The 110936-nt window shown below is 45.9% G+C and carries 152 protein-coding genes and 6 pseudogenes (1 of these 158 running past the window's edge); 59 read left to right on the top strand and 99 right to left on the bottom strand.

The annotated features are described in order from the left end of the window. The first annotated feature begins 165 nt into the window (after nucleotides 1–165). From RS881_RS03140 to RS881_RS03115, 7 genes and pseudogenes are all read left to right on the top strand, one after another. Complete coding sequence (locus RS881_RS03140; RefSeq protein WP_315825013.1) at nucleotides 166–891, top strand: lysophospholipid acyltransferase family protein; 726 nt, start codon at nucleotides 166–168, stop codon at nucleotides 889–891. Nucleotides 892–1128: 237 nt separating this feature from the next. Then, nucleotides 1129–1326 carry a hypothetical protein gene (locus RS881_RS03135; protein WP_315819750.1) on the top strand — a complete coding sequence of 66 codons (198 nt, stop codon included), beginning with the start codon at nucleotides 1129–1131 and terminating at the stop codon, nucleotides 1324–1326. A 387-nt stretch (nucleotides 1327–1713) separates the two neighbouring features. Beyond that, the gene (locus RS881_RS03130) at nucleotides 1714–2145 is read left to right on the top strand and encodes a hypothetical protein (RefSeq protein ID WP_315819749.1); all 432 of its coding nucleotides are present in this window, start codon (nucleotides 1714–1716) and stop codon (nucleotides 2143–2145) included. Nucleotides 2146–2226: 81 nt separating this feature from the next. After that, the gene (locus tag RS881_RS03125) at nucleotides 2227–3045 is read left to right on the top strand and encodes a sensor histidine kinase (protein WP_315819748.1); all 819 of its coding nucleotides are present in this window, start codon (nucleotides 2227–2229) and stop codon (nucleotides 3043–3045) included. 253 nt (nucleotides 3046–3298) lie between these two features. Further along, nucleotides 3299–3409: pseudogene (locus RS881_RS58955) on the top strand (hypothetical protein); the annotation flags it as partial. Between the two features lie 30 nt (nucleotides 3410–3439). Next, a complete protein-coding gene (locus tag RS881_RS03120) occupies nucleotides 3440–3880 on the top strand; it encodes a sensor histidine kinase (RefSeq protein WP_315819747.1) in 441 nt (146 codons plus the stop codon). Nucleotides 3881–3891: 11 nt separating this feature from the next. After that, the gene (locus RS881_RS03115) at nucleotides 3892–4554 is read left to right on the top strand and encodes a response regulator (protein ID WP_315819746.1); all 663 of its coding nucleotides are present in this window, start codon (nucleotides 3892–3894) and stop codon (nucleotides 4552–4554) included. Here the strand turns inward: RS881_RS03115 and RS881_RS03110 are convergent. From RS881_RS03110 to RS881_RS03090, 5 genes are all read right to left on the bottom strand, one after another. Next, nucleotides 4551–5471: an ATP-binding protein gene (locus RS881_RS03110; RefSeq protein WP_315825012.1), complete on the bottom strand. Its 921-nt coding sequence runs from the start codon at nucleotides 5469–5471 to the stop codon at nucleotides 4551–4553. The genes RS881_RS03115 and RS881_RS03110 overlap by 4 nt on opposite strands. Continuing rightward, nucleotides 5437–6087: a two-component regulator propeller domain-containing protein gene (locus tag RS881_RS03105; RefSeq protein WP_315819745.1), complete on the bottom strand. Its 651-nt coding sequence runs from the start codon at nucleotides 6085–6087 to the stop codon at nucleotides 5437–5439. Before RS881_RS03105 ends, RS881_RS03110 begins: the two co-directional genes overlap by 35 nt. 132 nt (nucleotides 6088–6219) lie before the next feature. Further along, nucleotides 6220–6951, bottom strand: coding sequence for a ligand-binding sensor domain-containing protein (locus RS881_RS03100; protein WP_315819744.1), 732 nt, complete (start codon nucleotides 6949–6951; stop codon nucleotides 6220–6222). Further along, on the bottom strand, nucleotides 6951–7169 hold the full coding sequence (locus RS881_RS03095) for a hypothetical protein (RefSeq protein ID WP_315819743.1): 219 nt from the start codon (nucleotides 7167–7169) through the stop codon (nucleotides 6951–6953). The genes RS881_RS03100 and RS881_RS03095 overlap by 1 nt, the downstream gene beginning before the upstream one ends. A gap of 14 nt (nucleotides 7170–7183) precedes the next feature. Continuing rightward, nucleotides 7184–7561: a two-component regulator propeller domain-containing protein gene (locus RS881_RS03090; RefSeq protein WP_315819742.1), complete on the bottom strand. Its 378-nt coding sequence runs from the start codon at nucleotides 7559–7561 to the stop codon at nucleotides 7184–7186. Between the two features lie 59 nt (nucleotides 7562–7620). Between RS881_RS03090 and RS881_RS03085 the strand changes: the two genes are divergently transcribed. Then, complete coding sequence (locus RS881_RS03085; RefSeq protein ID WP_315819741.1) at nucleotides 7621–9072, top strand: clostripain-related cysteine peptidase; 1452 nt, start codon at nucleotides 7621–7623, stop codon at nucleotides 9070–9072. Here the strand turns inward: RS881_RS03085 and RS881_RS03080 are convergent. From RS881_RS03080 to RS881_RS03055, 6 genes are all read right to left on the bottom strand, one after another. Then, entirely contained in the window at nucleotides 9069–9344 is a 276-nt protein-coding gene (locus RS881_RS03080) for a hypothetical protein (protein ID WP_315819740.1), read from the bottom strand. The two genes, RS881_RS03085 and RS881_RS03080, sit on opposite strands and share 4 nt — an antisense overlap. Nucleotides 9345–9554: 210 nt before the next feature. Then, complete coding sequence (locus RS881_RS03075) at nucleotides 9555–10094, bottom strand: rhodanese-like domain-containing protein (RefSeq protein ID WP_350340370.1); 540 nt, start codon at nucleotides 10092–10094, stop codon at nucleotides 9555–9557. Beyond that, complete coding sequence (locus RS881_RS58950; protein WP_350340084.1) at nucleotides 10019–10930, bottom strand: MBL fold metallo-hydrolase; 912 nt, start codon at nucleotides 10928–10930, stop codon at nucleotides 10019–10021. The genes RS881_RS03075 and RS881_RS58950 overlap by 76 nt, the downstream gene beginning before the upstream one ends. Before the next feature lie 123 nt (nucleotides 10931–11053). Continuing rightward, on the bottom strand, nucleotides 11054–11377 hold the full coding sequence (locus tag RS881_RS03065) for an ArsR/SmtB family transcription factor (protein ID WP_162915947.1): 324 nt from the start codon (nucleotides 11375–11377) through the stop codon (nucleotides 11054–11056). Nucleotides 11378–11498: 121 nt separating this feature from the next. Further along, nucleotides 11499–12203, bottom strand: a complete 705-nt coding sequence (gene tsaB / locus RS881_RS03060) for a tRNA (adenosine(37)-N6)-threonylcarbamoyltransferase complex dimerization subunit type 1 TsaB (RefSeq protein ID WP_315825010.1) — start codon at nucleotides 12201–12203, stop codon at nucleotides 11499–11501. A gap of 129 nt (nucleotides 12204–12332) precedes the next feature. Beyond that, nucleotides 12333–12902 (bottom strand): 3-hydroxyacyl-CoA dehydrogenase family protein, encoded by a 570-nt coding sequence (locus RS881_RS03055; RefSeq protein ID WP_315819739.1) that lies wholly within the window; start codon nucleotides 12900–12902, stop codon nucleotides 12333–12335. A gap of 248 nt (nucleotides 12903–13150) precedes the next feature. Between RS881_RS03055 and RS881_RS03050 the strand changes: the two genes are divergently transcribed. After that, nucleotides 13151–13537 (top strand): Rid family detoxifying hydrolase, encoded by a 387-nt coding sequence (locus RS881_RS03050; RefSeq protein WP_315819738.1) that lies wholly within the window; start codon nucleotides 13151–13153, stop codon nucleotides 13535–13537. A gap of 8 nt (nucleotides 13538–13545) precedes the next feature. On the opposite strand, the gene RS881_RS03045 is transcribed toward RS881_RS03050, so the two are convergent. From RS881_RS03045 to RS881_RS61495, 3 genes are read right to left on the bottom strand one after another with little or no spacing between them, the layout of a single operon-like run. Continuing rightward, the gene (locus RS881_RS03045; RefSeq protein WP_315819737.1) at nucleotides 13546–15123 is read right to left on the bottom strand and encodes a metalloprotease family protein; all 1578 of its coding nucleotides are present in this window, start codon (nucleotides 15121–15123) and stop codon (nucleotides 13546–13548) included. 40 nt (nucleotides 15124–15163) lie between these two features. Beyond that, nucleotides 15164–16129 (bottom strand): glycine C-acetyltransferase, encoded by a 966-nt coding sequence (gene kbl / locus RS881_RS03040; RefSeq protein ID WP_315819736.1) that lies wholly within the window; start codon nucleotides 16127–16129, stop codon nucleotides 15164–15166. Continuing rightward, the gene (locus RS881_RS61495; protein ID WP_315819735.1) at nucleotides 16086–16349 is read right to left on the bottom strand and encodes a hypothetical protein; all 264 of its coding nucleotides are present in this window, start codon (nucleotides 16347–16349) and stop codon (nucleotides 16086–16088) included. The genes kbl and RS881_RS61495 overlap by 44 nt, the downstream gene beginning before the upstream one ends. A gap of 362 nt (nucleotides 16350–16711) precedes the next feature. Here RS881_RS61495 and RS881_RS03030 point away from each other — a divergent pair, with 362 nt between their 5' ends. The 3 genes from RS881_RS03030 to RS881_RS03020 all read left to right on the top strand — a co-directional run bounded on the left by RS881_RS03030 (nucleotide 16712) and on the right by RS881_RS03020 (nucleotide 19449). Continuing rightward, nucleotides 16712–16855, top strand: coding sequence for a hypothetical protein (locus RS881_RS03030; protein ID WP_315819734.1), 144 nt, complete (start codon nucleotides 16712–16714; stop codon nucleotides 16853–16855). A gap of 238 nt (nucleotides 16856–17093) precedes the next feature. After that, a complete protein-coding gene (locus tag RS881_RS03025) occupies nucleotides 17094–18716 on the top strand; it encodes a sigma-70 family RNA polymerase sigma factor (protein ID WP_315819733.1) in 1623 nt (540 codons plus the stop codon). Between the two features lie 28 nt (nucleotides 18717–18744). Beyond that, on the top strand, nucleotides 18745–19449 hold the full coding sequence (locus RS881_RS03020) for an outer membrane beta-barrel protein (RefSeq protein WP_315819732.1): 705 nt from the start codon (nucleotides 18745–18747) through the stop codon (nucleotides 19447–19449). A 902-nt stretch (nucleotides 19450–20351) separates the two neighbouring features. Here the strand turns inward: RS881_RS03020 and RS881_RS03015 are convergent. Beyond that, nucleotides 20352–20672 carry a DMT family transporter gene (locus tag RS881_RS03015; protein ID WP_315819731.1) on the bottom strand — a complete coding sequence of 107 codons (321 nt, stop codon included), beginning with the start codon at nucleotides 20670–20672 and terminating at the stop codon, nucleotides 20352–20354. Next, entirely contained in the window at nucleotides 20596–20796 is a 201-nt protein-coding gene (locus tag RS881_RS58945; protein WP_350340083.1) for a DMT family transporter, read from the bottom strand. Before RS881_RS58945 ends, RS881_RS03015 begins: the two co-directional genes overlap by 77 nt. Nucleotides 20797–21088: 292 nt before the next feature. Here RS881_RS58945 and RS881_RS03010 point away from each other — a divergent pair, with 292 nt between their 5' ends. Then, the gene (locus RS881_RS03010; RefSeq protein WP_315819730.1) at nucleotides 21089–21484 is read left to right on the top strand and encodes a L,D-transpeptidase family protein; all 396 of its coding nucleotides are present in this window, start codon (nucleotides 21089–21091) and stop codon (nucleotides 21482–21484) included. Next, entirely contained in the window at nucleotides 21481–21642 is a 162-nt protein-coding gene (locus RS881_RS03005; RefSeq protein WP_315825009.1) for a L,D-transpeptidase family protein, read from the top strand. Before RS881_RS03010 ends, RS881_RS03005 begins: the two co-directional genes overlap by 4 nt. On the opposite strand, the gene RS881_RS03000 is transcribed toward RS881_RS03005, so the two are convergent. From RS881_RS03000 to RS881_RS02985, 4 genes are all read right to left on the bottom strand, one after another. After that, entirely contained in the window at nucleotides 21639–22064 is a 426-nt protein-coding gene (locus RS881_RS03000) for an alpha/beta fold hydrolase (RefSeq protein ID WP_315819729.1), read from the bottom strand. The genes RS881_RS03005 and RS881_RS03000 overlap by 4 nt on opposite strands. Then, the gene (locus RS881_RS02995) at nucleotides 22013–22582 is read right to left on the bottom strand and encodes an alpha/beta hydrolase (RefSeq protein WP_315819728.1); all 570 of its coding nucleotides are present in this window, start codon (nucleotides 22580–22582) and stop codon (nucleotides 22013–22015) included. The genes RS881_RS03000 and RS881_RS02995 overlap by 52 nt, the downstream gene beginning before the upstream one ends. 254 nt (nucleotides 22583–22836) lie before the next feature. Beyond that, complete coding sequence (locus RS881_RS02990) at nucleotides 22837–24141, bottom strand: acetate--CoA ligase (protein ID WP_315819727.1); 1305 nt, start codon at nucleotides 24139–24141, stop codon at nucleotides 22837–22839. A gap of 2 nt (nucleotides 24142–24143) precedes the next feature. Continuing rightward, nucleotides 24144–24692, bottom strand: coding sequence for an AMP-binding protein (locus tag RS881_RS02985; protein WP_315819726.1), 549 nt, complete (start codon nucleotides 24690–24692; stop codon nucleotides 24144–24146). 340 nt (nucleotides 24693–25032) lie between these two features. On the opposite strand from RS881_RS02985, the gene RS881_RS02980 reads away from it, so the two are divergent. From RS881_RS02980 to RS881_RS02930, 11 genes are all read left to right on the top strand, one after another. After that, nucleotides 25033–25620, top strand: a complete 588-nt coding sequence (locus RS881_RS02980; RefSeq protein WP_315819725.1) for an MFS transporter — start codon at nucleotides 25033–25035, stop codon at nucleotides 25618–25620. Then, the gene (locus RS881_RS02975; RefSeq protein ID WP_315825051.1) at nucleotides 25532–25897 is read left to right on the top strand and encodes a hypothetical protein; all 366 of its coding nucleotides are present in this window, start codon (nucleotides 25532–25534) and stop codon (nucleotides 25895–25897) included. The genes RS881_RS02980 and RS881_RS02975 overlap by 89 nt, the downstream gene beginning before the upstream one ends. Then, the gene (locus RS881_RS02970) at nucleotides 25843–26532 is read left to right on the top strand and encodes an MFS transporter (protein ID WP_315819724.1); all 690 of its coding nucleotides are present in this window, start codon (nucleotides 25843–25845) and stop codon (nucleotides 26530–26532) included. Before RS881_RS02975 ends, RS881_RS02970 begins: the two co-directional genes overlap by 55 nt. A gap of 10 nt (nucleotides 26533–26542) precedes the next feature. Then, entirely contained in the window at nucleotides 26543–26788 is a 246-nt protein-coding gene (locus RS881_RS02965; RefSeq protein ID WP_315819723.1) for a DUF6814 family protein, read from the top strand. 316 nt (nucleotides 26789–27104) lie between these two features. Then, nucleotides 27105–27461 (top strand): hypothetical protein, encoded by a 357-nt coding sequence (locus RS881_RS02960; RefSeq protein ID WP_315819722.1) that lies wholly within the window; start codon nucleotides 27105–27107, stop codon nucleotides 27459–27461. Nucleotides 27462–27580: 119 nt separating this feature from the next. Further along, entirely contained in the window at nucleotides 27581–27730 is a 150-nt protein-coding gene (locus RS881_RS02955) for a hypothetical protein (protein WP_315819721.1), read from the top strand. Then, entirely contained in the window at nucleotides 27667–28101 is a 435-nt protein-coding gene (locus tag RS881_RS02950; protein WP_315825008.1) for a SulP family inorganic anion transporter, read from the top strand. The genes RS881_RS02955 and RS881_RS02950 overlap by 64 nt, the downstream gene beginning before the upstream one ends. Then, nucleotides 28092–28349 (top strand): hypothetical protein, encoded by a 258-nt coding sequence (locus tag RS881_RS02945; RefSeq protein WP_315819720.1) that lies wholly within the window; start codon nucleotides 28092–28094, stop codon nucleotides 28347–28349. Before RS881_RS02950 ends, RS881_RS02945 begins: the two co-directional genes overlap by 10 nt. 41 nt (nucleotides 28350–28390) lie before the next feature. Beyond that, nucleotides 28391–28768, top strand: coding sequence for a SulP family inorganic anion transporter (locus RS881_RS02940; RefSeq protein ID WP_315819719.1), 378 nt, complete (start codon nucleotides 28391–28393; stop codon nucleotides 28766–28768). Next, nucleotides 28765–29067, top strand: a complete 303-nt coding sequence (locus RS881_RS02935) for a hypothetical protein (RefSeq protein ID WP_315819718.1) — start codon at nucleotides 28765–28767, stop codon at nucleotides 29065–29067. The genes RS881_RS02940 and RS881_RS02935 overlap by 4 nt, the downstream gene beginning before the upstream one ends. 98 nt (nucleotides 29068–29165) lie before the next feature. Beyond that, entirely contained in the window at nucleotides 29166–29789 is a 624-nt protein-coding gene (locus RS881_RS02930) for a carbonic anhydrase (RefSeq protein WP_315819717.1), read from the top strand. A gap of 217 nt (nucleotides 29790–30006) precedes the next feature. On the opposite strand, the gene RS881_RS02925 is transcribed toward RS881_RS02930, so the two are convergent. Beyond that, on the bottom strand, nucleotides 30007–30801 hold the full coding sequence (locus RS881_RS02925) for a polysaccharide deacetylase family protein (protein WP_315819716.1): 795 nt from the start codon (nucleotides 30799–30801) through the stop codon (nucleotides 30007–30009). 261 nt (nucleotides 30802–31062) lie between these two features. Here RS881_RS02925 and RS881_RS02920 point away from each other — a divergent pair, with 261 nt between their 5' ends. From RS881_RS02920 to RS881_RS02900, 5 genes are read left to right on the top strand one after another with little or no spacing between them, the layout of a single operon-like run. Next, a complete protein-coding gene (locus RS881_RS02920) occupies nucleotides 31063–31371 on the top strand; it encodes a 2-oxoacid:acceptor oxidoreductase family protein (RefSeq protein WP_315819715.1) in 309 nt (102 codons plus the stop codon). 1 nt (nucleotide 31372) lies between these two features. Then, on the top strand, nucleotides 31373–31891 hold the full coding sequence (locus RS881_RS02915) for a 2-oxoacid:acceptor oxidoreductase family protein (protein WP_315825007.1): 519 nt from the start codon (nucleotides 31373–31375) through the stop codon (nucleotides 31889–31891). Continuing rightward, nucleotides 31816–32322, top strand: coding sequence for a hypothetical protein (locus RS881_RS02910; protein ID WP_315825006.1), 507 nt, complete (start codon nucleotides 31816–31818; stop codon nucleotides 32320–32322). Before RS881_RS02915 ends, RS881_RS02910 begins: the two co-directional genes overlap by 76 nt. Continuing rightward, the gene (locus tag RS881_RS02905; RefSeq protein WP_315819714.1) at nucleotides 32291–32767 is read left to right on the top strand and encodes a hypothetical protein; all 477 of its coding nucleotides are present in this window, start codon (nucleotides 32291–32293) and stop codon (nucleotides 32765–32767) included. The genes RS881_RS02910 and RS881_RS02905 overlap by 32 nt, the downstream gene beginning before the upstream one ends. Beyond that, nucleotides 32761–32916: a hypothetical protein gene (locus tag RS881_RS02900; RefSeq protein WP_315819713.1), complete on the top strand. Its 156-nt coding sequence runs from the start codon at nucleotides 32761–32763 to the stop codon at nucleotides 32914–32916. Before RS881_RS02905 ends, RS881_RS02900 begins: the two co-directional genes overlap by 7 nt. A gap of 189 nt (nucleotides 32917–33105) precedes the next feature. Here the strand turns inward: RS881_RS02900 and RS881_RS02895 are convergent, their stop codons facing one another. Together RS881_RS02895 and RS881_RS02890 are read right to left on the bottom strand one after the other, a co-directional pair. Next, a complete protein-coding gene (locus RS881_RS02895) occupies nucleotides 33106–33636 on the bottom strand; it encodes a Pycsar system effector family protein (protein ID WP_315819712.1) in 531 nt (176 codons plus the stop codon). 11 nt (nucleotides 33637–33647) lie between these two features. Continuing rightward, a complete protein-coding gene (locus tag RS881_RS02890) occupies nucleotides 33648–34298 on the bottom strand; it encodes an HD domain-containing protein (RefSeq protein ID WP_315819711.1) in 651 nt (216 codons plus the stop codon). 127 nt (nucleotides 34299–34425) lie between these two features. On the opposite strand from RS881_RS02890, the gene RS881_RS02885 reads away from it, so the two are divergent. The 3 genes from RS881_RS02885 (at nucleotide 34426) to relB (ending at nucleotide 35605) form a co-directional block, all read left to right on the top strand. Next, on the top strand, nucleotides 34426–34887 hold the full coding sequence (locus RS881_RS02885; protein ID WP_315819710.1) for a YjiK family protein: 462 nt from the start codon (nucleotides 34426–34428) through the stop codon (nucleotides 34885–34887). 17 nt (nucleotides 34888–34904) lie between these two features. Next, nucleotides 34905–35237: a YjiK family protein gene (locus tag RS881_RS02880; protein ID WP_315819709.1), complete on the top strand. Its 333-nt coding sequence runs from the start codon at nucleotides 34905–34907 to the stop codon at nucleotides 35235–35237. A 119-nt stretch (nucleotides 35238–35356) separates the two neighbouring features. Continuing rightward, complete coding sequence (gene relB / locus RS881_RS02875; RefSeq protein WP_315819708.1) at nucleotides 35357–35605, top strand: type II toxin-antitoxin system RelB family anti-toxin; 249 nt, start codon at nucleotides 35357–35359, stop codon at nucleotides 35603–35605. A gap of 65 nt (nucleotides 35606–35670) precedes the next feature. Here relB and RS881_RS02870 read toward each other — a convergent pair whose 3' ends face one another. The 17 genes and pseudogenes from RS881_RS02870 to RS881_RS02795 all read right to left on the bottom strand — a co-directional run bounded on the left by RS881_RS02870 (nucleotide 35671) and on the right by RS881_RS02795 (nucleotide 46570). Beyond that, on the bottom strand, nucleotides 35671–36159 hold the full coding sequence (locus RS881_RS02870) for a hypothetical protein (RefSeq protein ID WP_315819707.1): 489 nt from the start codon (nucleotides 36157–36159) through the stop codon (nucleotides 35671–35673). 71 nt (nucleotides 36160–36230) lie between these two features. Continuing rightward, nucleotides 36231–37028 (bottom strand): hypothetical protein, encoded by a 798-nt coding sequence (locus RS881_RS02865; RefSeq protein WP_315819706.1) that lies wholly within the window; start codon nucleotides 37026–37028, stop codon nucleotides 36231–36233. Further along, complete coding sequence (locus RS881_RS02860) at nucleotides 36944–37603, bottom strand: hypothetical protein (protein ID WP_315819705.1); 660 nt, start codon at nucleotides 37601–37603, stop codon at nucleotides 36944–36946. Before RS881_RS02860 ends, RS881_RS02865 begins: the two co-directional genes overlap by 85 nt. Further along, nucleotides 37600–37950, bottom strand: coding sequence for a hypothetical protein (locus RS881_RS02855; RefSeq protein ID WP_315819704.1), 351 nt, complete (start codon nucleotides 37948–37950; stop codon nucleotides 37600–37602). The genes RS881_RS02860 and RS881_RS02855 overlap by 4 nt, the downstream gene beginning before the upstream one ends. Before the next feature lie 455 nt (nucleotides 37951–38405). Beyond that, complete coding sequence (locus RS881_RS02850) at nucleotides 38406–38723, bottom strand: endonuclease III domain-containing protein (protein WP_315825005.1); 318 nt, start codon at nucleotides 38721–38723, stop codon at nucleotides 38406–38408. A 14-nt stretch (nucleotides 38724–38737) separates the two neighbouring features. Further along, the gene (locus RS881_RS02845) at nucleotides 38738–38911 is read right to left on the bottom strand and encodes an endonuclease III domain-containing protein (protein WP_315819703.1); all 174 of its coding nucleotides are present in this window, start codon (nucleotides 38909–38911) and stop codon (nucleotides 38738–38740) included. Continuing rightward, nucleotides 38908–39057 carry a hypothetical protein gene (locus tag RS881_RS02840; protein WP_315819702.1) on the bottom strand — a complete coding sequence of 50 codons (150 nt, stop codon included), beginning with the start codon at nucleotides 39055–39057 and terminating at the stop codon, nucleotides 38908–38910. The genes RS881_RS02845 and RS881_RS02840 overlap by 4 nt, the downstream gene beginning before the upstream one ends. 623 nt (nucleotides 39058–39680) lie before the next feature. Further along, entirely contained in the window at nucleotides 39681–39791 is a 111-nt protein-coding gene (locus RS881_RS02835; protein WP_315819701.1) for a hypothetical protein, read from the bottom strand. Next, nucleotides 39779–39913: a hypothetical protein gene (locus RS881_RS02830; protein WP_315819700.1), complete on the bottom strand. Its 135-nt coding sequence runs from the start codon at nucleotides 39911–39913 to the stop codon at nucleotides 39779–39781. Before RS881_RS02830 ends, RS881_RS02835 begins: the two co-directional genes overlap by 13 nt. 166 nt (nucleotides 39914–40079) lie before the next feature. Further along, nucleotides 40080–40909 (bottom strand): annotated as a pseudogene (gene eno, locus RS881_RS61490) (phosphopyruvate hydratase). Nucleotides 40910–40956: 47 nt separating this feature from the next. Then, nucleotides 40957–41366 (bottom strand): annotated as a pseudogene (locus RS881_RS61485) (hypothetical protein). Nucleotides 41367–41491: 125 nt separating this feature from the next. Continuing rightward, complete coding sequence (locus tag RS881_RS02820; RefSeq protein WP_315819699.1) at nucleotides 41492–41896, bottom strand: DUF4259 domain-containing protein; 405 nt, start codon at nucleotides 41894–41896, stop codon at nucleotides 41492–41494. Next, nucleotides 41877–42449, bottom strand: coding sequence for an ATP-binding cassette domain-containing protein (locus tag RS881_RS02815; protein ID WP_315825004.1), 573 nt, complete (start codon nucleotides 42447–42449; stop codon nucleotides 41877–41879). The genes RS881_RS02820 and RS881_RS02815 overlap by 20 nt, the downstream gene beginning before the upstream one ends. Before the next feature lie 67 nt (nucleotides 42450–42516). Then, nucleotides 42517–42813, bottom strand: a complete 297-nt coding sequence (locus RS881_RS02810) for an ATP-binding cassette domain-containing protein (RefSeq protein WP_315819698.1) — start codon at nucleotides 42811–42813, stop codon at nucleotides 42517–42519. A gap of 165 nt (nucleotides 42814–42978) precedes the next feature. Then, nucleotides 42979–43566, bottom strand: a complete 588-nt coding sequence (locus tag RS881_RS02805; RefSeq protein ID WP_315819697.1) for a carbonic anhydrase — start codon at nucleotides 43564–43566, stop codon at nucleotides 42979–42981. Between the two features lie 177 nt (nucleotides 43567–43743). Continuing rightward, nucleotides 43744–45474, bottom strand: coding sequence for a serine hydrolase domain-containing protein (locus tag RS881_RS02800; RefSeq protein ID WP_315819696.1), 1731 nt, complete (start codon nucleotides 45472–45474; stop codon nucleotides 43744–43746). Next, nucleotides 45425–46570, bottom strand: a complete 1146-nt coding sequence (locus RS881_RS02795) for a glycoside hydrolase family 3 protein (protein WP_315819695.1) — start codon at nucleotides 46568–46570, stop codon at nucleotides 45425–45427. The genes RS881_RS02800 and RS881_RS02795 overlap by 50 nt, the downstream gene beginning before the upstream one ends. A 539-nt stretch (nucleotides 46571–47109) precedes the next feature. Between RS881_RS02795 and RS881_RS02790 the strand changes: the two genes are divergently transcribed. The 4 genes from RS881_RS02790 to RS881_RS02775 are packed head-to-tail and all read left to right on the top strand — an operon-like array spanning nucleotide 47110 to nucleotide 49753. Beyond that, a complete protein-coding gene (locus tag RS881_RS02790) occupies nucleotides 47110–47715 on the top strand; it encodes a Uma2 family endonuclease (RefSeq protein ID WP_315819694.1) in 606 nt (201 codons plus the stop codon). Nucleotides 47716–47727: 12 nt separating this feature from the next. After that, nucleotides 47728–49389, top strand: a complete 1662-nt coding sequence (gene mutL, locus RS881_RS02785) for a DNA mismatch repair endonuclease MutL (RefSeq protein WP_315819693.1) — start codon at nucleotides 47728–47730, stop codon at nucleotides 49387–49389. After that, nucleotides 49284–49505 carry a hypothetical protein gene (locus tag RS881_RS02780; RefSeq protein WP_315825003.1) on the top strand — a complete coding sequence of 74 codons (222 nt, stop codon included), beginning with the start codon at nucleotides 49284–49286 and terminating at the stop codon, nucleotides 49503–49505. Before mutL ends, RS881_RS02780 begins: the two co-directional genes overlap by 106 nt. Then, a complete protein-coding gene (locus tag RS881_RS02775; protein ID WP_315819692.1) occupies nucleotides 49502–49753 on the top strand; it encodes a hypothetical protein in 252 nt (83 codons plus the stop codon). The genes RS881_RS02780 and RS881_RS02775 overlap by 4 nt, the downstream gene beginning before the upstream one ends. Here RS881_RS02775 and RS881_RS02770 read toward each other — a convergent pair. The 6 genes from RS881_RS02770 to RS881_RS02745 all read right to left on the bottom strand — a co-directional run bounded on the left by RS881_RS02770 (nucleotide 49739) and on the right by RS881_RS02745 (nucleotide 52952). Further along, nucleotides 49739–50266 (bottom strand): hypothetical protein, encoded by a 528-nt coding sequence (locus RS881_RS02770; protein ID WP_315819691.1) that lies wholly within the window; start codon nucleotides 50264–50266, stop codon nucleotides 49739–49741. The two genes, RS881_RS02775 and RS881_RS02770, sit on opposite strands and share 15 nt — an antisense overlap. Then, on the bottom strand, nucleotides 50266–50655 hold the full coding sequence (locus RS881_RS02765) for a hypothetical protein (RefSeq protein WP_315819690.1): 390 nt from the start codon (nucleotides 50653–50655) through the stop codon (nucleotides 50266–50268). Before RS881_RS02765 ends, RS881_RS02770 begins: the two co-directional genes overlap by 1 nt. After that, nucleotides 50652–51374 carry a hypothetical protein gene (locus RS881_RS02760; protein ID WP_315819689.1) on the bottom strand — a complete coding sequence of 241 codons (723 nt, stop codon included), beginning with the start codon at nucleotides 51372–51374 and terminating at the stop codon, nucleotides 50652–50654. The genes RS881_RS02765 and RS881_RS02760 overlap by 4 nt, the downstream gene beginning before the upstream one ends. Nucleotides 51375–51409: 35 nt before the next feature. Beyond that, a complete protein-coding gene (locus tag RS881_RS02755) occupies nucleotides 51410–51952 on the bottom strand; it encodes an RNA polymerase sigma factor (protein ID WP_315819688.1) in 543 nt (180 codons plus the stop codon). A gap of 263 nt (nucleotides 51953–52215) precedes the next feature. Beyond that, the gene (gene surE / locus RS881_RS02750) at nucleotides 52216–52767 is read right to left on the bottom strand and encodes a 5'/3'-nucleotidase SurE (RefSeq protein ID WP_315819687.1); all 552 of its coding nucleotides are present in this window, start codon (nucleotides 52765–52767) and stop codon (nucleotides 52216–52218) included. Continuing rightward, nucleotides 52725–52952: a 5'/3'-nucleotidase SurE gene (locus RS881_RS02745; RefSeq protein ID WP_315819686.1), complete on the bottom strand. Its 228-nt coding sequence runs from the start codon at nucleotides 52950–52952 to the stop codon at nucleotides 52725–52727. Before RS881_RS02745 ends, surE begins: the two co-directional genes overlap by 43 nt. A gap of 82 nt (nucleotides 52953–53034) precedes the next feature. Here RS881_RS02745 and RS881_RS02740 point away from each other — a divergent pair, with 82 nt between their 5' ends. Continuing rightward, nucleotides 53035–54039, top strand: a complete 1005-nt coding sequence (locus RS881_RS02740; RefSeq protein ID WP_315819685.1) for a diacylglycerol/lipid kinase family protein — start codon at nucleotides 53035–53037, stop codon at nucleotides 54037–54039. Here RS881_RS02740 and RS881_RS02735 read toward each other — a convergent pair. Continuing rightward, nucleotides 53992–54995, bottom strand: a pseudogene (locus RS881_RS02735) (multidrug effflux MFS transporter). The gene RS881_RS02740 and the pseudogene RS881_RS02735 sit on opposite strands and share 48 nt — an antisense overlap. A gap of 590 nt (nucleotides 54996–55585) precedes the next feature. Here RS881_RS02735 and RS881_RS02730 point away from each other — a divergent pair. Beyond that, nucleotides 55586–56392, top strand: a complete 807-nt coding sequence (locus RS881_RS02730; protein WP_315819684.1) for a sulfotransferase family protein — start codon at nucleotides 55586–55588, stop codon at nucleotides 56390–56392. On the opposite strand, the gene cysC is transcribed toward RS881_RS02730, so the two are convergent. Further along, nucleotides 56372–56908 (bottom strand): adenylyl-sulfate kinase, encoded by a 537-nt coding sequence (cysC, locus tag RS881_RS02725; RefSeq protein ID WP_315819683.1) that lies wholly within the window; start codon nucleotides 56906–56908, stop codon nucleotides 56372–56374. The genes RS881_RS02730 and cysC overlap by 21 nt on opposite strands. An 8-nt stretch (nucleotides 56909–56916) precedes the next feature. Beyond that, a complete protein-coding gene (locus tag RS881_RS02720) occupies nucleotides 56917–57579 on the bottom strand; it encodes an aspartyl/asparaginyl beta-hydroxylase domain-containing protein (RefSeq protein ID WP_315819682.1) in 663 nt (220 codons plus the stop codon). 810 nt (nucleotides 57580–58389) lie between these two features. On the opposite strand from RS881_RS02720, the gene RS881_RS02715 reads away from it, so the two are divergent. From RS881_RS02715 to RS881_RS02665, 9 genes and pseudogenes are all read left to right on the top strand, one after another. Beyond that, entirely contained in the window at nucleotides 58390–58518 is a 129-nt protein-coding gene (locus tag RS881_RS02715) for a hypothetical protein (RefSeq protein WP_315819681.1), read from the top strand. A gap of 14 nt (nucleotides 58519–58532) precedes the next feature. Further along, nucleotides 58533–58715, top strand: a complete 183-nt coding sequence (locus RS881_RS02710; RefSeq protein ID WP_315819680.1) for a HesB/IscA family protein — start codon at nucleotides 58533–58535, stop codon at nucleotides 58713–58715. A gap of 179 nt (nucleotides 58716–58894) precedes the next feature. Continuing rightward, nucleotides 58895–60338: pseudogene (gene sufB / locus RS881_RS58940) on the top strand (Fe-S cluster assembly protein SufB). Nucleotides 60339–60376: 38 nt separating this feature from the next. After that, entirely contained in the window at nucleotides 60377–60940 is a 564-nt protein-coding gene (sufC, locus tag RS881_RS02690) for a Fe-S cluster assembly ATPase SufC (RefSeq protein WP_315819678.1), read from the top strand. A gap of 80 nt (nucleotides 60941–61020) precedes the next feature. Continuing rightward, a complete protein-coding gene (locus RS881_RS61480; protein WP_315819677.1) occupies nucleotides 61021–61158 on the top strand; it encodes a hypothetical protein in 138 nt (45 codons plus the stop codon). A gap of 210 nt (nucleotides 61159–61368) precedes the next feature. Then, nucleotides 61369–62532, top strand: a complete 1164-nt coding sequence (sufD, locus tag RS881_RS02680) for a Fe-S cluster assembly protein SufD (RefSeq protein ID WP_315819676.1) — start codon at nucleotides 61369–61371, stop codon at nucleotides 62530–62532. A gap of 200 nt (nucleotides 62533–62732) precedes the next feature. Beyond that, a complete protein-coding gene (locus RS881_RS02675) occupies nucleotides 62733–63980 on the top strand; it encodes a SufS family cysteine desulfurase (protein ID WP_315819675.1) in 1248 nt (415 codons plus the stop codon). Nucleotides 63981–64123: 143 nt separating this feature from the next. After that, nucleotides 64124–64546: a SufE family protein gene (locus RS881_RS02670; RefSeq protein ID WP_315819674.1), complete on the top strand. Its 423-nt coding sequence runs from the start codon at nucleotides 64124–64126 to the stop codon at nucleotides 64544–64546. 16 nt (nucleotides 64547–64562) lie between these two features. After that, nucleotides 64563–64877: a DUF59 domain-containing protein gene (locus tag RS881_RS02665; RefSeq protein WP_315819673.1), complete on the top strand. Its 315-nt coding sequence runs from the start codon at nucleotides 64563–64565 to the stop codon at nucleotides 64875–64877. Nucleotides 64878–65156: 279 nt separating this feature from the next. On the opposite strand, the gene RS881_RS02660 is transcribed toward RS881_RS02665, so the two are convergent. From RS881_RS02660 to RS881_RS02635, 7 genes and pseudogenes are all read right to left on the bottom strand, one after another. Then, the gene (locus RS881_RS02660) at nucleotides 65157–66170 is read right to left on the bottom strand and encodes a TolC family protein (RefSeq protein WP_315819672.1); all 1014 of its coding nucleotides are present in this window, start codon (nucleotides 66168–66170) and stop codon (nucleotides 65157–65159) included. Beyond that, nucleotides 66149–66496 carry a TolC family protein gene (locus tag RS881_RS02655; RefSeq protein WP_315819671.1) on the bottom strand — a complete coding sequence of 116 codons (348 nt, stop codon included), beginning with the start codon at nucleotides 66494–66496 and terminating at the stop codon, nucleotides 66149–66151. The genes RS881_RS02660 and RS881_RS02655 overlap by 22 nt, the downstream gene beginning before the upstream one ends. 76 nt (nucleotides 66497–66572) lie before the next feature. Continuing rightward, nucleotides 66573–69591: pseudogene (locus tag RS881_RS02650) on the bottom strand (efflux RND transporter permease subunit). Nucleotides 69592–69694: 103 nt separating this feature from the next. Next, complete coding sequence (locus RS881_RS62190; RefSeq protein ID WP_484557652.1) at nucleotides 69695–69820, bottom strand: hypothetical protein; 126 nt, start codon at nucleotides 69818–69820, stop codon at nucleotides 69695–69697. Continuing rightward, complete coding sequence (locus tag RS881_RS02645; protein ID WP_484557614.1) at nucleotides 69784–70155, bottom strand: efflux RND transporter periplasmic adaptor subunit; 372 nt, start codon at nucleotides 70153–70155, stop codon at nucleotides 69784–69786. Before RS881_RS02645 ends, RS881_RS62190 begins: the two co-directional genes overlap by 37 nt. Nucleotides 70156–70178: 23 nt before the next feature. After that, nucleotides 70179–70766, bottom strand: a complete 588-nt coding sequence (locus RS881_RS02640; protein WP_315819670.1) for an efflux RND transporter periplasmic adaptor subunit — start codon at nucleotides 70764–70766, stop codon at nucleotides 70179–70181. Between the two features lie 220 nt (nucleotides 70767–70986). Next, nucleotides 70987–71205 carry an ArsR/SmtB family transcription factor gene (locus RS881_RS02635; protein WP_315819669.1) on the bottom strand — a complete coding sequence of 73 codons (219 nt, stop codon included), beginning with the start codon at nucleotides 71203–71205 and terminating at the stop codon, nucleotides 70987–70989. A gap of 989 nt (nucleotides 71206–72194) precedes the next feature. On the opposite strand from RS881_RS02635, the gene RS881_RS02630 reads away from it, so the two are divergent. The 6 genes from RS881_RS02630 (at nucleotide 72195) to RS881_RS02605 (ending at nucleotide 77145) form a co-directional block, all read left to right on the top strand. Beyond that, nucleotides 72195–73226, top strand: a complete 1032-nt coding sequence (locus RS881_RS02630) for a helix-turn-helix domain-containing protein (protein WP_315819668.1) — start codon at nucleotides 72195–72197, stop codon at nucleotides 73224–73226. Nucleotides 73227–73995: 769 nt separating this feature from the next. Then, nucleotides 73996–74151, top strand: a complete 156-nt coding sequence (locus tag RS881_RS02625) for a response regulator (RefSeq protein ID WP_315819667.1) — start codon at nucleotides 73996–73998, stop codon at nucleotides 74149–74151. Continuing rightward, nucleotides 74121–74687 carry a response regulator transcription factor gene (locus RS881_RS02620; protein ID WP_315819666.1) on the top strand — a complete coding sequence of 189 codons (567 nt, stop codon included), beginning with the start codon at nucleotides 74121–74123 and terminating at the stop codon, nucleotides 74685–74687. Before RS881_RS02625 ends, RS881_RS02620 begins: the two co-directional genes overlap by 31 nt. After that, complete coding sequence (locus tag RS881_RS02615) at nucleotides 74688–75659, top strand: histidine kinase dimerization/phospho-acceptor domain-containing protein (RefSeq protein ID WP_315819665.1); 972 nt, start codon at nucleotides 74688–74690, stop codon at nucleotides 75657–75659. 14 nt (nucleotides 75660–75673) lie between these two features. Next, nucleotides 75674–76075, top strand: a complete 402-nt coding sequence (locus tag RS881_RS02610; protein WP_315819664.1) for a sensor histidine kinase — start codon at nucleotides 75674–75676, stop codon at nucleotides 76073–76075. 773 nt (nucleotides 76076–76848) lie between these two features. Beyond that, nucleotides 76849–77145, top strand: coding sequence for an early set domain-containing protein (locus RS881_RS02605; RefSeq protein ID WP_315819663.1), 297 nt, complete (start codon nucleotides 76849–76851; stop codon nucleotides 77143–77145). Nucleotides 77146–77393: 248 nt separating this feature from the next. Here RS881_RS02605 and RS881_RS02600 read toward each other — a convergent pair whose 3' ends face one another. The 38 genes from RS881_RS02600 to msrB form a co-directional block, all read right to left on the bottom strand. Next, nucleotides 77394–77597, bottom strand: coding sequence for a hypothetical protein (locus RS881_RS02600; protein ID WP_315819662.1), 204 nt, complete (start codon nucleotides 77595–77597; stop codon nucleotides 77394–77396). A gap of 82 nt (nucleotides 77598–77679) precedes the next feature. Beyond that, nucleotides 77680–77904: an NAD-dependent epimerase/dehydratase family protein gene (locus RS881_RS02595; RefSeq protein ID WP_315819661.1), complete on the bottom strand. Its 225-nt coding sequence runs from the start codon at nucleotides 77902–77904 to the stop codon at nucleotides 77680–77682. 130 nt (nucleotides 77905–78034) lie between these two features. Next, entirely contained in the window at nucleotides 78035–79099 is a 1065-nt protein-coding gene (locus tag RS881_RS02590) for a branched-chain amino acid aminotransferase (protein WP_315819660.1), read from the bottom strand. A gap of 63 nt (nucleotides 79100–79162) precedes the next feature. Further along, complete coding sequence (locus RS881_RS02585) at nucleotides 79163–80080, bottom strand: pyridoxal phosphate-dependent decarboxylase family protein (protein WP_315819659.1); 918 nt, start codon at nucleotides 80078–80080, stop codon at nucleotides 79163–79165. A gap of 58 nt (nucleotides 80081–80138) precedes the next feature. Further along, nucleotides 80139–80624: a hypothetical protein gene (locus tag RS881_RS02580; protein ID WP_315819658.1), complete on the bottom strand. Its 486-nt coding sequence runs from the start codon at nucleotides 80622–80624 to the stop codon at nucleotides 80139–80141. A 417-nt stretch (nucleotides 80625–81041) separates the two neighbouring features. Further along, nucleotides 81042–81212 (bottom strand): hypothetical protein, encoded by a 171-nt coding sequence (locus tag RS881_RS02575; RefSeq protein WP_315819657.1) that lies wholly within the window; start codon nucleotides 81210–81212, stop codon nucleotides 81042–81044. 221 nt (nucleotides 81213–81433) lie between these two features. After that, nucleotides 81434–82285: an AMP-dependent synthetase/ligase gene (locus tag RS881_RS02570; protein ID WP_315819656.1), complete on the bottom strand. Its 852-nt coding sequence runs from the start codon at nucleotides 82283–82285 to the stop codon at nucleotides 81434–81436. Beyond that, nucleotides 82276–83238, bottom strand: a complete 963-nt coding sequence (locus RS881_RS02565; RefSeq protein ID WP_315819655.1) for an AMP-binding protein — start codon at nucleotides 83236–83238, stop codon at nucleotides 82276–82278. The genes RS881_RS02570 and RS881_RS02565 overlap by 10 nt, the downstream gene beginning before the upstream one ends. A 168-nt stretch (nucleotides 83239–83406) precedes the next feature. Further along, nucleotides 83407–83985 (bottom strand): hypothetical protein, encoded by a 579-nt coding sequence (locus tag RS881_RS02560; RefSeq protein WP_315819654.1) that lies wholly within the window; start codon nucleotides 83983–83985, stop codon nucleotides 83407–83409. Between the two features lie 232 nt (nucleotides 83986–84217). Further along, nucleotides 84218–84427, bottom strand: a complete 210-nt coding sequence (locus tag RS881_RS02555) for a hypothetical protein (protein ID WP_315819653.1) — start codon at nucleotides 84425–84427, stop codon at nucleotides 84218–84220. Nucleotides 84428–84536: 109 nt separating this feature from the next. Continuing rightward, complete coding sequence (locus tag RS881_RS02550) at nucleotides 84537–84920, bottom strand: hypothetical protein (RefSeq protein WP_315819652.1); 384 nt, start codon at nucleotides 84918–84920, stop codon at nucleotides 84537–84539. A 74-nt stretch (nucleotides 84921–84994) separates the two neighbouring features. Then, on the bottom strand, nucleotides 84995–85315 hold the full coding sequence (locus RS881_RS02545) for an FG-GAP repeat protein (RefSeq protein WP_315819651.1): 321 nt from the start codon (nucleotides 85313–85315) through the stop codon (nucleotides 84995–84997). Then, nucleotides 85285–85728 (bottom strand): FG-GAP repeat domain-containing protein, encoded by a 444-nt coding sequence (locus RS881_RS02540; protein WP_315819650.1) that lies wholly within the window; start codon nucleotides 85726–85728, stop codon nucleotides 85285–85287. Before RS881_RS02540 ends, RS881_RS02545 begins: the two co-directional genes overlap by 31 nt. Nucleotides 85729–85733: 5 nt before the next feature. Further along, nucleotides 85734–86783, bottom strand: coding sequence for a CRTAC1 family protein (locus RS881_RS02535; protein WP_315819649.1), 1050 nt, complete (start codon nucleotides 86781–86783; stop codon nucleotides 85734–85736). Beyond that, nucleotides 86762–87391: an FG-GAP-like repeat-containing protein gene (locus RS881_RS02530; RefSeq protein WP_315819648.1), complete on the bottom strand. Its 630-nt coding sequence runs from the start codon at nucleotides 87389–87391 to the stop codon at nucleotides 86762–86764. Before RS881_RS02530 ends, RS881_RS02535 begins: the two co-directional genes overlap by 22 nt. 106 nt (nucleotides 87392–87497) lie before the next feature. Beyond that, nucleotides 87498–87845 (bottom strand): FG-GAP repeat domain-containing protein, encoded by a 348-nt coding sequence (locus RS881_RS02525; RefSeq protein WP_315819647.1) that lies wholly within the window; start codon nucleotides 87843–87845, stop codon nucleotides 87498–87500. A gap of 48 nt (nucleotides 87846–87893) precedes the next feature. Beyond that, nucleotides 87894–89411: a RagB/SusD family nutrient uptake outer membrane protein gene (locus tag RS881_RS61475; protein WP_425476343.1), complete on the bottom strand. Its 1518-nt coding sequence runs from the start codon at nucleotides 89409–89411 to the stop codon at nucleotides 87894–87896. A 14-nt stretch (nucleotides 89412–89425) separates the two neighbouring features. Next, the gene (locus RS881_RS02515; protein WP_315819646.1) at nucleotides 89426–89824 is read right to left on the bottom strand and encodes a hypothetical protein; all 399 of its coding nucleotides are present in this window, start codon (nucleotides 89822–89824) and stop codon (nucleotides 89426–89428) included. A 17-nt stretch (nucleotides 89825–89841) separates the two neighbouring features. Beyond that, a complete protein-coding gene (locus RS881_RS02510; RefSeq protein ID WP_315819645.1) occupies nucleotides 89842–90183 on the bottom strand; it encodes a hypothetical protein in 342 nt (113 codons plus the stop codon). Between the two features lie 190 nt (nucleotides 90184–90373). After that, nucleotides 90374–91114: a SusC/RagA family TonB-linked outer membrane protein gene (locus RS881_RS02505; protein ID WP_315819644.1), complete on the bottom strand. Its 741-nt coding sequence runs from the start codon at nucleotides 91112–91114 to the stop codon at nucleotides 90374–90376. Nucleotides 91115–91151: 37 nt separating this feature from the next. Continuing rightward, entirely contained in the window at nucleotides 91152–91757 is a 606-nt protein-coding gene (locus tag RS881_RS02500; protein ID WP_315819643.1) for a hypothetical protein, read from the bottom strand. A gap of 5 nt (nucleotides 91758–91762) precedes the next feature. Further along, nucleotides 91763–92029 (bottom strand): TonB-dependent receptor plug domain-containing protein, encoded by a 267-nt coding sequence (locus RS881_RS02495; protein WP_315819642.1) that lies wholly within the window; start codon nucleotides 92027–92029, stop codon nucleotides 91763–91765. Further along, nucleotides 92001–92201 (bottom strand): hypothetical protein, encoded by a 201-nt coding sequence (locus tag RS881_RS02490; RefSeq protein ID WP_315819641.1) that lies wholly within the window; start codon nucleotides 92199–92201, stop codon nucleotides 92001–92003. Before RS881_RS02490 ends, RS881_RS02495 begins: the two co-directional genes overlap by 29 nt. Nucleotides 92202–92746: 545 nt before the next feature. Next, a complete protein-coding gene (locus tag RS881_RS02485) occupies nucleotides 92747–93466 on the bottom strand; it encodes an NUDIX hydrolase (RefSeq protein ID WP_315819640.1) in 720 nt (239 codons plus the stop codon). Nucleotides 93467–93492: 26 nt separating this feature from the next. Beyond that, complete coding sequence (locus RS881_RS02480) at nucleotides 93493–96390, bottom strand: alpha-amylase family glycosyl hydrolase (RefSeq protein WP_315819639.1); 2898 nt, start codon at nucleotides 96388–96390, stop codon at nucleotides 93493–93495. 95 nt (nucleotides 96391–96485) lie between these two features. Beyond that, the gene (locus tag RS881_RS02475) at nucleotides 96486–97136 is read right to left on the bottom strand and encodes a cadherin repeat domain-containing protein (protein ID WP_315819638.1); all 651 of its coding nucleotides are present in this window, start codon (nucleotides 97134–97136) and stop codon (nucleotides 96486–96488) included. Then, complete coding sequence (locus RS881_RS02470) at nucleotides 97091–97525, bottom strand: SusF/SusE family carbohydrate-binding protein (RefSeq protein WP_315819637.1); 435 nt, start codon at nucleotides 97523–97525, stop codon at nucleotides 97091–97093. Before RS881_RS02470 ends, RS881_RS02475 begins: the two co-directional genes overlap by 46 nt. Beyond that, the gene (locus tag RS881_RS02465) at nucleotides 97515–98306 is read right to left on the bottom strand and encodes a SusE domain-containing protein (protein WP_315819636.1); all 792 of its coding nucleotides are present in this window, start codon (nucleotides 98304–98306) and stop codon (nucleotides 97515–97517) included. The genes RS881_RS02470 and RS881_RS02465 overlap by 11 nt, the downstream gene beginning before the upstream one ends. 94 nt (nucleotides 98307–98400) lie before the next feature. Further along, a complete protein-coding gene (locus tag RS881_RS02460) occupies nucleotides 98401–99135 on the bottom strand; it encodes a hypothetical protein (RefSeq protein WP_315819635.1) in 735 nt (244 codons plus the stop codon). A gap of 19 nt (nucleotides 99136–99154) precedes the next feature. Then, entirely contained in the window at nucleotides 99155–99433 is a 279-nt protein-coding gene (locus tag RS881_RS02455) for a hypothetical protein (RefSeq protein ID WP_315819634.1), read from the bottom strand. A 243-nt stretch (nucleotides 99434–99676) separates the two neighbouring features. Next, on the bottom strand, nucleotides 99677–100261 hold the full coding sequence (locus RS881_RS02450; RefSeq protein WP_315819633.1) for a RagB/SusD family nutrient uptake outer membrane protein: 585 nt from the start codon (nucleotides 100259–100261) through the stop codon (nucleotides 99677–99679). Further along, nucleotides 100228–101058 carry a RagB/SusD family nutrient uptake outer membrane protein gene (locus RS881_RS02445; protein ID WP_315819632.1) on the bottom strand — a complete coding sequence of 277 codons (831 nt, stop codon included), beginning with the start codon at nucleotides 101056–101058 and terminating at the stop codon, nucleotides 100228–100230. The genes RS881_RS02450 and RS881_RS02445 overlap by 34 nt, the downstream gene beginning before the upstream one ends. 20 nt (nucleotides 101059–101078) lie before the next feature. Further along, nucleotides 101079–102263 (bottom strand): SusC/RagA family TonB-linked outer membrane protein, encoded by a 1185-nt coding sequence (locus RS881_RS02440; RefSeq protein WP_315819631.1) that lies wholly within the window; start codon nucleotides 102261–102263, stop codon nucleotides 101079–101081. Further along, nucleotides 102260–102691, bottom strand: coding sequence for a hypothetical protein (locus tag RS881_RS02435; RefSeq protein WP_315819630.1), 432 nt, complete (start codon nucleotides 102689–102691; stop codon nucleotides 102260–102262). Before RS881_RS02435 ends, RS881_RS02440 begins: the two co-directional genes overlap by 4 nt. 50 nt (nucleotides 102692–102741) lie before the next feature. Continuing rightward, complete coding sequence (locus tag RS881_RS02430) at nucleotides 102742–103422, bottom strand: SusC/RagA family TonB-linked outer membrane protein (protein ID WP_315819629.1); 681 nt, start codon at nucleotides 103420–103422, stop codon at nucleotides 102742–102744. A gap of 103 nt (nucleotides 103423–103525) precedes the next feature. Then, a complete protein-coding gene (locus tag RS881_RS02425; protein WP_315819628.1) occupies nucleotides 103526–103870 on the bottom strand; it encodes a TonB-dependent receptor plug domain-containing protein in 345 nt (114 codons plus the stop codon). After that, nucleotides 103840–104109, bottom strand: coding sequence for a carboxypeptidase-like regulatory domain-containing protein (locus RS881_RS02420; RefSeq protein WP_315819627.1), 270 nt, complete (start codon nucleotides 104107–104109; stop codon nucleotides 103840–103842). Before RS881_RS02420 ends, RS881_RS02425 begins: the two co-directional genes overlap by 31 nt. A gap of 736 nt (nucleotides 104110–104845) precedes the next feature. Further along, nucleotides 104846–105433 carry a peptide-methionine (R)-S-oxide reductase MsrB gene (gene msrB, locus RS881_RS02415; protein ID WP_315819626.1) on the bottom strand — a complete coding sequence of 196 codons (588 nt, stop codon included), beginning with the start codon at nucleotides 105431–105433 and terminating at the stop codon, nucleotides 104846–104848. Nucleotides 105434–105632: 199 nt separating this feature from the next. On the opposite strand from msrB, the gene RS881_RS02410 reads away from it, so the two are divergent. Both RS881_RS02410 and RS881_RS02405 read left to right on the top strand, forming a co-directional pair. Next, complete coding sequence (locus RS881_RS02410; RefSeq protein WP_315819625.1) at nucleotides 105633–105935, top strand: adenylate kinase family protein; 303 nt, start codon at nucleotides 105633–105635, stop codon at nucleotides 105933–105935. 55 nt (nucleotides 105936–105990) lie between these two features. Continuing rightward, nucleotides 105991–106212 carry a hypothetical protein gene (locus RS881_RS02405; protein WP_315819624.1) on the top strand — a complete coding sequence of 74 codons (222 nt, stop codon included), beginning with the start codon at nucleotides 105991–105993 and terminating at the stop codon, nucleotides 106210–106212. A gap of 187 nt (nucleotides 106213–106399) precedes the next feature. Here RS881_RS02405 and RS881_RS02400 read toward each other — a convergent pair whose 3' ends face one another. The 5 genes from RS881_RS02400 to RS881_RS02380 form a co-directional block, all read right to left on the bottom strand. After that, nucleotides 106400–106585, bottom strand: coding sequence for a hypothetical protein (locus RS881_RS02400; RefSeq protein ID WP_315819623.1), 186 nt, complete (start codon nucleotides 106583–106585; stop codon nucleotides 106400–106402). Then, nucleotides 106579–106890, bottom strand: coding sequence for a hypothetical protein (locus RS881_RS02395; RefSeq protein ID WP_315819622.1), 312 nt, complete (start codon nucleotides 106888–106890; stop codon nucleotides 106579–106581). Before RS881_RS02395 ends, RS881_RS02400 begins: the two co-directional genes overlap by 7 nt. A 17-nt stretch (nucleotides 106891–106907) precedes the next feature. Next, nucleotides 106908–107459 (bottom strand): alpha/beta hydrolase, encoded by a 552-nt coding sequence (locus RS881_RS02390; protein ID WP_315819621.1) that lies wholly within the window; start codon nucleotides 107457–107459, stop codon nucleotides 106908–106910. Nucleotides 107460–107532: 73 nt separating this feature from the next. Continuing rightward, on the bottom strand, nucleotides 107533–107808 hold the full coding sequence (locus RS881_RS02385) for a hypothetical protein (RefSeq protein WP_315819620.1): 276 nt from the start codon (nucleotides 107806–107808) through the stop codon (nucleotides 107533–107535). Nucleotides 107809–107813: 5 nt separating this feature from the next. After that, nucleotides 107814–108092, bottom strand: a complete 279-nt coding sequence (locus RS881_RS02380) for a hypothetical protein (RefSeq protein ID WP_315819619.1) — start codon at nucleotides 108090–108092, stop codon at nucleotides 107814–107816. A gap of 170 nt (nucleotides 108093–108262) precedes the next feature. Here RS881_RS02380 and RS881_RS02375 point away from each other — a divergent pair, with 170 nt between their 5' ends. The 3 genes from RS881_RS02375 to RS881_RS02365 all read left to right on the top strand — a co-directional run. Beyond that, nucleotides 108263–108709, top strand: coding sequence for a DUF8447 domain-containing protein (locus tag RS881_RS02375; RefSeq protein WP_315819618.1), 447 nt, complete (start codon nucleotides 108263–108265; stop codon nucleotides 108707–108709). A gap of 258 nt (nucleotides 108710–108967) precedes the next feature. Beyond that, on the top strand, nucleotides 108968–110584 hold the full coding sequence (locus tag RS881_RS02370; RefSeq protein WP_315819617.1) for a S8 family serine peptidase: 1617 nt from the start codon (nucleotides 108968–108970) through the stop codon (nucleotides 110582–110584). Beyond that, nucleotides 110524–110936 carry the 5' portion of a GEVED domain-containing protein gene (locus RS881_RS02365; RefSeq protein ID WP_315819616.1) on the top strand. The gene runs 1786 nt beyond the window's last position, so 413 of the gene's 2199 nt are visible here — the first part of the coding sequence; it begins with the start codon at nucleotides 110524–110526; its stop codon lies off the right edge, out of view. Before RS881_RS02370 ends, RS881_RS02365 begins: the two co-directional genes overlap by 61 nt.

Raw genomic sequence — 110936 nt, 5'->3', positions numbered from 1 at the left:
TATACATTCCATTATATCTTTTGTCACTGCTTCCCATGCCGGTGCTGTACCTCCTATCCGATTTCCTGGCTAGCCTTACCTGGCATATAATTGGCTATCGTAAAAAGTAGTGCTCGACAATATCCGGGTTGCCTTCCCTGAAAAACGGAAGCCGAACGCAGGCGCATCGGCAAAAGGTTTTACCACAACTTTGTCGACAATTTCATAGAAACCATCAAGTTATTGTCGGCCAGCAAAAACTTTATCACCAAACGGTTTGTGATCGATCAGGATGTATTCACGCCTATCTGGCAAACAGGCCGTAAGTGCCAGCTTCACCTGGGCCACAATTTCAATTGGGAAGTAGCCAATGTAGCCATGCCTTTCTATACCTCCTATACTTTTATTGTCGTCTACATGCCCATTAAGAACAAGGCTGTAGACCGCTTATTCATGCACCTGCGCACGCGCACCGGATCCGTCATGCTACCTGCCACTGACATGCGCAATGCCATCGTACCCTTCCGCAATACACAATACATGCTCACCCTCGTAGCCGATCAGGCACCAGGCGATGTGTCCAAAGCCTACTGGCTCAATTTCTTTGGCCGCCCCACGCCTTTTGTACGCGGTCCTGAAAGTGGCGCCCGCATCGGAAATATTCCTGTCGTCTTTGCCCAGCTCTACAAAGTAAAACGTGGTTACTATCGCGCCCACCTCGAAGTAGGCGCTGACAATCCACGTGATCTGCCCGAAGGCGAACTCACCCGCCGTTATATCACCTTCCTCGAGAAGGCCATCCGCCAGCATCCCGATATGTGGCTCTGGAGCCATAGGAGATGGAAACATGATTGGAACTCAGCTTACCAAAAACTATGGATAGGGCAGGAACAGCCCGCACCGATTACTTAGCATTACCATATTTGCAATGGCCTATAACACCTGGCTTGTACAGGGTGATTAACAGGTATCCCTACCGTGTTTATCTCCTCCTGTATGCGTCAATGAAGACCCCCTAAAACGGTGTTTTAGACGATCCGCCAGGTTCATGCTCCCCACTATCTTCGAAGTAGCAACTTATATTTTTCACAGTAAAATTTTCAACCTATGGCTACTTCACTTACCTACGCGTTTAATCGCCAAGAACTTTTGGATCTGATTAAAACAAAAGATTGCGACCTGGTCGTATTCTCGCTGGTCAACCTAATCAAACCCCGGAAAACAGAAGCCTACATGTATGTCTTTGCAGAAGCATACAGTGGAGACGAACCTATTCCCAATGCACAAGGCAAGTTAGGATGTCCAACCCCTCCCGGCTGGTCGGGTGATATCCCCCTTCAACTGTAGATCGCAGCCGGCTGAGCACCCAGACACCTCAATTCGCCATCGAGCAATCCGAACTTTTCACCCTGGTAGATGAAAATGACTTTGTATTAAATAACATGAACCAGTTTATTGTACACCTAGAAGCAGAAAACAAAGGCGAAGGAATGGAACCTTTTATATCTTTAACCTGCTTGAAGGCTGACGGCACGGTAAAAATCGAACCCAAACAAGCTACCCATTTTACCGGCAACCAGCCACCAGCTTCATTAAAGGTATCCGCTTGATAATTACTATTTTAAATAACATCCTTCCTTATCTGGATATCATAGCTCCCCTGATCGCTCTTTTCTTTGTGCTGTTCAGAAAAGAAAAGAAATTGGGGAGCATATTTATATCCTTGCTTTTTTATTGGTACAGGTCCTCTTGAATGCATGGAGTAAATACATCATGCTGTTTATAAAACCACCCAATAACCTGTTTCTTTACCAGGTCAACAGCTTAATTTCCTTTCTCATCATCTCCCTGTACTTTCATGCAAAATGGAAAGGGCATAGCAAAAATTTCCGCCCGGGGCAATACTACAGGCTCTTTTTCTTTATTACCCTGTTACTGTTAGCAATGATATTGTATGAAGATTTGGAAGCATACAATAGCAGCAGCGCAAGCCTGGTAGCATTACTCATTAGCATTTATGCCTCTATCTATTACTTCTCCAAGTTAAACAAACCCGAGGTGGAGAATATTACCTCCACCAGGTCATTTTGGTTTGTAACAGGCTTATTTCTTTACTATGGGGGTGTTTTTTATTTTTTCAAGCTACAGGCTGCTTTCCCAGAATAAAAACCCCAATACATCCTCTTTGTGGCTAGTGCATAATATTATATTTGCAATGATGTGTATCTTGTTTATAATTGGTTTCAGATGCAATCGCTCACAACAGATATAATTATCACGGTCATCGTCAGCACCTTATTTCTGTTGCTGATTATCTCCGCTATAGTAACATTTATCTTCCTTTATCAGAAACGCCATCAACGTTATATTAAGGAAAGAGCCGATCTGCAAACCGGCTTTCAGCAGATCCTCCTCGAATCGCAACTGGAAATACAGGAGCAGACCTTGCAAACTATTTCGCAGGAAATACATGATAACATTGGGCAGGTATTAAGCCTTGCCAAATTGAACCTGGGTACAATGGATATAAGCCAACCCGATCAGTTGCTACAAAAAATAGATGATTCAAAGGGGCTTATTGGCAAAGCCATCCAGGACCTACGGGATATATCAAAAAGCCTCAATACCGATTATGTGTCCGAAATGGGCTTGGTACAAGCCATTGGCTACGAACTTGAATTGATCCGTAAAAGCGGGGCCTATACAACAGGCTTGAAAACCGAAGGGTTGCCGGTTAAACTGGAAGCCCAAAAAGAGCTGATCATATTTCGTATTGTTCAGGAACTCATCAACAATATCATTAAACATGCCAAGGCCAATACCATCCTGGTCATGATCTCCTATGAACCCGAAACCTTCAATATAGCAGTCAACGACAATGGCATAGGGTTCGACCTTACCCCTTTGAATGCCGGCGATAACAGTAAGTTTGGGTTGGGCATCCGCAATATGCACAAACGCGCCCAGCTCCTTGGCGCCCATTTTTCCATCGCCAGCACCCTGGGCGCAGGCACCACCGTTACCCTCCAATTACCCCTGATAGCAAACCAGGCCGCCGGGGTGTGATACACTGATACAGCCCCCAATTTTCCTGTCATCTATTGCAACAGCAGGTATTTCAGCCTTTTATGCCAAAGGTGTTTTTCTCGTTTTTGCTGCCATAAAACACGGTATTTAGATGACATCCGTCAAACCTCTACCCAATTCAGTAAATTACACAACGCATCTTCGTATCAAATGAAAAGACAATGGGGAGTATACACGAACATGAGATCATCAAAACGAAACTTGAAATACAAGAGCAGGCACTAAAAATACAATACAGGAAATTCATGATAATATTGGTCAAATTTTAAGTCTGGCCAAATTACATTTAGGTACCCTGGATTTTTCAAAGCCTGAAGAAGTAGCTCAAAAAACGTTTAACAGTAACCAACTGATAGGCAAAGCGATTAAAGACTTGCGAAACCTGGCCAGGCATCTGGATCCCAACCATATCGGCCGGGTAGGCTTGTTAAAATCGATTGACTATGAACTTGGCTATATGCCCAAACAAAGGGCAGCGGCACCCTTGTATACTGTAACGGGCGCTATCGGGCCATTGACGAGGGATGAAGAGTTGATGCTTTTCCGGATCGTACAAGAAGGTATACAGTATTTTATTAAACGCAGCAATAGTTCACTCATTGCTGTACAGGTTCAGGGCCAGGAAGATGTATTGCTGATCACCATTACCGATAAAGAAATGCAGCAGGAAGCACAACAGGTAGTCAATATAGCAGATAAGCTCATGAGCATGGTCTATAGCCGCTCGGCGTTGATTGGCGCCAGCCTGCATGTAGATCAGTTGCAGAAAAACGAAACGACCATCCATATCACCTTTCCATTTTCAAATCACTAAACCTGCATGCTATGCAAGACAATAATACCCGGGTAGCATTGATCGACGACCACATTTTACTGCGCAATGGACTGGCCAGTATGGTGAAAAATTTTGACGGCTACTCAGTACTGATGGAAGCCAATAATGGCCGGCATTTTATTGACCAGCTAAAAACAAATCCCATACCCGACCTGGTGCTTATGGACATCAATATGCCCGAAATGGATGGGTTTGAAACCACCATGTGGATAAAACAACACCATCCCGACATGCGCGTACTGGCCCTTTCTATGTACGACAATGAGCAATCCATTATCCGCATGTTGAAAAATGGCGCCCGGGGTTATATACTCAAAGAAACAGAGCCCAAAGAATTTAAGTGCGCCCTCGATTCTGTGATCAGCAAAGGCTACTACTATTCTGAAATGGTAACAGGCAAAATGATCCACGCGCTCAATAACCTGGAGGATGACACCCACAGCATCAAGCCACTCATCTCCCTCAACGATCGGGAGATTGAATTTCTGAAACTGGCCTGTACCGAACTCACCTATCGGGAGATTGCCGATAAAATGCATTTAAGCCCACGTACAATCGATGGTTACCGCGATGCTTTATTCGATAAGCTCAATGCCAAAACCAGGGTTGGTCTCGTACTCTATGCCATCAAAAACGGCATATTCCAGATCTAATTTTTAATTAGGATAATAGTCGTCCCTTTTCCGTGGGAACTGACCACCTCAATTCCGTATTTTATTTGTTGAGCCCGGTAGTGCAGGTTATTCAATCCATTGCCCTTTTGAACCGTTTCTGTATGGAAGCCTTTGCCGTTGTCTTGAATGGTAATACTGTATTTATCATGCGGTAATTTTGTTATAAGTAATTGGAGGGTGCTGGCTTCGGCATATTTAATACTATTATTAAGCGCTTCTTTGATAATAAGGTACAGGTTACGTTTCTCTTCCTTTTCGAGTATCCTTTCGGCCAGTGATGGGTCAATCGATTTCACCAATTGAATGCCTTGTGCAGCGGCAAGTGGACTGATAAATTGTTCAATCCGGCTTAACAGGTGATCCAGCGTATCCTGCTTATCGTCCAATACCCATACCATGTCCCGCACCCCCACAATAGCACTTTGCACACCCTCTTTCAGCTGTATCAGATACGAGCTATTGTCTTCCGGTCTCATCAGAGCCAGGTTGGCAAATACTTTCACACTGTTCAGCGTACTCCCAATATCATCATGTAGGTCGCCTGCAATCCGCTGCCGAATGGCCTGTTCTTTCTTTACTTGCGCCAATCGATAACGGTACAGAGTATACAAGATACTCATAAGCAGCAAGACCATAAGGGCCTTAAACCACCAGGTTTGATACCATTTGGGGAGAAAGAGAAGCGTGAGCTCAATAGGAGCCGACCAAATATCATCTTCATTGGCAGCCATCACCTGAAGATGGTAAGCTCCCGGGGCAAGCCCAATAAGCGTTACAAAGTTCCGGTTACCAATATTATTCCATCCCGTATCAATCTCCTTGATCTTATATTGATAGGTCACCCGCTTGGGATTAGCGTAATTAAGGCCCGAAAAAGATGGTAGCCTGCAACCAATTATGCGGAATCGAAAACTGGTCCATACTCAAACTACTCGTATCCAGCAAGGAAGAATTGGTCTTCGTCTGAATCTGAGTAAAATACAATTTGGGGGCGATTGAATTAATTGAAAAAGCTGCCGGGTTAATACCTGTAAATCCATTTACACCACCGGCATATAGTAACTTTTCATCCTGGTATCCACAGAAATTCTCAAAGGCGTTGGAGTGCAAACCATCACTTTGATAATAATTCTTAATACTATTCTCATAGGGTTTGATCACAGAAAGGCCATTATTAGATGTTACTATCACCATACTGTCCCGAAATGCAAAGACTTTATAGACCGCATTATTAGACAACCCATTGGCTGAAGAGATGACCCTTTTTAATTTCATCGACTTGTCTGTTTCAATAAGACCGGTACCATAGGCAGCTATCCAATAACCATTCGCCGTTTCACACATATCATAGAATATACTGTACCTGCTTCCATTTGACGGATTGGTTAATCTAACTACCTTATGTTGCCTGGTAAAAGGATTAAAAAGCAAGATCATGCTCTCCGATAATACCCAAATATTATTTTCTCTATCCTTAAAAAGCGCAGTTACAATATTTTTGTCTAGCCCCAAGCCGCTGTTTTCATTCGTATAATTCGTTAGGGTTTGTTTTTGAAATCCAATAGATAAATTCCTTTTGTGTTTGCGTTCCCACTAATACCAACGAATCGTTTATCTGTAAGGCACTATTGAGTAACTCGCTTTTTATTCCCTCCAAAAAGGATATATAGTAGCGACCGGTACGAGTCTATCATTAACGAATACAAATAATCCAAGGCTATATGATACCAGGATATTTCCATCAGGCATTTTAAAGATCAGGAAGAAATATTCCCCTTGCTCCAATTTATTAATTGACCGTGTCCGTGTATGTATTTTATACAATCCATCCGTAGCGCCGCAGTATATCGTAGAATCATTGGCAGGATAAATAGTATAGGCATGGGCAATATTCGTTTCGGAGGTAAGCGACTTATTATAGACAGTAAACACGCCTTCGCTTGTGCCAAAATACCCAAGCCCCATCTGCGACCCGGCCCAGATATTATTATCGCGATCATTGAATAAGTAATAAATAGTAGAGTTCCAGGCGTCAGACGGGGATGCTGCATCCGCAATCCTGACAGCACGCCTTGACACCAAGTTATACTTATAAAGATCAGTGGCAGTTGAAAACCAGACATTGTTCTCCTTATCAACTGCACAACCAAATGTACCCATACGGGTCAAAAAAGGATTCTGCCCCACTACATTGATCAATACTTTATTACGACCACTCTTGAATGCCAGTAAACCAACACTGGTTGCAGCAAACACTTCATCACCGGCAGTTCCTATTACTTCCCAAACCGTAATTGGATCAACAGCTTTGCTTAACCTCAATTCAGTGATGGGGATATATTGAAGTAACTTACCCGAACTACCATCAAAGACCATTATTCCTGGTTATTGCAAAAGGCCCATATCCGATTATATTTATCCCTGAAAAGCCTGGAGATATCAAACAGTGCCGGCTTGACAGTAAACCCCTCCAATTTCAGTTCCAGTTGCTTTTTGGTAGCAATATCAACTGCATACAACGCATTATTGCTGCCCACCCAAAGGATATTACCGCTTACCTCTACCGATCTTAGCCATTTTTCAGAAAGATCCACATTATCAATGCGTTCTATCTTTTCTGTAACCCCAGCGTATTAAGACTTATAGCAGCAATACCGCCATAAGAAGTAACCACCCATAACAAATTCCGGGCGGTATCTTCTTTCATGTCCGAAACATTGGTACCCGGAATATGGTACTTGCTGTTTTCTTGCTGGTTGTAGGAAAAGAACCTAACCCCATCAAACCGGTTAAGCCCATCCTGAGTGCCGGCCCAAATAAAGCCATACCGGTCTTGAATAATTTTTGTAATATTATAACTACTTAATCCTTCGTTCTGCGTGTACTTATGAAATGTCACAAACTGTTTATCCTGCCCATAAGTAAGGTATAGTGAGAAGTTTAAAAATATCAGGGCTGCAATCTTGAGCATTACTACATACTTCAAACTAAAATTATGAAAAAGGAAACAAAAGAGAATGGACAGTTGTCTTTTGATAAAAGCAGTTGGAGAACATTCATTTTTTTGCGGACCTGATGCTGAGGGAGATTTTAGCAATTGCCGACAATAACCAGGTAGAATACCTGTTTTGCCTGCAGGGAACCATCAAGGCCATCAAACAATTACCGTTTGACTATACGCCTGCTAGCAACCGTAGTGAGGACTCACTCACTACTATATTTTTCACGATTAAGAAAGAGGGCCCTGTTGGCAATAATCAATTTTCCCTCATTGATGAAAATGTAGACTTCAAGCTCAGTAATCAGAGAGATTTAGAGGATTACTTTAAGAATAAAATATTGATTCATTATACTGCCGACAAATACCTGTTGTTTACCTGGGATCACAGTACCCAGTTTGGGATATTTCGGGAGGATGCTACTACTTTTATTGAATCGAAGGCACACCTGGAGATTGCAAATGAAAACATAGACAGACCCATTCCACAATCCAAAAACTACTCGTTTCTGGTCATAGATAATAATGCCATCTATAACCAGGCCACCTCTTCATTTGATGCAGCCTGCGTCATGGACAAGTATAATTATCATTTGAAAGAGCAGGAAACAAACGGGGAAAGCATACAAGAGGGTGTATCCCCTGTCAAAAGGGGCGTTATAACCAAACCCAAGCACGATAAGCTCTCCATTAGTGAGCTGGCTCAGGCAATAAAATGGGGGTTTGGCTACAAGAAGATTGACTTGCTGATCATGATGAATTGTAACATGCAGTTCTTTGACATCGGCTTTACCTTGAGCAGTGCCGTTGACTACCTGGTGGCCCCTCTTTCTACCATCAGCTTTAATGGGTATAACTACAAAGCGATATTTGAAGCAATCAATACACAACCCGAGATCAGCCCCAGAAAGCTGGCCTGTATTGCCGTCAGCTCCTTTAAGACCAAAGCGTTTTCCGATAGTTCCATCAGAAGATTTGAACTGGCCAACACCATTTTATTTGCCAATAACCTCAATCATTATTTGGGAATAGGAGCGTGGATTGACAGGCTTTCAACTCGACTGATCAAAATTATTGAGATCAGATTCCGACTCATTAATGAAGGCCGGGGCAAAATAGAAACCTTAAATGAGGATTACAAAATGATCGATATCTGTCATTTTCTGTCTTCTATGAAACTGAACAAATATTACCCCTTGACAGAAAAAGACAGTACGACAATTAAACGACTCATCAAATCGGCCATCATCCAGAAATACGTTGCTGTTAATCCAAAAGGACCAAACCCGCTAGAAGCCCTTATTAATAGCCCCTTCCAGGTGTTAAGCGGTATTGGCGTTTTCTTTCCCAAAGACACCAATGACATATTAGGAAGCGATGATTTTAACTTCCTTTTTATGCAGAGCAAACGAGGGGCCACCACTTTTACAAGGCTCTTTAAATGGGATAACTTTATTTCTACCTACCTGGAGAGATTCCAGCAACAATCACCCCTTTAGCCGGAAGTACCGGGAATCTTGGATTTCATCAGAAATGAAATAACCAATTGAGTTTCTCCAGCCACTTCCTGTGCAACAATTGAAACCTTGGAATGGAAGAGATTGGTTGTATTATCTACAACGATCTGCCTATTTTCTGCTTTTTCCGTTTCAGAATACTGAGGAGGATTCTTTGTCGGTTGGGTTTCGATAGGAACAATTATTGTAACCGTTGTTTGCTTAACGCCTGCAGTTGGCTTCTTGGTATCAATAGTGGCTGGAGCCCTCAGCACACTGCCATTTTTGTTTTTAATAATCTATCCGGCATAAATACGCTTTAAGTGATGAATAATCACCAAATCTAGGTTGCTTGCCTTATCGTCAAAACCGTAAAAGACGGTTTTTATGTTCCGGATTATACCTATTTCATACTATACCCTTAAAAGAAAAAAGCGCCACTAAGGGCGCTTTAAGAAATATCTTAAGACTCGTAGTATAACCTATTAATTCAACACACTATTCTCTTTCACCACTTCAACACCTTTTTGGTCTTTGATAGCGCCCCAGCCACCCAGCACATTGTGCAGGTTATGGATACCCTGGCGTTTCAACAGCGAGGCAGCTATCACACTGCGGTAACCACCTGCACAGTGTACATACAGGTTTTGCGTTTCCTGAATATTGGCCATCGTGCCCGGATCGGTCATTTCATTCAGCGGTATGTTTACAGCACCAGCGATATGCCCATCGGCAAATTCAGTTTCCCGACGTACATCTATTACTACCAGGTTCTTATCATATGGCAGGTCCATAGCCAGCTCATCCGCTTCTACGTCGATGATCAGGTCAATTTGCTCACCCGCTGCCCTCCAGGCTTCCATACCACCTTGCAGGTAACCTTCCATCTGCGAAAAACCTACACGCGCCAGGCGCACCACACTTTCCTGCTCCTGCCCAGCTTCCGTAATCAGTATGATCGGCTTATCAAATGGCAACAGACTGCCAGCCCATTCCGCAAAGCGTCCTTCCAGACCAATGCTGATAGAACCCGGTACAAACTGCTGCGTAAATTCAGCGGCTTTGCGCGTATCAATACAATCACCTCTTCCTGTTTCGCCAATTCTTTAAAGGCTGCAACAGAAAGCGGTGTTAATCCTTTGTTCAATATACCGTCCAGGCTATCATAGCCTTCTTTGTTGATACGGGCATTAATGGGAAAATACTGAGGCGGCAAGCCAAGTCCATCCGTCACCGCTTTTACAAAGTCTTCCCGACTCTGCGGCTGCAAGGCATAATTCGTTTGCTTTTGCTCACCAATCGTGCTATGTGTTTCGGGGCCCAGGTTCTTACCACAACTGCTGCCTGCACCATGTGCAGGATATACGATCACCTCATCGGGCAAAGTGGCTACTTTTTGCTGCAGCGAATCATACAGCATTGAAGCCAGTTCTTCCTTCGTCAAATTACCACTGCTCAGGTCGGGCCGGCCTACATCGCCCACAAACAACGTATCACCTGTAAATAAGGCATGCGGTGCATTGTTTTCATCACGCAGCAGGTAGCAGGTCGATTCCAGCGTATGACCCGGCGTATGTAGCACCTCAATTGTAAGGTCTCCTAACTTAAATAACTCGCCGTCCTTGGCCAGGTGAATGGGGAAGTTCGTTTCCGTAGCCGGTCCATATACAATGGGGGCGCTGGTAGCTTTTTGCAGGTCCAGGTGACCACTTACGAAGTCGGCATGGAAATGCGTTTCAAAAATATATTTGATCGTAGTATTCCTTTCTTTGGCCAGTGCCAGGTACACATCCACATCACGCAGCGGGTCAATAATGGCCGCTTCGCCTTTATGCTCAATGTAATACGCTGCTTCACTCAAACAGCCAGTGTATAATTGCTTTATAAACATGGTTGCAAAGTTAATTCTTAAAAAGCAAAAAGCAGAACATGGCTTGCCATGTCCTGCTTTATAAGCAGATTATCAAAAGGTTAAACCGGCTGATCAGCTATTCAGATCCTCTACACATTCCATGATATGCGCCACTCGGGCACTATTCACAGAATAGTAGATGAACTTGCCATCCCGCTCTGTTTTTACAATCCCAGCCCGGCGAAGAATCGCCAGGTGTTGTGAAGCTACCGACTGTTCAAGTCTAAGCCGCACGTAGATTTCAGTGACGGTGAGGCGCTTTTGCTCATCTATGAGCTTCAGAATCTGCTGGCGCAACTTGTGGTTGAGCGCCCGCAGGATCATTGCGGCCTTTTTCAGGTTTAGGAAGTCAACCTTTACGGAATCCCCATGTACGCCGTCTGCATTCAGCACCATGGAGTAGTTGCTTGTTACGTTCATGTGCACATCAGAGCTTTTAAAAATTTAATAGGATAAGCGAGTGCCAAATTTACAAGAAAAAAATACTATGTGAATTAAAGGTCTATAAAAGTTTCACTTAGTTTAATTTTTTTATATGAGAGTAGAATTCTTTGAGATAAGCGGGCTCTGCATAGGCCAGATCGGCCCACATTTTCTGCTGAAACCATTGTTCAGACAGCCGTGCAAGGTGCGCCGCAGAATGACCTGCTCCTTCATAAAACCTTGCATTTGAATGATTACATAGGGGTTTCCACTTATCAGCTCCATTCCCACAGAAAATTAAAATTTTATTCTCTAACTCTTTGTTAAAAGAATTATTGTCTAATACCTGGGCACCACCCGGAATAACTACCTCCAAATCCATACTATATAAGGCAGTAAAGACTTCCATCCGGCGAGCATCGATCATAGGACTTAATAAGGTGGGGTACAAGGAAGATTGGCCGGTTGACAACCCCATCCCCTCCCGCGTTGCATAAGCAATCACTTTTAATGTGCTTTCTGTAATAAGCGGAATATGAAGCGCATAGCACAATCCCTTGGCCGTAGCCATCCCCACCCGCAAACCCGTATAAGAGCCTGGACCCTCCGTTACAGCCACGGCTTCCAAATCCTGCATGGTACAACCCGCCTCCTGTATCGTCTGCGCAATCGCCTGCTGGATCCAACTGGCATGATCCTTCTGTTCACGGTTTACCATATTCGTAATGGCCACCCCATCCTTTGCCACACATATACCTGCTATTTCTGTCGCCGTGTCAATATTCAATATCAGCCCCATGGTCAAAAATGAATGATCAAATATTTTTATTTCCTGCAGACAAGGTTTCCTTTAGATGCCTACCAGGTAGTAATTGCATAAATATCAATACAAAAGATTGTCAAACCCATCCTATCACCCGGCTAAAGCCTACACTTCTGCCGCCGCCAGTTCTTTTTCCAATGCCGGAGCTAGCGTATAACGCCCTTCCAATCCGCTCAATGCCCTTAACAATACACCAATATGGGCCAATCCAATCGCTTCACTCCACTCAAATGGCCCCAGGGGATAATTGGTACCCAGCTTCATAGCTGTATCAATCTCTCCTTTGGAACTTACCTCGGCCCCTAGCGTAAAATAGGCTTCATTCACAATGGCCGCCAATACCCGGGGTGTGATCATACCACACACATCCGGCACCAGCTGGTAACGCCATTGCAGCGCCTCAAATACCCGTTTTACCGCATCCGCCTGCCCCTCATCCGTCAAGGCAATTTCAGTTACAGGTCGGCGTAATAATGTAGGCCAGGCATTGATCCGTATTACTTGCCGCCCCGTGACCCTCCCAGGCCAGGATACTGCATTCACAAACAGCGGTTTGCCATTTACCGGACGCAACCTGTCCTTCCTTTCCGGATCGGGTGTATATAGCAGGTCAAAATAGGCATCGGCCTCCATCATCATCAACGAACGCAACGAATCGACCCAGATCAATTCCACCCCGCAGCTGCTTCCTTGGCAAGCCATTCCTTCTTCAACACCGCATCGGCCAGTATGGCAATCGTCATGGTAAAAAATTTACGCAAATTAAGCTGTAATCGGGAATCGGCAATTAAGGACTGGCGGGGCAAAATCCTGGGTAGAGCTGGAAACATGCCTTTAGGGGCCAACATCCCGCAAGAAAAAGACAAACGGCAGGCTTTTGTCAATTCCCGGCACCCAATCCTGAATGCTGAAACTTCTTACATTTGATTCATGGAAAAAAAGATCATCAATACCAGCAGTGCACCGCTCCCATTGGCCCTTACAACCAGGCAGTTCAATTGGGAGGATTATTATTTGTTTCCGGTCAGGTTGCCATCAATCCCGCCACCGGCAATGTAGAAGCTACCGATGTCATTGGCGAAACCCACCAGGTGATGCATAACCTCAAAGCCGTACTGGCCGAAGCCGGTATGGATTTCAGTCATGTAGTAAAAACCACCATTTTCCTGAGCGATATGGGATTGTTTGGTTCCGTGAATGAAGTATATGCCAAATATTTCCAAAGCAATTTCCCCGCCCGCGAAACAGTGGCCGTAAAAGGCTTGCCCAAGAATGTGAATGTTGAGATCAGTGTAATTGCGGGGAAATAAACAGTCATTTACAGGAAGAGGCCAATTATAAGTTTGTGAAAACCAGTAGCCACACCAACCCCATAAGCAAGGTCTAGCCAGAAAAAGCTACCCAGCGATCCAAGGTAAATAAGCCCTACGATGGGATATCCCAGTATCTTGACCAGGAGGTTGGTGTGCTTATCTTTTACCGCCTCCCATATTACATTCGCATCGCCCGTACTGGGAAATGCATGCATCGCGATAGAAACTCCCAGATAGATCAGCAGGTAGTCCAGCGGGCCTGCCTTATCGAGCATGAATACCGGAATGGACGCCGGAAGGGCCACCAGTGCTCCCAACAACGTATTTATAAAAAAAGGGCCGATACTGATCATGATACTATGCCATTTATTAGCAGGCGGCTCATGCATTACATACCCTACAGGATTTTCCATCTGAAAATAGACCACTTTGAACACAGGCACCTTGTACAAACGGCAAAACAATTGATGGGCCAGTTCGTGCACTATAACACCAGGAAACGTAACCAGGGAAATAACTATACCAGGGATAAACATAATTCGGTTTATTTCAATTTCTGAATGGTTCTTTTTACTGATTACATCCTGCGCAAATGTCAGGTACTCTATCATATCTTGATTACCACCTTTCTCAATCGAACTGATCAATGCATCCCTTTCTTTAAGCTGGTTATTGAAATGATAGGCAAGCACCAGGGTACAAGCACTATAGCCATCCTCTTTATCCATGTCCACACTTTGCAGCGCCAGTCGCAAGGCTTCTTTATCCTCGTGCTGCTTCAGGCGTGTTCTTGCCTTGGAAGCAATGGCATAAGCCGCTTCCTTATTGATCGCTAAAATACGGTCGGCAGTCTTTACAGAGGCGTCCCAGTTACCCAGCTCCCTTTGCGCACTCGTCTTCATACGCAATGCAGGAATATGAGCTTCGTCCTTAGCAAGCACGATCTCCAACACACTATCACAAGCCCCATAACGCCCTTGATCATACAAGCTACTGGCATAACTGAAATATGCATACACCTCCTGCGGATGATCTTCCAGGTAGCCCTTGTAAACAATGTCCGGCAACGACTTGATACTGTCAATATTCGACTCCAGCAGGTGCTTGAGAGAATCACTGGGATAATATTCATCAAACCTGTTCGCCAACCAGTTTAGGTCACCCAGCAACTTACTGTTGTCAAGAGGCTGATTAACTATTTTCCGGCCTATTTCGGAAAAAGATACATGATCGTTATTATAAAAAGCCGCCAGCATCAGGTAGCCCTGTGCTTCTATATTTTCAGAATTTGATTTGGTAAAAACAGTCAGCTCGCGTTGTGCCGTGAGGTATTTATGTTGCTCAACAGCCCTTTTCCCTTTCTCCAGGTGTACACCCATCGAAAGATTTTTAGGAAAAGAAAATAGGGAGAATACGACTACTGCGCCAATAGTGCCGGCAAAAATTTTAATCCAGAGCGGGATGGGATACTTGATGAATTGCTGTCGGCATTCCCTGCATAAGGGAGTGGTATATCCTTCCACTACAGCAATGCTTTGACAGCTTGCACAGACTGTAGTGGAAGGTGATTGATTTTCTTCCATGATCGGGCGTTCGGGGTTTATTCCCCGAAAAATACAAATATTACTTCAACACGCCCAATTCCTTTCCAATCTTCGTGAAGGCCACAATTGCTTTATCCAGGTGCGCTTGTTCATGACCAGCACTCAGCTGTACCCGTATCCTCGCCAATCCCTTCGCTACTACCGGGAAGAAGAATCCAATTACATAGATCCCTTCCTCCAGCAACTTTGCAGCAAATTTTTGTGCTACCACTGCATCGTACAGCATGATGGGAACAATAGGATGATCGCCGGGTTTGATATCAAAACCAGCTTCTGTCATCTTACTGCGGAAGTATTTCGTATTGTATTCCAGTTTATCCCTTAATTCAGTGGTTTCTGTCAACAGGTCCAGTACCGCTATCGAAGCGCCCACAATACTGGGAGCAAGGGTATTCGAAAACAGGTAGGGCCTGGAGCGCTGACGCAATATTTCAATCACTTCTTTCCGGCCACTCGTAAATCCGCCCGAAGCACCACCCAATGCTTTACCCAGCGTACCTGTAATGATGTCGATCTTGCCCATCACACCCCGGTATTCATGCGTTCCCCGGCCAGTTTTACCCAGGAAACCACTGGAATGACATTCGTCGATCATAATGGCCGCATCATATTTTTCTGCCAGTGCTACAATTTTATCCAACTGCGCAATCGTGCCATCCATACTAAAAGAACCATCCGTAATAATGATCCGGCTACGCTGTGCCTGTGCCGCTTTCAATTGCGTTTCCAGGTCTTCCAAATTGTTGTGCTTATAACGGTAACGCATCGCTTTGCACAAACGCACCCCATCAATAATAGATGCATGGTTCAGCTCATCCGAGATAAGCGCATCCTGCTCATTATAGAGTGGTTCAAAAACACCCCCGTTCGCATCAAAAGCTGCTGCATACAGGATTGTATCTTCCGTACCCAGGAATTGAGAGATCTTTGCTTCCAGTTCCTTATGTATATCCTGCGTACCGCAGATAAACCGTACACTGCTCAATCCATACCCCGGTGGTCAACAGCTTTTTAGCCGCTTCCGTTACTTTAGGATGCGAAGACAAACCCAGGTAGTTATTCGCACAAAAATTCAGCACCGTTTTGCCGTTTACTACTATTTCAGCTCCCTGAGGAGATTCAATGATACGTTCTGTTTTATACAGTCCTGCAGACCTGATGTCTTCAAGTTCTGTAGCCAGTCTTTTGACTAAATTTTCATTCATGGAAAGAGCGTTTTTTAGATAAGGGCACAAAAATAGCAATTTGACAAGCTGCTCATTTGAAATTTTCTAATCCGGCCGCATAAACCAGCAAATACTGCCAGGTTTTACCACCCTCCCCGGAAAATGCCACCCCAATGCCAATTTGTACCACGCCCAGGCGAGGTCAAGTCCGCCCTCCTGCACAAAAAGGTCGCGAGAGGCGGAATGCGTCGCGTGGAGACTGGGTAATTTTACCGGTAATCCATCTCAAACGCCTAATTTTTAGATTTCTTTACCATTCCTGTAACATTTTGCGACTAACTTCGTCTTATAGTTCAAATGGCCTCTTGTATGTTTAAAAGATCCTTTATACGGGCGTTTTTTTGCTGGCGGTAATTACTGCCGGCATACTGGTATTTGCCGCCACCCGGCCAGGCAAAACAGCCGATGATGATGTGTGCAGTGAATCGAAGGACCAAAAAGAAAAACAAAGGCCCAGGGCGAGTTCATTATCCTGGAGGCCCTGAACCGGGCAGTCATGATTACTGCCCATTAAGAGACTTTGATTATCAACTTCTTACAATAAAAAGAGGCCCTAACAGCCTCTTTTTATTTTTTAAGGTAAAAAGTATTACAGAGGTGTAACATTTAATTACCCTTCCACGTATAACAAATAGACAAGCTTTACAAGCACATTTAAGAGATAGGACTAAGCTTATGACTGAAAGAGAGTACAACCAATGTGTCACAACGTACGCGGATAACGTGTACCGGTTCATCCTTAAAAACCTCCGCCATGAGGAGGACGCAAGGGATGTGGTACAAACGGCATTCGAAAAAATGTGGGTCAACCGGGCCGAAGTGGATGGCGCCAAGTGCAAGAGCTATTTGTTTACCGTGGCTTATAACCAGATGATCGACCACCTGCGTAAAGCCAAAAGAATAAGCCTGAAGGATGAGTTTAGAGAGGATGCCAAAATTTACGACCGGCCCATGCACAACACCCGCAAAGTACTGGAAGTAGCCCTGGCACAGCTTAATGAAACCCAGCGATCACTCGTATTGCTGAAAGATTATGAAGGTTACTCCTATGAAGAGATCGGGCAGATTACCGGTTTGACCGAAAGTCAGGTAAAAGTATATTTACACCGTGCCCGTGTGCAGTTAAAAATTATTTGGTCAGCCCCGAAAATGTGTTATAGCATGAACATCACTCGCCATAATTACGAAGAGTTTTTCCTGCTGTATGTGGACAATGAACTGAACATTGCCCAACGCAAAGCAGTAGAAACATTCGTGGAAGAAAACCCTGATCTCCGCCCCGAGCTTATCATGCTCCAGCAATCAGTGTTACCGGCCGATGAAAAGATCGTTTTCTCTAATAAGCAGTCGCTGCTCAAGTCTTCCGCAGCACCCAACCCCGTCAATGAAACCAATTGCGAAGAATACTTTGTCCTTTACGCCGATGATGAGCTGACCAATGAGCAAAAAGACCAGGTAGAGCAATTTGTATACAGGCACCCACAACACCAGGCTGCTTTTGAATTAATGCAGCAGGCCAGGCTGATGCCTGATACCGCCATCATATTTCCCAATAAATATGCCTTATACCGCAGCGAAGAAGATGATAAAGCACCAGTAGTAAGAATGCGCTGGTGGAAGATCGCAGCCGCAGCAGCCGTACTCCTCCTGATTGGAGGCTCCACCTGGTATACCCTCACCCGGGAAGGCAATAACCATACAACAACTGATGGGCAGTATTCTGTAGCTGATAAACCCAAGGCAAACCAACTTGTACCTCAAATACAGGAACCATCCAAGGCGCCTTTGGCAGCTACTGATCCTGGCAAAACCAACCAGGCAGCAGACCTCGCAGTCATCAATGATCAAGTAAGCAAAAAGCAACAGAAGAATACAACGGTAAAGCCAGTGGTTATCCTGCCTGTTAAAGACAATAAACAAGAAGAATTTGCAGGCAATAACAGAAAAGAAGAAAAAAATAACAATAAGCCTGGTAACATTCTGACCGTGCCAAACGTACCACAAACAGGAAACGATGTAGAAGATTCAGCAACATCGCCTGTAAGAAGGAATACCAATGCAATGGCGCTGAATAATACCATTAAGATCGACCCCACCAATACACCTAATGTAAATGTACCCGTACGTGAAGGTCATTTAAGCTCAGGATTGGCCAAGGTTACTACTTATACTCCAGAAAGAGAAGTAGAGATGGAACCAGATTATGCTGTGAATACAGATAACAAGAAAAATAAAATGCGCGGTTTCTTCAGAAAAGTATCCCGTGTTTTTGATAAAGCTACCCATGCTGATAATGACAATGAAAAGTCTATCCGGATAGCGAGTTTTGAATTTGCGTTAAAATAACCTCCATTACACAAGTAAATTTTGAAGTATGAAAAGGATGCTGATTCTCCTGGCGGGAATAGGTATGGCATGTTCGGCCCTGGCACAAACAGATACCACCACCCAACAACCCAAATCTGATACAATAAGGATTGGTAAAATGATCATCGTGCGCTCACCAGGAAGCGCCAAAGCAGACAATGACCGCGAATCCACCCGCATTTACCGCCGCAAGTACAAGCCCTCCAACATCAGCACCAACTGGTTTGTCTTTGACCTGGGCTTCACCAATTTCAATGACCAAACCAATTACAGCAGTGCCGAAGCGCAAACCTTTGCTCCCGGTGCAAATGAAGACTGGTTCAAACTCAAAGCTGTCAAATCAACCAACGTCAACATCTGGTTCTTCATGCAGCGCCTCAACCTCATTAAGCATGTGGTGAACCTGAAATACGGTCTGGGTATTGGCATGAACAATTACCGCTTCAAAGAGCCCATCAAGTTCCAAACAGAGCCCGACATTAATGTGGTGATCGACAATACCACCCATTATAAAAAGAATAAACTGGCGGCAGATTATATCACTGTTCCCATGCTGCTGGAATTCAATTTTACCCCTCAGCGTGAACGTGGATTCGGAATTGCCTTTGGCGCCAGTGCAGGATACTTGTATGCCAGCCGGCAAAAGACCATTACCGATGCCGATGGCAAACGTAAAAGCGTGATGAGTTCGACCTGCGCCCCTGGAAATTGAATTATATGGCCGAACTGGGACTGGGCCCTATCAAATTATATGGCAACTACGCTTCCCAAAGCATTTTTGAACGCGGCCTCGACCTCACCCCTTACAGCGTAGGCATACGGATCAGCAGCTGGTAATACAGCTACGAGCCAAGAGCTTTGAGCCAAGAGCAAATACAGTAAAGGACTACTGACCATTGAAACAATAGCCACGAAAAAGCAATCGCCGAGCATTAACCAACCCGGTTAATCTCGGCGATTTTTTATTGAAGTTTATTATGGCATCAATGATCATTTTGGCAGGTTTATTGCGGCCTATACATGGCTCCTATCCAGTTATTCCTGCCGCGAACCATTATCACATCCAGGATAGAGCCTGCAACCTGGTAACAGTCAGTTTAAGCTTTGCCATAAAACATAGATTTTAATAATGAACGATAAATCGGATGGATTGCTATACTTATAAATGAAAACACATGACACTAAGATTTAATAACTATTGCAATTTTAGCTGTTTTAACCCTCAATTACAGCGTACTTCCAGCGATACTACAGCGATCCAATAGCGGCCTTTCAGCGAACTTTCAGCGACGATTTAGCGACCTTATAGCGACCTTTAGCCTACTCACATCCTGGGCACTGCCGTAGCTCCGCCGTATTTCATCCATATCAGCAGCTATTCCAGGGCTCCGCACCTTCTCAACCTATCACTCCCACATCCTTCCATACAACCCATCCCAATCCGTGTAATCTGTTCCGAATCTGCGAAATCAGCGAAAAATCTGTTTAATCTGCGATTGATCGGCAACAAAAAAGCGGGCCCCTGTTAAGAGTCCCGCTATACCTTTATTATGACGAAAGCTTAATCTGTATTAATCCGCGAAATCTGCGTTCAATCTGTGTAATCCGCGATTGCTACTTCCGGTTCACCAAATAAGCCCCGATGATCAAACACACAATACCGATCATTTTCTGCATCGTAATAGGGCTCTGCTTAATGCCCAACACCCCAAAATGATCCATCAATACCGCTGTAAACAGCTGCCCGGCAATGATGAGTACAAACATATTGGCGGCCCCAATCTCCTGCACCGACAGCAATACCACCGTCACCACAAATACTCCCAGCAGGCCGCCGGTGAATTTATACCAGCTGATATCACTGTAGGCCGATAAAGCAGGGAAAGCTTGTTTGGAAAACAACAACATCACCGCCAGTACGATGGTGCCACCCAAAAAAAGAAATAAAAGCTGCCAGGATGGGATGACTAATGGCGGCCCTCAGCTGCGCATTGATTCCCGATTGCACCGTCATGGCCACCCCCGCCAGGATAGGTAGTATATAGAAAAAGGATTTCATCTACTTTGTTAGTTTGATCCGGCAAGTTCATGAATATCATGGAAAATACAATTTACCCGGCGGCAGGTCCGGTACACATTTTCAGGTACAACAGTTCCTTAACCAGAAATGGCAAAAAAATTGCTTATTAAAATACCCAGAACCCATTGATTAGATACCAGATTAAAATTATCCTTATGAAAAATATTTTTATTTCCATATACGTTATTTTGTAAGGTCTTGAACCTGTTCATCACTATTTAATCACAAAACAGCTTACCATCGCCTGGTCTCTACACAAACCAAGCTTACCATGAAACGCCAATACCTCGTTGCACTGATCCTTTTTGCAGGTGCAGGCCTCGCCGACTTTAAAACCATCGAAACCCGGGTAATCATGAAACGGCTCTTCCACAATGAGCCCACCGGTGTCGTGTACATTATTGTAGACAAATCGGACTACGAACTGCAGGTATATGATGAGGAAGGCTGGTATGCCACCTACCCCGTAGTATTTGGCAATAAAGACCTCAACGATAAAATGGTAGAGGGCGACCGCAAAACGCCCGAAGGTACTTTCAGGATCATTTCCAAGAAACCCCACCAAAAATGGCATAAGATGCTGATGCTCGACTTCCCCACCCAGGAAAGCATAGAGAGGTTCAATCAACGCAAAGCAAGGGGTGTTATTCCCAAAACGCCAAAATAGGCGGCGGCATCGCCATCCACGGAACCTGGCCTAATGACAATATAGTAGTGGATGATTTTACCAACTGGACCAATGGCTGCATAGCCCTGAAGAATGATGACCTGGATGAGCTGGAAACTTATCTACCCATTGGCACCAAAGTAATTGTACGCCGTTAATACTGAAATAGAAAGTTTTTTATTTCCCGCTTCCATTTTTCTGGCTCCCGTTTACACAACGATTCGTGTTTGGCTGTTTCATATACGATCAGCAATTTGCGGTTGTGGGGAATGCTTTTGAAGATCGCTTTTGTTTCCACCAGCGTTACCCGCGGGTCCTTGGCAGCATGTTGCACCAAAACAGGGCAATCCATCTGTTGGGCATAAACCGAAGGCTTAAGGCCAAAAGCCCAGAACCCCCGTACCGCACCTCCCCAAAAGGTGAGCAATCCCGCAATAGGTTGCTCCGGCAGTCCCATCGTACGTATCCTTCCCTTCGCAGCATCCTGCAGCGTACCGTAAGACAACTCCAGTATTGCTTTTTCAGGCTTCACCCCATATTCCGCAATGGCACGGGTAATAGTGGCCGCGCCCAATGACACGCCCCACAATACAAGGTTCTTTTCACCTTTTTACGGATATAATCATAAGCCGCCTTTACATCGGCCGCCTCAAAATAACCAATCGTACATACATTCCCTTCACTATTACCATGCGCCCTAAAATCAATCACCAACGTATGGTATCCAAGGCTGTGCATGTAATAGGCTTCTTCTAATATCCCTGCACCCGACGAACCATGACCATGGAATAAAATCACAGTACCCCGGGCCTCCTTATTGCGCATGTACCAGCCCCGCAACCGCAACTGATCTTCGGTCAATAAAGAAACCGTGTCATAAGGTATGCGGGGTACGGCCTTATTAACCGACTTGGGATTTTGAACACCCAGCAGCAGCACTTTTGTTTTCTCCCAGGTGCTCAACTGTTCCGGCTTCTTTATAGTAGCCTTACCGTTGTTGTAAAAGTAGGTGAACTTACAGGCATGAAATATGGCCAATGTATTGAGCAATACAAACAGGATAACAAGCGTCCATATTGCCTTACGTAATAGTCTCATGGAAAGGGTGGGTATATTTACGGAGCAATATCTTGGGACTGATTAAATTCCTTATCAGGGAATGAATTGCCGCCGATTCTGGCATGAATATCGCACATAATTGTGGAACCCTGATATCCTTGAAGAACCCAATAAATATTGGGAGATAGAATAATCCATATTACATTGGTAATTAGAAAACGGCCAATGTTTCCGTCTCTATGAAAACCCCATAACCACTCCAGCCATGGGGTTTTCTTTTTATATCTTCACTTTTACAGCTTTCCGTTCTTGATCTCTTCCACTACGCCGGGGTCCAACAGGGTAGAAGTATCACCCAATTTATCCGTTTCCCCCTCTGCAATTTTACGTAGTATTCTCCGCATGATCTTACCACTCCGCGTCTTGGGCAGGCCACTTACAAACTGGATCTTATCAGGTTTCGCAATGGCGCCAATGATGCGGGAAACAGTTTGTGCAATATCCTGACGGGTTAATTTATCATCATGATCCGAATTGCCCTGATAAATGACATAGGCATAGATACCCTGCCCTTTGATATCGTGGGGATAACCCACCACCGCACTTTCTACTACACCCGTATGCATATTAATGGCATTCTCTACTTCGGCGGTACCAATGCGGTGACCACTTACATTGAGTACATCATCTACCCGGCCGGTTATGCGATAGTTGCCTGCTTCATCACGCAAACAACCATCTCCCGTAAAGTATAAGTTATCATACGTAGCAAAGTAATTCAGGCGGCAGCGCTCATGATCACCATAAGTAGTGCGCAACATACCAGGCCAGGGGAATTTAATACAGAGGTTACCACTCACCCCATTGCCTGCTACCTCTTTTCCATTTTCATCAACCAGTATGGGCTGTACACCCGGTAAAGGCAGTGTGGCAAAAGATGGTTTGGCAGGCGTAACACCGGCCATATTGGAAATGAGGATACCACCCGTTTCAGTTTGCCACCACGTATCTACGATGGGACATTTCTTCTTACCAATATTTTCATCATACCAATGCCAGGCTTCTTCATTGATGGGCTCACCTACTGTTCCCAATACTTTCAGGGAACTAAGGTCATGCTTTTCCACCGGCTCCAAACCAAAGCCCATCAGGCTGCGGATGGCAGTAGGTGCCGTATACAACGTATTCACTTTATACTTGTCTACCACATCCCAAAAACGGCCCGCATCGGGATAAGTTGGCACCCCTTCAAACAACAGAGAGGTAGCACCGGCACTCAACGGACCATATACAATATAGCTATGTCCGGTGATCCAGCCGATATCGGCAGTACAGAAAAATACTTCGCCAGACTGGTATTGAAATACATTTACGAAAGAGTAATTGGCATATACCATATATCCCCCACAGGTATGCACCACCCCCTTGGGTTTACCCGTAGAACCGGAGGTATATAGGATGAACAACATATCCTCGGCATCCATTTCCTCGGCTGCACATTCGGGATTGCCTTGTGTTTCTACTTTCTTTACTTCATCTTCCCACCACACATCGCGGCCCTTGATCATAGATACTGCGGTACGTGTGCGTGTTAACACAATTACCCTTTTACAAACGGGCATTGTACCAACGCATCATCTATCACACTCTTTAAAGGAATTTCTTTACTACCCCGGTAAGCGCCATCGCAAGTGATCACATATTCGGCTTTGGCATCCTGCAAGCGGTCCGCAATACTTTGTGCACTGAAACCACCAAACACCACGGAGTGAATAGCGCCAATCCTTGCACAGGCCAGTACCGCAATGGCCAGTTCGGGCACCATACCCATATAGATACATACACGGTCGCCCTTACGCACACCATTATTCTTCAGCACATTGGCAAACTGTACCACTTTATTATACAATTCACGGTAGGTAAGTACCCGGTGGTACTCTTCCGGATCATTGGGCTCCCAGATGATGGCAGGTTTATTGCCCAGCTTTTCCAGGTGACGGTCAATACAGTTCTCCGTAATATTCAATTTACCACCACTGAACCATTTGATAGTAGGCTGCTTAAAATCCCACTCCAATACTTTATCCCAGGGCTTGCGCCACTGAAATTGAGAAGCTACATCACTCCAGAATTCTTCGGGATGATCCACACTCTTTTATAAGCTGCCTGGTATTGCTCTGCTGACCTGATCTGGTAGGGATAAGACATAGACTGATCGTTTTCCTTGTTTTTGGGCCTTAAAAATACAACAGTTTGAATTTGAAAATGAGCTAATGTGAAAATTTGAAAATTATTTACGGCAGCGTTGCCACTTATTGCCCTAAAGGGGATGCCTATAGGGAAAAATTGATGATTGTATAACAAACTCCGGCAGATTGATAGACTGTTCCGTGAACGATTGCATACATTGTTATTCAAATTACCAACTTTTCAAATTATCTTCCCTGCATGAATCAAACGACTGCTGCTCCCCAAGCATTATCCGTCAGGTGATCATCGCATCCTCTGTGGGCACCATGATCGAATGGTATGATTTCTACATCTTCGGCATGCTCGCCAAAACCATCAGTACCCAGTTCTTTCCCGAAGGCAATTCCACTGCCGCACTATTGAGTACCCTGGCCATCTTTGCCGCAGGGTTTATTGTACGTCCTTTTGGTGCCCTCGTATTTGGCCGCCTCGGCGATATGATCGGCCGCAAGTATACATTCCTGCTCACCCTTATATTAATGGGAGGCTCCACCTTTCTCATTGGTTTGGTGCCCAACTATAAAAGCATTGGCTTGGCTGCTCCCCTGCTGGTATTGACCTTAAGGTTGGTACAGGGCCTGGCCCTGGGTGGTGAATATGGCGGCGCCGCTACCTATGTAGCCGAATATTCACCAGCCAATAGGCGGGGCTACTTCACCAGCTGGATACAAACCACCGCTACCCTGGGCCTCTTTGTAGCCCTTGGCGTGATCATGCTGGTAAAGATGAACATGACCGATGAACAGTTCAACGCCCCTGGGGTGGCTGGCGCTATCCCTTCTGGGTATCCATTCTCCTGGTCATCGTTTCAATCTATATCAGGATGAAAATGGAGGAGTCGCCCATATTCAGCAAACTGAAAAAGAAGGCAAGACCTCCAGCAATCCATTAAAAGAAAGCTTCCGCAACAAAGCCAATTTTAAAATGGTACTGCTGGCCTTGTTTGGCGCCGTGATGGGCCAGGGCGTAGTATGGTACACCGGCCAGTTCTATGCCCAAAGCTTTTTGAAACCAAATGCGGCCTTGAGTTTGAACAAAGCCGTACCATCATGCTGTGGGCCATTGCTTTTGCCACACCTTTCTTCCTGTTCTTTGGCTGGCTAAGTGACAAGATAGGCCGCAAATGGATCATGCTTACCGGCATGCTGCTGGGCGTATTGCTGTATCGTCCTATCTTCTCTACCTTCCTGCAGGATACGGACTCTAAGGAATGGATTAAAACTGAAAATAAGATCATACAGGAGGACAGGAAAACATCGGTGCACGCATCAGGTTCCATTGTTCAGCGCACTGCCCACTATGAAACACCCAATGGATCAAAATATTCCCAGGTATTTAGTGATACCCTTAGAGATAACAACGCAGGCGCAGTACGTATATTCATCGACAATCCCAATCCCATACTCATCAATAAACAAGTCAATACCTCCACCTACATCTGGTTCACTTTCCTGGTGTGGATCATGATCGTACTGGTCACCATGGTATATGGCCCCATTGCCGCCTTCCTGGTAGAAATGTTCCCCACCAAGATCCGCTATACCTCCATGAGCTTGCCTTACCATATTGGCAATGGCGTATTTGGTGGACTGGTTCCTTTTATTGGACTATTATTGACTACTACCTATCCCGGCGATCCCCTGGTAGGACTTTGGTATCCCATAGGGGTGGCTGCCCTTTGTTTCGTGATCGGGGCCATTTACCTGAATAATAAAATTGACAAAGACGTAACTGATTAAAGCCAATTGTATGAATAGCTTAAAGAAAATATTAGGACTCGTATGGCTGCTAATAGGCCCGGTAGTGATCTATTTCCTGGTCCAGGGCGCCATTACCCATATTGACCCCGCTGGCAAAAAAGACATCAACAATCCGGTGATCTGGGTCATCATCATCACCATTTTTACCCCTATTGCCCTTGGCCTCATGATCTTTGGCTATTATGCCTGGAAGGGCGAATATGAGCACCTGCCCGAAGATTCGACTGAACTGTAAACAAGAGGTCACACCTTGTTGGCTTTCGTCACAAATGAATCCATTTACCTCTTGCTCCAAATAATTATGCAATTGGTAAATGTTTATAAAACAACACAATATATTGCCAGTTGACCGTTTTAATGGCAGCAACAACCAGAAATCGTTCATCCGCAATAGAACTGTCTGGCCAGCGTCATCAAATTGTTAAAAAAACCAAACGACCTAACAATTCCCCCATTCGCGGGTTATATTTGCATTGTCAGTAAATTGATTATGAAGCAGGCAAGTAAAAATACCAGGTAGTCACTCCCCGGAAGGTCTTTCCGCCGTGGGCATGATGCTCCTATTGCTCCTGCTTACCAGCATGAACTTCTTTATTTATGCTGCACCCGGTTCCTCCATCAAAACATCCTGGTCTGCCACCAATGAAGAAGAATCACCGGAAACGAACAATCCCTGTTCACCTGCCGGCCCGGATGAAAAAGCACCCAACAAACCAGTCTCTGTAAACGAAGAATATATTCATGAAGGACCTGCATTAGCACATCCTTTCTGGATTGATCCTTTATTTGCCCATAAGATCCACGAAACAGAGAAATTACAGATAGTTCACTTTGAACTCTTAACGCCCCTCCCAAAGCGTAGTCTTTCTCTGTTTATACTAACCTTTCAAGCAAATCTTAATTGTTAACCCCTTTCCTGTTACAGGATAGGTATTGGTTGCCGATGCAATGGTAATCACCGCGTTTTCAGCGGCAGTTACTATTACGCTGATATACATTCGTAACTCATTCTCTCTAAATTATTGTTATGGTGCAAAAGCCTAAAAGCTATTTACGTTCTCTCGGGGCCGATCTGCCCTCATCAGTGGTTGTATTCCTGGTGGCCCTGCCCCTCTGTTTAGGCATTGCCATCGGATCAGGTGCTCCCCCTTTGCCGGCCTTATTGGTGGTATTGTAGGCGGTATTGTTATTGGAGCGCTGAGTGGTTCACATTTGAGTGTGAGCGGACCGGCTGCCGGTCTGACGACCATCGTATTGACAGCCATTACCAAATTACAGGTATATGAAGCTTTCCTGTTAGCCGTTGTACTGGCCGGTATCATCCAGGTGATCCTGGGTTATGTCAGGGCCGGTATCCTTGGCGACTATATCCCTGGAGCCGCTATTAAGGGTATGTTGGCGGCCATTGGTGTGATCCTCATCCTGAAACAAATACCTCATCTGCTAGGTGATGAAGCCGATTTCAGGGCGATGAAAACTTTGCACAGCCCGATGGCAAGAATACGTTTACCCAGGTGTTTTATGCCTTTAAGAACATCATGCCGGTAGCATTGGCTATTGGTGTGCTTTCACTGGTCATCATTATCATTTGGGAAAAGATTTCCACCAAATCAAAAGTATTACGCCTTATACCTTCCGCCATGATCGTGGTGGTATTAAGTGTACTCATCAATGAATGGCTCAAGGCCAACAAACCTGATCTGGCACTGGGTACATCCCATCTGGTGTCTATCCCGATGGCCAGTACTCCCAAGGAGTTTTTCTCCTTCTTTACCCATCCGGACCTCAGTTTCTGAGCAATTTTACCGTATGGACCAGCGCTTTCACTATTGCCATTGTGGCCAGCCTGGAAACCCTGCTGAACATTGAGGCATCGGACGAACTGGACACTTACAAACGGGTAACGCCTACCAACCGGGAGTTGAAAGCACAGGGTGTGGGTAATATCGTATCCGGCCTCATCGGTGGTTTACCACTTACCTCAGTGGTGGTACGTACTTCGGCCAACGTAAATGCCGGCGCCAAAACCAAAGTATCAGCCATCAGCCATGGTGTATTGTTGCTGGCCTGTGTGGCCCTCATACCAGGATTGCTGAACCTGATCCCCTTCTCTTCCCTGGCCGCCGTACTGATCTATACGGGGTATAAACTCACCAAACCTGCATTGTACCTCAAGTACTACAAAAAGGCCTGGACCAGTTCCTGCCCTTTGTGATCACCGTGGTAGCCATCCTGTTTACCGACCTGCTGGTGGGTATCCTCATTGGCTGTTGCGTAGGGTTGATCTTCGTACTGCGCAGCAATTTCAAATCGGCTGTATTTGTAGTGAACGATGAAAACAAATACCTCTTCCGCCTGCGGAAAGATGTATCCTTCCTCAATAAACCCATCATCAAAAGAAAGTTGGAAGAAGTACCCGAAAACTCTTATGTACTGATCGATGCAGCAAGGGCCGACTTTATCGACAAGGATGTAATTGAAGTAATAGAGGATTTCAAAAACATGCACCCCTGAAAAACATTACGGTGGAGCTGAAGAAAAGCGTGTATAAGGAACAGGGATTTAACAATCCCAGTCCGAAAGAACTTGTTTTATCCAAAAACTAATTTATTATGAACTCATTTGAAAAGTTACTCCTCGAAAATAAGGCATGGGCTTATGAAACCCAGTTGGAAGATCCCGGATTCTTTGATCGCCTGTCAAAAGGCCAGACACCAGAATTCCTGTGGATCGGTTGTAGCGATAGCCGCGTACCAGCCAATATGATCACCAATACCCAGCCAGGTGAAATTTTCGTACACCGGAACATCGCCAACCTGGTAGTAGAAAATGATATTAACCTGCTGAGTGTATTGGAGTATGCCGTTATACATCTGAAGGTAAAACATGTGATCGTTTGCGGCCACTATGGCTGCGGCGGCGTGAAAGCCGCCCTGGGCAATGAAAGCCTGGGACTGCTGGATCAATGGCTGGTCAATATCAAAAACACCTACCAGGACAACCGTTCGGTGATTGACAGCGTGACCGATCCGGAAGCCAAGGTAAACCTCTTGTCCGAGTTCAGCGTTCGCCAACAGGTGATCAACCTGTCGAAGACCGATACCATCCGCCGGGCATGGGAAAAAGGCGCCCGCCCGCATATCCACGGATGGGTATATGGTTTGAAAGATGGCCTTTTAAAGCCAGTGTATGACATTGCTCCGCAGGTAAAAGAACCGGCTTACGCTATATTGTGATGGTAGTCTGTGTACCCCTTGCAAAGACCCGGCAGGCATTCGCCTGACCGGGTTTTTCTTTACAAACAATTCACCATACCATCGAATCGAAAGGCTCGAAGCAAAAGATTGCCGACTGCCGATTGACGACTGCCGGTCCTATCGAAGCAAAAGACTCACTCCTTCTTCACCCCAGGATACTTACTCGTCACCAATAATTCATATTCATCCCGGGCTTTCAACTTTTAATGAGCTGGTGCAGTTCGGACGAATCATTGGGATCATCATATACCTGGTCATGGGCCAACAATACAAGGTGTTCAGGTATCTTGGTCTTATTACCAGCAAACAGGCTATCAATCTGCAGCAGCAGTTCATCCGATTTATTCTTCAGCGAAAAGCTTTTATGATCATAATGCCATTCCAGGTCCCAGCCTATGATCGTAAACCCGGCCTGCTGCAGGGAATCCGCTGCCGCCGCACTTTTTCTAAGGTCAGTATAACGCAGGGTATCTACCCGCCAGATATTGCGACCCGGCGTACGGGTAATGGTATTGATAAGGTCTAGGCTGTCCTGGCAGCGCTTAAAATCTTTAACTACAGAATCGGGTTGGTCATAGAACTTGTTGTAATGGTTCTTCCATGCATGGGTATGACTGTGGTTACACAGCTCAATGGAACTGTCGATCCTCAGGCTATCCCAGGTAGCGCGTTGGGAGGTACTGGCAAACACGTGTTCGCCAATGAGAAAGAAAGTAACGGGTACCTGTTCCTGTTGTACAATACCCAGCACTTTGCGGGTACCTCTGTTGGGGCCATCATCGAAGGTGAGGTAGATCTTCTTCCTTTTCTTCTTCGGAGCCGGTGGAGTTGGTTTCTCCACCACCTTTACCGTGGATTGGTGGTTAAGTAAAATGTTGTTGGTTTCGCTTCGGCGGGTTGATTTGGCACAGGCCATCAGCACCAGCAAAAGCAGGAGCGGGCGGTAGGACGAAAAGGCAGTGGGACCGCCTTCGTCATTGTTGGTTTCCATACTTGTTGAGGGGAAATTTTATGACTATTAAGTTATAACAGGGAAGGGCCCAAATGCAAATTGTTTTGGTTAAAGATTGTTTAAATGCGTGAGATGTGAAAAGTCAAACGCGAAAGAGAAATCGGAAAGCGGAAGTCGTGAAAAGTCAGAAGTGAAACCTGAAACAAAGCCGTCTCACGTTCCTGATCCGAATAGCAATCCCCACCTTTTCCCGATCATGATTGATGAATTATCTTAAATTTACAGTTACAACATTTTCCTATGAGTCGAAAAGAAGAAGTACTACAGGATGTGGTGATCAAGTTTGCCGGCGACTCCGGCGATGGCATGCAATTGACCGGCAGCCAATTCACCAACAATACTGCCTTACTGGGTATTGACCTGGCCACTTTTCCCGATTTCCCTGCCGAGATCCGGGCGCCGCAAGGCACACTGCCAGGCGTAAGTGGTTACCAGCTTCGCTTTTCGAGCGACCGCATCTTTACGCCTGGCGATGAATGTGATGTACTGGTAGCCATGAATGCCGCCGCCCTCAAGGCCAACCTCAAGTCATTGAAAAAAAGGCGGTAAGATCATTGCCAATACCGATGGGTTCGATGCCAAGAACTTACGACTGGCCAATTATCCCGATGGCATCAATCCTTTAACCGATAACAGCCTGGGCAATTATGAGCTTATTCAGATGGATGTAACGAAAATGACCCGGGAGGCTTTGAAAGATATCACCATGGGCACCAAGGAAAAGGACCGTGCCAAAAACATGTTCGTACTGGGCTTTTTATACTGGATGTATAACCGCGAGATGGAAAACACCATCCAGTTCTTTAAAGATAAATTTGGTAAGAAACCCGATATCCTGGAAAGCAATATCAGGGCCTTACAGGCCGGTTATAATTTCGGAGATACCACAGAAACCTTTACCACCACCTTCCGGGTGGAGAAAGCCAAAATGGACGCCGGTGAGTACCGTTCTATCATGGGCAACCAGGCACTCTCCTATGGACTGATCGCAGCATCGCAAAAAGCGGACTGCCCATCTTCCTGGGCTCCTATCCCATTACCCCTGCTTCGGATATCCTACATGAGCTAAGCCGCCACAAAGCTTTTGGGGTGAAAACCTTCCAGGCCGAGGATGAAATTGCAGGCATTACAGCAGCCATTGGGGCCGCTTATGGCGGCTCATTGGGTGTTACTACCACCTCGGGGCCCGGCATGGCTTTAAAGGCCGAAGCAATGGGCCTGGCGGTAATGCTGGAGATCCCCTTACTGATCTGCAATATTCAACGCGGAGGCCCCTCCACTGGCTTACCTACCAAAACCGAACAAAGCGACCTGCTACAGTCGTACTATGGCCGTAATGGCGAATGCCCCATGCCCATCGTATCCGCTTCCACACCCAGTGATTGCTTTGCCGCCGTTTATGAAGCCGTACGCATAGCTGTACAACACATGACACCGGTTATCTTCCTAAGTGATGGCTACATTGCCAATGGCGCCGAACCCTGGCGCTTCCCTAAGTGATGACCTGGCGCCGATTGAAGTGAAGTTCAAAACTGACCTGGGGCATGGCGAAAATCAATTCCAACCCTACCTGCGTGACGAAAAACTGGTAAGGCCCTGGGCCATTCCCGGCACACCAGGACTGGAACACCGTATTGGCGGACTCGAAAAGCAGAACATTACCGGTAATGTGAGTTATGATCCGGACAATCACCAGCTAATGGTGAAGATCAGGCAGGAAAAAGTAGATAAGATCGCTGACTATATCCCGGAGCAAAAGTTAGACAGTGGCCCGGAAAAAGGTAAGCTGCTCGTATTGGGCTGGGGCAGTACCTATGGCGCCATTAAAAGCGCAGTAGCCGAATTACAAACCGAAGGATATGCAGTAAGCCATGCCCATCTGAGGCACCTGAGGCCCTTCCCAAAAACCTTGGAGACATACTTAGGAATTTTGACCAGGTGCTGATCCCAGAGATCAATAATGGCCAGTTGATTAAAATTATCCGCGACCAGTACTTTGTAGACGCCAAGGGGTATAACAAGATCATGGGTATTCCCATTACCAAAACCGAACTGGTGATGAAGCTGCGGGAAATACTGGGATTGGCCAATTAAAAGAAGCTCATTCAATGTCATTGAATGAAGGATACAACCTTGTAACCTCACATCTGTCAGTCTATGCCTGTCGAAATCGGCTTCGATAAAATCAGCCTGACATTCCTTTTATGCTGTGGCCCGCTTAATTGGCCGTTACATTCTTTTCGGAGAAAAAGAACACCACCGCAAAAGCCAGGATGGCCAGTATCAATCCAAACATGAAGATATTATAGCTAATACGCAGGAATTTGTATTTACGCGCCAATACCACCCCAGGAAATAAATATCCTTGATCATGCTGCTGTTGAGGTATTCATTGTCCTTCATCATTTCCTTCATGGCCCAATCGTATTCATGGAGCGACATATTGTAAAAGTTGCCAAAGAACAAAAGGTTTACCTTCTTATTCTTAATGTCCTCTTCTGTAAAAGTACCCTTGGTGATATTGGGGCGGGTAGCCAGGATGGCATATACCACGGCGCCCAGGCAAACCGCCAATAAAATAATGGTAGGCACAATAAACTCAGGATAAAACTGGAGCTTGCCCAGTAATACAGATACCATGATCGACATCACAATGGTATTTACCGAGATCATGATATTGGCCTTGCTATCGGCCATCTGGCTTAGGTTAACGTGATTTTCCGACATGATGCGGAACATGGTAGCAATACCCCTTTCAGTACGATTGGCTTTTAGTTTATCTTTCCCTGCTTTGGCTTCCGCATGGTGAGGCACTTCGCCTCCTTTTACAGACACCGCCTTGAGAAGGGCAGGTTGTTCTTCTTGCTGTTGTGATTCTCCATCCCCATCCTTGGCCAATAGTTCCTGCAAATGCCTGTCTTTAACAGGCTGCAGGTTCTTACGCGCATAGTCGGTGAAATACCGGTGCTGCTGAAGAAAAAGAATGTTCTTTTGACGCCATTCTTTTTGCCCAGTTTTTTGTCGTACAGAATATTCAACTCTTTCCGCAATAACTTGTTCTTTTCATCAAACTGGTCCGTACCCAGGTGAAAAAGGTCGGCATCACATAGTATCTGTTCCAACAGGTTGGTAGGACACTGAGGCCATTGGGTGGCCATAATGGCATCGCCCACCTCTTCTATAATTGTCCCGTTTACCTGGTGTTGTTGCAGGAAATCAACAGCCACTTCTTTACTCCTTTTCTCATGCCAGCGGGCAATACCACTGGAATAACCGGTATCATGGAACCAGGCAGCCAGTAATACCGCCAACTTTTCATTCTCGGGCAGTTGGTAATTATTGGCCAGCAGGGTAGCAGCTTTCACCACATCCTTCGTATGATCAATATTGTGGAACAGAAAATCCGGCTTTACGCGGGTAGCGTAAAAATGAGTCACAAAACGCTCGGTTTCCTGCAGTAAGGCTTGACTGTCCATCGACATACCTGGGTTACTTTAGCCGTCTAAATTAAGCAATAAAAGATTGTATATTTAGAAGAATTAATCGGCAACTTTGCACTTTAATGCCCTTGTCTTTATGAAAGTTACAAACTGCATTTTTCTGTTGTATATATTACTGGCCTCCTCCTCTACAGCATGTAGCCGGCAAGGAAAATCATTCGTGCCTGCCATACCGGGCTATCATACCGCCACTAAACAAGTGATTGTACTGGATAAGGAATTACTGGAAATATCGGGTATGAGCTACCTGCCCGATACGCGGATTGCCGCCATTAATGACGAGGATGGTAAAGTATTCCTGGTCAATAGTACCACAGGGGATTACACCGTAACCAAGTTTGGCCGGAAAAGGGACTATGAAGATGTGGTGATGGTAGGTAACTATTATTATGTATTGGAAAGTAATGGCAATATTCACCGGGTGCCGGTAGCCGTATCCAATACGGAAGACGAATATGAGTTTCCCCGCGACAAAAAGATCGAGTTTGAAACCCTCTACTATGACCCCCATCTCAAGAAACTGGTATTGATGTCGAAAGAACAGCGGGAAACCAAAAAGGAGTAATTACTTATACTTTCGACATGGACAGCCTGCAGTTTTCAGATACTATATTATATGAGATCCGCCGCAAGGAGATCCATGCACACCTCAAAGACAATAATGCCGAGTTCAAACCTTCGGCTGCCGCGATCCATCCCCTATTAAACCGCCTTTTTATTGTAGCATCCATAGGCAAAGCCATATTGCAATGCACACTGGATGGAAAAATTGAAGCCGCCTGGCGATTAAATCCCGACCAGTTTCCCCAACCCGAAGGTATTACTTTTGCGCCCAATGGCGATATGTTCATCTCTAATGAAGGCGTTGATGGCAAAGGGACTATTCTGAAATTTCCATATACCCCGGGAAAATAGCGCCCCTGGCGGGTTGTACATGCCCACAAGGGTCCTTACCTGTTCAACAGCCGAGAAAAATATTACCATTACGTCAAAATTGACGCAACTTATTTTCACATAAATAAGACCTTCACCTCGTGAATATCCGTAACGAAGCATACAATAAAGCATTTGGCGCCAACCTGAAAAGATTGAGAACCGCCAAGAAACTCTCCCGCGAGGCGCTGGCCGCCCAGGCAGGTATTGAACCCAAACAAGTTTACAGAATTGAGGTAGGAGAAAGCAGCCCTACTATTGCTACAGTGGTAACCATTGCCAATGCAATGGGCATGCATCCGAAGAAAATGTTTGAATTTGATTTCGACTTCAAAAGCGGAGGACTGTAATTAATACCGCAGGTAAAGGTATATACATCCCGGTCATACAGGTATGGCCGGGATGTACTGGTATTTTAATTGCTAATACGGGCAGATTTCTTTTCTTCTTTCTTAGGCTCCTGGGGTGTTTCCTCTTCGAGGTTAATAGCTACCCGCAGGCCTTTCAATCCACTAACTCCTTGCAGTTCTTCCAGGTCAAACTTCTCGATCTCACCTTTCAGCAATCCCTGATTTTGCAAAAACTCAATGTACTCCAGGTATTCCTGTGCTTCCTGTGGCTGTGAATACACAATGGCAATGGTACCGGGTTGGGTAAGCCTTTCATTGGAATCTTTCACATGCACCTTGTCAATCCGTTTCTTGATGATCTCGTAGCGGATATTGTAGGCGCCATCCACATCAAACTTACGTTCGGCAGTACGGAAACTGATGGAAATTGGGTGACTATGGGCCAATATAAGCTGACTGGTTTGCAAACGCAGGGGCAGCTCCTTTTCCAACCGGTGGGTAAGGCGGGCAGCCTTGGCCAATGTACTCAGTTGCCAGATCTTCAGGTTTTTCAAATAAAAGAAATCAAATTTCTTATCCGGGCTGATGGACTGACCAATGTAAATATTGAAATCGACCCCATCCGTTACAAAACGCTCAAAGTAATGGGGAATATTTTCTGTGCCGCTTCCTGTTCCCGGTCTATGAACCTGGCCACCGCATTATTAATGGTAGTAATGCTGTCCTCATATTGCTTGCGGTGGTGATACACCATTTCAACCGGCGAATTAATCGCTTCAAAATACCGGTTGATATCCTTGTTGAGGGCCGGCAATATGGATTGCAGGTGCTTGAAGAGGTTGATCAGCTCCACCCGCAGAAAATGCAGGATGGCGATCTCCTCATCGGCAAACAATATATTGGAAACAGAATGAGCAAACTTCTGCAACTTAAAAGAAGTTTCATCCAACAGCGGAAAAGGATGTTCTTTCTTCGCCAACTGAACAATCTCCTTAGCCAGGTTCAATTGTTCCAGCAGGTCGAGCTGGATGGCATTGTTACGCTCTACCGATGAATTGCGGATATCAATGGCACCATACATCGGGTATACATTCTGAAAAACAATCGGCTCAATCTTTACCTGTTCCCCCTTGCTCTTACGGGTTAAGTAACGCAGGGCTTCTTCCGTAAAGCGCCATTCTACGGCATCCTGTACTGCTGTAAACTGATCTTTGATGACCCGGTCCACCTGGTGGTCCAGGTTTTCCTGGCTCTTTTCCATCGCCAGTTTAAACAGGGGGATGGCAGGCTCTATTTTAGCAATATGGGATGTATTGAAAGTACCGGCTGTTTCACTTACTATAAGTAGCACACCCAGCATATCATGGTTATCGGCCAATAGCGGGCAGATGATGGCACTCTTATATCCCAGCTCGGCCAGCATGGTGATGAAGGGTAACGGATCACCGCCTCATCATTGATCTGCGAAATGAGCAAAGGCTTTCCACTGTGCTTAAAGGCTTTTACCACCGCCTGGTACATATACTGCAACTGTTCGGGTGTAGGTTCTTTCTGTTCTGCACCACTGATACTGCTGTACACTTCAGACAATACCAGGTGATTATTGACCCGGAAGAAAGGTTTAACAGCCGTAAACACACCAGGTAAACCGATGAGGTTTTGTACCTGTGCCTGCAATTCATTGAACACATTGGAATCGGAAAAGGTATGCAGGTCCAGCAGGCGGTTGCGAATAATATTCAAAACCTCTCGTTCGGTTACATCACGCAGGCGAAGGATGATCATGCCTTCAAACTCAAACAGGTCCAGGGGCAACAATTCTTTCAATGTTTCCAGCGGCATAAGATCAGTCACATCATGACAATGGGCATTGCAATCAATGTCCAGCCTGGGCAATTCACCCTTGGCCCTTACTTCAATAAAACGGGCGTCTAATTCCAGTTCGGTATAGATCGTGAGGCCCGAATCGGGGCATTTCACTTCATACACGCTGGTCATAACACCATTATTAATATTGGCATTAAAAACCGGTTCAGGATCATCTGGTAAGCGCCGGTAATCTTTTCTATATGGATCCTGTCGTCGGTATCACAATCCGGTGCTTTGATCTTGCTTCCACTGTTGTCCAAAAATTCTTCCTGCATTTTGCGGGAAGCATAGAACATCTGGAACTGGAAAGGTACCCCAGCCCCATAGTAATCTGATTTATCTGAAAGCGTTACGGGGAATACGGTAGACATCAGTTGCTCGATGAGCAGTTTATGCTTTTCCACCAATTCCATATCGCGGATGGGTTCCAGTAATTCCGGCTGTTGATATACTTTATCCAGCAGTTCTTTATACAACTGGCCAACCCCTCTCTTCCTTCCTGGACGGTCTTTTCCAGGGCCCTGATCAATGGCCTGAAGGACAGGGCTGAATTAATGGTACTATGTGTAGAAGTTTTGTCCATGTAAATAACATTTTTGTTTTTCTGCGCTATAATCAGGTAGACGGTTGATCGGGTTGGATATTGTAAAAGTAGCTATTTTAATAGGGTTGGCTATCCCCGTTATTGGGGTGAATTTAACGGTAAATTAATAACACGTAGAGAGAAACAAAAGTTGCACCAGTATTTCAATTCTTGGTATCATGCGTGATAGCAAGTTCGGCCGGCAGTCCTTTTTAACTTACATTATACAGATAATCAATGAAATAAAGGCATCGAGGCATTAAGGCAACAAGGCAACGGGGAAAAGCAGTTTTGGCGGATTATAGTCAGGTTGGCGGCAATGGGTGCCGCAGGCGGTCATCAGGGTGATCATTTGGCAGCTTTTGCCTTATTCTTTTGAAAATATTTGCAGGCTTCCGTCAGTCCGCATTGATCACATTTGGGATTACGTGCAATGCAGGTATAACGGCCATGGAGTATGAGCCAATGGTGGGCAATGTAAACCAGGTCTTTGGGAATAAACTGCAATAACTGCTTTTCCGTAGCCAGGGGAGTAGTAGCCCCCAGGGTAAGACCAATGCGGGCGGATACCCTGAATACGTGGGTATCAACCGCCATATTTGGCTGCTGGTCTACTACCGAGGTAATTACATTGGCTGTTTTTCGTCCTACGCCAGGCAATTGCACCAACGCTTCAATGGTCAGGGAATCTGGCCATTGAATTTATCCATCAGCATATTGGCCATGCCGATGAGGTGTTTTGTTTTGTTATTCGGATATGATATGCTCCTGATCAGCGGGAAGAGTTCGTCAAAACTGGCTTTAGACAAGCTGGCCGCATCCGGGTATTTTTCAAAAATAGCCGGCGTGGTCATATTGACCCTTTATCGGTACATTGTGCTGAAAGGATAACTGCTACCAGTAATTGGTAGGGGTTGTCATACAATAATTCCGTCTCCGCATTGGGAGCATGTTGCTGAAAATAGCTGATAACAAAACTGAAGCGTTCTTTCCTGGTCATTCTTTATTGGAATGACGGCGAAATTACGGGAAGAGAATCAGGCAATCAATTAAAAAGCTGTAACGCCTGTTTACTCAACAGATTCTGTAGCCGATTCACGGGCATAGTTCAGAATGTTAAGTATAACCTGTGGCCTGGGAGATTCAACTACCCGGTCAAGGCTTTTTACAGATGCTTTCAGTACTTCTAATTTTTCGCGAAGCGTCCAGTCTTCCTGTAAGGCAGTCTCGATTGCTGCGGTTTTCTCTGGGGAGGTTTCTTGATACAAATACTGTATGAGCTCCTCTGGTGTAAAGAGAATAGTCATAGGCAAAACCATTTATGTCCTTATAAAATGTCCGAAAGAGTCAATTTCGGAGTCCGTCCGTGTAATAAACGTTGGTTGGGTTTGTCTTATTGTATAGGATAAGGAAATTGGGGAGGAGTTGCGAAATCCGGGTTCAAGGTAGAGAAAATAATTTAAAAATAACAGTAGGAAATATACTAACCAGGAGCAGCTGGCATACCGGCCAGGAACAACCCGGGCACTGACCAATACAGTTGATCCCTGTTCCTAACGGTTGGCACCGCCACCATTCAAATCAGTGTTATTCAGCACATTAAAAATAGGAAAGAAAAATATACTACTGCTTGGCTTCGGGCAGGATGAACAGGTCTTCATTATCCTTTTTCATCCAATACTTTTCGCGGGCATATTTCTCCAGGGTGCCAGGATCGGACTTTAATTGTTCCAATTCTTTTTGGTGTTTTCGATCTGCCCCAGGAAATAATCACGACTTTCTTCCAGTTTGTGGAGTTCGTGCTTGTGCTTAAAGTGAGTAGTAACAATATCCTGGTCATCAAAAAACAGATCCATACACCGAACACGAGGGAGGTGAGCAGGTACTTATTTTTTAACCAGGCGGGTATGTGTTGTAATAACTTCATTGAAGTGGGAGGTCTGATGCCTGAAGTCTGAAGTCAGGTGCAGGAGCCAACGCTCAGACCTCAAACTTCAGACTTCCTGCTTCAGGCTTCAGTTCTTATTTACCAAATTTAATCCTTCCTTTAGGATAAACCGCATTACCAGCCAGTAATTCTTCAATACGGAGCAGCTGGTTGTACTTGGCCATCCGGTCGCTACGACTGGCAGAACCAGTCTTGATCTGTCCGCAATTCAGGGCCACGGCCAGGTCGGCGATGGTTGTATCTTCTGTTTCACCACTGCGATGGCTCATGATGGTATTGTAACCACTGTTCTGGGCCAGTTGAACCGCATTGATCGTTTCTGTTACCGTACCGATCTGGTTTACTTTGATCAGGATACTGTTGGCAATACCCTTTTCAATACCTTCCTGTAAGCGTTTTACATTGGTAACAAACAGGTCGTCTCCTACGAGCTGGCATTTGCTGCCGATAGCGGTAGTGAGGTTTTTCCAACCCTGCCAGTCATCTTCAGCCATACCGTCTTCAATCGAAACGATGGGGTATTTCTTAGCCCAATCAGCCCAGAAAGCCACCATTTCATCGCTACTGATGGATTTGCCAGAGCTTTTGTGGAATTTATAACTGTTGGTCTTTTCGTCAAACATTTCTGTAGTAGCAGCATCCATAGCAATGCCAATTTGCTCACCGGCTTTGTAACCAGCCAATGTGATGGCTTCCAGTACAGTTTCAATCGCTTCTTCATTGCTCTTGATATCGGGAGCAAAACCACCTTCATCGCCAACGTTGGTACTGTATCCTTTTTCTTCAACACTGTTTTCAGGTTGTGGAAAATTTCAACACCCCAGCGGAGACCTTCGCTGAAAGAAGGAGCGCCAATGGGAACCACCATAAATTCCTGGAAGTCGATCTTGTTATCAGCATGCATACCACCGTTAAGGATGTTCATGAGGGGCATGGGCAGTACAGTAGCATTTACACCGCCAAGGTAGCGGAAAAGAGGCAGGTTGCTTTCTGGGCTGCGGCATGGGCAACAGCCATGGAAACGGCCAGGGTAGCGTTAGCGCCCAATTTGGCTTTATTTTCTGTACCGTCAATCCTGATCAGTTCACTATCAATAAACGCCTGTCCTACTACTTCTGCACCGATCAGTTGTTCAGCGATAATATCATTTACGTTTTTACGGCTTGCAGAACGCCTTTACCTACATATACCTTTTTATCGCCATCGCGCAGTTCTACGGCTTCGTGTTTACCGGTAGAAGCGCCACTGGGCACAGCAGCCCGGCCAATGATGCCATTGTCAGTAACTACATCTACTTCAACTGTAGGGTTACCACGACTATCTAATATTTGTCTTGCATGAATGTCGGCAATGTAACTCATGATTCGTTGTGTGTTTTGCTGGTAATTTTAATAATTGGCTGGCAAACGCTCGTTAGCAGAACGCAGGGATGCTGCGTACCGGATGGCAAAGAAACGAAGTTTATATTAATTAATTGGCATCTCGCTTAGCTGACCCGATTTTCGAGGTCGCTCAGTACTGCCAGCCACTCGGTGGGTTCGCCACCCTCTTCCTGCCAGGCATCGCGCAGGCCGGAATTGTTCTTCACTCTTTCAATGATCTTACTTAACTGAGCTTTTTCGACTGCCAGCAGGGTGGCAGGATTTGCTTTTCCGAGCCAATCCTCTGCCGACTCTGGAAAATCTTCTGATTGTTTTCCCTTGGCAGCGGCAATGAACTCAATAGCGGCCAGTACCGAAGCACTGTCGTCATCTTCCAGGTAATCCTCTTCCGGAAGGTTGGCTACACGTTGAATCGTATCTTCTATAACATCTATTCCATTGTCTTCTACTTCATTTACAAAATCCAGTGCGGCGTCATTTTCAAAATTTCTATGTCCCCAGGTTCCCATCTTTATTTTTATTATTGGTTAATGTTCTAAACACTTCTTCCAGGCTTTGACTGCCTGCCTGCAAGGAAGTAATATGGAGGTTTTGCTGCAGTGCCAGCTCCATTAATTGCCGTTGGGCTTCCTGCGCATGCGTACAGGTAAGTTCCCATTCAGTAGCACTCATCTTATGAATGGCCTTTACACTACTTAACTTCTCAAACCAGGCAGCATCCAAGGTTTCCTGGAAACTTACCTTCAATACTTCATTTTTTTCTGTCTGGTGCAAAAGCTGGGTAACTGAATCGTCGGCTACCAGTTTTCCCCGGCTAATGATCACTACCCGGTCGCAGATCGCTTCTACTTCCTGTAATATATGAGAAGAGAAGAGTACCGTTTTCTGTTGCCCCAGTTTCCTGATCACCTCGCGTATCTCAATGATCTGATTGGGATCGAGGCCGGTTGTAGGCTCATCGAGGATCAGCACTTCCGGATCATGGATCAGGGCGGCGGCCAATCCCACTCTTTGTTTATATCCTTTGGACAACTGGCCTACCTTTTTTTTTTTACTTTCCAGGCTAAGGCCAACTGTTTCTATGACTGTTTCAATCTTATTTTTTTATCCCCTACTCCATGTACATCCGCTACAAAATCCAGGTATTCCCGCACATACATGTCAAAATACAGGGGTTGGCCTCGGGCAGGTAGCCAATTTTCTTTTTACTTTCCAGCGGTTGCTTTTGTACATCAATACCGCATACAATAGTGGTGCCGGTATCGGGCTGCAAATAACCGGTAATGATCTTCATCGTGGTAGATTTTCCGGCACCATTGGGCCCCAGGAAACCTACTATCTCTCCCTTACCTACTTTAAAGGAAATATTATCGACAGCCTTTTGCTCACCATAGGTCTTGGTAAGCTGGGTTACTTCAATTGACATGGGGACAAACCTACAAAAACCAATCTGAAGATTTTAATATTTCAGAAGGGAAGATTAAGCAATAAATGAACAGTTATTCGCAGGGATTATTTTCTTTACAGATTGATAACAATACACATCAGAGATCATCATATCTATATACGGAATCAATCAATGTTCCTGCTTCTATATCCAGGAGGGGTTTAATGAGCCCATTGTGCAGGCCATATACCCATCCGTGTAGGTGGGGCCTGTTTTCCTGTTTCCAGGCGCGTTGTACAATGGAGGTTTTGGCCAGGTTTTTAACTGTTCCACCACATTGAGCTCTACCAACCTGTCTACCCGCTGGTCTTCGCCCTGGATATTGTCCAGTTCATCCCGATGCAAGCGGTATACATCTTTGATATTGCGCAACCACATGTTCAGCACCAGTTTATAATCGTGGTTGGTGGTGGCGGCCTTAATACCCCCGCATCCATAATGACCACATACAATGATATCCTTTACTTTTAAATGATTCACGGCATAGTCCAGTACCGCCAGCAGGTTCACATCCGTATTCACCACCAGGTTGGCCACATTGCGGTGTACAAACAGCTCGCCCGGCAGGGTACCGGTAATCTGGTTGGCCGGCACCCGGCTATCGCTGCAACCGATCCACAAAAATTCAGGCTGTTGTATCTTTTCCAACCGGCTGAAAAACGCCGGATCGTCCTGGATCTTTTCTGCTGCCCAGGCCTTATTCTCCAAAAGCAATCGGTCTGCTAGCTTCATATAGATCAATTTAGATTATGTAAGATAATAAAAAACCAGGCATTGCTGCCTGGTTCTTTGATATGATGCTTAATAGTATAAATTAATTAATGCAACAGCGATTGATAAATGGCCTCATGTACTTTGGGACGTACACTCATACGCAGGAATTTATTGGGGTCGGGGCTATTGACCCGGTTAGATAAAAACATAGGTCAGGTTATACTGCGGGTCCACCCAAATACAGGTGCCCGTGAAGCCCGTGTGGCCGTAAGTAAGGGGCGAGGCGGACAAAGTGGGATAGGGTTCTTTGCGCGTAGCATTGTCTTTCTCCGGTTTGTCAAACCCCAATCCACGCCGGCTGATATCACTATGGTAAGCAGTAAAATAATCAACCGTAGCCTTACTGAAAAAGTTTTGGCCGCTCAATACCCCGCCATTGAGCATTACCTGTAACAAGATAGCCAGATCATAGGCATTGCTGAATAATCCTGCATGACCTGCCACACCACCAAACATAGCAGCGCCCGGATCATGCACATCACCCCAGATCAGTTGCTGGCGAAAACCGGCTTCCTTTTCAGTGGGAGCAATATAATTGAGCGGAAAACGGTCGCGGGGCTTAAAACCAGTGGAAGTCATATCCAGTTTATCGTAAAAAGTTTTCCTGGTATACACTTCCAATGGCATACCGGTGATCCCTTCCACTACCTTGCCCAGGAAAATAAAATCATTATCACTATAAATATATTTATTACCAGGCTCCAGGTTACTGGCCAGGATACGGCTATAAATGGTGTCCACCCAATCATTGCGCATAAAGAGGTGGTCGGCTACGCGGACTGCATGGGTAGAATCAGGCTTGGGGGTGTAGAAACTATAGTTGGGACTATTGGCATCAGTAGCATTTACGGTTTCCTTATAAAAAGGTATGAATGATTTGAGGCCGGCCTGGTGCAGAATGATGTCCCATAATTTAAGTCCTTCTTTATTGGAGCCCTTTACCCAGGGCAGGTAATCGCCCAGCGTCTTTTGCAGGTCCAGCTTGCCTTCATCATACAACTTCATCACGGATACAGTAGTGGCCATGATCTTGGTAACAGAGGCCAGGTCATAAATCGTTTCGGGGTATACTGGTTCAGTGCTATCATAGGTCAGGTAGCCATAAGATCTTTCAAAAACGATCTTGCCATCTTTGGCTACCAGAACGACGGCGCCGGGAATGGCTTGTTGACGGATAGCATCCTCTACGATGGAGTCGATGCTATTATTCAGTTGGGCCTGCTTAAACCCCAGGGTACCGGCTGGCGCTATGGGCATCAGGCGTTTGGCTACAATACCATCACCATATTTAAACGATTCGCATACAGTAACAGGCAGTTTTCCTTTGGCCAGGAGGCGGCCGGAGATCATATCGGCAGCCACTGTTTGCGTAATGTCATCATCCTCATAACAAGCAAGCAATACCTTGGCATCACAGAAATTTTTGATGAGGTAGGGATTGCCAAAGGCCAGGGTGATCGTTTTATGTTGTTGTTGCAACCCTTTCACAAGCGAGAGCGCCGCATTGCTGATCCCGAAATTATTGGCCGGGTAGCGGGCATAATTATGCATACCAACAATCACTACATCATAGCGGCTCTTAAACAGTTCCAACATAGGGGCCACCTTGCTGGAATCGAGCCTGTAATCAAAGTAAAATACCTGGGCATCGTAATCCTTACGTACCTGCCCGGCAAATACATTGTCTTTGGTAAGACCAAAACCAACATAGGCCACGCGTTTTCCTTCGGTAAGGGGATAAATGGCGTAATCGTCATTGCGCAACAGGGTCAATGCCTTTTCAGCAATAAGCCGACGCATTTCTGTTGATTTGCTGTTAAGGTCTTCTGTTAAGTGTTGGGTATTGATCGGTTGCCAGTTGGCCAATCCGTATTGGTATTTGGCGTGGAGTACTTTTTTTTACCCGCGCATCAATCGTGCTCCAGCTCAATTTGCGCTTTTGATGGCTTTGAGTATCTTTTTCCATACTGCCGGGAATATCGCCAGGCAGGCAAAGCATATCATTGCCCGCAATCAGGGCTTCGAGTGATATTTCACCATCGGGGTAATATTTGGCAACACCCTTCATTTCCAGGGCATCGGTAAAGGTGAGACCGTCATATTTCAGTTCCTTGCGCAATAAGTTGGTCACATTATTTTTAGAAATGGAGGTGGCCCTGTTGGCCGTATTGTCGATAGCAGGAACACTCAGGTGGGCGATCATCACACTACCTACACCTGCTTTAAACAATTCGCGGAAGGGGTACAACTCCAGCGAGTCCAGCTGTTCTTTTGTTTTGTTGATCACCGGCAGGTCATAATGGGAGTCTACATCTACATCGCCATGACCGGGAAAATGTTTCGCACAAGCCATGGTGCCTGCATCCTGCATACCTTTCATGTATTGAACGCCATATTCAGCCACCCGGTATTTATCTTCCCCGAAAGAGCGGTCATTGATCACCGGGTTATTGGGATTGTTGTTGATATCCACTACAGGCGCATAGTTTACCTGAATGCCAATACGTTTGCATTGGTCGCCCACTACCCGTCCGTATTGATAGATCAGGGCCGGGTCTTGTACGGCGCCCATCATCATTTGGCGGGGCAATCCTACAACACTATCCATGCGCATGCCTACGCCGTTTTCGCCATCAATACATACAAGCAGTGGTGTTTGGGCAATGTTTTGAAAATGGTTGATGAGGTTGGCTTGCTTTACAGGGCCGCCCTGGAACAAGCAGATAGAGCCAATATTGTATTTCCGGATAGCCTCTTCGATCTCCTTGTCGTAAAACGTGATGGTACGGTTGGCGCCGATAGACGACAAGCGCAACACCATCAATTGGGCAATCTTCTGTTCTTTGGTCAGGGTTTTGAAAACACTGTCCACCCATTGATTGGCGGGCAGGAAGGAAGAACGTTGTGCCTGAACCGTGGCAATACTGCATAAAACAATCGCAAACGATAGTATTCTCTTCATGATGATGAACTTAAAAAGCGAATTTAGCCGCTGAAATTAAGAAGAAACACCCACAAAAGGGATGAACGGGGCTTCAACGGGTACCAATTTTAATATCTATGCCAAGTTGTAAGTGAAGGCTTTATAAACTTTATACTCCTGCTTCTTCCACATGCAGATTACCGCAATCAGACCTCTTTTTGGCAAGCTCATTCCCTTTTATAGAAAAAGCCTCCTGCGGTGGGAAGGATTGGAAAGGTCATGTTGTTATAACACGTTGATTACAGGCTATTCACAAATTGGCACGGGGCTTGATATACTATTCCGGTTTTTCATAGGATATTGATTTTAAAACGGGGTTGAATTTCTATTCAGACCCTTTTTTCTTTTTAGGCCCTTCCCCGCACTACTGTATATCACCGGTACCTGCTGCTTTGTTCCCCGGATGCCTGCCCAACATTTAATCTGGCTGCACTATTCAGGATACTTGCTTACCAGTTCGGGATATGAAGTAATTGTAACGTCAAAAGGTGTAGAAAAATAATCGTAAATTTGGACCTATGTCTATTGCTGACAAATACAGGCCTCAATATACCTACGCTGACTATGTGCAGTGGGAAGGCAAATGGGAATTGATTGATGGCATGCCCTATGCCATGAGTCCATCGCCGGTCAGGGTACACCAGGAAACTAATTTCAATTTTGGAAAAGCTTTTGATAAAGCTATACTTCCTCAATGTCAGGCTTGTAAAGTTTTTATGTCGCCATTTGATTGGAAGGTGAATGATAATACTGTTGTTCAACCTGACCTGATGGTTGTTTGCGGAGAGTTCGATACAGATTTCCTGGAATTTGCCCCTTCATTGGTAGTTGAAGTTTTATCGCCCTCTACAGCTTTAAAAGACCGTCACGAGAAGTTTGAATTATACGAACAGGAGGGTGTACACTATTATTTGATTGTGGACCCCAAGTTTAAGAAAGTTGAGATCTACCAGCTAATTGAGGGGAAGTACCAGCCTGTTTCCATCAGCCCCAGGAGTTCACTTTCAACCTTGAAAAAGGCTGTGAGATCAATGTGTCCTTTCTTGATATTTGGAGCTAAAGCCACTATCCAGGTGGTACCTGCCACTCCCCCAAATTATTCCCGTATTTTCGCTGCCAAATAAGGAGACTGAAGATTGCCAGACATCATTCAATTATTACCCGATAATATTGCCAACCAGATCGCTGCCGGCGAGGTGATCCAACGGCCCGCCAGTGCGGTGAAGGAACTACTGGAAAATGCGGTAGATGCCGGCGCCACGGAGATCAGGCTATTGTTCCAGGATGCCGGTAAAGCGCTGATCCAGGTCATAGACAATGGCAAGGGCATGAGTGAAACAGATGCCCGTATGTGCTTTGAACGGCATGCCACGTCCAAAATACACCAGATTGACGACCTGTTCCGCATCCGTACCATGGGCTTCCGGGGCGAAGCACTGGCTTCCATAGCAGCGGTAGCACAGGTAGAGCTCAAAACCAAGCGTACGGAAGACACTACAGGCACTTTCCTGGAGGTAGAAAACAGCCTCGTCACCAAGCAGGAACCCATTGCCGCCATTACAGGCACCAGCATTGCCATGAAGAACCTGTTCTTCAATATCCCCGCCCGGCGCAATTTCCTTAAAAGCAATGCGGCCGAAACCCGGCATATTGTGGATGAGTTTATCCGGGTTGCTCTTTCTTTTCCCGACATTTTCTTCTCCCTGTCTTCCAATGGCACCGAAATGTTCCACCTGGAAAAAGGAACGCTTAAACAACGTATCGTACAAGTATTGGGCAGTCAATACAATGCCAGGCTGGTAACAGTACAAGAGCAAACAGACTATCTTAATATATATGGTTTTGTAGGTAAACCCGAAACGGCCAAGAAAACACGGGGCGACCAATATTTCTTTGTCAACAACCGTTTCATCCGCAGTCCTTACCTCAACCATGCGGTGATGAGTGCCTACCAGGGAATGATTGCAGCAGATAGCTTCCCCTTGTATGTATTGTTTATTGACCTGGACCCTTCGCAGGTAGATATCAATGTGCATCCTACCAAGCAGGAGATCAAGTTTGAAGATGAGAAAATAGTGTATGCCTTTGTACAGGCTGCAGTAAAACATGCGCTGGCGCAGTTCAGCGTTACGCCCACGCTGGAGTTTGACCTGGACCCGCAAATCCAGCAGCTGGACGCCATCAATAAACCTTTTACAGACGATAAGCAGGAAGCAGCTACCGCTTCGCCCCTGTTTAAAAACTTCAGCCAAAAACACCAGGCGCATTTTATTCAGCCTACCAACAAAAGTGAACTGAAGCATTGGAAGGATTTTTATGAGGGGGAGAACAAGAATGCAGAAGACAGAACACAGCATACAGAAGGTGATGACCGGCAATCGGTCCCGCCAACGGGCGGGAACAATCGGCAATCGGAAGACATGGGCTCTGGGGGAGAAAGGAAGTTTACTTCCTTATTGGATCAGTTGAGAAAGGATGATGCACCGACTGGTGTTGGTACAATTGGCGACATCGGCGGTCTACCGGCATTCGGTGGCTACTCGCAACTTACCACACCCCACGCACAGCCGCAAGCGCGCCTGGACCTGGTGATCAGTGAACACGCGCCGCTTACGCAGTTGCATCACCTATACATCATTGTACCTACCAACCGGGGTTTATGCTGGTACACCAGCAATTGGCGCATGAACGTATCCTCTACGAGCGTTTTGTATTGGCCGCTACGGATAAGGCCATGGCTACCCAGCGCAGCTTATTCCCGGTTACCTTACAACTGGCTGTTCAAGATGCGGTATTGATGAATGAATTGATGGGCGATCTTAATCTACTGGGGTATCTTATTGAACCCTTTGGCAATAATGCCTTTGTGATACAGGGTACACCGGCCGACCTGGAGCAGGGAAATGAAAAATGATCATTGAAAACCTGCTGGAGCAGTTCAAGCATTTTAGTAGTGAGCTCAAATTTTCAAAAAGGGAAAAGCTAATCCGTTCACTGGCCTGGCAACAAGCTATCAAGCCGGGTACAGCACTCTCGGAAAGGGAAATGCGTATGCTGATCGATGATCTCTTCAAATGTAAACAGCCCAATATTACAGCCGGCGGCAATCCCACTTATATTGAGTTTAAGCGGGATTACCTGGAACAGCTATTTAAGCGTTAACATGGTTTTATTGGTACCTGGCTTTTTCTTTTCTTCCCATAGGTTATAGCGAAGGTAAAACTGGAGTGCCCTGTTCTTATCAAACGAATATGGGGTACCGGGCGATAGGCGGAAACTGATGTAGTTGCTCAGTGCCTGGTTATACCTTAACCCCACAGTAAAGGAATTGAAATAATAATTGGCATCCAGCATCACCCTGAATTCGCTATTGTTCATCTTCTGGGATAAGCTGTCGTTTTTAAAACGGCTAAAGGTTTCACTCACCAACATATTACCACCACCAGGGCTCCATTTTCTTTGCTCGGTCATGGCTACGCCACTGATCATAGAAGAGAACTGGATACCCGTACCCATATAAAAGCCGGGGAAAGGGCTGTGGTGTATGCTTACCGGTACATTGAAATAATACAACTTTTGAGCATACACGGCATTGGACATATAGTAACCGGGACTTGGCCCTAACTGTGTGGTATTGTACGCCAGCAAGGTGGGCCTTATAAACTGGGGCGACATTAATTGGGCCTCTGTTTGTATAAAGGTTTTACTGCTGAAATGGTACTGTAAATGGGGTGATGGCAGGTAGTCAGATACCGTATTATGGCCAGCCCATGCGTTGTACCCCATGGCCCGTTGGTCGCCCAGGGAAATGCCAGGGGCAAGGTAAACCCCAGGGCAAAAGTACCAGCCTGGTGGCTTCGCAGGAGATTCTTCCGCGCAGCTTTTTTATCAGCCGGCGGATCGGGTAGCTTGGCGCTTTTACGGGCATAGTCTTTCTCAATGGTGGCTCCAGGGGTAAGCACAGGCCCTGGTTGATCGGCATAAGGAAACGGAGCTTGTACCAAACTTGCTTGTACCTGTTTAGTATAAGCAGCAGGTGCGGCAGGTGAACTACCTACTGTCAACAGTTGGGAAGCATCCCGGGGTAGCTGTTTATCCTGTTGCCGGTATTGACTGCTGTTTGGAGGCCCGGTTCATTGTTGGCCTTACTGCCAGTTTTGTTTTCATTGGTAATTCCTTTGTTATTCCGGAAACTACTGGCAGCTTGATCACCCTTGTTCTTATTCTTTATTGCGGTCTTAAACTTTACTGTACGATTGTCTTTATGTGTAATTATTGCTTCATCGGCCTTGGGTTCGTTATTACTAATACTATTTTTATGGTTGCTCTTGTTATCAGCAGGTACTGCGGCAACAGGCGCGTCTTTATTATCGGGCGGTAATGTCGTCGGCTGGCTACTGGATGCACTGTTGGCTGCAGTGGCAGGTTTGTCGTTACTGTTGCTGCCCGTGCCAGTGGCGGCACTACCATCCACCGCTGCCATTGGAGATGGGGTGGAAGATGAAGGCAGTTTAGCAGCTGGTATTGTAGGCTTGTCATTAAATGACCCTGTCCCATTGGTTGTTTGTGCAACGGAATCAGCTTTCTCTTTGTCAAGGAAAGATCGTCCGGATAACCAGGTGGCCATGAATAGTACACCGATAGCAATGCCCAATAACCACCATTGTCGGCGGCCGGGCATACCTCCTCCACGAGGCATTTCCTTATCCAGCAATGTTCTCATCTGTTCCCAGGATTGATCTACCTCTCCCGGTGGTGGCAGGTTCTGCAGTTTGTCTGCCAAGTGTTTTTCGTATGGTTGACGTTCATTCATTACGGTTACACTTGCATGGTTTGTAATAATTGTTGCAATTGTTTTCGGGCTTCACTCAGGTGCCATTTGCTGGTTCCTTCACTAATACCCAGCAGGGTGGCAATTTCCCGGTGATTGTATCCTTCTACTACGTATAAGTTAAACACCCCCTGTGTGGCAGGTGATAATTTTCTAACGAGTTGTAAAAGCTCCTGCGCGCTCATGCGCTGTACAGCATCTGCTTCAATAGCAGGCTCTTCCACTTTTTCAAGTTCGACCTTGGTATAGAATTTTTCCCGTGCGCGGATGAAGTCAATAGCAGTATTCACAATGATCTTCCGTATCCAGGTATACAGGGAGGCTCTTGCAGCATCGTACGTATGAATGTTTTTATACACTTTCAAAAAGCCATTGTGTAATACTTCAATTGCATCTTCCTGGTTACGGGTATAGCGCAGGCATATGGATGCCATCGGCCCGTAGAACTGCTTATATAGCTGTTCCTGTGCCCGACGGCTATTGTTAATACAACCGTTAATCAGCTCCGTATCGGCAATACTATTTGCCAAATAAGCTATTGTTTATGATTTTGCAAGCCCTATCCACCAATAGTAATTTAGTGTATTTATCCCGAACGGGATTATCACCGCAAATATTGCAGATATGGCTATGCACCTGCGTTTTAAGCCTGCCTTTAACTGTTAATTATTACGTAAAGTTGTAACAGAAGCGTTGGGTAAACTCCCAAATTAATCAATCCTTCCTGGTAATTGGGAGACAAAGAGGGCGCTTTCATGGGGAAAATCGAGTCATTGGAGGGCACAAATAGCGATCAGGAAACGGGTTTTGTTTGGAGGGCCTTGGTGAGCTCGGCTTCATTGGTAAGGTCGAGTCGCAATGGCGTAATGGATACATAACCATTGTCTACCGCATAGCGGTCGGTACCTTCTTCGGCAGGTTCGAGGGGGATTACGGTAAACCAATAATGTTTACGGCCCATGGGATCAATGCCGGGTACTATTTTACCATCATACAGGCGCACAGACTGCCGGGTCCATTGCAACCCTACAGGATCGGGCGGCAGGTTGATATTGATGAGGTTGAGGTGTGGATTGTCGATCACCGCTGCTAAGGCTTTCTCCACATAGGGATCGAGTTTTTCAAAATCGGGTTCTGTTTTACCGGCGGGTGTACTGATCGCAATACCTTTCATACCCAGCAATACTGCCTGTTTGGCCGCAGCCAGGGTACCAGAATGCCACATGGAATTTCCCAGGTTGAGACCCATATTGATGCCCGACAATACCACGTCCGTTTTGGCCCATAGGTGGGTACCCAGGGCTACGCAATCGGCTGGGGTACCATTGACCCGGTAAGCGTCCAACCCCTCAAAAGTAATGGGTGATTTTTATAGTACAGCGGCCGGGAGGCAGTAATAGCATGGCCCATAGAAGATTGCTCCACATCAGGAGCTACGATCTGTACTTCGCCAAATCGTAATGCCACTTTGGCCAGGGTAGCAATACCTGGACTATAGATCCCATCATCATTGGTCACTAATATTCTCATAGTGATTGTAATCAATATAATTGTGCCAAGCCAGGGTGGTATGCATTTATTAAGGAATTGGTTAAAACCAACAACAAACACGATGAAATACATTAAGCTGCTGCACAATCCAACGGCTGGTGAAGAAGATCATACAAAGCAGGAACTGATTCCGCTGATTGAAGCAGCAGGCTGGGAATGTAGATATTCATCTACAAAAGAGAAGGGATGGGATAAGATAGAACCAGATACGGAATTCGTGGTGGTGGCAGGCGGAGATGGCACCATCCGGAAAGCAGCGCTGACCTTACTGGAACACAAATTCTCGGATAAGAAACTACCTATTGCCGTACTACCATTGGGCACTGCCAATAATATTTCCAAATCATTGGGTATTACGGGTACGGTTGCTGAAACAATTGCAGGATGGGAAAAAGGTGTTGTAAAAAAGTATGATATCGGACGGATAGAAGGATTGGAAGAAACGCATTTCCTGGTAGAAGGTTTTGGATATGGTATTTTTCCACGGCTGATGAAGGTGATGAAAAAGGTAGACAAAGAAAAAAAGGATACGCCTGAAAAGGCCTTGCAAACAGCATTGGAAGAACTCCATCATATTGTTCTTTCAGCCGAAGCACGACATTATCATATACAGGTAGATGGCGCAGATCATTCGGGCCGGTTTCTATTGGTTGAAGTCATGAACAGCCGTTCAATTGGCCCCAACCTGGAGTTATCGCCGCAGGCCGATCCCGGCGATGGGCAGTTTGAAATTGTACTGGTACGGGAGGAAGCACGGGAGGAGCTGGCCAACTGGATCAAACACAAAATAGATGATGAAACAAGTGCGTATACATTCAACATTATTCCAGCCAGCAAAGTAGCCATACATACAGAAGATACTTTATTGCATGCAGATGATGAGTTGATTAGCCTGGAAGAACCAGCGCGGGTAACGGTGGAGTTACAAATGGGGGTACTGGAGTTTTGGTGTGAGCGAAGAGGTGACACCTTTCCTATACTACGAAAACGAAAGGTGTCACCTCTTCCCTGCAGTGGCTTATGCTTCACTGATCTTATACCGCATGCTGCGTTGGCCAATGAATAAAATAGATAAGGATAGCAGTCCGCAAGCACTCATCACAATCATCATGGGCAGGGTGGTACCATTTTGCAACAGGCTCAATACAATACTAACACCGGCGCCAATGCCCATTTGCAAGGCACCCATCAACGCCGAAGCACTACCCGCACCTTTGGTGAAGGGCGACATAGCCATGGCCGAAGCATTGGGTAAAATATAACCAAGACAACTCAGGTAAATAAACTGTAGCGCCAGCATTAATGCCAGGCTTTCCCAGCCATTAAGCGCTGTAAGGATCAACATCAAGCCCGTAATACTCATACCAATCAAGGCCGAAGTAATAATTTGCTCGGTCTTGTAACGTTTCAACAAAAGCCGGTTGACCTGGCTGGCCAATATCAGGCCGCCGGCCAGTAATGCAAATACCAACCCATAGGCCCGATCGGATAGTTTAAACAGTTCCATATAGAGGTAAGGCGATCCCGACAAGAAGGCAAATAAACCGGCAAAAGCAATGGCACCGGTAAACGTGTAGGTATAGAATGCCGGTTCTCTGAATACCGCCAGGTAGCTGCGTACAATAGCAGCGGGTTTCAGGGAATAAGAAGTATCGGGCTTGCTGCTTTCGGGCAATCCAAAATAGATGGTAATTAAAATGATGGTAGTAATTACGGCCAGGATGATGAATACAGCCTGCCAGCCCAGGAAAGAGGTAATATAACTACCTACTGTGGGAGCAATGATGGGCGATACACCCAGTATCAGCATCAGCATGGAAAACACTTTGGCATTTTCTTCCACCGGAAAAAATCGCGCACCATGGCATTGGCGGCTACGGTAGCTGCACAGGCGCCCATGGCTTGTATAAACCTGACGGCAATCAGCATATCGAGTGAAGTAGCAAAAGCACAAGCCAATGATGCAATGATGTATAGAATGAGGGCCATATACAGAGGACGTTTACGGCCAAAACGATCCATCAGCGGGCCATACAGCAACTGACCCAGGGATATACCCACAAAAAAAACTGGATAAGGTAAGGGCCACTTCGGCTACGGTAGCGTCGAGGTCTTTACCAATGGCTGTAAAGCCGGGCAGGTACATATCAATAGAAAAAGGGGCAATGGTGGTAAGCGCTCCCAGTAATCCTACCAGGAAGTAATATTTTTTTGGTCATGACTTTACTACTTAATACAGGTTTTCAATCCACAGAAAATTGCTGTAGGCTATTTTAAGGTGCAAGCAATAGTAGAATTGTAAAACGGGTTGAAGGAAATGCGGGGCAAGTTACAGATTTAGTCCTGTACAGCCCTTCACTAAAACCGGAAACTGGGAGTAACAACGGAATGATAAAAAGGTTTACATTAGTAAGACATCGGTAAAACCTTTTTATGGAAAGCCCTATTTCGTCCGCACTGCATACATGGATACCTTTTAGATTAACAATGGTTGGCGATGAGCCGCATAGTTATTGGTTATACACGGGCAACCAACCTTTTACAGCCCCTTTTTTGATGAAACGATCTCCATTTGCCGCAGCCTGCCGCAAAATTCACAGCCCTACAGAAGTATGAGTTCATTGGACATATTGCCTGTTTGGGCCGATGCAGTGGATGCAGCACCGCCTGCAGCTTTCATCTTTCATGTTTCACGCTGTGGTTCCACATTGCTGGCGCAATTGCTCGGCCTCAATGAAGCGCATATTGTATTGGCCGAAACACCGTTCCTGGATGAGTTGCTTCGTTTGCCCTTTCAAAACAAGAACGTGGATGGGGCCTTGTTATCGCGTGTTTTTCCTGCCGCCCTACAGTTATATGGGCAAAAAAGAAAGGGCATCGAAAAGCATTTATTTATAAAAGCCGATAGCTGGCACCTTTGCTTTTACCAGCAATTGCGGGCATTGTATCCTACTGTTCCTTTCATATTACTATACCGGAAACCCGGCGAGGTGATCCATTCACAACGCAGGCAGCGGGGCATGCAGTCGGTACAGCATGTAGTAGAGCCTGAAATCTTTGGTTTCGACAGACAAGTAATCGATCAGTATTCGTTGGATGAATACATGGCCCTGGTGCTGGAACGTTATTTTACCATTATGCTTGCAATAAGCAGTGTGGACGCGCATTCACTGCTGGTCAATTATAATGAACCGATCCTGGACACCATGCAAAAGATAGCGGGAATGACAGGCATTATTCTCGGAGAAAAGGAATTGCAGCAAATGGAGGAGCGTAGCCGGTTTCATGCCAAATACCCCAATCAGGTTTTTCAGGAGCCCCTTGACCAGGAACCCATGCCCGATAACCTCTTGCCGGTTATGGACCTCTATGACCAGGTAGAGGCCAGGCGGAAGAGCTCACGACTCGTGTTCCAGTAAATGATCCAGTATAAATGCAAAGAGTCTTACCGAGGATGTTTCCAGTGGTTCAGAATGGGTATGAATAACCAGGTCGGCATGGATGGGAATTTCATATATATCATTTACGCCGGTGAGGTTGGTGATCTTCTCAGGATGGTCGCCCGGCAATAAGGCTTTCCGGTAAAGCCCCTTGGTATCCCTTTCTACCAGCACATCCAGGGCACAGTGTATCCAAACCGTATGGGCCTGGTATTTGGTTTTTAATTCCTTTCTTACATTATCATACGGATTGATGGCAGCAATAATAGCAATGGTATTTTGGCGTACCAGGTCATGGGCAATGGCGCCCAGCCGGCGTATATTCTCGCGCCTGTCGGCAGGTGAAAAACCCAGGTCTTTGCAAACCGTTTTGCGGTAGGCATCGCCGTCAACGATCTCGGCTGCAATATCTCTTTGCAAGAGCATCTGCTGCACGCGAAATGCAATGGATGTTTTGCCCGCGCCGGAAAGTCCTGTCAATTGAATCAGTAGCATGAAGGTAATTACGCCTGTTCGAGCAAGCTTTGTTCCAGCTCATCGGCCAGTCGGTTGGTTATAGCGGTATTTTGTAAACGAAGCTCAAATATCATTTTCAACAATTCGCCCGTTTTACGTTCTTCGGCCACCTGGGTTTTCTGTGCACGCTCAAATATTTCCCGTAACCAGTCATTTACGGTGCAATCTATAACGAGGTGAATGCGATCGGTGGGACCATAATTGGCCACCCGATGGGGCAGGTTGGCATTGATGTACCAGCACTCGCCCACTTCCATACGGATACGTTCCTGCTGTACCCAGAATTCCACCTGCTCATTGGTATAAATGGGAATATGCAAGCGGGCCTCTCCATGTTCAAAAGCCAGGTCAAGGTCGCGATGCTCCTTAATGATGGCCCCACTTTTCAGGTTCAACAGGCGCACAGCCCCTATAGGGCATTGAAAACCAGCCAGTAATTGTTCCACCGCCGGGCAAACTTCCATCAAGGGGGTGTTTTCATACAGGTCTTCCTTCATCAGATCGGGAATAATGGTATCCTTATGCCCGCCGGGCGATCGAAGGGGCAGCACAGTCCATTCACCTTCATAATGATAGGTATTAAAATGGGGCGACCATGTATTGGGTAATAGGAGAATTTCCTGGCGGAGCGCCAGAATATTGATTGACAAGTCAATTTTAGCCGAGCGGATCATAAGCGTGGCTTGGTTTAACGGTGTAACGAATATAATGTTTTTCGGCTATGAATGGAGGGTTGTTCTTTTCGGACAATTTGTCATTATTTTATCGTATATTTAAGGAATGAATCTGGTCCATTTATCTTCTTTCTTCCGCCTGGTGTCGCCGGCTTTTTAGTCAAAGCGCGGGTGGCGGCTGTGAGGGGCAGAAGGGACACCTTTTGCCTGAAATGCTCTTAAAACCAGAAAAAGCACCTTTTCACTTTACTTCAAGTTTACTTTAAGTTTACGTTTGGTTTATGTTCAGTTTACTTCAAAGTAAGCTGAACTACGGCTGATCTATGGTTCATCTGCGGCTGATCCATGGCCGTGCCCGCCCGCCTCCGCTCCTTCTTTTTCCTGAAGACCTGGTAATAGACGGTTTCTTCAATTTGGGTATTTTACCGCCATTTTGTCACCAAACCCTCCGATTGTAACCGATTTTACCGGGAAGGGCCTGTGCTTTGGGGGCTGAGCAATACTGTAGGCCTGGATAGTGGTGAGGATCGGCCAGGGTGTTGTTAATGTGGATTGGGTTTGTCCAAAAGGCCAGAAATCCACAAAAACACGGGGTTTATACACTATTTTTGCAGTCTGAAATGGCCGTTTTGGGCTTCCTGGTTGCAGGTTTTTAAAATTTTGTCCAAAGACCATTGTTATTTGCTGTAAATCAATGCTGTTAGGATTTATAGCTATAACTTGCGCAGGCAACTAAAGGGCTTGTGCATTGTTATATTGGTTATTATCACCAATAAAGCACTAAAAATGATTACAATTTCCAATAGCGCTCAGGAATATATCCATCAAATGATGGAAAAGGAAGGGTATGCCACCGGCAGCTTTGTGCGTGTAGGGGTAAAGGGGGCGGTTGCTCAGGCCTTTCGTACGAAATGAAATTTGACACGGAGATGAAGGAAAGCGACCAGGTATTTGAAGACAAGGGTGTGAAACTGGTAGTGGAAATGAAAAGCCTGTTGTACCTGTACGGAACCGAATTGGATTATTCGAGCGGATTGAACGGTAAAGGATTGTTTTTCAATAATCCCAATGCTTCCCGGACCTGCGCCTGCGGTGAGAGTTTTGCGCTGTAGGGAATACAGCTGCGAGCTTTGAGTTGTGAGCTACGAGGGAATACAATTTTGTAGGGTAAGTGGGAGTGGACGTTTGCCTCGATAGTGATTGGGAAATTGGGACTTGATAGGTAATCGAGCATTGGAAATCAATAAGATCATCAACGGTTATTTTTTGACTTAACCAAGCGAAGAAGAACATGAGCACTGATTTAGATATTTTAAAAGACGTCTCAACGGAAGAGTATAAGTATGGCTTTACTACGAATATTGAGATGGAAATTGCCCCCAAAGGGTTGAATGAAGAAACGATCCGGTTTATTTCGGCCAAGAAAAATGAGCCGGAATGGTTACTGGAATGGCGCCTGAAGGCTTACCGTCAATTTGAGAAAATGGAATGGCCCTCCTGGCAGAATTTTGAGATGCCCGAAATGGATCTACAAGGAATCTCTTACTATGCGGCTCCCCGCAAAAAAGCCAAGTACAATAGCCTGGATGAAGTAGACCCTGAGCTGCTGGCCACTTTTGAAAAGTTGGGCATTCCGTTGACGGAACAACAAATGCTGGCGGGTGTAGCGGTAGATGCTGTATTTGACAGTGTATCGGTAGCCACCACCTTCAAAGGCAAGTTGAAAGAAATGGGCGTTATTTTCTGCTCCTTTGGTGAAGCAGTACAGGAATACCCCGACCTGGTGAAGAAATACCTCGGTACAGTAGTACCTCATACGGATAATATTTTTGCAGCGCTCAATGCAGCTGTTTTCTCCGATGGATCCTTTGTATACATCCCCAAAGGGGTACGTTGCCCGATGGAGCTCTCTACTTACTTCCGTATCAATGCCCAAAATACAGGACAGTTTGAACGTACGCTGATCGTAGCAGACGACGAAAGTTATGTAAGCTACCTGGAAGGATGTACAGCACCCATGCGTGATGAAAATCAATTGCACGCAGCGGTGGTAGAGTTGATCGCCCTGGAAAATGCAGAGATCAAATACTCTACGGTACAGAACTGGTATCCCGGCGATAAAGATGGCAAAGGCGGCATCTACAATTTCGTTACGAAACGTGGCATCTGCAGAGGAGTGAATTCAAGATCTCCTGGACACAGGTAGAAACAGGTTCGGCCATTACGTGGAAATATCCCAGTGTGATATTGCGGGGTGATCATTCAACCGGTGAATTTTACTCTGTTGCCCTTACCAAGAACAAGCAAATAGCCGATACTGGTACGAAGATGTACCATATTGGTAAAAATACCCGCAGCCGTATCATTTCAAAGGTATCTCTGCCGGTCATGGGCAGAACAGTTACCGTGGACTGGTACAGATAGGCAGCGGGGCAGATCAGGCCCGCAATTTTACGCAGTGCGACTCATTGCTGATAGGCGATGAGTGCGGTGCGCATACTTTCCCTTATATCGAGTCGAAGAACAACTCGGCCATGGTAGAGCATGAAGCCACCACCTCCAAGATCGGGGAAGACCAGATCTTCTACCTCAACCAACGGGGTATTGATACGGAGAAAGCGGTAGCACTGATTGTGAACGGGTATGCGAAGGAAGTATTGAACCAGCTGCCCATGGAATTTGCAGTGGAAGCTCAGAAATTACTGGCCATTTCACTGGAAGGATCGGTAGGATAATAGGTTTTTCAACAAGTAAATTTATCAAAGCATCAATAATGTTAAGTATTCAGAATCTGAAAGCATCTGTTGAAGGTAAGGAGATACTGAAAGGGTTGAACCTGGAAGTGAAGGCTGGCGAAGTACATGCCATCATGGGGCCCAACGGCGCCGGTAAAAGCACCCTGGCTTCTGTACTCACCGGTAAGGATAACTATGAGGTTACCGACGGACAGGCTATATTTGAAGGCAAAGACCTTCTTGACCTCTCACCCGAAGACCGTGCACGGGAAGGCGTATTCCTGGCATTTCAATACCCCGTTGAAATTCCTGGCGTTTCCAACATCAACTTTTTAAAGACTGCGCTCAACGAGATCAGGGCTTATAAAGGGCAACCCAATATGGAAGCCAAAGAATTCCTGAAGCTGCTGAAAGAAAAGCAGAAGCTGCTGGAGTTTGATGCTGCACTGGCCAACCGCTCTCTGAATGAAGGATTTTCCGGTGGTGAAAAGAAAAGGAACGAGATCTTCCAACTGGCTATGCTGGATCCCAAACTGGCCATCCTGGATGAAACAGACTCTGGTCTGGACATCGACGCTCTGCGCGTTGTATCCAGGGGGTAAATAAGCTACGTTCGGGCAAAAATGCTTTCATCATCATTACGCACTACCAGCGACTGCTGGAGTACATTGTACCCGATTATGTGCACGTACTGTATAAAGGTCAGATCGTAAAATCGGGCACCAAAGAGCTGGCACTGGAACTGGAAGAGAAGGGTTATGACTGGCTGAAAGAAGATTCCAAAGAAACAGCAGCAGCAGATATTTTACTGCCGCGCTAAGGAAGCCCGGCCACTTACGATTTATTGAACCAGCAGAAAAAGAACGGGAATGGAAAACAGGATTACACAAATAAGCAGCTCTTTATACGATCAGTGCATTGCTGATTACGCAGTGCGGGCATCGGTCTCCTCCACAGAAGGAGCCGAACTCAGTGCATTGCGTGAACAGGCCTTCCAACAATTTAAGAAACTGGGCTTCCCTCTACGAAAGTGGAAGACTGGAAATATACCAACCTGGCTCCTACCTTTAAAGAAGGTTATGAACTGGAGCAGGATGAAGAGGTACTTTCTGTAAAAGAAGCGGTCATAGCCAAAGCAGCCATCCAATTACTGGATTGTTATCATATTGTATTGGTAAATGGTAAATACCGGGCCGACCTGTCGGACGCAGTTCCAGTAGAAGGTCTTCATCTTTCTTCACTGGCTGATGCTACGGGCAAACCGGCCTTCAAACAGCATTTTGGCAAATACATTGACCTGGAGAAATTCCACTTTGCTGCCGCCAATACGGCGCTTTTCCGCAATGGCCTGTTCATTGAAGTGAAGCGTAATACGGTGGTGGAAAAGCCCTTGCACCTGATCCATATTACCACCACGAGTGAACCTACTTATTTTCAACCCAGGCAGTTATTTGTAGTAGGCACCAGCGCTTCGATCAAGATCATTGAAAGTTATGCTACTGACACTGATGGAGCACAGGTGTTCATTAACAATGTAGCAGAAATTGTACTGCAGGAAAACTCGCAGGTACAACATTATTATATACAAGCCGGCGATGGTAATGCGCGTTATGTGCACCATACAGAAGTGTACCAACTGGCAAATAGCACCTACAATAATTACAAAGCCTCTTTTCCCGGTACCAGCCTTTGGCGCAACAATTTGAATGTAGCGCTGGATGGCGAGAACGTGGAAAGTCATTTGTACGGATTGTACCTGGCAGGCGGTCACCAACTGGTAGACAACCATACGATCGTAGATCACCGCAAACCACATTGCAACAGCAATGAGTTGTATAAAGGGGTGATGAAAGATGAAGCGGCCGGTGTATTCAATGGAAAGATATTTGTTCGTAAGGATGCGCAAAAAACAAATGCCTTCCAGCAGAACAACAATATGTTACTGGGCAAAAAAGCGGTGATAGATTCTAAACCGCAGCTGGAGATCTTTGCCGACGATGTAAAATGCAGCCACGGTTCTACCATGGGGCAATTTAATCCGGAGGCATTGTTCTATCTAAAATCAAGGGGAATCGGAGAAGAGAAAGCGCGTGCACTGCTGATCCATGCCTTTGCTTTTGACGTAACGGAGAAAATTCCTATTCCAGAAGTACAGTCGCATATCAATGGGTTGATTGAGCAGGGCTTGAAGTAGCATACAGAAGACAGAAACGTTGGCTTCGATAGCATTTGTGAATAGAGAGTAGTGAGTGAGCAATACGAACACGGATAAAGAAATATTCAATATACAGACTACCCTGTCCCCATTAGGGTGGCAGGGTAGTTTGTTTAACCAACATAGCTCCGTAAAGGTCCCTTAGAACACTCATTGTTCATCATTAATTTAAAAAGACCATGAGTACAGACATTATGGTAGCTCCTTCTACATTGGACATCCAGCAAATCAGAAAAGATTTTCCGATACTGCAAACCACGGTATATGGTAAACCGTTGGTCTATTTCGACAATGGGGCCACCGCACAAAAGCCCTGGGCAGTGATCAAAGGAATAGAAGATTATTATACGCAGCTCAACAGCAATGTACACCGGGGTGTACACCACCTGAGCCAAAAGGCAACGGATGCCTATGAAGCCTCCCGCCGAAAAATTACCGCCTTTCTCAATGCCCGGCATGAACATGAAGTGATCTTTACCAAGGGGACTACCGATGCCATCAACCTGGTAGCGTATAGCTATGGCAAGCAATTCATAAAAGAAGGTGATGAAGTGCTTGTATCGGCCATGGAACACCATTCCAATATTGTACCCTGGCAGATCATGTGTGAAGACCGCAAGGCTCACCTGAAAGTGATCCCCATCAATGAGCAAGGAGAATTGCTGATGGACGAATTCAGGAAGCTCCTGAACGACAAAGTAAAACTGATCTCTGTAGCCTACATCTCCAATACGCTGGGCACCATTAACCCGGTGCGGGAAATCATTGAAGCGGCACACCAACATAATATCCCGGTATTACTGGATGCCGCACAGGCAGTACAGCATATACCTGTGGATGTACAGGAACTGGATGTAGACTTCCTGGTATTTTCTGGCCATAAAATTTACGGACCTACAGGCATTGGCATCCTATATGGCAAGGAAGAGTGGCTGAACCAAATGCCTCCTTATCAGGGTGGTGGCAGCATGATCAAACAGGTAACTTTTGCAAAGACGACGTATCATGATCTTCCCTTCCGCTTTGAAGCGGGCACACCCAATATTGAAGCCTGCATTTGCCTGGGCACAGCTATTGACTATCTTACGCATATTGGATTAACAGCCATAGGGCAATACGAACATGAATTGCTGGAATACGCTACTGAAAAATTGAGCGCCATTGATAAATTGAGGATCATAGGAACTGCGGCTAAGAAATCGGGTGTATTGTCGTTCATTATTGAGGGAGTACATCCTTATGACGTAGGGGTCATTCTCGACAACCTGGGTATTGCGGTACGCACAGGGCATCATTGCACCCAACCTTTGATGGAGTTTTTCGGCATTCCAGGTACGGTGCGTGTTTCCTTTGCTTTTTATAATACGAAAGAAGAAGTTGATCAACTGGTAGCAGGCGTAAAGCGTGCGGTGACGATGCTGACGTAAAACAAGCTGTGAGCTGCGAGCGAAAAGGCAGGGAGACACAGGGTGAGCCGCCCGGAAAGGGCGACCCACCCTTAAGACGGCTTCGACAAGCTCAGCCTGACAGTCGACAAGCTCAGGGTGACAGGTACATAAAGAATATTACTATGACGATTAATGAAATACAGGATGAATTGATCGATGAGTTTTCCTTTTTCGAGGATAGGAATGAGAAATATGAATACATCATTCAACTCGGCAAAGAACTGCCATTGATCAAAGCGGAATATAAGAAGGATGAAAACCTGATCCGGGGTTGCCAGGCCAGGGTATGGCTGCAAGCCGATTACCGGGATGGCTTGCTTCATTTCACCGCCGATAGTGATGCCATCATCACCAAAGGATTGGTAAGTATGGTAGTAAGGGTATTGACAGGCCATACGCCTACTGAAATAGCCCAGGCTGAATTGTATTTTGTAGACAAGATCGGCTTGCAAGGCATTCTTTCTATAACCCGCTCAAATGGACTTCTATCCATGATCAAACAAATGAAATTGTATGCCGTGGCCTTGCAAACCAAGGCTACTTAATAGTAATAGTGAAGGTATGATAGACAAACAGCAACTGGAACAGGACATCATTGAAGCACTGAAAACAGTGCATGATCCGGAAATACCGGTGAACATCTATGAGCTGGGCCTGGTATATACCATCGACATTAAAGACGATGGCTATGTACAGATCACGATGACGCTTACTGCACCGGGCTGTCCGGTAGCAGGGGATATCATCCGGGAGGTAGATGAAAAGGTACGCGCAGTACCGCATGTAACAGACGTAAACGTAATGCTCACATTTGAACCGGCCTGGAACCGCGATATGATGAGTGAAGAAGCGAAGCTGGAGTTAGGCTTTCTCTAACACAGCTATTAGCTTTTAGGTGTTAGGAACAAAGCCCGAGGCTTTGAAATAGGCGTCATCCCGACATTCGTCGGGAAGGCTGGCGACTGAAGAGAATAACGTAAAAGAGGTGACTCCTTTTGGAAAGGGCTCACCTCTTTTGCATTAAACAAGAGAGGTGACACCTTTACGCTTGCGTGGTTAAGGAAAAGTGTCACCTCTTAATAACGAAAAGGCCCGCCGGAAATATCCCTGGCAGGCCTTTTTCTTAACCCTACTTGTAAACAACCATCTTTCTGCTTAATTCCTTCCCCGGGTTCTATCCAATTCTATCCTTGCTGAGAGGTATTCAAATACTGCTTCGAGGTAATTGAGTTGTGCGGTAGTCAATGCCAGTTCTGCATCTGTCAATTCCAGTCTGGAGGCCACTCCTTTTGAATACCGGTATTGAATGATATCATAGCTCAGTTTAGCGGTCTCTTTTACCTGCACTTGTGTTTTCATGCGCTCAAAGGTTTCATTCAAATTGGCTATTACCTGGGCTACTTCTGTTTTAAGTTGTTGTTGAGCATCGGTCAACCGCACGATGGTTTGCTCTTTATTGATCTTGGCCTGGCTGATCCTGGCCTGGTGCCTGTAGCCGCTGAACAGGGACAATACCACCTGGGCGCCGGCAAAGGAAGCCGAGGGCCAGTAAGCATCAAAGAAATTAACACCTTTGGCCTGGCTCTGCACCTGGTATTGACCTACCAAGCTTACCTGGGGCAACCGCTGCGCTTTGGCCTGTAATACCTGCTGATCACTGATCTGTTGGTTAATAGCCAGGAGCTGCAGGTCGGGCCTTTGTGTTTTGGCCTCATCATAAATGATCTCTGCTGTAGGTATCTGCTCATCTTTTGCCAGCGACAAGGAATCGGTTAACTGAATATCCTGCACGGAATCAATGCCTATTAGTGTTACCAATTGTTGTTTCCCCACCTGTATGGCATAATTCAGTTTAAGTATATCGGGTTGCAGGTTCTTTACAGAGGTATAGGCCCGTAAAGTATCTACCCGTAAGCCCCTGCCCTGCGCCAATAGGGAGCGGGCATCCTGCAAGGCTTTTTCATTACGTTGCAGGCTTTCATACTGCAACTGTAATCTTTCATTTAGTACCAACATACCCAGATAGATGCGCTTTACAGCTGCCGACACATCGACCTCATTGTATTTTTGGTTGGTGCGGCGTGCATGCTGGTTTAACTGTGCTTCGCGCAGGGCAGGCTTTGCCGATGGATTGTAAATGGGATAGGCTACAGAAATGGTAGCAGCCAATTGATCCCTGCCGCCGATGCGGCTATAGGGAACTTTATCTCCCCACCGCTCTCTCCCAATCCAAAGAAAGCAGGTAATACAAAATAATGAAGGTACTGGCCGCCCAAACTGGCAGTGGGCAATGACAGGCTGCGGGCTACGCGTACTTCCTCCGCCGCTTTATCAATATCCAGTGCAGACACCTTCAGCGACCGGTTGTTTTTAATGGCCAGGCTTACAGCATCTGGCAATGACAGGGATAATGATTGTGCAATACTGTGTACACCTGGCAGGAGAAAACCTGCTGACAATAAAAGGGTGTACACTATTTTTTTCTTAGTGCTCATATTGATGCATTTGTATTCAATGAAACGGGTGCAGGTGCTGGTATTGCGCCATGGGGCAAGGGACCTTCATCACCTGCTATTTTTCTTGCTGGCCGTGAGAAGTATGAATACACGGCAGGTATAACATATAGGGTAAGGATACCGGCAAAGATGAGCCCCCTACTACTACTATACCCAATGAGGTACGGCTTCCGGAAGAAGTACCCAGCGAAAGGGCAATGGGAAGGGTACCAAAGATCATGGCCAGGGTAGTCATGAGGATGGGACGGAACCTGGAGGTAGCAGCTGATACAACAGCATCTCTCACTTTCAATCCTTCATGTTTGCGCTGGTTGGCAAACTCAACAATGAGGATACCGTTTTTGGTGATCAACCCAATCAACATAATGATACCGATCTGGCTGAAGATATTGATGGATTCACCCGTTAGCCATAAGCTCAACAAGGCACCGGTAACAGCCATAGGAACGGTTAACAGGATGATGAACGGATCGATCAGGCTTTCAAATTGAGCCGCCAGCACGAGGTAAATAAGCAGGATGGCAAAGATGAAAGCGAAGATCAGGCTGGAGCTACTTTCGGCATAATCACGACTTTGTCCAGCCAGCTGCGTTCTAAATCCTTTGGGCAATACATTGGCGGTTATTTTATCCAACTCCTTGATGCCTTCACCCAGGCTCACTCCAGGTGCTGGAGTTGCGCCAATGGTAACGCTGTACGACTGGTTATAGCGGTAGATAGCAGGCGGACTGATGCCTTCCTTCAAACTCACCAGGTTATCCAGGGATACCATTTCATTGCTGGCCGACTTCAGGAATAGGGAACGCAGGTTTTCAGGAGTTGATCTTTCTACGCGTTCCAGCTGACCTATTACCTCATATTGGCGGTCGTTGTAAATAAAGTAACCATACCGGCGACCACTAAGGGCCAGCTGTAAGGTGCGCCCTATTTCCTGTGTTGAAATACCCAACTGCGCCGCCCGTTGCCTGTCGATAGAGATACTGATCTCAGGGCGGTTTACTTTAAAGTCGGGGTTCTGGAATGCCAGTTTGGGACTCTTGTATACCTCGCCCATCAGCCTGGGCATAACCGCTATCAGGCTGTCGAGTGATGGCGCTTGTACTACATATTCAATAGGCTGGGAGGTAGAGAAGCCGCCGATGGTAGGTATTTGTATGGGGATGAGGATCACATTACGGAAACGTTGTGACGCCACTACCAGCTTATCATAGATCTGCTGTTGGCTCATTTTGCTTTTCCGCTTTTGGGGATCTTCGAGGAATATCCATTGGAACCCACCATTCACAGGCTGAACCAGGGTACCCACCGTAGCCGCAATCCCAGCATAGGTAGTATTGTTGTTGAGGTCGGGAATAGAATCAGATACATAGGCATTGATCTCCTTCATGGTTTCTTCCATACTTTCATAGGAAGTACCTTCGGGTGCAATTACTGCGAGGCCTACCATGGACCTATCTTCGAGGGGCGCCAGTTCGGATGGCAGCTTAGGGCCCAGCAGGTAAGCAAGGCCAAAGGAAGCCAGGAGTAAAAGAATACCCAACCAACGATAGCGCATGAAGGCTTTGAGTGAACGTTCATATCCATTATTGAGGCTCACGAAGAAAGGTTCCGTTTTACGATATAACCAACCATGTGAAGCACCCGGCTTGAGGAGGTAGGCGCTCATCATGGGAGAAAGTGTCAGGGCCACAAAAGCCGAGATCAATACAGAACCTGCTACCACAATGGCAAACTCTTTAAACAGGCGGCCGGTAATACCCCTAAAAACAGGATGGGCAGGAACACAGCAGCAAGGGTAACGGTGGTGGAGATTACGGCAAAGTAAATCTCATTGGCCCCTTTGCGGGCTGCTTCCAGGGGTTTCATCCCTTCCTCTACCTTACTATAGATATTTTCCAGTACCACAATGGCATCATCCACCACCAGCCCAATGGCCAGTACCATCCCCAGCAAGGTGAGTACGTTGATAGAGAAATCGCCCAGGTACATGATAAAGAAGGCAGATATAATAGATACAGGAATAGCCACCAACGGAATTAACGTGCTTCGCCAGTCGCGCAGGAAGATGAAGATGATCAAGGTTACCAGTCCAAATGCCAGCAACAAGGTTTCTTCCACTTCCGACAGTGAGTTACGTACAGGTACGGTAAAGTCTTTACCCAGAACGATATTAAAATCCTTGGGGGCGGTTTTTACAATATCTTCAAATCGTTTATTAAACTCTTCCACAATAGCCAGTGAGTTGGCGCCACGTTGTGGTTGCACACCGGTACCTACGCCGTATTGGGCCTGCTTGCCATGGGCCACTATCATGGCCGTGCGTTCATTCTGTGAAGACATGATGGCATTACCAATATCTCTGAATCGAACTATAGCGCCATCCTTCTGGCTAATGATCATGTTATTGAAATCCTCTTCTGTTACCAGCCTTCCCTGGGTACGGAGGGTTACTTCGGTATTCTGTCCTTCGATACGGCCACTGGGCAGATCCACATTCTCTCTTTGAAGGGCCGCCTGAATATCGTTGGGGTAAGACCATAGGCCGCCAGTTTTACAGGATCCATGCGTAAGCGCATGGCACGCTTACGTCCGGCATAGCTGTCTACCAATCGAACCCCGGGTATGGATTGAAGGCGTTCTTTGATATTGATGTTTACAAAGTCCGTAATGTCTTCCAGACTTCTGGTATCGCTTTGCACGGTGAGGAACACGAGAAAGTCGGCAGGGCCGCTTTTCTCAACGATCGTAGGTTCTATATCGGTAGGCAATTGTTGCCGCGATTTGGAAACTTTGTCGCGCACATCGTTCGCTGCAGCTTCGAGATCGGCATTGAGGTTGAATTCAACGGTTATAATACTTACCTGCTCACGGGAAACAGAAGACATAGCTCGGATACCATTGGCCTCGGCCACGGCTTCTTCAAGTGGTTTGGTAACCTGAGAGGCAATAATATCGGCACTGGCACCCGGGTATACCGTGGTAACGGTAACGATGGGCGAATCGGTAACGGGATATTCGCGGGTACCGAGGAAGGTATATCCTACGATACCAAAAAGAATTAACAAGACAGACATCACTCCGGCCAATACGGGCCTGGAGATGCTCATTTGAGAAATGGCACTCATACAAATGTTGTATTAAATAAATAAAATCGGGGCGGCTAGAGCAGCTTGGCTGCTATTTGATCTTTACCAGGTCTACATCCGCTCCCGGCACCAAGCGCAGCAGGTTGCTGGTGATGACGGTATCTCCCTGGTTCAATCCATTCAGTATCTGTACTTCCTGGGCACCGCGCTGACCAATGGTAACGGGGGCCAGTTGTACTTTTTTGTTCCGGCTATATATACGGCATACCCTTGTGAAGAAGGCATGAGGGCCTGGCTGGGCACCTTCAAGGCGTCGTTGGAACTATGCAAAGACAGACTTAACCTTGCACTTTGGCCAGGCACCAGTTTTCCATGCGGATTGGGGCCAATGCCTTGTACCAGCAGCGTACGTGTTTGCTCATTCATTTTTGATTCTTTAGCCACTATGCTGGCAAAGTAAGCTGCGGTATCGGATTGCACAGAAAAGCGCTGTGATTTACCAATGGCAACAAGGTTGGCGTATTTTTCCGGGACAGAGAATTCTACCTTCATGCGGGTATCATCTACAATATTGGTCAGTACAGTATTGGGTGATACGAGGGCTCCGGATAAACACGTACGATACCTATACGCCCGTTGAAGGGAGCGCGGATACGTGTTTTGTCGATGGTTACTGCCAATTGGCGTATCTCGGCCTTCAGCACATTCAGGTTGGTAATGGCTTGGTCATAATCCTGCTGAATAGCAGCATCATGGGCAATCAGGTCTTTCAGGCGGGCTTCGTTCAAAGCAGCCAGTTTTTCCTGCTGGTGCAGCCTTTCCAGTTGGGCCTGTAGGTCGGCATCATCCAATTGGAATAGCAGGGAGCCTTCGCTTACATAATTGCCTTCCCTAACCTGTACACGCACCACCTTGCGCAGTAGTTCGCTGGCGATGGTCACTTCCTGGTTGGCTACAAGGGTACCGGTGATCTCTATTTCTTCGCTGAAAGAAGTAGGTTGAACAATATAGCCATCTGCAGGAACGGCAGGATTGGGTGCCGCTGCGGCTATCGCAGGCTTTGGTTCATTGGCCTGTGTTTCACAAGCCTGGATGAAGATGATTACGGGCAACAATAACAGGAGGAGCCAGTAATTTTTGTTTTTCAAGTGTGGGTGATTCATATTTCAGTGTTTAAATTGATATATTCAAATGTTTCGATGTATTTAAATACAGGCTTCCCAGCCGCTATTACCTAAGGGCAATAATGGAAAACGCGGCGCTCAATTTATGTTGGATGATTACAACTGTTTGTGCCGTGGGAAGACAAGCATTTTGTAAAACCGGACTGCAAACTTATAGAAACATTGAAATCTTTCGATGTTTTTCTTCAAAAAATTTTTGTTAAGCCTTTAAGGTCTGTAAAAAACCTACATATTGATCGATCATTTTATTATTGAGTGTATATTTCATGTTACGGCCTTCCTTAGTAGGTATAATCAATTCAGCATCAGTCAATAACTTCAAATGATGCGAAATGGAAGGCTGGGTAAGATCCAGGAAATCATACACATCTGTACAGTACAAGCAATTCTTATTTTTCCGGAGTTCTTTCAGGATCATGAGCCGGCTGGGGTCGGCCAGGGCTTTGGAGATCTTTTCTACTTTTTTGCATCCATAAAATATCTTTTAATCGTATCGCCTTTATTTTTAAGCGTTCACGCAGAATAGTTTTATGGTTTTACAATAAATACATGTTGATGAAACAGGGGGTTGGCAAGTTGCCAAGCAGCAAAATTAGGTGTTTAAACAATAAGGTGCTAGTGTTTTTAAATGGGGGTATGGGGCATAAAAAAAAAGCCACCCTGGTGGGTGGCTCGCCTGTGTGAATTGATACCCTATTGAATGATGACCCTGCTTATACCAATATTTTGATCTTTATTTTACTACGATGGCAGTGTGCAAGACAAAGTAAATTCATGGCTATACGCTTTACTAGCCTGCAACAAGATGGCGTACTATTCATCACGCGTTGTTCGATCCCCACCTGATTACTTAATTCCTGAACTTCACGATGAGCTTGTTTTAGCAGTATCGCTAAAGATTATACGAATTACATGGCTGCATGGATTGCTTGTTTTTAAATAAATATTCTTTTTCTTTTATGCCCATTCCTCCTTGCAAAACATTTCCCGTATTGGGATTTTCTATGTACAAATAGCAGCAACCCTAACAGTTGATCGCTATTAACAATAAAAAAGACAAAAAAACGGTCTTGCCTTTAGTACGTTACCGCAGTTTACTTGTTACATATATAGGTAACTGTTTAAAGTTGCCAATTTCAATGTGATGTGAGGCTACCAGGAAGTTGAAGTAGAAGAATGGTGGTTTTTGTATAGCCTCAAGGCTTTGGATGGGTGGTAAAGCTGCCCAAAAGAAATCAATAAATACCCGGATAAGATCAAAGAATACTTATAGCAACATCTCCAAATGCCTTTAACCAAAGGCAACAACATTGCATTAACTGTTTTCCAGGTTTAGCTAAGGTCCCCCTTTAATTGCCTTTGACAAGTTGTTTTGCAAAGCCTATTTGTTATTACTCAAAACCGTTTATGAATCAAAAGCTACCTACAAGACATTACAGTATTAAATTCCCTGCCGTTGAATGTGAGCAGGATTTTGAACAATTTGCCAATGACCTGAATGGAGAGGTCAGGGAGAAAGATGTTGTGCAACTATCTGGAGGGCTGGCTAAGGGATTGGTAAAGAGAGAACAGATCCAGCCGGGTTGTTGTATGCGGGCCTGGAATGTAGTCTTTAATCATGCTGTAGAATTGCATAGACCTGGTTATGAACCCAACGATAAAAGCATTACCATTATCTATGTGTTAACGCCGGGCAGTTGCCGCTTGAAAAGTATTGGGGGCCATGAGCAATTCAACCCAACGGAAACACGCAGTACTTTGATGGTGGCCAATGATATAGACCTAAGATATGATATCGTTCCCTTCCAGCCGGTACAGGTAATAGAGATCAGCACGAATAGTTTCTGGTTGTCGCAACAAATGCGCAAAGCAGGACTACCGGTAGAAAATTTACTGGATAGAATGTATGAAAAGGAGAACCCGTTCATCCTGAGCTGTATTTGCACGGGTTCAGTCATGAATGATGTAAATATGCTTTTCGATTCGGTAATGGGCAGTGAACATGATCATAACCGGGCAGCGCAATTAGGGATCTCGTTGCTACTTGAATTTCTAAATAAAACGTTGAATAGCCGTGTGCCACAGGTACCGGGTAATAATGACACGCATTTTATTAAGGTAATGGAGGCAGAGGCCATACTACAAGCTCATTTGCAGCGTAATCTGCCCAATGTAATTACCATTGCACAGCAGGTGTCCTTAAGTGAATCGACTTTAAAGCGTCATTTTAAGATCATTTTCGGCAAGAGCTTGTATGAGTATTACCTGGAAAAGAAGATGAATTTTGCTAAAACGCTGTTACTGGAGCAAGCTTTGACCGTTTATCAGGCGGCCACGCTATTAGGGTATGAAAAAGTGAGCAATTTTATCTGGATCTTCAAAAAACACCATGGTTATTCGCCCGGCAGTTTAAAGAAAAAAGGGCTTTCCAATATATAGTATGCTATTGGTAGTAGGATATGATGGGTTATTATTTTCCCAAAATGGGGATATAGCAAATAGAATAATAACTACCACTATGCATAAGCATGATAACCCGGCTAACTAAGTGCAATTTTAATATTCGTTGTAGCTTTTATTAAAAAATAACTTTACCTTAGTAGCCTCATCAGTATAGATTTTTTATTCCTGACGCTTCACACTTGGTTAAAACTCTCTGAAAGTTGCATTTGGCAAGCATCATTTGCCAACACTCAAAGCCTTAACTTGATTCCTGTTGAGAAACAGGTAGGAATTATTTACTTATTACGGTTATACTGAAAAACCACAAATAAGGAAGAGTAAATGCTATAGCCAGGCTACAACATGTTACGTGCCCTACCCGGTTTAATGGCATCCTCTCTTTCTGCATCATTTTTTACTACCCAAAGGGGTATTAATCCAACCTCAGGGGAGTGTTTGTGCTTACCTTATCCAATTTTTTGTGCTAAAACGCTGGCCAGCTTTATTTGCCAGGAGCACGGGATCATGCAAGGACCACCATTCGATTTGTACATCCTGACTGTTTTAATCCGGATTACCGGTTACTGCTGAACAGCAACTCTCCGCTGCTGAAAGCATGCAAACTGGTAATCCGGATTTTTGTTATTTCCCCCGATTTATGCCCATAATGGTCATTTTAATTCCATTTTAATGCGATATTTATAAGAGAGAACCCTTTGATGGCCAATATTTCAGATTTTTGTCGGCACAATCATCTACTTACGATATGGAAGAAGTTAAAATCTTATTGGTAGAGGATGAAAAGAAGATCGCAGAGGCTCTTAAGAAAGGATTAATGGAGCAGCAGTACCATGTGGAGGTAGCATATGATGGCCTCATTGGGAAAAAAAAATGGTTGAAACGTACAGTTTTGACCTGGTAATACTTGACATTAACCTGCCTGGGATGAATGGGTATGAACTCTGTAAGGAGATCCGTAAAAGGGATGAACGCATCCCGGTGGTGATGCTCACAGCCCTTAGCGCCACAGAAGATAAAATTGAGGGATTTGATGCAGGGGCCGATGACTACATTGTAAAACCCTTTGATTTTAAAGAGTTACTGGTACGAATCCGGGCCTTGTTGAAACGTATTTATCAGAATGTACCTACAGGTAATATGCTCAAGGTGGCCGACCTTGTCATGAACCTGGACAGTAAGGAGGTTACACGAGCCGAAAAGCCGATTTCGCTGACGGCCAAAGAATTCCAGCTACTGGAGTACCTGGTCCGGAATAAGAACCGGGTGGTTTCCCGGGCAGATATCGCTTTGAATGTGTGGGATATTGATTTCGACACAAAAACGAACGTTATTGACGTGTACGTTAATTTCCTACGTAAGAAACTTGACAAGGATTTCGATAGCAAACTAATACATACGCAAGTTGGAATGGGCTATATTTTAAAAGAGCACGCATAGGTGAAGATCAAATTTAAAATAACTGCGCTCTTTACGCTGTTGGTTACGGCAATTCTGTTACTACTTAGTTTTTCGATATACTATTTCACTTCGCTCGAAAGGCTGGAAGCTTTCAAAAAACGACTCAAAGGCCGCGCAAATAACAATGCGCAGCTGTATACTTATTTTGGTGATAGCAGCACCACGATGTTAAAGCGCTTTGACTCGGGATCGACCAATACGCTGCAGGATAAAAGCGTGGTTATTTACAACTACCTCAACCAGCCCGTCTATGAATTCAATGCACATGGGGTAGAAACACCTACTACTAATATTTCAATGCTGGAAAGGGCCCGCCTGGATGGAGAAACTTATTATAAAATTCTGACCCGGGATGTGATCGCATTTCACCATATTGATTCGGTAAACCGGATCGTGGTAGTGGTAGCAGCCTATGACCTGGATGGCTGGAACCGGCTTTCGCAATTACAAAAGTTGTTGATGACCAGCTTATTGATTGGGATTGCAGCGGCGGCCATTGTGGGCTTCCTGTTTTCGCGGCAATTGCTTATGCCCATCACTCAAATCATCCGGGAAGTAAAAGATATCTCCTCTCAAAGTCTTTCACATCGCATAGAAGCAGGTAGTGGGCATGATGAGCTGCACCAGTTGGCCAATACCTTTAATGAATTACTGAACCGACTCCAGGATTCCTTTACTACGCAACGACGATTCATTTCCAACGCATCGCACGAATTATCAACGCCGCTTACCTCTATTTCGAGTCAATTAGAGGTTACGCTGCAAAAGGACAGGAATACGGAAGAGTACCGCCAGGTATTGCAATCAATCTATGAAGATGTGCAGCAAATGCGGCAACTTACTAAAAGCTTGCTGGAAATTGCCAAAACAGGATCACAGGGTACGATAGAACTGCATGAAGTGCGCATTGATGAAGTGCTGTTCAAGGTAATGAGTGATGTACAAAAATAAGCCCCAGCTACCAGGTGGAATTACATTTTGGAGAATTTCCGGAAGATGAGAAGCGATTCCTGGTATTTGGCAATAATGACCTGTTATATAGTTCGATCAAAAACTTTGTAGAGAATGGCTGCAAGTATTCACCAGACCATCTTTCCTGGGTTGATCTTTCTTTTGAGGATGACCAGGTAATCATACAGGTTAAAAACCATGGCAATGTGATTGCCGAGGAGGAAATGGAACATATTTTCCAGCCATTTTACCGTACTAACGCTGCTACACACGTTAAAGGCTTTGGCCTTGGTTTGGCCCTGGCAAAGAGGATCATCAGCTTACACCGGGGCAATATCAAAGTACAGTCAGACCTGCATAAGGGAACAGTTTTCACCATCCAGCTACCCTCTGTTAAAGCGTTCTCTGCACACTAAGGGTTTTAATTAATTGTCTTTTAATGCGCGTTTAATCGCTGTTTAACAGCAATAGAGCATATTTGAGTACAGAACAATCTGCTGGTATGAAGAATCAACTATTTTTTCGATGGGTCCCTTTATTGTGCCTGGTATTGGTAGTTATTGCCGGTGTGGGACTTGGGCAGAAAAACTCAAAGCTTGTGACAAAAATAATACCTTGATCCTTCAAAATGATTCTATTCTATCTGTAAACCTCCGGCTTTCAAAGGAGATATCAAAGTTACAATCACTACTGGATAGCATCCGGCTAAACAGTAGTTCGGTCAGTCGCCTGGGCATACCCCGGTAAGCCAGTCTGGAGCAACATTGGTTAAGTCTATTACAATCCGACAATCCGTACCCTATTCCTTGACAATCAATCACCCAATTAGGAAGTATTGTAGACTTCCGACCCAGTTCAGGAGTTGGCCAAGAAATCCCGCCCATTATACATTCCCCTAGTGTCCCTTCCGGAGGGAAATACAAGCCCATTGCCGGTATTCTTCCCTAATTAAATTAATAAATAATTCCTGGGAGTCGATCTTTAATCCGGAAAACAGTTCGTATCTTTTAGGAAGTAAAAGGCACTATCTCACTGTGCATGGCTTAGCTACCTAGTATCATTATCGATTGCCCGCCCGCTTTGTTTTATCAGCCCGTTTTAATCATTCCCGAGGTCCTTACCTTATGAAAGCGTTTATGGATACCCAGGCATCCAACATCATTCCTGTCACCTTCAAAAAAGGAGAACTATGAAACCGCATCTGTCACCGTACATCAACAAGCGGAAGAAGACAATCGAATTCCACATTCACAACAGTTGTGCTGATCACATTACGCTAGCAGGTACATTTAATCACTGGGCACAGGATGAATTAAAAATGCAGCCGGTCAAAAATGGCATGTGGCTGATCGAGATCCCAATGTTGCCACAGGGCAAGTATCATTACAAATTCTTTATTGATGGGCGTATGTGGACGGAAGACATTGAGAACCAGTTGAGGGAACCCGATGGGGTTTGTGGCTGGTACAGTGTACTTACTGTATAGCTTGTGAAGAAATACTACAGGTGTAAAAGGATGGGCTTTATCAAAATGGCGCATCCCTTTACACCTTTTTTATGCGTCACCGTAAATTTTGTAAAAGGGACTTCTTAGGGGATCGCCTTTATCAGAACAAATGAATTCCAACACGCCGGCAATTTGTGCCGGGGTAACCCATTTGCTAAAATCGGCATTGGGCATATCCGCGCGGTTTACGGGTGTATCAATGATACTGGGAGCAATGACAGAAACAGTTACATTTTTCCCCTGGCAGCTTCATTAAGCATATCTGCCAGTTTTATAAGCAATGACTTACTAAGCGCATAAGCGATCATATACTGCCCAGCAGCAGGCTCCAGGGCTGGTCTGGCGCCCACTAATACAATGCGTCCATAACCGCTTTCCAGCATGTGCTGAAAAAGGGGGCGTGTGAGGTAGTAAGCGGTTTCAAAATTCAAGGAGAACATTTTTTAAGGGCCGCCCCGTCAGTAGCGGCAATATCGCCCATAGCAAACCCTCCGGCAAGCAATAAGGCCCCATCTATCTTTTGTAGAGGCTAATGGCCTCCTTGGCAAAAGTATCGCTGGCAGCTTCTTCGGCCAGGTTTACGGCATGGAGTTCAAATTGGGGGTGACTGCTGGCAAACCCCAGGTGACTGCCAGAATGGTCGACACCGATGACCTTATAATTCTCATCGAGGAATTTCTTTACAACAGCTGTTCCGAGATTGCCATTAGCGCCGGTAATAATTATTGTCTTTGCCATGGTAGTTTGATTGAATTGCAAATTTAAGGCTTGCGGGTAGTTTTAACTATAATTGCTGGCTGGGAGGCTGGACAATAAAAAACCGGCGTGGAAACGCCGGCTATAACCAACATGGACCCGGTTGATCCTTTTAAAACACATAGTTCCAATGATGTATATCTTCGTCTTTTCCTGTTCGTATTGCTTCCAGTTTATCGCGTAAACGGAACATCAGGGACGAAGCGGTATAAGCTGGTAAATGGTAATCAATTCCATTGATATGTATGGTGCCGATAGGAGCCACAATGGCGGCAGTTCCTGCCCCAAAAGCTTCGGTGATGGTATGTTGCCGGAATGCTTTTTCCAGTTCGTCAATTGACACCGGACGGGTCTCTACACGGATGGAAAGATCACCTGCCAGGGTGAGCAGGGAATCGCGGGTAACGCCATCGAGAATAGAATCGCTAAGGGGTGGGGTTACCAGGGTACCATCTATAACAAACATGGCATTCATCATACCGGATTCTTCTATGTATTTATGCTCCTGGCTATCGGTCCACAATACCTGGTCAAAACCCGCTTCTTTTGCTTGTTGGGTGGGATAAAAAGCACCGCCATAATTGCCGCCGCATTTAGCAGCGCCGGTACCGCCCCTGGCAGCTCTTACATAATTGGTTTCCACTTTTACCCGGAGTGGCTTTTGAAAGGCTGCCGCCACCGGGCCAGAGAAAATGACAAACTTGTATTCGTCAGATACCTTCACGCCGAATTTTGCTTCGCTGGCATAAGCAAAAGGGCGAATATACAGGGCCGTTCCATCAGCAGCAGGCACCCAATGCTTATCAAGGGATATCAGCTGGCGGAGCCCCTCTACAAAAACGTCCTCGGGCACAATAGCCATGCACATGCGATCCAGGGACTTTGTTAATCGTTCATAATGCTTATGTATCCTGAAAACATTGATCCGGCCATCTTCCAGGCGGAATGCTTTCATGCCTTCAAATACTGTTTGTCCATAGTGCAAGGCCAGTGAGGTGGGCGACAAGGAAAGATCGCCAAAAGGGATAATGCGGGGTGTATCCCATACGCCATTGGCATAACCGCATACCAACATATGGTCGGCCACATACTTGCCAAACTCCAGGTGGTCAAAATCAACTTCAGCGATCCTGGACTGTTTGACGGGTTGTATGGAAAATGAGGTGGTGAGTTCCATGATGAAATATTTTAAAAAGTGACGTTTATTTCAAAATCAACGATGCTTTCCCTCTTTACCAGGCTACGCGATCAATTCCTTGCCGATGCGCAAGGTTTCCTCTACCAGTATGTCAAAGTCATCCATCCTGCTGCGGTGGTTGGTAATGGCTGCGCGGATGGCATACTTGCCATTTAATAGTGTATAGGATGGGGCGGCAATACCTTGCTCCTGCAAGCGCATCAGTATCTCTTTGTTGATAATGTTCAGCTCTTCATCTTCCAGGCCGCCCGGATTGAATCGATAACAAACAATATTCAGAGGTACATCGGCCAGCAATTCGAGGGTTGGTTCAGCTTGTACCAATCCTGCCAGGTATTGGGCCTGTCGCAGGTTTTTACGGATCATGTATTGGTAGCGGTGCAGGCCATTTTCTTTAATTGACATCCATACTTTCAAGGCTTTAAAACCGCGGGATAATTCCATGCCATAATTGCTGAAGGAGTCGGGGCCTCCCGACAATCCGCGTTCATGTTGTACAAGGTAATTGACGGCAGCAGCAAAGGCTTCCCGATGAATGGTTGCATCGCGTATGAGTACACAAGCCACTTCGTAGTTTACGTATAACCATTTGTGGAAATCAAAGGAAAGGCTATCGGCCAATTCCACTCCTTTTAAACGATCCTCAAATTCGGGCAATATTTTAGGCACCGAGCCAAATGCGCCATCAATGTGAAACCAACATTGTTCCTCCTTCGCAATGGCGGCCAATTCTTCCAACGGATCAATAGCACCGGTGTTAACGGTGCCGGCATTGCCCACGATACAAAATGGAAGGTGACCGGCTTCGCGGTCGGCCCGGATCATTTGCTTTAATAGGTCCACCCGAATTCGGTACTGCTCATCTACAGGCACTTTCCTGAAATTGTCGCTACCGATGCCAATTACCTCTACTCCTTTCACTACACAGTTATGGGTTTCAGCAGAGCCATAAATGATCATTTGGGCAGGTACGGACTGTAATCCTTTTTCCGGATAGTTGTGTTGAAGTGATTCCTGGCTACTGTAAGGGCTGTAATATTAGCCAGGAAGCTCCGCTTAATAAAATACCGCTGGCGGTATCCGGAAAGCGCATCATTTCTTTTGACCAGGCTATTACCTGGTTTTCTACATACATGGGCATATGATCGCCAATGCTAACGTTGGCATTCATGCCAGCGGCCAGCATATCGGCCAGCATGCCCAAGGGGGTGCCTCCTCCCTGCACCCATGACCAAAAGCGGGGGTGTGTATTTCCCGTATTATAGGGCAATATTTGTGTGAAAAAGTGTTCGTATACTTCTGCCGCATCCTGTGGAAACAGAGGTAGGGGGTGTTGCATGCTGTTCAGTGCAAACTTAGTGGGCTGTTTCCAGGCTGGCCTTTGGCGGGCTGATTGCAGGTAATCAAACATATCATCGAGCATGCGATGGCCCAGCTCTCTTAAGGAAGACCAATCCACAGGGTCTAATGTTTCTTCTTCCAATAACTCCGGTACTTTTTTCATACTCAGCATGGGTTTATTTTATGACTATGTGAAGATGTAAAAGTGCTTTACAGGCAGCAACCTGAATCTTGCCTATTTTCAAGTAGCCTTGAAAGCATGATCTGTTTTTACTATACAAATTTCCCTTGAATTTCTGATTAAAAACAGATTCAGTTTTTTCTATTTTAACCAGATCAGAATCACAGATTGAAGGGATTGGAAAGATTTCGCGGATCAATCGCTGATTCAAGGATTTTAGGGATTTCGCGGATTGAATACAGTTCTTAAGGCGGAGGGGGGAGGAATACTAAAGCCGAAGGGCCCAGTTGATCCGGCTGAATAGCTGGATGCACAGGGCCCTTAACGTTTAAACTTCAAATAGACTGACAAAGCGATAGGCTTCCTATCTATTGCTGGTATATCAACAGGTTAGGCGTTTTATTGCAAGATGATGGTATAGGATTGAGGGGATGTGGTTTCGATATACCCATAGGTCCTCTCTACTTTTTTAGGTATTGGGCGAGCGGCTAATTCACCGGATTCGCTTTCTCCGGCTACGGTAAATCCCATGGAGGCAAAAATGCACAACAGGATGGCTAACTTTTTCATACAAAGGTGTTGGCTGGTAAATAATTAACAAGTACTGATACGGCACAAATGTCTGCCATACCAAATGCGCGGGCAATGGAGGGATGCCTGAATTGCGGTATTGATGGGATGAAATGGAGGAAAAACCGCAATACAACACGAATGGTATTGAATTACGCGGTGTTATAGGAGAAAGGGCAGCCCAAGTGCTGCCCTTGTCTGAAAAGAGTTATGCAAATAGGTTAGCTAACAGCTTCCGGTTTGGCGTCATGATAAATTCGTTCAATCGCATCTCGGAACTTCTCCATGATCACTTTGCGTTTGAGGCTTAATTTGGGGGTCATTTCGCCTGTTTCTACGCTCCATTCGTCGGGGAGTAGTTCAAACTTCTTGATCTGTTCTACGTGGTTAAAATACTTGTTGAAATTCTCTACCAGGTCTTTGTACAGGTGTATGACCTTGGGATCCTTTATCAGTTCGCCATTGGTGGTTGCCTGTATGCCTTGCTGGCGTGCCCAATCTTTAAGATTGCTCAGGGAGGGAACAATCAGGGCGCCTACAAATTTTCTTTCGGAGCCTACCACAATTACCTGTTCTACAAAAGGTGATTCTTTGAGTTTATTTTCTATCGGCAAGGGGGCAACGTATTTGCCACCGCTTGTTTTAAACATTTCCTTCTTCCGGTCAGTGATCTTCAGGAACCTGTTATCGACCATCATACCGATATCGCCGGTATGGTACCAGCCACCGGCAATGGAATCGGCCGTAAGATCAGGACGTTTGTAATAGCCCATCATGATATTGGGGCCTTTACAAAGTATTTCACCATCCTCTGCAATCTTTACTTCAACGTTATTAATGAGTGGACCTACGGTACCAAACATCCTGCCTTCTTCCTGGTAGCGGTTGACGCTGATCACGGGAGAGGTTTCGGTCAATCCGTAACCCTCCATGATGGGGATGCCCGCAGCGGTAAAGATGCGTATGAGCCGTACCTGGCAGGCAGCACCGCCAGTAACAACGCACAACAGGTTATTGCCTAAGGCTTCGCGCCATTTGCTAAATATGAGTTTATTGGCCAAGGCTAGTTGCATCCGGTAACCAAAGCCCATATTCTTATTGATCTCAAAACGGGTAGCCAGTTCATGCGCCCAGAAAAAGAGTTTCTTCTTAATACCTGACAGCTCTGCCCCTTGGCCATAATTCGGTCGTACACTTTTTCCAGGAGGCGGGGTACGGTGGTGAACATGGTAGGTTTTACCTCTTTGAGGTTATCGCCAATGGTTTCCAGGCTTTCGGCATAGTAAATGGAAGTTCTCTTGAATAAATAGATATAGCTCACCATGCGCTCAAATACGTGATTGAGGGGCAGGAAGCTCAAGGCACGCATATTTTCACCCGGCGGAAAGCATGGAATGGAATCCATTACATTGCTAAGTATGTTGTGGTGCGAAAGCATGACCCCTTTAGGTTTGCCCGTTGTACCCGAGGTATAGATAATGGTGGCCAGGTCTTCTAACTGTATGGATGCTGCAATAGTCTTTACCTTTTCGGCTGCGGCAGCATCGCCAAGGGCCAGTATCTCTTTCCAATGATTGGCACCGGGCACTTGTTCAAATGTATAGATCGTTTTTAAAGAGGGTATATTGTCTTTTACGTGCATCACTTTATGAAATAGCTCTTCGTCGTTCACGAATACCATTTTCACTTGTGCATCCTGCAATATGAATTCCAGTTCACTGATACTGATGGTGGGATAAACGGGTGTAAGTACAGCGCCCAGTTGTTGAACAGCCAGATCGAGCATCAGCCATTCGGGGCGGTTCTTGCTCATGACAGTTATCTTATCACGGCCTTCGGCAGTTCCATCACCGGCGGTAACACCAAGATTCAGTAAACCCGCACTTAATTTATCGACCGTTTCTTTTACTTCCTGTGTGTTGTAAGTACGCCATTGACCATTTTCTTTGCCGGCCAGCATAACGGGCAGGGGATTGCCCTCGAGCTGGTATTGAATACAATCAAAAAGTCGCCTGGGTTCGGTCATAACAATCGTTTTACGTGTAGTTAATGCAAGGGGCTCACTGATTACAACATCCGGACACTCCTTGTTGTTGTTTTTCCCGGCTATTGGAGGTCAAATTAACAAATAAGTACTAATAAAAAAGCCCCGCCAAAGCAGGGCTGTATATTGATTTAATGAGATCGGGAAGGGTTATTTGGAAGGGGTTTGGTAATACTGGCCGGCTGGCAGTTTAAAAACCCGGTTATGCTGGAAGGTATTGAACTGGTTGTACTCTTCTGTATGGGTTTTGGTCCAGTTTTCGTAGGCGGTCAAATTGGCGGTAGTACCAAATATCCATTGATTATAAGCCTCAAACATGCCCGATTTCAGCAATTGTTGCTGGTATTCATACAAGCGAAAAGGGAGTCTTTTGGCATATTTCTCAAACCAACTGACGACGAATTTGGTTCTGATGGCCGACAGGGTTTCCGGGGTAACGCCATTGGTCGCCATATAGCCTGATTGGGTTTGCATGATATCCAGCCAGGCTTTTACAAATTCATTTTTAACATCCTGGTTTTTGGCCAGGTCGCTGTCGGTAAACAACTTTTTATAGGAGTCGAGGAGGACGGTTTTGATCTCTGGGGTACGTTTTGAGTAGCTCTCCAGGTTTACGAAGATCTCACCATAGACCAATGCCCAAATTTTATCCTTCGTAAAGTAGTAGTATTTGGCTGCATTGTAGTAATTGCCGGAATGGGTGGGATCGAGTTCGATGCCTTTTCCCATTGTTTGATGGCATCGGAATAGGACTTTTTGCTCCAGAGCATTTCGCCATACTCGTTGTACAAGACGCCACTATTGGGGAATTTCTTCAACGCCGATTTGTACATTCTTTCTGCATCTTTTGCCTCCTCAATGGCTTTGTACACCATACCCAGTATCTGGTAGCTTTGTACATCGGCATCCTGAGCTTCGGGTAAAGGTTTGGCAACTTCCAGGGCCCTTACATAATCGCGGTTCAGGTAGTAGGTAAATGCCAGGTCCTTTTAAGTTCCAGGTTATTGTTTTCCTTTTCCAGTGCGCGGTTCAATACCATGATGGCATTGGAATAATCGCCCTGACGGGTAAAAGCTTTTGCTTTCTCCTGCATGGCTTTCCAATCCTGATCCTGAGCGGTAATAGTAGCTACTGATAAGCAAAAAGTAGCAGCGAGGACGAATTGTTTCATAGAAATCAAAGATAGCCAGAAACGAGAATACAGCATACAGAATTTAGAATACAAAAAGAGCCCGGCTTGGGGAAGGTTATCATCATGTAGCCCCGTAGCGCTTACCCTGCTATTTAATCCGGAACAGTGCCGGCCACTCATCGTTTTGAAGAATAAGGAGGTACCGGCCATTCTTTGAAGGAATCTCTTTAATATCCCGAATAACCCCACATAATTCCAAGCCGGATTGTTTGTTGGACAAAGCTGTAAAATCGCCCTTGGTATTGTTTAGCAATACATGACCCAAAGAGGCATCCATACGGGCAAACTGGGGCAGGAAAGCAAAAGAATTGCCTCCCATTACCAGATCAGGATAACCATCCTTATTCAGATCGGTGCAAAGAATGCTATTGACGCAGGAAAGTTGTAAAGAGAGGGGCAGTTTTTGTATAGTAAACTTGCCATTGCCTTCATTAACGGCTATACAAGAAGGGGCATAATTGATGGTTTTCACGGTGCTTTTATTGAGGATATCGGCAGGAAACAGATCCTGGATGGTTTTTTGGGCAAAATCTTCATGTTTGAGGGTTAGTTTTTCACGGAAGGGAGTTGATCGGTGAGATCACGTTTCATAAAAACGGTCACCTCGCGCCCATTGACAGTGTGTGTGATGATCTTATCCATGATGCCATTGGCATCGAAATCATTGATCCATATTTTCTGGGGCGTTTTTTCTGTGGGATGCAGGTAGAAATTTTCTCCCATATTGCCCAGCACCAGATCCTGATCACCATCATTGTCCAGATCTGCAGCGGCAAGGGATTGCCAGCAACCGTATAATTGATCGAGATTGGAATGTACTTCTGTAAAATGGTCGCCTACCCAAAAAACATTCGTGGTGTCATCCATTCGCCTACAATCACCAGTTCGGGTTTCTGATCGCCCGTCATGTCCGCCATCACGGCGCCTGTTACCAGTCCAATATTGGCAATATCCGGGTTCTTCGTTTTTGCGATATCGGTAAACTTTCCATGCCCATCATTGAAAAGCAGGTAGCTATCGGGAGCGGTTCCATAATTGCCGGGTATACTGCGGCTACCCACAAACAAGTCCATATCACCATCGTTATCAAAGTCTGCGGCCAGCACTACAGCGGTATTACCGGCATTCGGTGGCAGGGCCAATATATTGATCTCAAAATTGCCTTTGCCATCATTGAGGTAAAGTCTGTTTTGCATTTCACGACTGCCCACGGGATGGTTATTACCGCCTGTACCTACAAAGAGATCCAGGTCGCCATCTTTATCAGCATCGAAGAACAAGGCGGTTACGTCTTCAAAGTTGGCAAACTGATCAAATGTTTTTTCAGGCTTTTTACAAAACCCTTGGCCGTTTGCAAATAAAGCTGGCCGGCTTGACCTGATGGACCACAGATATACAGGTCGGCCAGGCCGTCGGCATCCACATCTCCCCAGGCGGCTTTGGGACCTTCGCGGGAAAGCATCATGGGAATATTACGTTCGTAATAAAAATCAACGTAATCGTCTTCTTTATGTTTGTCGAAAGAGTTGCCAACCATGGCCAATAGTGGTTGTACAGGTGCGGCAGTCCCTTGCAGAACTGCCTTCCCGGCACTTTGCCCTGGCTGTTGAAGGATATATACTGAATCTACTGCCGGATGATCATAACGCGTAAGAGTACGATCGGGCCATAGAATGATCATTGAATCTATCTTGTTACTGCCCAGGCCAATGATGGCTTTATAGTCTATGGAAGATTGAAAGCCCCGGGCGGGAATAATTTCCCGGCTCATCACCTGGTTGCCCTGGTATACTTTGACGGTACTGCCAACGGCAAAGGTATTGGCTCCATTGCCTTTAAGGGAAATACCGATATAATGGTTACCTGAGGTTTCACGGCTGTTATTACGGTACACAAATGCTTTTTCGTTGACATTGTTCACGATCATATCAAGGTCGCCATCATTGTCCAGGTCGCCATAGGCGGCGCCATTGGAGAAAGAGGGTTGTGTGATGCCCCATTGGGAGCCGGCGTCAGCAAAACGGAGGTTACCGAGGTTTCTAAAGGCTTTGTTCACTAAGGGTCGTGAAGGCATTTTGGCAATGATCTCATCTATCTGTTCCTTTTTGCCTGTAAGGGCCATTTTGCGCACTATTTCATTGGCAAAAAAATCAATAAAATCCTGATCTGTTACATCACGATAAATGCCATTACAAACATAAATATCAGCAAGGCCATCATTGTCGGCATCAAAGATCAGTGCGCCCCAACTCCAATCGGAGGCTGCCACTCCGCTATAGTGAGCGGTTTCCAGGAAACGTCCGTTCTTATTGTTTACCTGGAGTGCATTTTGCATGTATTGATGGTAAAAGCCTTTTTAATGGTGAGGCGGTTTACGTCAATGGTTTCAAAAGAAGCGGTTGTTTTTAACCGGTACTCCTCATCGGGCAGCATATCGGTGGTAAAAATATCGGGGTAGCCATCATTATTGATATCGGCCATATCGGCGCCCATAGATGATAGGCTGATATGCTGGGTCCATTTTTCCAGCTCTTCTTTGAAGGTACCATTTTGCTGATTGATGTACAGGTAATCGCGTTCAAAGAAATCATTGGAGATATAGATATCCGGGTACTGATCATTGTTCACATCTCCTATAGTAACTCCCAGGCCAAAGCCGATGAGGCTGCCATAGATGCCTGCTTCTTTACTTACATCGGTAAACCTGCCATTGTCGTTTCTCATAAGCCTGTCTCCACCCCCTTTCAGAAAATCGGCTACGGGCCAGTCTTTTGCACGGAGATCACGGTTATTGGCATAGTTGAGGGTATTAACCGGTATGAAACTATTGTTTAGTAAATACAGGTCGAGATCGCCATCAAGGTCGTAGTCGAAGAAGGAGGCATGGGTGGTATAGTCATTGTCGGTTAGTCCATAAGCTGTGGCTGAGTCGACAAATCGCAATTGATGGTTATTGATGAAAAGTTCATCTTCCTGCCCTACTCCTTTTGATAACCGGCATTACATACGTAGATATCGAGCCAGCCATCGTGGTTCACATCGGCCATTACTACGCCGGTACTCCATTTCTTTTATTGGTAAAGCCTGCTTTTTCGGAAATGTCTTCAAATTGCCAGTTGCCTTTGTTGAGGTATAATTTATTGCTTCCGGAATTGGCGGTGAAGAATACATCGCTCAGTCCGTCATTGTTGATATCGCCTATGGCTACGCCACCGCCATTATAGAAATTGCGGTAGGTGAAGATGTTGAAATCGGGCGAATCCTGTACGGTATTGGTAAAGCTGATGCCGGTATGGTCCATTTGTTCAAACAAAGGAGCAGGGGTTTCCTTTTGTTTACAGGACAGGCAGGCAGCGAATGCAAGAAGCAGGCAGGCAAATATGGGACGATGTTTCATAAAAAACAGGAGGTCATTCTACAAATGACCTCCTGTAAATTAACCAACTTATTGATCAATACCCGGGGTTTTGTATAAGATTTGGGTTAGCCGCCACTTGTTGGTTGGGAATAGGGAATAAGAGGTTTTGGGATCATCGGTTGCTTTTTCCTGCCAGGGCTGCAGGTATTTACCAAAGCGGATAAGATCGTTTCTTCTCATTCCTTCCCAATAGAATTCGCGGCCTCTTTCATCCAGGAGTTGATCCAGGGTAACTGCACCAAGGGCTGTGATACCTCTTTTTGTTCGCACCTGGTTAACGATGGGTAAGGCAGCAGCAGCGCCATTATTTCTCAGGAGGGCTTCAGCCTTCATGAGTAATACATCGGCATACCGGTAATAAACATAGTCGTTGTTGGAATTATCGCCCGAATTATAATCAATGGGGTATTTGATAACACGGATACCTGTTACTTCCAGGTTGGTGCCGATCTCAATGGCTTTTACTTCGGGTGTAAAGGCCAGGGGCCGGCCGCCTCTGTCTTTAAGGGCTACGCCATTCTGATCAAATTGCTGGCCTACCAGGAACCCAGGCTTGATGCCCGAGATATTGGTAGTACCGGGATAGCTTTGGCTTCTGCGCAGATCCACAGCATCAAACTTATTATAAAAATCAGAAAGGGTGGTAAACCCATTCCAACCGCTGGGGTTGTTGTTGTAGTGCAGGGTGCAGAACCAGCGAGAACGTACGTTACCACTGGAAGAACCGCCAATATTTTCGGCTGTAAAGATGTTCTCTGTAGAGATAGCATCATTATTGGGGGCAAAATTATCAAAATAATTATTGGCCAGGGTGTACTTTCCACTTCCTATTAGCTGATCGGCCAGGGTTACAACCTGGGCCATATCGGCCGCTGGAAAGGTGGGTGTGGCGCGATTGGCAATAACGCCTTTATTCAAATAGCATTTCATGAGGAATACCCTGGCTGCGTCTTTATTGGCCCTATTGACAGGACTTGCCGGCAAGTCGGGAATAATGGCATTAACTTCCGAAATGATATAATCCAGGGCCTCGGTACCTTTCCTTACTTTGGGAGCTTCCAGGATACTTCCACCGGGCTCCCGATAGGGCACCTGATCCCAACCATCGAGCAAGGAAAACATGGCAAAGGCTCTTAGGAAACGGGCTTCGGCTTTTTGTTGGGCAGTGGGCGAATAGCGCAGGAGGTCTGTTGCGGCATAGATCACACCACCGAGGTCTTCAAATGTTTGGCGAAGAAATAAATGGTCACCATCCCATTTATGCACGTGTAAGGTTCTCCATACCCCATTATCGTCCCAGTCGCCCCCTCTTGTAGGCCCGATGCATTCATCGGTGGTATGTTCCTGTGCAGCCCAGAAACGGCTTTGGTCCTGGTAGGGGCTGCGCATAGCATCGTACAGGCCTCTTACGAGGGCAGCAGTATTGGCTGAACCACCACCAACGGCCGAGCCCGGCACTTCTCCATTCAGTTTCTCTTCCAGTTTGGTACAACCAACCATGATCAGTGGAAGCAACATGAAATATAGGAATCGTGTATGTTTCATAATGTTATTTTTTTCTATTGAAGTGAAAATCTTACGCCTACCTGAAATGAACGGGCAGAAGGATAAGGGGTGTATTCAATGGCAACAGAAGGAACACCATTTACCTGTTTATCGGTGTTCACCTCCGGATCGAATCCGGTAAAGTGTGTAAACACCAACAGGTTTTGACCGGATGCGAATACACTCAGATCCTTTAAAGATTTTCCAATATTGCCTATCTGATAAGAAACACTGGCATTGGCCAGTTTTACGTAGCTGCCATTTTCCATATACCTGGTAGAAGGGGTGATGGGGTTGGCGATTGCTTCTTTTACATCGCCCCCGATCAATGACCTGGCCACGTTACGGCCACCATTCAGGTTACCGATGGGTAGTACCGTATTGGCGGTATTATTGTATATGTCTACTCCCAATGACCCATTGAAATTAACTACTGCAAACAGTTTTTGTACTGTACAGAAGAGGTAATACCAATCACTGTTTTGGGATTTGGGTTGCCTACATAATACCTTTCATATCCCTCCTGTTCATAATCGGCGATACCTGTTGCTTTATTGATGCCCAGGTATTTCTTCAGGTAAAACACATTGATGGGTTGGTTATTGGCAATCAGCTGTACGGTAGCTCCTGATATACCCTGTCCATGGAGGGCGCCTGTTGGAATGGGTGTAGAAAGATCACGCACTTCATTTTTAAGGAAGGAAGCGATGATGCCAAAGTCCCAGCTAAGGTCTTTCTTTCTTATGATACTGGCATTGAGGGTAATTTCCAACCCTTTATTAATAATGTTTGAAGGAAGGTTGGCCCAGGTAGGGGGAGCGCCTGGGGCTACTGGCTGGGCCGATACCAGGGGTATAACAGGTCGGTTGTTTTCTTATTAAAGAAATCAATGGTACCCGTTATTTTATTATCCCAAATGCCAAAGTCCAGACCAATATTGGTTTGTTGATCGGCCTGCCATTTTAAGGCGGGATTGGGGCTATTGAGGGGCCTACTGCACCGGGGCCGGTAAAGGAATACCTGTCCTGGGCTGATCCTGCCGGCACATCCTGACTACCGGTTTTTCCCCAGCCTGCTCTCAGCTTCAGAAAGCTCACAAATTCAAGGTTCTTCATGAAGTCTTCGCGATCAACATTCCAGGCAGCCGAGAAAGAAGGGAAATAGCCATAGCGATTGTCTTTACCAAACTTGGTGGAACCATCGGCTCTGATGGTGGCAGTAAGCAGGTATTTTTCTTTGAGGTTCACGGTAGCTCTTGCAAAGTAAGATTGCAATTCGGTGGTGGGGTCGATAAATGAAAATACGCCCCTGGTATTCTGAGAGCTGAATTGGAAATAGTTATAATAGGGAATACCAAAATTACCAAAGTCGCTTGCGTTCATGCCATTCCCTTTATTGTCGAAACGGAGGTATTCATATCCGACCAGGGCATTCAGGTTGACAGCGGGGGATAGCTTTTTGTTATAGGTCAACGTATTGGTCCACTGCTTGGTGATCAGCTCATTGTTTGCCGTAAAGGCAACACCCCGGTCAACAATGTTCTCCAGGTTGATAAAGGAAGCAATCTGCCCTTTCCGGACACCTGTACTGTAATTAATGCTGAACAGCATCCTGTATTCGAGGTCCTTGGTGATCTTAAAGTAAGGGGTGATACTACCTAATATGGTGGTCACTTTTGAATTGTCGTTATAGGCTTCAGACATAGCCAGGGGTTCACGGTAGTTGAGCCTCTGAGAATATTCAGTGAATCTTCGCCATTGGCTTTTTTATCATCAGGGGCATGGTAGGATTCCATTGTAAGGCCTGGCCGATGATACTACCTGTAAATCCTGCATCGGTCGATACGGGGGCAATCTCTTCAATGGTTTGGGAGGCGATGAGGTTATAATCAATACCCAGGCTTTTATTCTGTAGAAACTTAAAGAATCCGGCTATATTGGTGGAGTATTTTTTAAAGCCTGATTTGCGAACGATCCCATCCTGGTTGAGGTATCCTGCAGAAATACGAAATCTTGAGTTTTCAGTACCGCCGCTGATGCCAATATCATAATTCTGTGTCCAGGCAGTACGCAGGATAGCATCCATGGCATTTACACTGCCGCCGAAATCGCCCGAGGTAAGACCATAATCAGTCAGTGCTTTCCGATACTCACTGGCATCGAGCACTTTCAGTTGTTTAATGATCTTACTGAAGCCTACATAGTTATTAAAATCGATCCTGGGGGCGCCCAGTGTACCTCTTTTGGTATTAATGATCACCACGCCATAGGCTGCTCTGGAGCCATAAATAGCGGTGGCGGATGCATCTTTTAATACGTCGATAGAGGCAATATCATTGGGGTTCATAAAGTTCAGGGATTAGCCCCAGGTGAGGTACCAATGCCTGCGCCAGAGCCTCCGGGGCGGGCAGAACGACCGTCGAGGGGGATGCCATCAACTACAAAGAGTGGATTGCTGCCTGCCCGGATGGTAGAGTTACCACGGATCTTGATGGTAGTACCGCCGCCAGGCTGGCCGCTGTTGTTGAGTATCTGCACACCCGCCACTTTACCCTGTATCAACTGGTCGGGAGAGGTTTGCATACCCTGATTAAAATCTTTGGCTTTCACAGAGGCCACGGCACCTGTAAGGTCTTTTTACGAACAGTGCCATAACCACTACCACGATCTCGTTCAAATCGGAGTTGTTTGGAACGAGTGTAACGTTGGCGACATTACTTCCTGCAATGTTTACCTCCTGTACAGTGTATCCTACAGAGGAAATCACCAATATGCTGATATTATCAGGCACATTGAGCCGGAAGGTTCCGTCGGCGCTGGTAGAAGTGCCTTTGGCAGACCCCTTTGGGAACTACAGAAGCCCCAACAACTGGTGAACCATCTTTTGAATCGGAAATCTTTCCTGTAATAATCTTTTCCTGTGCGAGACTGGCGGTGCTTAAACAGAACGCCAGCAATAGCATAGCAGATGCTGCGAACAATCGTCTTGATGTCATAGCAATCAGTTAGGTAGTTATAAAATGGCGGAATAAAACGTGTAGCTTATACACAATATAACCTATTTGCTTATCATGTCAAAAAAAATAACACTTATTTTGCATCCAAAATATTGCAATCAGGATACAAACCCCATATGTTTAGTCACGATAAGAATAAGAGAATCAATTTAATGGAAAGTTATTCAGGCAATTTGCCTGTAGAATGAGTGTCAGGAATACAAAGAAAAAAGGGTAAAAAAGATCGCGGATAGTTGATAGGGCTAGCATAAGATAACCTTTTCACATGCGCCTGAACATGCGAAAAGGTGTGCGAATGGTGATACCGGAATGATTACTATTAATGTACGGCTTCTTCCAACTTTACTTTACCGTTAGAAAAGCGGGCGGCATTAAAGCGATACAACTTGCCGGGCCTGTGGGGTACATCCTGCTCCAGTTCATTTACATCGATGAGCCAATCCATCAGGAAGAATTTCTTCCGGAAGTTGCGGCGGTCGAGCTTGGTGCCCAGGATGGACTCATACAAGCTTTGGAGCTCACGCAGGGAGAATTTCTCGGGCAATAGGTTAAATACAATGGGATGTTCGTCGATCTTGGATTGCAGTTGTTTTAAACAGGTATCCAATATCTTCTTGTGGTCAAAAGCCAGCGTAGTTATTTCACTTACAGGATGCCAATGCAACTCATTATGCGCCAGGTCGAGCTGGTGGTCTTTCACATTGATGAGTGAATACCAGGCAGTAGTAATTACCCTGCCGGCAGGGTGACGGTTTACATCACCAAAAGTATATACCTGTTCCAGGTACACATCATCCAGGCCGGTACGCTCTTTCAGTACGCGATAAGAGGCACTATCGAGGTTTTCATCGGGACTCACCAGGTCACCCAATAAAGACCACTGATCGTTGAATTCTTCCAGGTCGGATTTAATGAGCAGTACTTTCAACTCATTTTCATCAAATCCAAAGATCACGCAGTCTACAGAAAGGGCTATTTGAAAATATTCCCTGTTCTCCGACCGTAGCTGTTGAATGGTTTTCTGTAATGCGGTTCCCATAATATTGCAATTATACTGGTAAAGGCTTAATTAATAATTAGTTTCCTGGTTATACTGTTATTGCCATACTGCATCCGGATAAAATACAGTCCGGGTACTGGTTTATTCCGTCCTAATCTATACAAAGGTAACTGATGCACCCCTTTGATTTTAAAGCCCGCTTGTAGTTGGGAGATCTGTTGACCGTTCAAGTTCAGTAAGGATAACGTTACCCCGGTATTAAGCGGTAGTTCATATTCAATGGTAGAGTTCGATGTGACAGGGTTGGGATAGATACTTAACCTGGTATTCTTACCTTGGTTGTCCAGGTCGGTAACAGGTGTAAGAATATTTGTTATGTTTCGATTCAAATATACGTGATACTCCCCGGGTTGCAAGGAAATGGTTTGCGAATTACCAGTGGCAGTAATGGTTTGACCGGTAAGGTAATCATACCAGGTGCCGGCATGCTGGAATACGACCGACCCGGAAAGGGCAGCAACATCAAAGTTTCCAACGACGAGTATATTAGACGTATCGGTAGTCAACTTCAACCATTTGAAACCTCCGGAAAGATCCCAGGTAATGCGGTCGGTAACAAACCCATTCTTATATGCGGGGTGATTACGAAGGGCCAGCATGACGCTGTAAATATCATACAGTTTCTTTCTGTCAGCATTGAGCCGGTAATCCCATTTAAGCGGCTTGGGATCAGTACGGCATGAATTATTGATGGTACCGTTTTCACAATAGTTGATAGAGTAGTCATAGCCCAGCTCACCAAATTGCCAGATCATTTTAGGACCAGGAATGGTCAGGTAAAAAGCAGCAGCCATTTCATTGCGGCGCAGGCCCGTAACCAGGTCTTTTACATTATAGCTGCCAGCTGCATTACCAAACTGGGCGTTCTTGTATTGGAGCCTTTCTTCATCATGGCTCTCCATATAAGCTACCAGGTTGGGCTGGCTCCAACCTCTTTCTACATGGATGGCCCCTTTAAAGTCGGAGCCACTGGTATATCCCATGGTAGCTTCGTTGAAAGCATGGTTCATATTGCCCCACAGCATCATGCCATAGGCAGCCAATTCTTTCTCTTCGTCATTCACCCCCAGGTGCTCCAGTATTACATAGCTGCCATTGGATTTTAGTTGAAGGGTATCATAATATTTCTTCCAGATGGCAATACGACTGGCATCATAGGCGTCCCAGTTGGCCTGGTTGCAATTATTGCCATCGGGATCGCAGGAGGCTTTCTGGGTAAATCCTTTGGAAAGGTCAAAGCGGAAACCATCGAGCTTGTATTCTTTTAACCAGAACTCCACCACCCGGCTAACGAAGTATTGGGTGGCCGGGCTTTCATGGTTAAAGTCGTATCCTACATTAAAAGGGTGTTTGGCAGCGGTATTGAACCAGGGACTTTCGGTAGCAGGCCGGTTGTTGGCCGCATCAAAATACAATTGCACCATGGGCGACTGGCCAAAGGAATGATTAAGCACCATATCCATGATCACAGCCATGCCTTGTTTATGGCATTCGTCGATCAGGGCTTTGAGATCATTCTCCGGTCCATAATATTTATCAGGTGCAAAGTAAAAAGAGGTATTGTAACCCCAACTGATATTGCCTTCAAACTCATTAAATGGCATGAGCTCAATGGCATTAATGCCGAGGCGCTTGAGGTAGCTTAAAGTGTCTTTCAATGTTTTCCAATCGTGGTTGCCCACAAAATCGCGCAGCAATAATTCATATACAAGGAGATTGCGCTTATCAGGCCGATTGAAAGTATTTATCTGCCAGGTATAGCCTGGTTTAGCTGTTTGTAATATGCTTACGATACCGGTGGTTTTACCGGTAGGATATAGCTTGAGGTTGGGATAGGTGGCGGCGGTAATAAACTGGTCATTGGCTGGGTCCAATACTTTTTGGGTATAGGCATCGGCTATCTTCAGGGTATTGTTGACCACAAATTGATACGCATATTCGGTACCGGGCGTAAGGCCTGTAATGCGTTTCCAATAGCGCAGGCCATCGGGCGTTTTATTGCATTGGTAGTTTACCGACTCGGTCCAGTTATTAAAATCGCCAATGATAGATACTTTGTTTTTATTGGGGGCATAGAGAACCAGGATGGCGGATGTATCTCCGGGTTCATAGTTGATGCCATCGCGTACGCCTGCCGGGAGGGGTAGTATATTGACCGCAGGGGCTGCAAAGAAATTAATGGTATCAGAATGGGTGGAAATGCCATCTGTTACCCTGCCTACTATTTGTTGGTTGCCGGCCGTTGTAATGGTGGGTGAGGCCTGTATCGTGGTATTTCCGGTAATATTAGTGATCTCGGTGCCATTGAAAAACAGTTGCAGGTTGCCCGTATTGTTCGACAGGTAGGTGAGGTCAATGGATTCGCCGGTTGTTTTGGTGATGGGTTCGGGAATAGGTATAAACCGGGGATCCATCGGAGGGGCCGTAAACTTGCCGGTAAGGGCATTGTTGTACACGGCGATGTACATATTGCCCATATCTACACCGGGATCGGCAATACGCTGTACGAGGGAACCTGCGCCATTTCTGAAAAGGATGGCCACCCTGCGAATGGTTTCGCCAACTGGCACATTGAAGAAAGTGCGGATATTGGCAATGGTGTACTGGTATTTGTTGGCAGCAATCCAGGTGGCTTTGGCAGCAGCATCGGTACTGGCCCAGGCAAATTTGGAGTATTTCCAGTCGGCATTGTTACTGCTAAGGTTGGTGATCACGCCAATATGCACATATACATCGTTGGTATTGGCATAATTCAATAATCCCTGGTTGCCCTTGGTACAATCTACCGTAATGGTAAGGGCGGCATTATCGGCAGGGAATGCAGGGGTGGTAGTGAGTAACTGGGCGGTGGCTGTTGTGAAGCCTAGCACAGCGCACAATATGGTAAGTACAAGTGACTTCATCAGCAATCGTTTAAACCAGCGAGGTGGGTTGGTAAGGAGAGCCGCCCTGCTTTGCTGTAAGAGCCTGCGCAGCAGGGCGCCCCACCTTAATGATCTTATTGTTTCACAAAAGTTACTGTAGCATTTTGCTCATCGAGGGTGATGAGGTAGCTGCCAGTTAGGACAGGTGTTTTGAAATTATCGCCGCCTTCATATTTGATCTTTCCATTGCCGGCATCTTCATAATCAAAGGCGCCCCAATCATTTCCCGATAGGAATTTGATCTCTTTATTAGCGCCGGCCACCAGGTCGAGGGTGATCTGCCATTTGCCATTGCCCAGGTAGGTCATTTGGGGTGAACCGCCGGGATTCCATTCGGGGTATGCTGCCATACCATTACCTACTACCCGCATTTCGGTAGCAGGTGATAAGTTATAAGTCAGGTTCTTCACATCGCTGCCATCAAAGATGGTACGTACACGGCCGGTAGTGCCTGTCCATTTCACATTTTTGGCACTACCACCATCAACGATCAATTTAGTACCTCCTTCTGTTTCGGGACCGAACCACCTGCTTTTGTTATTGGCGCCATTATCCCATTCAAAACCATCATGGAACTTGAATTCGTCGTTAGTCGTCATATCCTGCAGCACCAGCATTTTATTGGGTGCGATATTACCCATGCGTATGTTGGAGCCAGGGCTCCATCCCTGGAAGGCTCCTACCAGCCCCAATGCGCCGATACCACCAGTGCCAGCTGTTTGCACATAATATTTTTATTGGCGTAATCGAAGGTTACGCGGTATATACCGGCGGTAGCAACAGGAATATTGTTTTCATTGTTGTCGGTAATGGTACCGGCTGCTCCGGCAGGGTCCTGCCCCCAATCAATAATACCAGGTGCAGGAGGCCATTGTTGACCATTTACAAATTTGAACTCACCGGCAGAAAGGGTGATATAGGTAAAGAAGGTGCCGGGGAAACGTGGATCGGGAATAAGACGAGAGGCATTCTCGATGGTCCAACCAGCGGGGGTAGCGCTACCCACCACAAAAACCTTTATCTCGCGCAGAATAACTACCTGGTTCACGTAATCGGCATATTGGGTCCAGGTACCGGAAACTGCTGCCACCGTCCACAACAGGTCAACCGGCAATTCGGTATTGGTAAATCCTTTTTTTGGTCAATGAATCGCTGATGGCTTTGTACACAATAGAGGCCAGGGAATCGCTACCGCTATTATCGGCATTCACGGCAAATAAGGGATTGGTCCAATCCACCGGACGCACATTACCTTTATCATCGAGTTTCCTTTCGGCAAACAATACTTTGTATTTCATAGCGCTGCCACCAGCAGCAGGTATGGACTTTGTCCAGTTGAATTTCATAGCCTGGGTAGTGCTATTGGGATCAATGGCCTGAACGGTACCACTGGAAGCCGGGCCCAGTAGGATGAATGTGGTGGCGCCATCTTTCATACGGGTAATGGTGATGTTCCTGGTGTCGGAGGACAGTAATTGAAATGATCCATTGTCCGCCTTCACACTCCATATCAGTTCGGATTTAACGCCATCGGCAATTCCCTTTGCTTTTAAAGCATCATCCAATTGTTTATGGGTAAGGGTTAATTTGGTATCCTTACCACTATTATCGCTAGCAATTTCCAACAAGGGTGCATCCAAGTTACCTGTACCGCGTAAGGCAGCTACCCATTTATAGGTAGGTACTTTATCGACACCTGGTTTTGAAGCTGTCCAGCTTATTTCCACTTTGGAGGTGGGCGTAGCAGCATTCAGTGCAATGATTGTATTGGCAAGGGGTGTATTCAGGGTAAAGGTGTTCAGTCCCTCACCGGTGACTGTGCTGTCAAAGTCTGCTTTCTGACAGCCCGCAAAGATCATGGCTGTTAGCACAGTTAGCATTAATATCTTTTTCATAAGCAACATCATTATTAATGTTTAGCAGGAGTTTATTTCATTTCGGCTAAAATCACTTCGGCAACAGCCGTTGTAACAGCCACCGGTTGGTTATTCACATCACGTACGGTTCCATTGAACTTATAGGTAAAGCGGGTAAACTTCTTTCCTGCGCCTGGGGTATAAGAACGGGTAGGCACAAAAATGCCCGCCACATTTGGCCGCTGGTATTGTTCAATGACAGAGTAAGGGGCTGACCGGCGGATGCTCCTGTATTGTCAAATACTTCTACCGTAGCCGATACGGGTGTCATACGCTGCTCATTGATGCTGGTAGCCAGGTCCTGGTGGAAATAAAGAGAGATAACATCGTTTTGTCCTACACGCGCTGGGAAAATACGCATCATGCTGGGGGTAAACACCAGGGGATCGAACTTAATGGTATTGGTATTGTTCGATTGCTTACCTCCGTCTTTTGTTTTTACCAGGAATTGAAAGTGTTTCAACTGACCAGGGGTAAGGTTAAAGATGAGGGTGCCTTTCAGTTTAAAGGTAAACTTGTTGGGAGAACCAGCTACCGGTGTAAACCTGGCTGCATCAGGTGAATTGGTCCACGCGGTATTGACGATGCTGTTGACGGCTGCAACTCCAGGCTCTTCGTTGGCCCAAGTCCAGATATAAACATCTGTTGCCCCCGCTACATTGGTGCCTGTAACATCTACCGTAATGGTTATTTCATCTTCGGCAGTAAACACCAGAGGGTTCACTGTAAAACCCTTGAATGGGTCCTGAGCACTTGCAAGGTGGCTAAGCAGCACAAAACACAAGCAGGCTATGATTACTTTTTTCATTGATTTTCTTTTAAGGAGGTTAGCGGGAAAATTCATAATTATACACGATGAGCAAGGTATTGGTTGCTGCATCGGTCCGGGTAACCTTTACTTTTAGCTTGTTGTTGACGGCATTGACATAAGCGCCCAGGGTCATGGTTTCTGTCACCGTACCATTTTTCAGTGAAATGGTTTGCGGGGTTTTTGCATTGTCCACGGTCCAGGTACCTGATGTAATAGTAGTAATAGGAGGTGCAGAACCATTGTTGATGGTGAAGGTGCCAGGCGCGCCATTGCTAAGGTTGAAGGTGAGTTGCAAGGTGGAATAGCTAAAAGAGAAGTGATATCCTCCACTGCATAGGGGAATCCCTTGCGTTGTGACTCGGCATCTGTTTGCGTAACCTTGATCAACTTCCAGGTGCCCGCCAGCGGAGTAATATTATCATTAGCATCACCAACAGGTTCAAAACCATCTGGGCGGCAGCCAGTGAATGTGAGACCTGTAATGAGTAGGATGGCCAGAAAATATATTGACTTCATAGTACTTAGTTAAATGGGTTTATTAATCGCAGCCGCCTTCCGGATTCATGGGGAAGGATGCATTGGCAGCTTGTTCACTGATCGGGAATTGTAATGCCAGTCCGGGGCAGTTCCAACGGGCGCCCCGGCGATCAATGTTCAGACCGGTACGGGCGCCTATGCGTTTGATTTCCTGTATGCGGTTGCCTTCTCCTACCAGCTCCAGCTCACGTTCACGGCGAGCGGTTTCGATCACGGTTGCGGCAGGGGTGGCGGGTAACAGGGGAGCTTTGGTACCGCCATAGGCCCGGTCTCTTAGTTCGTTGATATCCGCAATGGCAACACCCAGGTTGCTTCCTCCGGTTTCGGCCCCTGCTTCTGCGCGGATGAGCTTGATCTCTGTAAAGCCCATTAACACCACATCAAAATTGTTCTTATTGTATTTGGTCAGCACATTGAAGCCGGGCCTTAGGGTATTGCTGTACCAGGCGGCAGCGCGCACATCACCCGCTGTGGTGGCTGCCGAATAATATGTATTGGTCATGTAGAACTGGCCCTGGGGACTAAAGTTGACATCTGTACGGTACCGGCTCCTTAATTCACCGCCGGGCTCCAGGCTACCGACCACATTCTTAAAGCCAAAAACGATTTCCTTGAAAGACCTACAGAAAAACGACTGGTGTATAAAGCATCCAATTGGAACTTATTGCTTTTAATTACCTGGTCGGCATAGGTAAAAGCATTGGCAAAATCATTCTGCTGGAAGTACACCCTTGCCAGGAATGCTTTGGCAGCCCATTTGTTGGCAAAACCAGTTGTTACTTCATCGCCCAACAGGCCTTCCGCCTTTTTAAGATCAGCAATGATGGATTCATAAGCTGCTTTCACGGTACTTCTCTGGCCGGCCTTTAATTCAGAGGAGAAACGCAATACAATGCCATTGTGGGAATTATCGGTTGTAAAACCCCAGGGCTGTGCCCATAAACGTACAGCATCAAAATGGCTCAAAGCCCGCAGGAAACAGGCCTGCCCTTCAATGACGTTTTTGTTTGCCGCAGCCTTGCCAAGGTTCTCCAATACTTTATTGCCTATATAGGCAGGGCGATACACATCGGTATACATGCCATTTTTATAGTCGCCAAATATGGAAGTTTTGCGTTTATATATCTCTCCATCGTCGCCGGTATACAAGGTACCAATGGCCTGATCACCCAACAGGTCTTGTATCCACTGCATTTTACCATTGTATACTTTATTGATGTAGTCGGAATAAGCGCCGTTGACTAAAGCCTGGAGGTCGGCTTCTGTTTTTATGACATCCTCTTCCGGCAATTGATTAACGGGCTTTTTATCCAGGAATTTTTCACAGGAGGGTGTGCCCAGAGCAATGCTCCCTGCGAATATGATATATAGGATCTTTTTCATTGTTACGTGCGTTTAGTTGTTTAGAAAGTAACATTTAACCCAATTACCCATGACTTCTGCTGAGGAGGCGTGAGGTAAGTAACATTGGGGCTCATGTTACGGTCTGTTACACTTTCAAAATCGCGGGCAATTTCAGGATCGCCGCCGGGATACTTGGTAAAGGTGAGCAGGTTCATACCGGTAATAAACAGGCGGGCTCCCTTCACATGCAGTTTTGAAAGCATGGGGCCTGCAAAACGATAGCCTACAGACAATTCACGTAAACGCAGGTAAGAGGCATCATACAGGAATATGGTACTGTTGTATTGCCATTCGCTGCTCAAGCCTGCATAGGTACCTGTATTCATAGTGAGGCGGGGAAATTTGGCTACATCGCCCTGCTCTCTCCAGCGGTCCAGCAGATCCCGGCGCATTACCCAATCGGTCACAACACCAGCCTGTCTTTTGGCAGAACCATCGTAAATATTACCGCCAATGGTGAAGGTCCACAAGCTGGAAAACTCAAATCCTTTATAGCTCAGGTTATGATTCACACCACCAATCCAATCGGGCAGTACGGTACCCACCGGTACGCGGTGATCAAGACTAAAGGTCTTGGTCAGTTTACCGGCCTTATCGTACCAGATAGGTAATCCATCGTTGGGATCCACACCATAGTAACGAACGAGGTAGTTGGTACCTACGGGGTAACCAATGATGGCACGGGTATCGTTGGTACCACCTCCAGCCGCATCGGCACTTAAACCACCCAGGCTAACCAGTTCATTGTAGTTCTTGGCAATATTACCGCCCAGCGAGAATTTGAGCTCCCTGTCGTCAATCACTTTTACATTCAGGCTTATTTCAACACCCTGGTTCAGGATCTCACTGCCATCAATATTGCGGAACTGCTTGCCAAAGCTCATAGAAGGAGCAATAGCTGGCTCCAGGAGCAGGTCTTTTGTGCGCTTGTTATAATAAGCAACTTCACCGGTTACGCGGTTGTTCCAGGCGGCAAATTCGATGGCGAGGTCCAGGTTGGTCGTTTCTTCCCAATGCAGGTTAGAGTCGCCCAGGTTGCCGGGGTAAATGGTTTTGAGGCCATTGTACAGGTTGTTGCCAACAGAAAAAGTAGCATAATATTGAGCAGCAGGAATATTTGAGTTACCTGTTAAACCGTAACTGGCGCGCAGTTTCAGGAAATTGATGAATTTGAAATCTTTCATGAAATCTTCCTGACTAATGGTCCAGCCAGCAGATACAGTGGGGAATACACCATATTTTTATTGGGACCGAATTTGGAAGAACCATCACGACGGACAGATGCCTGTAAAGCATATCGCTCTTTATAGATATAATTCACACGGCCAAATACGCTGGCAAAGGTTTCCGGCGCACCGGAAGCCGTGGTCAATGGTACACCCAGGTCTTTTAAAGAATCAAGGGCGTGCTTATATAAAGACCTGTTCTTATAGAATGGTTTATCGGAGAACTTCTCTACATAAACCCTGTTCTCAAATTTCTTTTCCTGGAATTCCACACCAGCCAGGAAGTTGAAGCGGTGATCATCTTTATAGGTCCAGTTATAAGTAGCCGTAGCAGAAGCCACCCAGTTCTTACCGCGATAGGGCGAACGTTTGGCAACACCTGGCACATCTGTTCTGCCTATCCAGTTGGCCGATTCCCACTGATCATCTATGCCGCTCAGGTAATCGTAAGATCCATTGACACGAACATTGAGGTTTTGATCACTTCATAATCAAGCATCAGTCCACCAATGAGGCGATGGTCGGTATTACGCCAGGTGGTTTCATTCAACCGGCGCACAGGATTGGCGCCACCGGTAAACCAGGTTTTATCATCGTTATAAACAGGATAGATGGGCAGGGCAGTACTCATGGCATCGCCCAGACCACCAGCCCATGCGGCAGGTACACGTTTATTGATACCACGATTGTATGCAGCGCTTAGGGTAGCTTTGAATTTGGGGGTAATGGTAAAATCAAAATTGGTGCGCAGGCCGAGGCGGGTATAACTATTGTTCTTGAGATAACTTTGGTTTTCGGCATAGGTAGCGCCCACAAAACTTTTCACCAGTTTATTACCCTGTGTCATGCTCAGGCTATGTTCATTGATGAAGCCAGTACGCGTAAGCTGATCCCACCAATCGGTATTGTTTTTTTGTGCCTGCTCCCAGGTAAGACCACCGGGGAGTGGGGCTTTACCGGTATTACCATCATTTTCCCAGGCTTCCTGGCGAAGCTGCAGCCATTCCTGGCCGCTGAGGAAATCGGGCTTATTGGCATAGGTGGAGATCCCTATTTTATTGTTGTAGTTGAAAGTAGGTGTACCATTTTTACCACGTTTGGTGGTAATGAGGATCACGCCATTGGAACCGCGACTACCATAAATACCGGCAGCAGCAGCATCTTTCAGTACTTCGATGGATTCAATATCGTTGGGGTTAATGGCGGCGAGGGATTCTGGTTCATACCACCACTGTTGCCGCGCAGAAAGGCATCTGCAATGATGGGAATACCATCAACCACATACAGGGGTCGGCGCCCGCGCTGATGGAAGCAATGCCGCGGATGCGGATCACAGAGCCCGAGCCGGCCAAACCGCTACCTTGTATCACCTGCACCCCGGGGGCTTTACCTTGCAAGGCGGCTTCAAAGCTGGGCGATGCAATGGAAGTGATCTTTTCGGCACTGACCTTGGTAATGGCGCCGGTTACATCGCGGCGACGCTGGGTGCCATAGCCAATTACGACCACCTCATTGAGGTTGGAAGCAGTAGCTTTCAGGGATACCAAAATAATATCACCTGCCACAGGAACTTCCTGTGATTCAAATCAACGCCGGAAATAGTTAAAGTGGTAGTGGCAGCGGGAACGGTGAGGGAAAAGCTGCCATCTGCTTTGGAAGAGGTTCCTACTTTTGAACCTTTTGCAGTGACCGAAGCTCCGGCAACCGGGGTGCCATTGCTGACATCGGTAATTTTACCGGCAACTGTTTTGCTTTGCGCCCATGAGAAAACGGGAAGACACAAGAGGAGAGTCAGGATCCCCACAAGCGATCGTTTCGGCATCATAAACAAGCTTTCGTTTAGGTGTAATAAATAATGTGTATCTGCTACACAAATATAATGTGTAATTCATACACAATTCCTAATAAATTTTAAGTCTGTGCCAGATTTTAATGCGACCGGTTGGAATTCAGGGATGGTTTGGTGGCCAGACAGACTGCCTGGTCACGATGGTGGTAAGGAGATGGAAAGGAAATAAGGCTGGAAGGTTTGACGTAAAGGTCTTGGAATTTCAGGAACTTGCACATTTTTATGGCATTTTTTTAGCATCTTCAATTATTATGATTTACAATTATTTACCCCTATTCACTTCCTACTCAGGCAATCGAGCAGCAACCCGTCTTTAACGATCTTTCCCGGCCAGGCCCACAGGGAACCACCTACGCTTGCACCTGTTTTAAAACCTACTTGAAATGGGCTGACCACGAAGTGCATAACCATCTTTTGAATGATGTGGGGGTGATGCAGCCGCCATAGGTTGGTCATGTCTTACAATAGCAACAATTCCAAGTTTTAAGTACAGGCTATACAAAACAAACAGTGAATAAACACAGGGTAAACTGGCTTCTGCCCCTCTTTTGTCCGAGTTTGGTCCCTGTTTGATCCGTCTTTGGTCCCTGTTTAACTCTATCAAAAAGGGGCCTTGATTGAAGGATAACAACCAGGATTCGCCAAAAAAGGGCAACCCTCCGGGGTTGCCCTGTCATGCCTTGCGGCTAATTTATTCGCCTTTCTTTTTCTTTTCATTGTACTGGGTTTCGGCTTCTTTGGCTTTTTCAAAGTCCAAAACCACGCCATTGATGCAATAACGTAGGCCTGTAGGAGGTGGCCCGTCCTCAAATACGTGACCCAGGTGGGCCTTACAGCGACCACATTCTACTTCGGTACGGTTCATACCATGGGAATGATCGGGCAGGTAAATGATGCTGGTTTTACTGATGGGGGCATAGAAACTGGGCCAGCCGCAGCCGCTTTCAAATTTGGTATCGCTTTTGAAAAGGGCATTGCCACAGGCGGCGCAATAATAGGTACCTACCTCTTTGGAATGCTCAAATGGGCTGGTGCCGGGACGTTCGGTGCCCTTCATACGGGCAATATAATAGATGTCATCGGGCAGTACTTTCTTCCATTCTTCGTTGGAGATATCCACTTTTGACGTGTCGGTCCGGGAATAAACGGGATTGGTACTGTCTTTTTTGATGTATTCATAACTGTTTTTTTCGGTTGGTTGGCAGATTGTGAATAGCTGCAATGCTGCAAAAAGGGTTGCCAGTGCGAGAAAGGACAGGTATTGGGTAAATCGTTTCATCAGCATGATTTATAACAAATTTACGTAGTAAGGGTTCGTCGGGGTTGTCGGTCAGGTGACAATGCTCACAACTTAACATTTTCTTTTCTACAAAGGAACTCCACCTTTTCCCACTATTTTTAATCAGAAACCGGGGAATGTTAAAGGATTTTTAAGGGTGTTCCTTTATATTTGTCCATTCATCAAGTGAAGTAGTATCATGTTTAACCTGATTTTATTTGGCCCACCCGGAAGCGGAAAGGGAACACAGTCTGAGAAGCTTATTGAGAAGTATGGCCTGATCCATCTTTCCACGGGCAATTTGCTGCGTGAAGAGATTGCTAATCAGACCAAACTGGGGTTGGAAGCAAAGAGTTTTATGGATAAGGGACAGCTGGTACCGGATGCCGTAGTAATTGGTATGATCGGTTCGGCCCTGGATGCCAATCCTCAGGCGAAGGGGTTTTTATTTGATGGTTTCCCCGTACGGTGGCCCAGGCAGAAGCGCTGGACAACCTGCTGACGGGAAAAGCTTCTGAAATTGCCATTGTGCTGGCCTTGAAGTAGACCGGGAAGAATTGGTAAAACGCCTGCTGAACCGTGGCAAAAGCTCTGGCCGCAGTGATGATACCAATGAGGATGTTATCCGCGCCCGCCAGTTTGAATATGAAAACAAAACAGCGCCGGTAGCAAGCTACTATGCCGGATTTGGCAAAGTAGTATATGTGAAAGGAGAAGGTACTATTGACGATATCTTCCATTCGCTGAGCAGGCAAATTGAATCACGCCAGTTGGCATAAAATCATTCTATAGGCAAGTGGCTAGTGGTGAGCAGCAAGAGATGCTCACTATTAGCCACTTCTCATTAAGGTATAGCAGTGTTGAAAATTGGTTATTGAGCATTGATCGGTGAACATGCGCAGCAGAAAATGATCAACGCTCAATGTTCAATGCGGCATTTTCAATGTTCCTCATCAGTATCTCCAGTTATTGATATCGGCATTGGCCGGGGCTCTTTTTCATTTCTTCGGCCCATTTGAGAATAAACATCTGGTGGTAACGCAGCCGGGAAATATAGTTGGGCTGGGTATGATCGCCATTCCAGCAATGTTCGGCCCGGTCGCCATAATCTACTTCTCCATCATAGGTTGGACTATCGAGGGCTTTCAACATGGCTTCTGTAAGGTATACGGCATTGTTGAGGTAGAAATTGTCCATATCGCCGCAATAGATATGGACCTTACCTTTAACTTGTTTCCAATCTTAGCCCAGTCTCTTTTCATAATATACGACAGGTCGTAGTGTTCTTTCCAGTAGGCCGCCACGGTACTGTCGATAACACCTGTCCGTTTATTCCAGATGGGTTTGGGGTAGCCATCGGCACCAACGGGTGAATAAACGGCTTCCCAGATATCAAATTGCTGGCCGCTGCGGCTTTTGGTGCCCAACACCAGTTCACGGTAATTGATCTCCTGCAAAGTGGCGCTTATATGCCCTAAATAATTGCGTGCTCCGGGACGTGGTGTTTTTTGAATTCGCTTTCCAGGAAATAAGCGTTCTTGTTTTTATACAGGTCTACTACCGTATAGGCCCTGAAATCAATGGGATCGGGGCAGGCGGCATAGCAACCATTGTATTGATCGGGATAGAATACCTGTGCCGCCAAGACTTCCCACCCGCCAGTGCTGCCGCCGTACATGAAACGGGCCCATCCCTGGCCAATGCCCCGGAAACGTTTTTCTATTTCGGGTATCAGTTCATAGGTAATGGCATCGCCATAAGGGCCCAGGTTGGCGCTATTGACGGCATAGGAATCATCGTAATAAGGATTGGCATGTTGTATCTCTATGGCAATAACGCGCGGAAAACGGGGACCTGTCCATTGCTTGTAAAAATTGTAAGCTTCCTGTTGTACGATCTTATTGTACCCGGTCAGGTTAAAACGTTCGATGAAATCGGGTTTGAGGGTTGAATCGGGTGGTATGGTACGAAAGCCATCAAAGTCGTCGGGGAAATGACCATGGTAGATGGCGAGGGGGTATTTCACGTCGGGATGTGTATCCCACCCTTCGGGCAAAGGATATGGGCGCCCAGGTACATGGGCCGGCCCCAGAATTCGGTCAGGAGCTTACTTTGTATCTTGATGTGTTTGATGTATTTGGTGTCTTCCGGTTCTTTAATGGGGGAATGGCCTCTGTTAATTCAATCCTGACCAGGTTGTTCAGGCGGGCATCAATATGTATTTTAACGGGTTTGGAATACAGGTTGCCGGGCGCCCGGTTCCATTGCTGGCCTTCTCCCTTGTCCATAGGCAGCTTTACGGTATGGCCATCTTTTCGGTGAAAGGTTTCATAACGATGCAGCAGGGCTTGTACATAATAATCACCGGCGGGCACTTCGGTCAGGCTTTGCAGGGGTAACCAAAAGCGGTGACCGGGATGGCTTTGGATTCACCGGCTTTCCAATTCTCCACATCGATACCAAATGCTAATTGGGATTGAGGGCCATCGACTATCTGAAATCGTGGTTCGGTGTGATTGTTTTTTGACAACAGGAGCAACAGGCGGCCATCCAATGGCTGATTACTGTGTTTAGCAGACCAGGTAATTGAAATGGGTTGTTGTGAAAAGCCGGCATAGGTAGCAGCAATAAGGAGGAAACTGGTAAACAGGTATCTCATAGCAGGTTTATTTTAGCAGGCTATAAGATAGCAAGAAAAACCAGAAGAAGGGTTATGTATTGCCCGTAAATTCATTAGCGCAGGCTGTCAGGTCTTTAACATAGCTTTTGTAAACGAGGAGGCCTATTTACCTTCTATTATAGTATAAAACAAAACGGAGGAAACAAGTTATGAAAAGAATCTTTACACTCGCCGCGATCCTGATTGGTTTTAGTGTTGCCTCATTTGCCGCTGATCGTCCAAAAAAAGGAAAAATATCAGTTACCAGCAATACATACGGTACGATCTTTATAAAGATCGATGGGCAACAATACAATATGGACCGAAATGATTTTGTACTGAACAGTATCAGACCAGGTAGTCACCGGGTAGAAATTTACCGGGTAGAACGGAGGGGTTTATTTGGTCGTGCAAGAACCAAGATGATCTACAATGACAATGTATTTGTAGCACCGGACCAACTGGTCAACCTGAATATAAATCGCAATGACTATGTAGTGGTAAGGAAATCGGGATTTGATCCTTATGGCCGTGATGATAAATGGGGACGTGACAGGGACAGGGATCAGGATTATGGCCGCCGGGATGATGACCGTGATCACAGGAACAAATGGTAAATGAACAGGTGATTGATAAATAAAGCCTTCCCATATCGGGGAGGCTTTTTGCATTATACCCAATTCCCTTAAAAACTCCTTTACTACCCTCCTTTTTGCAGGAAAACCCGTATCTATTCAGTGGGAAAGGAGCAGGGGCATTAATAACGGCGTATTTACAAGCTTTTTGCTCTTTTTCGGAAGGTTTATGAGTAAATTTATTGAACCATAGCAACCAAGATTTTTAAACTATCGTTTTTATTAACTGCAATAAACTTTATGCCTAAGCAGAAAATTGTACTCCTCTTTATTCTTCTTACAGGTTATTCGGCTTCCTCGTACGCACAAACAGTTACGAGAACTAATATCCTGCAACGTGCTGCCACGGAACAGGCTGTGAAAGAAAAGGTCTATGCGACCTATCTTCAAAAAGTGGCCAAGGAAAGGAACTGGCCGCTTAGCTTCAAGGGTAAGCTAGGTGATCTAGTCGTATTAACAGGTATTGATGGTGAAGGTTATCCACTATACACCAGTACGGAAAGCAATGTTGTGGCGGCAGGTACTATTGGTACCAGCAGGTTATGGGCTGGTGGCAGTACGGGGCTTAACCTATCGGGCTCCTCTGCCTCGGTACAGGGCAAACTGGGTGTTTGGGATGGAGGGCGTGCCAGGCCAACGCATGTAGAGCTCACTGGCCGCATCAACAATAAAGAGGGTGTACCGGTAAATGATCATACCACGCATGTATCGGGCACTTTGATTGCGTCGGGGATCAACCCGCGTGCAAAAGGTATGGCTTTTGGCTTTCAGGGATTGGTGGTGTATGATTTCGTCAATAATATCTCGGAGATGTTGACGGAATCGGGTAACAATATGTTGATATCAAACCACTCGTACGGCACCATCAGCGGCTGGTATAATACGGGCAGCCGTTGGGAGTTCAGGGGCCAGTTTAATGCCAATGAGGATTATAAATTCGGTTATTATAGTGAGGAGGCGCAGGTATGGGACTCGATTGCTTATAATGCGCCTTTTCACCTGATCGTTAAGTCGGCCGGCAATAACCGCAACCAGGGCGGGCCTGCTGTAGGGCAGCCTTACTGGCGGTTTAATAGTTCGGGAACGTTGGTAGATGCTGGTACCAGGCCTGCGGGCATTAGCAGCAACAATAGTTATGATATTATCCCCACTTCGGGTACTGCTAAGAATATTTTAACGGTAGGGGCTATCGATCCACTGCCATCGGGTTATAGCCGGCCGCAGGATGTTACGATCTCTGACTTCAGCAGTTGGGGACCTACAGATGACGGGCGTATCAAGCCTGATGTGGTAGCTGATGGGGTAGAGGTATTTTCATCGGTAGGCGGCAGTGATAATGCTTATGATATTTATAGTGGTACTTCTATGGCATCGCCTTCCACCGCGGGGTCATTGATCCTGTTACAGGAATATTATGCGCAATTGCATGGAGGTACGTTTATGCGTTCGGCCACTTTAAAGGCGCTGGCCATCCATACGGCCGATGAAGCAGGTGCAGCACCCGGCCCGGATTATGTATATGGCTGGGGAGTTGTCAATACAGCGAAGGCGGCGGGACTAATTACAGGGGCCAACAATGGCAATACCATCCTGATACGGGAAAATACCCTGCTCAATAACGTGCCTCAAAGTTTTGATGTGGTAGCATCGGGCAAGGGGATATTGAGCGCCACGCTTTGCTGGACAGACCCCAAGGGTATTCCGCATACGGTGGCCATCAATAATCCAGTCCTTAAATTGATCCACGACCTGGACATCCGTATTACCAAGGGGGCACTACATACCTACCCTGGATATTGGATCCCAGTGTACCAGCGGCAGCAGCTACAACAGGGGATAATATTCGCGACAATGTAGAAAAGATAGATGTGATGGATACAGAGCCAGGGGCTACGTATACTATTACGATCTCGCACAAAAACAGTTTGGCCAGGGGCTCGCAGGCTTATTCGCTGATCGTAAGTGGAGTGGGTGGTGCAGGGTATTGTAAAACATCGGCGCCTACTGTTGCCAATGGGGCGCGCATTGACAGTATATCCTTCGGTGGTATTCAAAAGCTCAATAGTGGCCTTTGTACGGGGTACAATAATTTTACCAACATCACGGGTACGGTAGAACCCAATAGTACCATGCCGCTTTATGTGCGGGTGAATGCCTGTGCAGGTGGAGCTGTAGACAAGATCGTACGGGCCTGGATCGACTTCAACAA

The sequence above is a fragment of the Paraflavitalea speifideaquila genome (assembly GCF_032395985.1).
In the GTDB taxonomy this organism is placed as follows: Bacteria; Bacteroidota; Bacteroidia; order Chitinophagales; family Chitinophagaceae; genus Paraflavitalea; species Paraflavitalea speifideaquila.
This window is presented reverse-complemented; position numbering and strand designations above follow the sequence as displayed.

What these genes read in the sequence shown, in the direction of transcription:
- RS881_RS03125 (WP_315819748.1), top strand. Translation starts at nt 2,227, where the DNA reads ATGCAATCGCTCACAACAGATATAATTATCACGGTCATCGTCAGCACC.
- RS881_RS03115 (WP_315819746.1), top strand. Translation starts at nt 3,892, where the DNA reads ATGCAAGACAATAATACCCGGGTAGCATTGATCGACGACCACATTTTA.
- RS881_RS03100 (WP_315819744.1), bottom strand. Translation starts at nt 6,951, where the DNA reads ATGGTCTTTGATGGTAGTTCGGGTAAGTTACTTCAATATATCCCCATC.
- RS881_RS03065 (WP_162915947.1), bottom strand. Translation starts at nt 11,377, where the DNA reads ATGGTGCTGAATGCAGACGGCGTACATGGGGATTCCGTAAAGGTTGAC.
- tsaB (WP_315825010.1), bottom strand. Translation starts at nt 12,203, where the DNA reads ATGGGGCTGATATTGAATATTGACACGGCGACAGAAATAGCAGGTATA.
- RS881_RS03045 (WP_315819737.1), bottom strand. Translation starts at nt 15,123, where the DNA reads ATGGAAGAAAATCAATCACCTTCCACTACAGTCTGTGCAAGCTGTCAA.
- RS881_RS61495 (WP_315819735.1), bottom strand. Translation starts at nt 16,349, where the DNA reads ATGAATGAAAATTTAGTCAAAAGACTGGCTACAGAACTTGAAGACATC.
- RS881_RS03020 (WP_315819732.1), top strand. Translation starts at nt 18,745, where the DNA reads ATGAAAAGGATGCTGATTCTCCTGGCGGGAATAGGTATGGCATGTTCG.
- RS881_RS58945 (WP_350340083.1), bottom strand. Translation starts at nt 20,796, where the DNA reads ATGAAATCCTTTTTCTATATACTACCTATCCTGGCGGGGGTGGCCATG.
- RS881_RS03010 (WP_315819730.1), top strand. Translation starts at nt 21,089, where the DNA reads ATGAAACGCCAATACCTCGTTGCACTGATCCTTTTTGCAGGTGCAGGC.
- RS881_RS02995 (WP_315819728.1), bottom strand. Translation starts at nt 22,582, where the DNA reads ATGAGACTATTACGTAAGGCAATATGGACGCTTGTTATCCTGTTTGTA.
- RS881_RS02975 (WP_315825051.1), top strand. Translation starts at nt 25,532, where the DNA reads ATGAACAGTTCAACGCCCCTGGGGTGGCTGGCGCTATCCCTTCTGGGT.
- RS881_RS02970 (WP_315819724.1), top strand. Translation starts at nt 25,843, where the DNA reads ATGCTGTGGGCCATTGCTTTTGCCACACCTTTCTTCCTGTTCTTTGGC.
- RS881_RS02965 (WP_315819723.1), top strand. Translation starts at nt 26,543, where the DNA reads ATGAATAGCTTAAAGAAAATATTAGGACTCGTATGGCTGCTAATAGGC.
- RS881_RS02960 (WP_315819722.1), top strand. Translation starts at nt 27,105, where the DNA reads ATGATGCTCCTATTGCTCCTGCTTACCAGCATGAACTTCTTTATTTAT.
- RS881_RS02955 (WP_315819721.1), top strand. Translation starts at nt 27,581, where the DNA reads ATGGTGCAAAAGCCTAAAAGCTATTTACGTTCTCTCGGGGCCGATCTG.
- RS881_RS02945 (WP_315819720.1), top strand. Translation starts at nt 28,092, where the DNA reads ATGCCGGTAGCATTGGCTATTGGTGTGCTTTCACTGGTCATCATTATC.
- RS881_RS02930 (WP_315819717.1), top strand. Translation starts at nt 29,166, where the DNA reads ATGAACTCATTTGAAAAGTTACTCCTCGAAAATAAGGCATGGGCTTAT.
- RS881_RS02925 (WP_315819716.1), bottom strand. Translation starts at nt 30,801, where the DNA reads ATGGAAACCAACAATGACGAAGGCGGTCCCACTGCCTTTTCGTCCTAC.
- RS881_RS02920 (WP_315819715.1), top strand. Translation starts at nt 31,063, where the DNA reads ATGAGTCGAAAAGAAGAAGTACTACAGGATGTGGTGATCAAGTTTGCC.
- RS881_RS02905 (WP_315819714.1), top strand. Translation starts at nt 32,291, where the DNA reads ATGGCGCCGAACCCTGGCGCTTCCCTAAGTGATGACCTGGCGCCGATT.
- RS881_RS02890 (WP_315819711.1), bottom strand. Translation starts at nt 34,298, where the DNA reads ATGGACAGTCAAGCCTTACTGCAGGAAACCGAGCGTTTTGTGACTCAT.
- RS881_RS02880 (WP_315819709.1), top strand. Translation starts at nt 34,905, where the DNA reads ATGGACAGCCTGCAGTTTTCAGATACTATATTATATGAGATCCGCCGC.
- RS881_RS02865 (WP_315819706.1), bottom strand. Translation starts at nt 37,028, where the DNA reads ATGCTGGCCGAGCTGGGATATAAGAGTGCCATCATCTGCCCGCTATTG.
- RS881_RS02860 (WP_315819705.1), bottom strand. Translation starts at nt 37,603, where the DNA reads ATGACCAGCGTGTATGAAGTGAAATGCCCCGATTCGGGCCTCACGATC.
- RS881_RS02845 (WP_315819703.1), bottom strand. Translation starts at nt 38,911, where the DNA reads ATGACCACGCCGGCTATTTTTGAAAAATACCCGGATGCGGCCAGCTTG.
- RS881_RS02840 (WP_315819702.1), bottom strand. Translation starts at nt 39,057, where the DNA reads ATGACCAGGAAAGAACGCTTCAGTTTTGTTATCAGCTATTTTCAGCAA.
- RS881_RS02830 (WP_315819700.1), bottom strand. Translation starts at nt 39,913, where the DNA reads ATGGATCTGTTTTTTGATGACCAGGATATTGTTACTACTCACTTTAAG.
- RS881_RS02820 (WP_315819699.1), bottom strand. Translation starts at nt 41,896, where the DNA reads ATGGGAACCTGGGGACATAGAAATTTTGAAAATGACGCCGCACTGGAT.
- RS881_RS02810 (WP_315819698.1), bottom strand. Translation starts at nt 42,813, where the DNA reads ATGTCAATTGAAGTAACCCAGCTTACCAAGACCTATGGTGAGCAAAAG.
- RS881_RS02805 (WP_315819697.1), bottom strand. Translation starts at nt 43,566, where the DNA reads ATGAAGCTAGCAGACCGATTGCTTTTGGAGAATAAGGCCTGGGCAGCA.
- RS881_RS02795 (WP_315819695.1), bottom strand. Translation starts at nt 46,570, where the DNA reads ATGAAGAGAATACTATCGTTTGCGATTGTTTTATGCAGTATTGCCACG.
- RS881_RS02790 (WP_315819694.1), top strand. Translation starts at nt 47,110, where the DNA reads ATGTCTATTGCTGACAAATACAGGCCTCAATATACCTACGCTGACTAT.
- RS881_RS02775 (WP_315819692.1), top strand. Translation starts at nt 49,502, where the DNA reads ATGATCATTGAAAACCTGCTGGAGCAGTTCAAGCATTTTAGTAGTGAG.
- RS881_RS02770 (WP_315819691.1), bottom strand. Translation starts at nt 50,266, where the DNA reads ATGTCGCCCCAGTTTATAAGGCCCACCTTGCTGGCGTACAATACCACA.
- RS881_RS02745 (WP_315819686.1), bottom strand. Translation starts at nt 52,952, where the DNA reads ATGAGAATATTAGTGACCAATGATGATGGGATCTATAGTCCAGGTATT.
- RS881_RS02740 (WP_315819685.1), top strand. Translation starts at nt 53,035, where the DNA reads ATGAAATACATTAAGCTGCTGCACAATCCAACGGCTGGTGAAGAAGAT.
- RS881_RS02730 (WP_315819684.1), top strand. Translation starts at nt 55,586, where the DNA reads ATGAGTTCATTGGACATATTGCCTGTTTGGGCCGATGCAGTGGATGCA.
- cysC (WP_315819683.1), bottom strand. Translation starts at nt 56,908, where the DNA reads ATGCTACTGATTCAATTGACAGGACTTTCCGGCGCGGGCAAAACATCC.
- RS881_RS02715 (WP_315819681.1), top strand. Translation starts at nt 58,390, where the DNA reads ATGATTACAATTTCCAATAGCGCTCAGGAATATATCCATCAAATGATG.
- RS881_RS02710 (WP_315819680.1), top strand. Translation starts at nt 58,533, where the DNA reads ATGAAGGAAAGCGACCAGGTATTTGAAGACAAGGGTGTGAAACTGGTA.
- sufC (WP_315819678.1), top strand. Translation starts at nt 60,377, where the DNA reads ATGTTAAGTATTCAGAATCTGAAAGCATCTGTTGAAGGTAAGGAGATA.
- RS881_RS02675 (WP_315819675.1), top strand. Translation starts at nt 62,733, where the DNA reads ATGAGTACAGACATTATGGTAGCTCCTTCTACATTGGACATCCAGCAA.
- RS881_RS02670 (WP_315819674.1), top strand. Translation starts at nt 64,124, where the DNA reads ATGACGATTAATGAAATACAGGATGAATTGATCGATGAGTTTTCCTTT.
- RS881_RS02665 (WP_315819673.1), top strand. Translation starts at nt 64,563, where the DNA reads ATGATAGACAAACAGCAACTGGAACAGGACATCATTGAAGCACTGAAA.
- RS881_RS02655 (WP_315819671.1), bottom strand. Translation starts at nt 66,496, where the DNA reads ATGAGCACTAAGAAAAAAATAGTGTACACCCTTTTATTGTCAGCAGGT.
- RS881_RS02645 (WP_484557614.1), bottom strand. Translation starts at nt 70,155, where the DNA reads ATGAAGGTAGAATTCTCTGTCCCGGAAAAATACGCCAACCTTGTTGCC.
- RS881_RS02640 (WP_315819670.1), bottom strand. Translation starts at nt 70,766, where the DNA reads ATGAATCACCCACACTTGAAAAACAAAAATTACTGGCTCCTCCTGTTA.
- RS881_RS02635 (WP_315819669.1), bottom strand. Translation starts at nt 71,205, where the DNA reads ATGATCCTGAAAGAACTCCGGAAAAATAAGAATTGCTTGTACTGTACA.
- RS881_RS02630 (WP_315819668.1), top strand. Translation starts at nt 72,195, where the DNA reads ATGAATCAAAAGCTACCTACAAGACATTACAGTATTAAATTCCCTGCC.
- RS881_RS02625 (WP_315819667.1), top strand. Translation starts at nt 73,996, where the DNA reads ATGGAAGAAGTTAAAATCTTATTGGTAGAGGATGAAAAGAAGATCGCA.
- RS881_RS02620 (WP_315819666.1), top strand. Translation starts at nt 74,121, where the DNA reads ATGGTTGAAACGTACAGTTTTGACCTGGTAATACTTGACATTAACCTG.
- RS881_RS02605 (WP_315819663.1), top strand. Translation starts at nt 76,849, where the DNA reads ATGAAACCGCATCTGTCACCGTACATCAACAAGCGGAAGAAGACAATC.
- RS881_RS02595 (WP_315819661.1), bottom strand. Translation starts at nt 77,904, where the DNA reads ATGGCAAAGACAATAATTATTACCGGCGCTAATGGCAATCTCGGAACA.
- RS881_RS02590 (WP_315819660.1), bottom strand. Translation starts at nt 79,099, where the DNA reads ATGGAACTCACCACCTCATTTTCCATACAACCCGTCAAACAGTCCAGG.
- RS881_RS02585 (WP_315819659.1), bottom strand. Translation starts at nt 80,080, where the DNA reads ATGATCATTTATGGCTCTGCTGAAACCCATAACTGTGTAGTGAAAGGA.
- RS881_RS02580 (WP_315819658.1), bottom strand. Translation starts at nt 80,624, where the DNA reads ATGAAAAAAGTACCGGAGTTATTGGAAGAAGAAACATTAGACCCTGTG.
- RS881_RS02575 (WP_315819657.1), bottom strand. Translation starts at nt 81,212, where the DNA reads ATGAAAAAGTTAGCCATCCTGTTGTGCATTTTTGCCTCCATGGGATTT.
- RS881_RS02570 (WP_315819656.1), bottom strand. Translation starts at nt 82,285, where the DNA reads ATGCAACTAGCCTTGGCCAATAAACTCATATTTAGCAAATGGCGCGAA.
- RS881_RS02565 (WP_315819655.1), bottom strand. Translation starts at nt 83,238, where the DNA reads ATGACCGAACCCAGGCGACTTTTTGATTGTATTCAATACCAGCTCGAG.
- RS881_RS02560 (WP_315819654.1), bottom strand. Translation starts at nt 83,985, where the DNA reads ATGGGAAAAGGCATCGAACTCGATCCCACCCATTCCGGCAATTACTAC.
- RS881_RS02555 (WP_315819653.1), bottom strand. Translation starts at nt 84,427, where the DNA reads ATGAAACAATTCGTCCTCGCTGCTACTTTTTGCTTATCAGTAGCTACT.
- RS881_RS02545 (WP_315819651.1), bottom strand. Translation starts at nt 85,315, where the DNA reads ATGGATGACACCACGAATGTTTTTTGGGTAGGCGACCATTTTACAGAA.
- RS881_RS02535 (WP_315819649.1), bottom strand. Translation starts at nt 86,783, where the DNA reads ATGCAAAATGCACTCCAGGTAAACAATAAGAACGGACGTTTCCTGGAA.
- RS881_RS02525 (WP_315819647.1), bottom strand. Translation starts at nt 87,845, where the DNA reads ATGAAACATCGTCCCATATTTGCCTGCCTGCTTCTTGCATTCGCTGCC.
- RS881_RS61475 (WP_425476343.1), bottom strand. Translation starts at nt 89,411, where the DNA reads ATGAAACATACACGATTCCTATATTTCATGTTGCTTCCACTGATCATG.
- RS881_RS02505 (WP_315819644.1), bottom strand. Translation starts at nt 91,114, where the DNA reads ATGTCTGAAGCCTATAACGACAATTCAAAAGTGACCACCATATTAGGT.
- RS881_RS02500 (WP_315819643.1), bottom strand. Translation starts at nt 91,757, where the DNA reads ATGAACCCCAATGATATTGCCTCTATCGACGTATTAAAAGATGCATCC.
- RS881_RS02485 (WP_315819640.1), bottom strand. Translation starts at nt 93,466, where the DNA reads ATGGGAACCGCATTACAGAAAACCATTCAACAGCTACGGTCGGAGAAC.
- RS881_RS02480 (WP_315819639.1), bottom strand. Translation starts at nt 96,390, where the DNA reads ATGAAGTCACTTGTACTTACCATATTGTGCGCTGTGCTAGGCTTCACA.
- RS881_RS02465 (WP_315819636.1), bottom strand. Translation starts at nt 98,306, where the DNA reads ATGAAAAAGATATTAATGCTAACTGTGCTAACAGCCATGATCTTTGCG.
- RS881_RS02460 (WP_315819635.1), bottom strand. Translation starts at nt 99,135, where the DNA reads ATGAAAAAAGTAATCATAGCCTGCTTGTGTTTTGTGCTGCTTAGCCAC.
- RS881_RS02445 (WP_315819632.1), bottom strand. Translation starts at nt 101,058, where the DNA reads ATGAAAAAGATCCTATATATCATATTCGCAGGGAGCATTGCTCTGGGC.
- RS881_RS02440 (WP_315819631.1), bottom strand. Translation starts at nt 102,263, where the DNA reads ATGAAAGATTTCAAATTCATCAATTTCCTGAAACTGCGCGCCAGTTAC.
- msrB (WP_315819626.1), bottom strand. Translation starts at nt 105,433, where the DNA reads ATGAAACGATTTACCCAATACCTGTCCTTTCTCGCACTGGCAACCCTT.
- RS881_RS02410 (WP_315819625.1), top strand. Translation starts at nt 105,633, where the DNA reads ATGTTTAACCTGATTTTATTTGGCCCACCCGGAAGCGGAAAGGGAACA.
- RS881_RS02400 (WP_315819623.1), bottom strand. Translation starts at nt 106,585, where the DNA reads ATGTTGAAAGCCCTCGATAGTCCAACCTATGATGGAGAAGTAGATTAT.
- RS881_RS02380 (WP_315819619.1), bottom strand. Translation starts at nt 108,092, where the DNA reads ATGAGATACCTGTTTACCAGTTTCCTCCTTATTGCTGCTACCTATGCC.
- RS881_RS02375 (WP_315819618.1), top strand. Translation starts at nt 108,263, where the DNA reads ATGAAAAGAATCTTTACACTCGCCGCGATCCTGATTGGTTTTAGTGTT.
- RS881_RS02370 (WP_315819617.1), top strand. Translation starts at nt 108,968, where the DNA reads ATGCCTAAGCAGAAAATTGTACTCCTCTTTATTCTTCTTACAGGTTAT.